Below are 90,278 nucleotides of genomic sequence, written 5' to 3'. Positions count from 1 at the left end.
GGACTATCACTGCCCGGCCGAGATGTTTATGCGAGCGCTTGGGCGAGACGATCTGGCACAAAAGATCGATGATGCACTTCTAGATTGACTCCGCCAGGCAAAAAAGCCGACGGCTTGCGCCGTCGGCAGATAGACAAACTGGGGCGTCTTACCAGGCTTTTACGTCGACCACGCTGAGCGAGTAGTTCTGCATGTCCGACTGGTAATGCATCAGGCGGCCCAAATCGAATTCCACCGACTGGCCGGGGCTGACGTTGGTGGTCCCGGCGGGCCAGCCCATCTTGGAGGCGAGCACGTTGCCGGAGCCGTCTTTCGCATCCAGGCGGACCTGGGCGGCGGCGGCGGAAGCGCAATTGTTCACGAGCTTGCCCTTGACGCTCAGGCGGGTGGCAACGCCCGAGCCGACCGCGGAAACCTTGACGTCCTGGATGGTGAAATCGCTGGCTGCGCAGGCGGCATGGGCGGCGATGGGGGCGACCAGCAGCAGGGTCGCGGCGAGTACGGTTTTCATGGATGAGTCCTTAGGGGGAAAGGGCATTCGCTTCAAAAGAGCGACCAGCAAGCTATCGGCCTCAATGCGACAAACTTTAGGGACGCCGGATTTCTTCTGAAAACCCAATCCGATCCAAAAAGAAAACCCCCGGCAAGCGGGGGTTTTCCAGCAGCTCACATTTGCGTGCCGCGTCTTATCAGAAGCGGTATTCCACCAAAGCGGAGTACGCCGCCACGTTCACGTGCTTGCGGTCGAGGAAGTTGCCGCCGCCGTTGTCGGTGTTCAGGCGGTAGTTGTCGTAGTTCAGGCCGAGGCTGAAGTTCCTGGTCAGGTCGTAGCCCACGCCCAGGCCAGCGTACAGGCCATCGTTGTAGCGAGTGCCCTTGGCATTCATGCCCAGCAGCGTGGCGTCGAGCTTGTATTGCGCACGCAGGTAGCCGGCGTGCCCGGTGACGAACCAGTTGTTGTAGAAGTTGTACTTGGCATTCACGCCGGCCGTAAGGGCGCGCGTGCGCACCGACAGCGAAGCGATGTCATTGCCAGTCTTCGGGTGGCCGAGGTAGGCATAGCCGATTTCAGGACCGACGATGCCGTTCCAGCGCCAGCCGAAGCGCACATTCTGGAACGTACCCTTGTCGTGGCTGAAATCGGTGCGGTACTTGGTCTGGCCGAGCTGGCCGGCAACGAAGAAGTTGTCCTGCCAGTTGGGGTTGATGTTGGCGCCAAAGGTGGCGGGGGCGACGGCGTCAGTTTGAGCGGCCTGGCTCAGCACGGGGGACAGCGCAACAGCGGCCACAACGGCCGAGAGGACTAGCTTGTTCATGGGGGACTCCTTCTCTCTTTTTTTAAGGCTTCGCCGCGATGGGGAGGTCGGGGCGAAGGATCGTGCGGGGGACACGATGTAACAATTTTGTAACGTCCGTGCTGAACCAAACTTTTCCGAATGGTTCGCACGGCGATTGCTATTCAGGTTTTGTTGTTGCGCCGCAGCGAAATTCTGCGGATCCCAACTCAAGGCGGCGCTGGGCTCGCGCGTGACCTCTGGCAGGGGAGCAGGGCGTGTGAGCATGGCTAGGATCGTGACTTACGCCGCCTTCACATTCCTGTTGGTGGCCTCGCCGCACCCAGGAGACTCCCTTGAAACGCACCCCGCTTGCCGCCGCCCTTCTCGCCATCGCGCTGGGAGGCACCGCCATCGTCGCTTTTGCGGACGACGTGCCTGCTCCGCAAAATGCTCCCTACAGCGCTGGTGCGCTGAAGATCGAGGTGGACGCCACTGACATCGCTCATCGCGTCTTTCGGGTCCATGAAACCATCCCGGTCGCGGCGGCCGGTCGGCTCACGCTGCTGTACCCGCAATGGCTTCCGGGCAACCACGCGCCCAGCGGCCCGATTGACAAGTTCGCCGGCCTTACGGTGAAAGCCAACGGCAAGGTGCTGCCGTGGACGCGCGATGAGTACAACGTGTACGCCTTCAACGTCGACGTGCCGCAGGGCGCCGGCGAAGTCGAAGTGGATTTCCAGTTCCTCTCGCCGCAGGACACCCGCCAGGGCCGTGTTGTGATGACGCCGGAAATGCTCAACCTGCAGTGGAACACTGTCACCGTTTATCCGGCCGGCTACTACGCGCGCCAGATCAAGGCCGAGCCCAGCGTGAAGCTGCCGGCCGGCTGGCAGTTCGGCTCCGCGCTGGAGGTGGCTGCGCAAGATGGCGACAACGTGCATTTCAAGCCGATCAACTACGATGACCTGGTCGACTCACCGATCTACGCCGGCAAATACTTCAAGCGCCTGGACCTCGATCCCGGGGCGAGCACGCCGGTGCACCTGAACCTCGTGGCGGACGATCCGAAGTATCTGGAGGTTACGCCGGAGCAGCTGAAGATCCATCGCCAGCTGGTGCAGCAGATGTACAAGCTGTATGGCGCGCATCACTACGACCACTACGACTTCCTGCTCTCGCTCAGCGACAAGATGAGCGGCAATGGCCTGGAGCATCACCGTTCCAGCGAAAACGGTACGCCGCCGGCCTATTTCACCGAATGGGAAAAGGGTTGGGTGATGCGTGACCTGCTCTCGCACGAGTTCAATCACTCCTGGGACGGCAAGTATCGCCGTGGGGCGGATCTGGCTACGCCGAACTTCAATGTGACGATGGGCGATTCGCTGTTGTGGGTGTACGAAGGCCAGACGCAGTTCTGGGGTCAGGTCGTGGCCGCACGCTCCGGCCTGTGGAGCGACAAGCAGTACCTGGAGATGGTCGCCGCCGTCGCCGCCACCTACGACAAGGGCCGCCCGGGCTTGGCCAGCTGGCGTAACGTGCAGGACACCACCAACGATCCCACCATTGCGACGCGCCGCCCGCTGCCGTATCGCAACTACCAGGGCAGCGAGGATTACTACTCCGCCGGCGAGATGATCTGGCTGGACGTGGACGGCAAGCTGCGCGAACTCACCGGCGGCAAGAAGACCATCGATGATTTCGGCAAGGCGTTCTTCGGCGTGAATCCGGGGGCGTGGGACGTCGATCCCTATACCTTTGAAGAGGTGGTGAAGACCCTCAACGACATTTCGCCCTACGACTGGGCGAGCTACCTGCGCACGCGCCTCGACGGACACGGTCCACTGACCGGCGGCCTGGCATCGCACGGGTGGAAGCTGGTCTACAACGACAAGCCTTCCGACGCGATCAAGGCGATGGAAATGTTCCGCCACGTGACCGACCTGACCTACTCGCTGGGCGTTTCGATCGGCAAGGAAGGCGCCATCAACGACGTGCTGTGGGATGGCCCCGCCTTCAACGCCGGCCTCTCGCCCGGCATGACGATCGTCGCAGTGAATGGCCACGGCTTCGATTCGGATGCGATCAAGGAGGCGGTCACCGCCGCAGCCAAGGACAGCGGCCAGTCGATCGAGCTACTGGTGAAGAATTTCGACGAATACAAGACCCTGCGCATCGACTACCGCGGTGGCCTGAAGTATCCGCATCTGGAGCGCGACAGCAGCAAGCCGGATACCTTGAGCCAGCTGATCAAGGCGAAGTAATTGCCGCAGTCCCTCGGACCCGCTCCCTCCCCTACGTGTAGTAGGGGAGGGCTGGGGTGGGGTGAAGCAACCTTGAGGGGAGCTCAAACACTGCAGCAAGTTCGTGCAACCCCACCCTAGCCCTCCCCTGTGTGAGCTGGGGAGGGAGCCGCCTACCGTGCAGTTGAGATGCGAATCAGCCGAGCCGATGGGCATCCCCATCCGCCTCCGGTATACTTGCCCTCCGCTCGGCGCCGTCCCCCTGGGATCCTTCGCGCTAGCGCCTACCACGCGCCCGTAGCTCAGCCGGATAGAGTAGTGGCTTCCGAAGCCATTGGTCGGGGGTTCGAATCCCTCCGGGCGCGCCATCTCTCTCCTGTGTAGCGCTTCCTGCGCCATCCAGCATGGTTTGTCCGATTCGGACAAACTTCGATGGACATCCTGCAAGTTTGTCCATTTTGACCGGTTACACATAGTTATAGACGACGCTTGCCTAAGCGAATGGCATTTATCAGAGATACGGTCCGCTTAACCCAAACCGGACATGCTAATTTTTGCCTGTGCTTTTGGGGAATGAGCATGGGAATTCTAAAGGGCATTGAGGAAAAGCTGGTTCAATATTGTTTGGATAAGCGGCCCGTACGGGTCATTCAGCGTGCCAGGATCGAACACGACATGGATCTCGAAAAGTTCGTTGCGATCGCTAACCAGCTGGCGAGGCCAAGCGCTCAGCTTCGCTTGGACGGGCAAGGTGATCCGGTGGCCTATTGGCATGGAATGTCAATGCAAGGCGCCCCGGTCATTACATTTCTTGACGAGGGACGTTGGCGCGAGGTGTCACTCGACCGGGAGCAAAAAGGTCGAGTCATCGAGGTAAGCGAGCCGAATCGAAACGGCATTCCACTGTTCGAATCAAGACATATTTCATTGCCGCCGATAGACGCGATTTTTCTCTTGGGTGGCCCCGAAATAGATGCCTACCTCATGGCGTGCGGCTGGAATGCAATGGCCGGATACAACGACAATTTCCCCGATTCAATACCCTCAAAATACGAAAAGTTGTACTTGGCAGCAAATTGCCCGCTTTACCCCGTAAATGGGCCTGAAGCAGTCCGGGGCGGTTGGAACGCGACTTGGCCCGATACGGAGTGGGATGATTTCACGCACAACGAACTTGTTCTCTGGACCTTCCGAGAGGCTGAACCGTGGATTGAGGTTTATCGGAGTGGCGCTGGGTTTCAAGTTAAGCAGCGCATTACTTGATGTACGCAATGTCCGCTTCCCGTAGCGGACCTTCCTTCGACCAAAAATAGCAAAGTAGTCGGAGAGTTCTCTAGGGGGACATTTTCATGCCACGGCTTCCGATATACGCGTCAAAGTCTGATCAGGCCGAAATCTTTGCGTATTTGAATAGCTCACCGGAGCTCGCCTTCCTCAGGTCCGATGGAGCGGGGCGTTGGAGGGCATTCGAATCGCTGTGATTCCTTTACACGGAGCAAGGTAAATCCCGGAGGCGACGGAACGACGTCGCGATCCACGGCACTCTATACAGGGGTCATCATGCTTGCCATGACATGACATGATGTCGCGCGAAAAATGTGCTTCGGAATAAGCTATTAAATTAATATTATCAGGCGCTTATGCTGGTGCACGTGCAAAGCGGACAAACCAGGTAAGATCGATCCGCACAAACTATGCTGGACCGCGCAGCACTTGTTGTGTGTTTAAGCATGAATTGGCCGCGCATAGTGAGCGGAAATCACAGTGCAGATTCCCGGCGGCCGCTGCATATCCAAATATGGATAGTTCATGCGCGGGTGGTGGGCCTGCCGCCCAAAGTGGCAGGCCTTGATGTGACAAAGCCTATTGAGTAACAGGCAGTGTCCGCTTCCAACCGAAGCCGGCACCATTGTTTGTCCGGCGGCGAGATCGTGTTTGGACCACTCGGGGTGCTGAGCGGGGAAGGCCAGCTTTCGACAGCCCAGAAGTAGGCTCTACAGATAGAACGGGTTAGGGACAAAGGGGGAACGGATGTTCAGTAGTCGAAGTGAGCGGTGCTCGATCGCCCTGTTCGCTCAATGCCTATTGTTCCTGGGTATAACGGGGTCCGCTATGGCGGGTGGCGTCGAAATTCCACCTGATTCGCCATCCGCGGTAGCCTGGAATAACGTTCTTAACTGGACGTGGGTTGTCGAGACAGCCATCGATTTACTATTGCCGTTATGGCTATTGCTGTCCGGTTGGGGATCACGGCTCGCTCGACTATCCGAGCGCTGGTCAAGCCGGCGTCGCTATTTGGCGTGGATCATCTTTGCGTTGATTTACATGCTTATTCGCTTTGTGCTGAGACTTCCGGTTGAATTTGGCCGCCATTTGGCGTATCCGGGAAGAGACGCGGACACTGCGCTGGCATGGTTGACTGGGCAGCTTCAGTCGCTGCTTCTTCCGGTTTTAGCCGCCTTGCTGTTGCTGTGGCTACCGCTGTTGCTAATCCGCAAAAGCCCACAACGATGGTGGCTGTGGCTCACGGGAATCACCGCTCCCATCGCTCTTGTAGTCCTGATTGGACAGCCGCTGTGGATGTCTGCGGGCAAAGGTTACAAGCCACTTGAAAACGGTGCGCTGCGTTCGGCCATCGTGACGATGGCTAGTGCGTGTGGAATCCCTCACATCCAGATCGTTGTCGGAGGAGATGACACCAGCGTGTATGGTCTGGGCCCGACCAACCGCGTCATCCTCCAATCCGACTTGCTCAAGGTCGAAAGTCCCGATCAGGTGCGCTTTACTGTTGCGCACGAGTTGAAGCATTACGTTCTAGGCGACAACTGGAAGGCATTGGCAATCATTGTGGCGTTTGTGCTCGTTGCGTCGTGGATCGTGGATAGGGCGGCGCGCTGGGTCTTCAGCCGGCATGGAGAACGCATCGACTGTCGGGAGCTGTCCGACGTACGCGCGTTTCCGTTGGTGCTGTTCAGCGTGATGGCGCTATGCGTGGTGATTGAACCGGGGTTTTTGGCGTTCAATCGGCATATCGAAAGGGAGGCCGATCGATTCGGTCTCGAGCTTAGCCATGAGAACGTGGCAGCGGCGGCGTTATTCAAGGGATGGCTCGGTGGACTCGAAATGGCCGACCCAGGAGTATTCGCGAAGTTGACGCGTAGCACCCATCCGTCGCTGGCAGAGCGGATCCGGATGGCACAGAACTACCACCCTTGGGAGAGCGGCGAAGCATTGAAATATGACGCAGTGTGTCGAGCCAACAGCAGCCAGCTGTCCAAATGAATATCAGCGACAGTGTGGATGTCTGTTGTTGATCATCGCATGCGGCCGAATGGTGTTGTTGTCCGCGAAAAGAAAGAACAGGGTCTGTAACTCCGTAACGTCTTCTTTCACCATGGCGGACTCGCCCAACACAAAAGGACCAAAAATAAGTGAGCAAAGATCCAGTCGCCACGAGTAAATTCTTGAGTCTCGTGCTCCGGCACAAGCCCGAAACGATCGGGTTGGCGCTGGACGCGAATGGGTGGGTCAACCTGGAGGAACTCGTGCGCCAGGCAAACGAGTGTGGCTATGGGTTGACCATCAAGGACATCTTCGACGCGGTCGCAAGCAGCGACAAGCAACGGTTCGCCCTGGACCCGTCAGGTCAGAGGATTCGGGCAAACCAGGGGCATTCGGTCAAGGTCGATCTGGCGCTGGCGGCGTTGCAGCCTCCTACGCTCCTCTATCACGGCACTGCGACGAGGTTTTTGACGTCCATTCGCCATGCTGGATTGCTGAAGCAGGCTAGGCACCATGTCCACCTGTCATTGGATGCGGGCACGGCAGCGCGGGTCGGAAGCCGCCATGGCCAGCCTGTAGTTCTCATCGTGCGTGCCGAGCAAATGTCGCATAGTGGCCACCTGTTTTATCGGTCGCAGAACGGTGTCTGGCTCACCGACCATGTCCCGCCCACGTTCATCGAGTTTCCTCTCTGATAGGTGTGGCTGCTCGTTTCCTATCCTATTGGAATAAATGGAACGATACGGCGAGGAAAAGCAGGTCCTTTACCAGAAACGCTAAGCCACCTGCTTTTACTGCCCTGCCTTCGAAAGGTTCGTGCTTGACGAGAACAAGTTTGCCCACCCAAACTAATTTGAGAATTCAGGGGAAATGGAATGAATGACACGAGCAGGGATCCGGCCCAGGAGCGCCGCCGCTTGCGCGCCGCTCTGGAAAGCATGAAGCAGAAGAGGAATTTGGCGGTAGGCGGCTTCGTGGTCGCCTTGGGTTGTCTGTATACGTCATCGCGTATGGAAATGCTGCCCGATGCAGTACGTTGGAGCATGCGTATAGCCGCGCCTTTGATATTTGTGCCTCTTGCGTTGCCTTTTCTGCGTTCGCCGTGCGCACAATGCAAGCAACGATATCACTCTGTAGCAAGCCTGTTCCGGCATCCGGACCGAACACTGCCATGCAAATCCTGCGGCTTTCAGATCGACAAGCACGTGTCGATGTATTGACCAGCACGCAGCGGCCTCGGCTATTCACTGACCAAGATCCTGGCCTCTGCCGCCTTTCCCTCGTCAAGGTTTGCCAACGCCACTCTGTTGCGACCGGCCTGCTTGGCTTGATACAGCGCCTGATCCGCCAACCGAAGAATATCGCTCGCGTTCAAACCCAGTTCGAATTCGGCAATGCCGCAGCTGAAAGTCGTGGTGAAGGTGAGGTTGCGGTTGGCGCGTTGGCGCACCAGGGAAAATGCGTCGCGCAACTCGTTCAGCAGAGCAAGGGCTTGTTTGGCGTCGGTATCCGGTAGGATCACCACGAACTCTTCGCCGCCAATGCGGCCGACGATGTCGGTCCGCCGCAGGCGTCGCTTGAGCAGCTCGGCGAGATTCTTCAATACGCCGTCACCGATCAAATGGCCGTAGGTGTCGTTGACGTTCTTGAAGTGATCCAGGTCGAGTACGGCAACGCAGAATACAGCCTGCTGCCGAGCAGCCCTCGCCGTTTCTGTCGCCAGGCGGTCCTTGGTTGCGGCGTGATTGAGAAGGCCGGTGAGGCTGTCCTGCTCGATGTGGGAACGCAATACGCGGTAGCGCCGCAGGCGAGTGGAGACGGCGGAGACCAGGTGTTCGGGCGTGATGGGCTTGGTGAGAAAGTCATCCGCCCCCAACTGCATGGCGATCAGTCGGCGGTCGGTGTCGGTCTCCGTCGACAGGTACACGATCGGCACCAGCACGTAGTTATGCAATTGACGGATCACGGCAGCGAGCTCGGCGCCGGTGCATCCTGGCATATACATGTCCATCAGCACGAGGTCCGGCTTGAAATCGTCCAGGTGCGCGAGGATGGTCATGGGATCGGTCACGATGTCGGTGCTGATGCCGATCGACTGCAGGGTGACGGCATTGTGGCTGGCCAACGGACCATTGTCGTCGACGATCAACACGCGGTAAGGCTCCGGCGGCAAGTCCGTGATCAGACTGTCGAGCCTGGCGATCAGTGCGCCGACGTCGATCGGCTTCACCAGGTATGCGGCGCCGCCCGCCCGGGCGACAGCGAGCCTCGCCGTAAGATCGTTGCGGGAGGAAAAGAAAATGACGGGGGTACGTAATTGTCTGACTATGGATAGCTGGATGATGGCTTCGGGCCCGGCGAGATCGCCTTGCGGGAATACGATGTCCATCAGCACCGCGGCCAGCAACGGATCGACCGGTGTTTCAAGCAGCTGCTTCGGTGACTCGAAGGATTTGACGATATAGCCGAAATGGCCAAGCTGCAGCATGAGGTCTGTGGCCAATGCAGCGTCGTCTTCGACCAGATAGATCAGCTTGCGCTCGGCTTCCGGCACGTTGCTGGCAGGTAGCGAGGGAGTGGGGGCGGGCACCATGGGCTTGCGCGCTTCCCGGCCGAGTGCTTCGATCAATCGCGCGGCGCAGTCGCCTTCGGTTGGATTGAGCGGACGCCCATCGCATAAGGCGGCATCCACGAGTGTCTCCAACTGGCGTGCCGCAACGGAGAGGGCAGGGTAGCCGAAGGTGGCCCCGGAACCGGCAAGGCTATGCGCAAGGTGGCGCAGGTTCGTCAGCTCGAGCATGTTGTCGCGCTGACGAAATGCGTGTTCTATTTGGGCGAGTTTGGCGGGCAGCTGCTGCGCATAGTTTTCCCGCAGCAGGCGCAACTGTTCGGTAACGTCAAGAGCGGCTTTCATGGCAAGGCTTCAACCATGATGCTTGCTCCAGATGTCACGCACGGTGGCGGACAGCGTCATCGGGTCGAAAGGCTTGGCAATCACGTCTATCGCCCCCTGCTGCCGATAGCGCGCCACCTCGTTGGCCTGCACCTTTGCGGTCATGAACACGACCGGGGTTTCTTGCACATCCGGTAATTCGCGCAGTGCGCTGAGCGTGGATGGGCCATCCATTCCCGGCATCATCACGTCCAGCAGGATCAGGTCGGGGCTGAAAGCCTGTACAGCATCCAGCGCGGCCTTGCCCGAGTCACATAGGCATACGTCGAAACCGCCTACCGCCTCAAGCGCAAGGCGCGCCACGGCCCGTATATCGGGCTCGTCCTCGACATAGAGAATGCGTTCCAGGGACTTGACGACCATGTCTTGCTCCCTCTCTCTAGATTCTGCGGGTAAGGGACTGGATCGCGTCCAGCAATTGGGGATTGGTGACATGCGACTTCACCATCGCCGCCGCGACACGACCGGATTCGTCGACGGACAATTCGTTCGCCGAAAAGACCAGTACCGGCGGCGGGGGTACCAGTTGCTCGATGTAGGGAATCAAGTCCCAGCCTGTACGATCCGGCAAGCTGAGGTCGAGCACCACCAGATCGTATTGACTGGTCGACAGCAATACGGTCGCCTCCTGGAAGGTGGCAGCGCTGTTGAAATCGGCGATATCCGCACACAGCGAAGCGACGATCTTGCGGATGTCCGGATCGTCTTCGACATGCAGTACACGGCTTTTTCCATCCGTGCTGCCGGCGATGCCGGAGCGAACGGCATTGATCAGGCGCCCTTGATCGATCGGCTTGGCAATCCAGTCGACGACGCCAAGGCCATCACCTTCGCCTTTGCTAAGGCGAGGAATCTTGCGCAAGTGGCCGGAAACCACCACCACGCAAAGATCCCTGAGCGCGGGGTCGGCGCGCATTTCGTGCAGAAAAGCCCTGCCGTCGAGGCCGGGCATCTGCACGTCCAGCGTCATCGCGGCAAAATCTTCTTCAGCCAGCAAGCGCCTAACCGAGGCACCATCATAGGCGGGTACCGCTTCGTATCCGGCCTGTTCGAGCATCATGCAGAGCAAGGTGGAGACGTCGCGATCGTCTTCACAGACAAGAATTCTTTGCAGTCGCGATACCGCTTTCGGAAATTCGGGAAGCGTGGCTGGGACGGTCTCGGTCCATTCGGGCAAATCAAAATGGAAAGTGGTGCCCTGTCCTTCCTGGGTATCGAATCCGACACCGCCGCCCATGGCTTCCATGATGGCTTTGGAGATGGACAGCCCAAGACCGGTGCCGCCCTTCGGACGGGTATCCGAGGCGTCGGCCTGCGAAAACTTTTCGAATACCTTGTGGCGGAACGACTCAGGGATGCCCGGCCCCTTGTCGGTCACGCTCACGCGTATCAAACCCTCGTGGCGGGTGATCTGCAAATCCACGCTGGCGCCTTGCGGGGAAAACTTGGCGGCATTGCCCATCAGGTTGGTCATGACCTGCATCAGGCGATCTGCGTCGACGCGCACCCAGATGCCGGGCAGGGGAGCAGTCAGCTTGAACGTCACGCCAAGCTGCTCGGCATACGCGCGATTCACAGCCATGGCCTGTTCGACCAGCGGCTGCAGCTCGTGCGACTTGAGGTCGAACTGCATATGCCCCGCTTCGATCTTTTCGATGTCCAGTATGTCGTTGATCAGCCGTACCAGCCGCTCGCTGTTCTTGCTCGCCAGCTCCACCAACGCTTTGGTTTGTTCGGAGAGCGCTCCGCCTACGCCTCCCGCGAGCAAGCCGAGCGAGCCCATGATGGAGGTGAGCGGCGTTCGCAGCTCGTGGCTCACGGTGGAAATGAACTCGTTCTTCATGCGTTCCACTTGCTTGCGCTCGCTGATGTCTTCGAGCGTGCCGACATAACCCAGAAGCTGTTCGCCGTTGCGCATGGCAGCGGCTTTGCAACTTACCCAGGTAATCGAGCCATCGTGGCGGAGGAAATGGCAGTCGGCGGTCAAGTTGCCGTTCTTGTTCTGCATTTCGCTCCACAAGGAAAGCACACGCGCCTGATCGCCGGGATGGATGCCGAAATTCCACGGCTTGCCACGCATGGCCTCGTCGGAGTAGCCGGTGATCTCCTGATACATTTGATTGACGCGCAGGCACAAGCCATTGGGATCCGTCACGAACGTGCCCAGTGGGGAGGCTTCGTTCATGGCCGAAAAGCGCGCGGTACTTTCGACCAGACTGGCTTCGACGCGACGCCGTTCGTGGATCTCCTCGGCAAGCCCGCGGGCTTGGCGGCGCTGCCTGCCGAGCACCAGGCCGATGGCGGCCAGTCCGGAGAGCGCAACGAACGACAACGAGCCGAAGGCCTGCTTCAGCGATTGCCGCGAAGCCGTAGCCAGTGCCGATACCGGTCGAATGACCTCCAGCACACCGCGTACGTCGCCCACCTTCCAGTCCTTCTTGGGGCTGTCTGGGCGGGAGTTATGGCAGCTGATGCATTGCGGCAGCATCCGGTCCGCCACGGCGTACCGGTATACGTACTGGCCCTGATAGGTATCAAAGCGGCCAAGCGGCTGGTCCGGATGCAGGCGCAGTGAATCAAGCGCCTCGCGTTCGAATGCGTCGTGGGGGCCGCCATCCTTGCGCCAGGGGAACGGATAGGCGCTGTAGAGGCGCACTTTCAAGCCCGTTCCGCTGCCACCGAGTTGCTGGCCAAGCTCGATGGTGAAGGTGGCCGGCAAGGGGATGGCGGCATCCTTCTTTTGATAGTCGGGCGTCACCTCGATGCCATGGCTACGCACGCGTTCCACGACATTGGAGGTGTAGAGCGCACGGATTTCCGAAATCGTCCTGCTTTGAAGCTGCGCCCCTTGCTGGGCCAGGGCTGCCACCAGCCTGTCCTGAAGATGGCTCATGTACCAGAACGTCACCCCGGTGGCGGTGACGACCAGCACCATCAATACCACCACGATGTGCTCGAACAGGAAGCGCGTGATGGCGTTGCTTGCGACGGACAGATGGCGCGTTACAGCGTTCAATTTACCCCTCCCCCTGTGTTGGAAGGAAAACCGTCAGCCCGACATGCTCTTCTGCAATGATTGCCTTCGACTGGAAATCTTGTGATCCGATACATCGCCGGCGGACTTGCCGCCGCTGCGACTTGTCGCCTGGTGCGAAGTGGAACCGTTGCCCCCGACGCCCCTGAGCGCCCCTTCCATGCGTTTTTTTCACATAAGTTTCGTGCAATTCCGGTGAAGGACGTTCACACCGTATGCGAGTAGTCGCGATTATCTCGTTGGAAAATCTACTAATATCTGAAAAGTGGCCGAACCTTATCGGCTGGCCGGCGACGGCATGGAAGAGGTCGTGGCATGGGTAGGCGCCCAACGTCCGCGTTCATCCATCGCGGACGGGTTGCGGACGTCCGCGGACGGGGCGCAATCGCGCAAAGTACGGGGTTTTGTGCTGGTACGAGTCTTGCTGCGAGCAGTACAGCTTGATGGAGATGGAGAGGGGAGGTTACTTGGACATGTCAACTCGTACCGGAGCCAGGCAGGGTAATGATCTGGAGCGTCGTGCCGGCAGGAGAGACCTGGTAGTGATCAGGTCTTCGCGCAGAACCCTGCTGTCCGCGATGTTCGCAGCCGCGGCACTATGGTCTTGCTCGGCAATCGCCCAGGATGTGAGCAGTGTGGTTCCGCCTTCCGGCGTGATCGGGGTGCAGGAGCCGATGTTGTCGCCGGGCTTTTGGATCGCCCGGGCTCAGGCGCCCGAAAGTGTCCTGATGACCACGGAACAAGTCGCGGCGCGCAACCAGATAACCGCGACCCGCGATGCTGCGTTGGTCGATCTGCTCAGTCTCCCGCCGACCATGACGCGCGAAAGGGTTCTTCGTTGGATCAAGGGCGCCGCAAGTCCCTTGAGCGGGCCGTTGGTCGATGCGCAAGGTCACTCGCTTTCTCCGCAGAGCCTGGCTGAGATCCAAGCCAACATCGGGATGGACCGGATCAGTGCAAGTGAGCCGACCCGATACGGCATGGCGGTACGGAGGGCGCAATTGCACACCTATCCGACCGCCGTGCGCGCTTATGCTTCAAAGGACGCTACCGACTTCGAGAGCTTCGAGGCCGGTACGCTTTTCCCTGGCGATCCGGTGGTCATGGTTCATCCCAGCGCGGATGGGAAATGGTGGCTGGTGGTCAGCTATCAGGGGCCAGCTTGGGTTGCAACGGTGGACATTGCGCAGGGCGACGCAAGGGCGGTCTTCGGCTATGCGCAAAAGTCACCCTTCCGCGTTGTCACGGGCGACGAGCTGCGCACGGTCTTTACGCCGGAAGCCCCGGGGCTCTCCGAGCTGCAGCTCGACATGGGCACGCGTCTTCCGCTTGCGAGCGTGCCGCCCGACCAGCCTGTGAATGGTCAGGGCCCTTATGCATCTTGGGCAGTCGAGCTGCCGGTGCGAGGCGATGATGGCGCATTGAGCTTCAAACCTGCCTTGCTGCAGAAAGCACGAGACACTTCGCCGGACTATCTGCCGCTTACGCGGACCAACATCATTCGCCAGGCTTTCAAGTTCCTGGGTGAGCGCTACGGTTGGGGGCATGCCTACAACACCCGTGACTGCAGCGGCTTTACCAGCGACGTTTATCGCAGCATGGGTCTGCTATTGCCGCCCAACTCGGGTGCACAAGGAAAGAGCCCTGGCTTCGCACATCAGTTCTTCACGGCTGCGGATTCCCATGACGCACGGGTCCAAGCCATCTTGAACGCGGATGTGGGCGACCTGATTGTCGTGCCGGGGCACGTGCTGATGCTGCTTGGCAAGGTCGATGGGCAGCCCTACGTCATCCAGGACGTGCCCTTTGTCATCTTCCGAGACGGACACGGTACCGTTCACTGGACCAAGGTGAACGAAGTTTCCGTCACGCCGCTGCTTCCGCTGTTGGCCGACGGACGCCAGGGCTACGTTGATGCGATGACCAGCCTGGTGCACGTCACAGCCTTACGCTGAGCAGTCGCCTTGACCGGGAGTGGGCGTGAAAGAATGCCTATCGACACCTGCTCGCATCAATCATTATCGGCGTGCCCGCCGAGCGGGCAAACTAACACAGGGAATGACCATGGATTGCATAGGTTGCAAGTTACGAGCCGCTCTGTTGACCATCTCGCTGCTTGGCGCGACTCTCCCGGTCGCCGCATCGGAAATTTCGCAGCTTGCACCGGTTGCGGATCAAATCCTGTCTCACTCCACGCAGCAGGATGGGCCGGGTATCTCGGCACTGGTTTCCAAGGACGGCAAGGTGATCTACCGTGCCTCGCGCGGAATGGCCAGCCTGGAGCTTCATGTAGCAACGGCAGACGATGACGTCTATCGCGTTGGTTCGATCACCAAGACAGTTACGGCGGCGACCATCCTGTTGCTGAGCCAGCAAGGAAAGCTATCGCTGGCTGACCCTCTATCCCGATTCCTGCCGGACTTCCCGCATGCGTCCGACGTCACCATCGCCGAGCTGCTGAATCACACAGCCGGCATAAGCGATGCCTGGAATGTCGATCCGACCCTGAGCATGGACACCAGGACACTGGTCGGCCAGATCGCGAAACAACCGCTGGACTTCAAGCCCGGGAGCGAGTGGCGTTACAGCAATTCGGGATACATGCTGCTGGGTGCCGTCATCGAAAAGGTGACGGGGCGCCGCTGGGATGAGGTCGAACATGACCTGGTATTCGCCCCCTTTGGCATGGCCCATACGGGCTACTACCCCGACGATGCCGTGGTAAGCCATCTGGTGCAAGGCTATAGCGCCGACACGCACGGCGCTGTAGCCAGGCCGCCCTTTGTCTCCATCAATGGTCCCATGACCGCCGGAGCGCTCGCTTCAACTAGCGATGATGTACGCCGCCTGGTGGAGGGCCTCAACGATGGCAAGACGTTTCCATCCTCGCTGCTCAAGGAAATGACGACGCCCGTCAGGCTCCCGGATGGAAGCACCGCTCCTTATGGCTATGGCGTCATGCCGGATCGGTTGCGCGGTGAGCAGGCTTTTGAGCATAACGGTGGCATCGAGGGGTTTTCATCGCAATACGTGTACATGCCTGAAGAAAAAGTAACGGTGGTCGTACTCACCAACTCGGACGCCGGAAAGCCGAACGCACGCAGCATCGCGCATCAACTGGCCGCGCTGGCCATCGGCAAGCCTTACCAGCGCTTCGACGACGCAAGCCTGTCAAGGCGCGAGGTGGAAGCCCTTTTGGGAAGCTATGAAATTCAGGGGGAATCCAGGCATGTCATAACTTCCCAGAGCGGGCAGCTTTATATCCAACGGGCGCCTGGACCCAAACGACCCTTGACGCCGGCTCGTGGTGAGCTTCTTTATTATTCCGGTGACGGCACCGACTACTTTCATGTCGTGAGGTCAAAAAACGGAGAGGTCACCGCGCTGGAGTTTTATCCGGACGGCATGGGCCCTTCACGACTGGAAAAGCGCGTAGGCGCTCCATAACCGGCAGACGGGTCATCCAAGATCCGTAAGGCTCGGCCTGCGCGAAGCCACCTCGATTTGGCTATTTTTCGCGCCTGCCGTTCGCCGAGCGTACCGATAGGTTAGTTGATTCGGCCAAAGGAGGGCTTCTGCCACGTAACGCTTACGCGGCCCGAAAGTGCTGCGTGCGGTGGCGATCGCCCGGGCAAAGAGTAGCCTGTCGAACCTTGATCGGAGCGGATAAGCGCACGACGTGAACAAGTTCTCCCGTTCAAACTCCATTTGCAGCCCTTTCGAGAGTGCGGTCATGATCTCGCCATGGGGCTGGGGTCGTGTGTGTTCTTGACCCGGGCGATAGTCTTACTTTTCGGTTCTATCCCCCGGCTATCAGGCTAGCCGAAGCACCATCGCGCCCACCGCAATAATGCAGATGGCCGTGAGCCGGAGCAGCCCCAAGCTTTCTTTCAGTACCATTCCTGAAAGGACGGCTGCAAAGAGGATCGACGTCTCTCGCAAGGCCGCAACCATGGCGATCGGCGCTGTGGTCATGGCCCCTAGCACCAGAGCATAGGAAGTGGTGGTTCCGATGCCGCCGGCGAGGGCGGCCCGCCAATGGCTTGCCATGTAACGGCAATAAGCTGCTCGACGTGCGAGCAGCGCCCATGCGGCAAGCGGAATGCCGGTCAACAAGAATATCCAGAGGGTATACGCAGCCGGCGCGCCGGAGAGCTTTACGCCGATGCCGTCGACCAAAGTATAGCCAGCGATCAGCACGGCATTGAGCAACGCGAGGCCGATTCCGCGTCGACCTCCTTCAAGTTGCCGTGGCAATGCCAGGCTGAGAATGCCGATGCAGATGACCGCTATGCCCGTCCAGGCTATCGGTCGCAGCGATTCACGCAGAAAACATGCGCATGCCACGGCCACGAGCAACGGTGCGGTGCCGCGCATGAGCGGGTAGGCCTGGCTCAGGTCCGCTACACGGTAGGCCTGGGCCAGCAGAACAAAATAGCCTATCTGCAAGATCGTTGAGGAAAGGATAAATGGCCAACTCGCCCGTGCAGGAGGCGACAGAACGGGGAGGAAGAACGCAGCCAGCAGGGCAGCCGAGTTCGCAACAAGCACCATTGACAAGAGCTTGTTGCCGCCCTGCTTGATGAGCGCATTCCAACTGGCGTGAAGCAAGGCTGCGAGCATCACCCATTCGAAAACATTGAATGACATGAGGTGGATATCCCATTTCTTCGCTATGGGACTAGTGTGAGCGTCAAGACTCCACTATCTCTATGAGGTTTTTCTGTAATGCCAGCCATCTGGGCTCGCTCAGGGGGATGCTAAGACGGAAAAAAAGCCTTTGGCTTTCAATCAAACTGACCGTGCTGTGCAGCTTTCCTCTGATGCGCATCTCATTCAACTTCGTCAATGATTGCTGATCGGGTGGCAGAACGATATAGGGGAGGGCGGGGTTGTCAAAATAAAGCGTATGTACGCCACAAGAACGCAGCATGGACTTCATCAAGGGCTTTCTACCTGATATGTGTTCTCTGATAGGGGCCGCAATGTCCCCTAGTGACCACAAACGGGATGCCAGCGCCAAACTCAAACTCGACACCGCTAAAGGGGGCATCACCATTTCCAATCTATGGCTGAGATCAGAAGAGCAAAATGCAACGCCTACACGAATCGATCCCAAACTGTAAGCCTTGGAAAAGCCTCTTAGAACAATCAGGTTTTTCTCTTCGAGAACATGTTTGACCCAGCTGTTCCGCGGCGGAAGATAATTGGCGTTCGATTCGTCCACCACAACGATGGCATGGTGGTCGCTGGCCAAGCGGCAAATCGATGGTAAATCTTCCTGGAATTCCTGGATGAAGAAGCCTGGATTTTCCATGAGCCATAGATCGCTTGTGTCCAACCTTCTCGATTCAGTGAAATGGTCGACCCGAAGCCCCTTCCGAGCGATCCATGCAGGTAAATCTACATGGGTTGCGCCGAGACATAGGAGCCCCTTTCGACAAAGGGAGGAAAGGGAGTAGAGCAGGCCAGTGACACCCGCCCCGCAAAATATTTGCGTTGAATCCAGCTCTAGGCCAAAGTGTTTTTCAGCGGCCGTCCTCAAACGTTTTCGGCCGTGACCGTCATCAACCGCATAATGACGAATTGACGGAAAGTCGCCATCCCGTTCTTCAAGTAGAAGACGTTGCAACACCTCACTCAGGTTGACACCCAGTAGCTTGGTTTCATCCAGTGTCCAAGCCAAGTTCAACCATGCTCCATCCGCCGGCTCGAACGCCTTTCCATAAAGGTCGACACCCAATCGAGTATCAGTGGCAGTAGTCATGGGTGGCATACTCCGTGAGGTACGATCGTTCCAGTCGACAGTTTGGAAGCAGCTTTGGACAGCAAAGAAATGCCGCACTTGAACCGCCAGTGAAATCCCTGCAGTGTTCGACTGGCCGTGGCGCGACATGAGGGCCGCAGCATGGTGGCAAGATGAATTATTACGTCATGGGCAGACCGGATTTGATCCATTTGTTGAATTTCGCTCTGACATCGGTCGAGACAGCAAAATCCAGTTCGCCTGGAATATCGATTCCTACCGAATGGTCTGTTCTGAGTGCCTGAAGGCCGCGAAGAAAGGGCTCTACACTGCCAGGAAATTGAGACTGCAGCGTATAGGCCATCATGTAGTACAAGTTACGGCCAACCGAAAAGCAGGGGTAACGCATCGCATAGTTTTCAACTGAAAACCTTGGAAAGCACCCGTCTATGATCTTTTTGGGGCACATCCACAAAGGATAGGAAAATTTCATGCCGTCGATCCGCCGCACGGGAAACGGAAGTGGCTTCTTTCCATGGGAAACGTGCAGCAGGCTTTCCGACAGGATATCTTCCAGATTCAAGCCCGTGACGACCGATGCATCGGCTTTTTTGGCAATGGCAGTGAGTACTCTACGAATGATCAGCGTGCCAAGGAACTCGAAATCGTCACCCGGGAAGATGGATTCGTAAGTCCTGATGAGGTCTTCTTCAGCCGGCAGGCCGCAGATATGACGGACTTCATGTTCCGGTACAACCCTCAAGTGCAACTTGTATTTTTCGCATAGCGCTTGCGCACGAGGTACGCCTGCATCCCAATCCGGGATGCTCTTCATGATGACCGGTCGAATATCGATGGGAAAATCCTTGAAGCTGGTCAAGCCAAGCAGCAAGGAGTTGCTATCTCCACCGCCGGATACACCTACCACGAGTCTTTCGTGAGGCGAAATGTTTGCCTGGACGAAATCATGCACGTTGCGGCATATGATTTCCTGGCATTCCGCCTGGGACAATCCCTTCATGACATTCTTGATCGTGCCGGCGTCATTGTTCACGTTCTGAAAAATGAAACTGCATACTTCCGAGCCGCCGCTTGCCCGGGCCTTGTCGTATTCAAGGATATTGAACATCTGCGGATTGATGTTTCGATTGAAATGGGCCTCCAGATGGCTTGCGCCCCGTAGTTCGTCAAAATTTACGTCCAGACTACTGAGCGAAAAGCCCTGTTCTGCATTCTGAAAGCCAAATATGGAAACGGCGCTCCAGGGAATGCGTGAGCGTACGAGCAGCTCCAGCAGCGTTTCGCGGCCGCTTAGTGGGGTAAGTACGAGCTTTCCGTGTGCGGTAACGACATGTAAGCATGGCAGTGAACTGATTGATTGGACGTTCATGGCTACCTCGCGTCTGGGGGAGTCGATTGACCACTGTGAGGGCATGGTCGAGTTGCGCGGCCATCTTCAGGAGTCGTGCCGGTGTTGGAAGGTTCAAGCTCCGTTTGGCTTGATGGGTATTGCGCATGCGGCACGGTAAATCGCTTGAACTCTTTGCAGCTTTATGCCTGTTTCGATCGATGATTGGACCCGTTTCGAATGGTCCAGCATCAAGTGATGCCATCCACCGATAAACAGCCAAATTCGTACGCTTCAGATCAATCTTGTGGGTGTGACATCGGCAATTTTTTTTACATAGCGCTCCATGGTGGTGCGGTCTGTATCTGGAAAGACATCGATGATCTTCTCCATGATCGTCTTGATGGAAGTTTCTCTTTGAAAAAGCAGCCAGATGTACTGCAGATCGCGAAAGGTCGTTTTGCGTGACGCGAAATTGTTCTCCACGAATTGGCGATCTTCCTCATTTAGCATGGGCAGTAATCTGCGAATGTTGAAAGGCGCTTGGTAGGTTTTGTTCGCTAGCGTGCAAGAAGCAGGTGGCGGATCATGCGATGACGCTTCTTCGTGTAGATATTGTGTGATCAGCGCTACAAGCCAGCGCAACTGCGGCAATGATAGGTTGTCGATCCGATCAAGGTCGGTATGGTTGTAGGGATCCGAAGATTGTCCAAATTGAACCGCGGGAACGTTTATGCCATGGGATGCGAATAGTGCGTGATCGGAGTAGCCAACAAAAGGGATGGTTGTGCATGTCTGCGGCGACAGGGCGATAGCATTGGCTTCAATGAGTTGCCGAAGTCTCACTTGTTGAGGGGCGGACATGAAATTCGGCGCAAGTTCCAGTTCCAGCTTGGCGCCGGTAGCGCCGATGTCACCGCCCACAGTGTCGATATTGATGACGAAACAAGGTTTTTTGGAGATCGTCGACAGATAAGCCGCCATCCCAACGAACTCCGGCGACAACAAGATCCTTATGCTGGGGAAATGGAAGCCATCGGCTTGTAAAAGGCACAGCATGCGATAAATTTCAATCGCTACGGCCACTCCTGATGCGTTGTCATTGGCGGACGGCCTCGGGTGGCATACATGGGCGGTCAGCCAATACTCTCTCGGATCATCACTGTCCAGGCTTAGCTCAACGACGGGCATCCAGCCGGTTTGCCTGGCGTCGATATCAACATTAAAAACTACCTTCGCGTTCTCCAGGCCAAGCTCCAGTTGCCGCATTTCACTCGGTAGCAAGCTCAGGGCAAATATTTTCGAATCGGGAGGGAGCTCGATTCGACCGCGGGCTTGCTTGCCTCCCACTGATTTGCTGAAGCATGAGGTGGCGATTCCAGTGGCATGTGAATCGACGGCTTTGGCGATCACCTTTGAGAAATCCGTCCTGGTTCCTGCGTAAAGCACTACCCTTCCTTCAAAATTTTGATGTGATTTGAAGTCAACCAGATTTGCTCTTCCGTGATGGGCAGCCGAATGGGTTGCGATAAGCATGGGGTTGTTTTGCTGGGTCAATGTCAGTAGTTCTTCAGGCCCGTATAGGCTCACTCGTGCACTGGATAGCGTCCACATCGGTGGAAGGTCGAATCCCAAGCATTGCGTGCGCCTGTCCAGCGGAAACTTGATGATGCGCGCGCTGCAGCGCACATTTCTTTGGGTAACCATGGCCAGCAGCACATGGCAAGCTTCACCAATCGTCACCGAGCCTTGGTGTCGATCGATGTCCTGCAGCACATTGATGATCGATTCGATGTTCTCGACATCGACCAGTTCGGTTATGGATGGGAGAGTTTGCATGATGTCAGGAAGTCCATCGGCAGCATCCTTTCGCATTGCTTGAAGGCAAACGATAGGCGCGACGTGCTTGTTTGACGTCGATTCGCTTTATCGCTGCATTGGAAAGTTCGGCAATCTGCCTGATCTAGGCGATTTCCGCCGCCGCAAACACGATGTTTGCGCGCGGCGGTCGAGGCCGGGCAACAGACCCGCTACGCTGCAGGATATTCAAAAGGCGCCAATGGCACCGCTGGCGCCACAAAGCCCTTCCAGCGAAAATTTCGAGGCGGGAACGGGGCGGGCCGACGTGCGTGCCTTATCCAGCTCAGGAGCAGAAGCCGTAATCCACTGCTTTACAGCACTTCGATCGATCATTTCAGTGGTTTTTAGTTGATAGTTGGAAAGGGAGGAGGCTGGGTGCTTCAGCTTTGACGTATCCATGGTGTCGCTCCTTGGTAATGCAGACCTGTCGTCCGCGAAAACGTCTGGCACGGATTGAGCGTTTTTATGCTCAAATTTTTGAGGCGCGTCCAAATCTTCTTCTTACCCATTGAAGAGGAGATTGTTGAGCGCAAGGCGAATGGGGTGCCGTTCCATTTCTTGATACTGTTTCCCTGTTTCCAGCTCGGCGCATCGATTGTCAATCGTGGAGGCTTACGTATCGGCTTTTACCTACGACGAAACGTGATCTCCTTCTCGTTTGGGTCGCATTTCCAGTGGAAGGTTCGTGGCCTTGACCTGGCACGCCGAACCTGCCTCGAATTGGCCATCTTTCGCGCCTGCCTTTCGCCGATCGGATCGATAGGATGATCGTTTCGCCCAAGGAAGGCTGCTGCCATGCAACGTTTACGCGGTCTGGATCTGCTGCGCGCGGTGGCAATCGTCTGGGTGATGCTGTTCCACTCGTGGACGGTCGGCGGGCTGAGCGAGTCTTTCCGGTTTTTACAGGACACGGGCTGGATGGGCGTGGACCTGTTCTTCGTCCTGAGTGGCTATCTGATCGGCGGACAACTATTGCGGCCGCTCAGCGAAGGCAAGCCGCTGCAAATTGGCGAGTTCTATCTGCGGCGCTGCTTTCGCATCCTGCCGGCCTACCTGGTGGTGCTCGGGCTCTACTTCCTGCTGCCAGGCTTCAATCGCGAAGGCGGTTTATCGCCCCTGTGGCAATACCTCAGCTATACGGTCAATCTTTTCGTCGATTACGCCGCGCATCCCGGCTTTTCTCATGTCTGGTCGCTGTGCGTGGAAGAGCACTTCTACCTGCTGTTCCCCTTGATGGCCTGGTTCCTCGTACGGCGCGGGTCACCCGGCTTGGTCATCACGCTGGCCTTGGGGGTGCTGGCAAGCGGCATGCTGCTGCGTGGCCTGCTCTGGTATCACAGCCAGGACCGCTACCTGGAGGTGATCTACTACCCCACCTACAACCGCCTCGACGGACTGCTGGCCGGGGTGTTGCTAGCGGCGGTCGAGCTCTATCGGCCGCTTTTCTGGTCAGCATGCCTGCGCCGCGCGAATACGTTGCTGCTCCCGCTAGGCATCGCGTTGTTGCTTTCGGCCATCCTCATCTTTCGTGACAAGACCAGCCATTTCGCCGTGGTTGCCGGCTATCCGGTGCTGGCGTTGGCGATGGCTCTGCTGGTCTGGGCCGGAACCCATCCTTCAGGGCTGCTCGCAAAGCTCTGCGTGCCGGGCGTTCGGTGGCTGGCGATCACTTCCTACAGCCTGTATCTCATCCACAAGGCCGCCTTCAAGTGGGTGGAGCACGGGCTTCCGGTTTGGACCCAGGGACATGACTATCTGAGGTTTGCCGCATACACGGTCGTGGCACTGGCCGCCGGAGCGGCGCTGCATCATGCGGTTGAACGTCCGTTTCTGGTACTGCGCGACCGTGCCATGGTTGCTCACCCAAAGACGGCGGGCTCGAACGAACTTGTCAGTGGAGGATAAGCATGATCAACCGATATCGGGGTATGGCGGGCGCGGTTTTGATGTCGCTGATCGGGGCGTCAGGGCCGGCTTGGGCTTCTTCCGACGATCACGGCGCGATGGAAAAAAAGCAGCTCCAGCATGCCTTGCTCAACCTTGCGCAACGCGCCCGACCTGGCCTTCTCGGCATCACTGTGCTTGATCTGGATACCGGCGTGCAGGTGCGGATCAATGCCGATCGTGCCTATCCCATGATGAGCGTATTCAAGGCACCTGCCGCGGCAGCAGTACTTGCGCTGGTAGACGCCGGGAAGCTTTCGCTGGATCAAACGGTGACGTTGACTCGTGCCGACGTTGTGGACGGCTCCGCGATTCCTTCCATCGGGGCCCACTTTCGCGGCGACAGCATGGCATTCACGCTGGCGCAGCTGCTGACTGCGGCGGTCAGCGAAAGCGATAACACGGCTGCGGATGCTCTCGTGCGGTTGGCGGGCGGGCCCAGGGCTGTTACCGGCTATCTGCTGGCGCATGGCATTGACGGCCTGCACGTCGATCTGGACGAGGCAGGTATCGACCGAATCTTCGAGGGCGCCGATCACGGCGATCGCCCGTCTGCCCACGAAACTGAACAGCAAAGGCTGGAGCGCCGTCGCCGCGGCTATCGCGCCTACCTGAGCGATTCGCGCAATCGCACCACGCCGGATGCCGCGGCCGATTTCCTGAACAAGCTCTGGAAAGGCCAGCTGTTGTCGCCTAGCTCGACCCGGCGCTTGCTACAGCTAATGTATGCCCAAACAACGCCCAGCCGCCTACGGGCGGGCCTGCCTGAAGGCGTGCGCCTGGCCGACAAATGCGGAACCTCTGCTTCTCTGGAAGGAGAGACGGCCGCCTATAACGACATAGGCATCATGACCTGGCCGGACGGCCATACGGTTATCGTCGCCGCCTTCTTGACCGCCTCCCACATGGACCGGGCGGGGAGGGACGCCGTATACGTCGATATAGCTCAAAGCATTGTCCAGGCGGTCAAGTGATAACAGCAGGCCCAAGCCAGTTGCCACCCCTCCTGGCAGGAATGCTTCAAAACTGCCGGGCGATTCCGGCCTGTTCAGGAATGTGAAAGCGCGCCTGGCGACCAGGGGTCGCCGGGGTGACGATAATCGTCTTAATTCATTCGAAATGGGTCATCTTTGAATAAGCCGAAAGCTATTCAGGCGGATTTGGCAGCGCATTCGCAGTCTGTCATCGTGCTTGTTAAGCCGGTAATGCCACGCATGAGTGTTAATTTTTGTCTCGCTAATGGACTGTTTTAAGGCAAAAGTGAAGATAATGTTTTATTGCTGATCCTATTAAGCTAACAAATGGGCCTTCCATTTGGCGCAATCCCATAAATTGTGATCAGGCTCTCATTCGACATATCCCGCGTGGCGTGCTCGATGCAGCACCTATGTCATGAGAAACCTAATCGACCTGAAAACTGCGAATAGACGCATTCATCAGCGAGCGATATCTCACGCGTTGATGTCATGCGCAGGAATCGGCCTTTTGGCTGCCACGCTTTCGTGTCTGTCGTTTGGCGTGAAAGCGCAAACGGGAACGATCACGTTTGTGGGTGCCATTGTAGCGCCCACTTGCCAGGCTCCAACGGATACATCACCCGCGGCAACTGTTCACTACGTTACGACCGATCAATCCTGCGGGTCGCAGAAGGATAAATCGGTACGCACCTATCAACTCACCGCGCAACCCATTCAGGCCGATTCCAACGACAAGGTGCTGAAGTACTTTTTCAATTACGTCGCAGGCGCGGATAACCATGCCCAACAACCTGTGTTGATGACGCTTCAGTACGATTAGCGCATTTATAGCTTCATAAGTAGTTGCGTGCCGTTCTATCGCCGAAACAATGAGCCCTGGCGTTACATGCATGCTGCCTGACGCGCGGTAGGACTTTGCGTGCGGGGGGATCAAGACGCGGCCGGGCAACGATCGGGCGATCTTGCGAAAACCATCGCATTCTTGCGACGAGTACCTGCGCCATAGTGCGCCGGCTGTCCCGCCTCCCCGTCGCCCATGGCGACCTTCCTCTTTTGTAAGGATACGGAAAGTATGAGCACGCTCCCCAAGATGCGCATGACTGCACTGGCCGTGTTGATGGCCTCCACGTTCTTCGCGACAGCGTCTGTCTCGGCGGCAGTTACGGTCGCCGTATCGCCCTCGCAAGTATCGCTGCCCGCCAATGGCACGCAGCAATTTGCTGCCACGGTGTCCGGCAGCAGTGATCAAAACGTAACGTGGCTGGTCAACGGCGTGCCTGGTGGCGCGCCGAGCCTGGGTACGATTTCCTCCAGCGGTCTGTACACGGCGCCCGCGGGTGCTTCGTCATCGTTCACCGCTACGGTGACAGCGCAGGCTGAGGCGTCAGCGCTCGCTACCAGCGGAGCATCGGTGGCGGTGGCGGCGTCTACCTATATCGGCCCGGTGTATTACGTTTCGACATCCGGCAACGACAGCGCCAACGGCAGTGCGAGTGCGCCATGGCGGACCATCCAGTACGCAATGAATTCGGTACCCGCCGGCGCTACGGTGCAAGTGGCTGGCGGCACGTACCACGAACTGGTGACCATTACCCATTCCGGCTCGGCTACCGCCGGCTATATCACCTTGACGTCCGCGCCGGGCCAGACGGCCACCCTGGACGGCACCGGCCTTGGCATACCGCAAGGACAGCAGGGTTCGGTCACCCTGCAAAATGTCAGCTACGTACGGGTGATCGGCCTGCAATTGCAGAACTACACGTCGAACTCATCAAGCCTGGTGCCGCTGGGCCTTTTCGTCGCGGGTTCGGGTGACCACATCGAGATCCGCAACAACCATATTCACAACATCGTTACCACGGTGACGACCTCACAGGGTGACGCGTTTGGCCTGGCGGTCTACGGCACCGCGACGACGCCGATCAGCAACCTCATCATCGACGGCAACGAGCTGGACCATCTCACCCTCGGCTACAGCGAATCGCTGTCGGTGAACGGCAACGTGCAGAATTGGCAGGTGACCAACAACCGCGTGCACGACAATAACAATATCGGCATCGTCGCGATCGGCTTCGAAGGTACGGCGCCCACGACCAGCCTGGATCAGGCGCGCAATGGTTGGATCGCCGGCAACACGGTCTACAACATCAGCTCCACCACCAATCCGGCCTATAACAACCAGCCGAGCGCCGACGGTATTTATGTCGATGGCGGCACGCATATCACCATCGAGCAGAACAACGTGCAGGCCGCCGACCTGGGGATAGAGCTGGCCAGCGAGCACTTCGGACGCGTCACCAGCTATGTCACGGCCCGCAACAACCTGGTGCTCTACAGCAATGTCACCGGTATCTCCATTGGCGGTTATGGCTCGTCGGTAGGTGGCACGGACCATTGCACCATCGTCAACAATACGCTGTTCGAGAACGACACCACGCTGTCCGGCAGTGGCGAATTCCAGGTGCAATACCATGCCAGCAACAACCTGTTCGCCAATAATGTCTTGTATGCCAATGGCCAGGGGCTGCTGGTGAACAGCCCCCTCTCATCGTCAACGACACCCGTGACGCTGGAAAATGATCTGTTCTATACGAGCGACAGCGGTGCGTCCGCGTATTGGGTGTGGAACAACGTCTCGTATACGGGCTTGAGCGACTTCCAGCAGGCGAGCCAGAGTGAAGCCAATGGCTTGCTGGCCGATCCCTCGTTCAACAACACGGCCACGCCTGATTTGCGGCTCTCGGCCGCGTCGCCCGGTATCGGCAGTGGCGTGAACCTCGGCCTGGCTATCGAGGGAGCCTATGATTATGCAGGCTCACCGCGCTCCGTCGGCGCTGGGGTGATTGATCGGGGCGCGTATCAGCAGTGACGAGGCCTGATGCTTAGGCGCTTGTCGTGGGGAGCAGTGACGACGCTTCGTCACTGCTCTTTTCCTGCGGATCGGCTCGGAACAAGCTGCTGGCTTGCGATACCGTGAGCATCCGGCTGGCCATTGTTTCGGAACGGCCTTCGGCTAGCGCTTCTCTCGCAATGCGATCCAGGTGCGCCAAGCTTGCTTGGGCGGTGCCACAACCCAAGCTGATTCGTCGCACACCCAGCGCCTTGAGTGCGGTCGAGTGGTGTGCCCCTGCATAGCCCGCGTAAATATTCAGCGGTACGGGCAGCAGTTCGGCCAGCTTCGCGATTTGGCCCAGGTCAACCAGGCCAGGCACGAAGATGCCGCTGGCGCCGGCCTCGATATAGCCGAATGCACGCTTGTACGTTTCCTCGAAACGCGCCTTCGCATCGAGACCGGGAGCGAAATAGGTATCGATACGCGCATTGATGAAAAGCGGCAGTTCATGCCGCCGTGCCACTGAGCGAGCGCCTGCGATGCGTTCTCTGAGCACGCCTGGAGAAGCTAGCGTTTGGGTGTCGTGCACCACGCCATCTTCAATGTTGATGCCGACGACACCGCAGCGTATCAGGGCATCCACCAACTCGCAGGTTTCCTGCGCGTCGCGGCCGTAGCCCTGCTCGATATCCACGCTCACTGGCACGCTCACAACGCGGCAAATACGGTGGCAAGTAGCCAGCAACTCTTGCACCGTCATCTGCTGGCCGCCGGAATAGCCCAGCCCCCACGCCATGCCGTCGCTGGTCGTGGCGATGGCTTTGGCGCCGGCGCTTTCGATGATTCGCGCGCTGGCGGCATCCCAGGCGTTGGGTAGCACCAGCGGATCGGGGCCGGCATGCAGTTGCTGAAAATATTCGGCGCGACTTCTTTGATCTGGATTCATGCTCTTGGCCCGGATGAACGCCCGTAACTCGGGCGGGCAGATCAGACCATGGCCCGCGGCCCCGGTGCTATCAAAATCTTTAGGTGCTGCCGCACAAGCCCGTTCGCCCTGAGCCTGCTAAGCTCGCGTCCCCCTCGAAGGCGCGCCCGCCGGCGCAATCGTCATGTCAGACCTTACCGTCAAGACCTTGTTGTCGACACCTTCGTTGACGCTGCGGAATGTGCGTTGCACGGGTATCTGCCGCCATCGCAGTGCCGAAGAGTGTGTCTCGGCGACGCAGCTGAACTTTCCCTACCGCGGTCTTTACCTTCGGCACCTGGGCAACGATCGGGCGGTGGCGGATGCCAATCACGTTATGTTCTTCAATGCCCAGGAGGGGTATCAGGTCAGTCATCCCGTGGAAGGCGGGGACGACTGCCTGTCACTGGACCTGGATCAAGGGCTCCTCGGTGAACTGGCGCCGAAGGCGCTTTTGCAGACGAGCGCCGACATCGCTTTCCGTGCGCAATCGCAACGCATCGACGCTCGCTCGCAGGCTCTGGTTGCGCTGCTGCATCATGGGCTGGAGCACGGCACGATCGAGCCGCTGGAGGCGGAAGCTTTGGCGCTCACCCTGGTCAGTCGCAGCCTGGGGCCGCGTACAGCCAGGCCTTTGACGGCCACGCCTGCGCGCCGGCGCCTCGCCGATCGCGTGAAGATTCTTTTGGCCGGCGATCTGTCGCGACGCTGGGCACTGGCCGAGATCGGCAAAGAGATCGGCAGTTCACCTGCCTACCTGACCCAGGTGTTCCGGCAAGTAGAAGGCATGCCGCTCTATCGCTATCAACTGCAACTACGTTTGGCGCGTGCACTAGACCTCATCAAACGCTATGACGACCTGTCCGCGCTGGCCGCTGAACTGGGTTTTTCCAGTCATAGCCATTTCACCAGCGCTTTCCGGCAGGCCTTCGGCCGCTCACCTAGCGACTTCCGCCGTGTAACGACGGCAAAAGCCAACTGAAGGATTCGACAGCGCACATCTTAAGTTGGCGATGGCTAATGCACGTAGTTCAACGCGATCGCCGGCGTGAACGTGGTCGCGCTGTTGTGCCCGCCGGTAAAGACACGGACGCCGACTAATACGCCAAGGTTGTTGCGCCAGTTGTACTCGACGGCAGGCGCGAATCCAAAATAGGCACTTGAGCCCGAGCGATTGGCCACACGCATGGAATCTGCTACGCCATTCATGCGAGTGCCTTCCGCGTAGTGATACACCAGATCGAAAGCTAGTACCCAGCGCTGCGTCATGCTGTATTCCCATGCGGCGTTGATGTTGAAGGCCCGGCCCGGCTTGGCGTAACCATGGAAGCCGCCGGGCGTGCCGTAGATGCTGATGCCGTCGACTTCTGTTCGGTGGGAGAAAGAGCCGCCCGCATTGAGCCGCATGCGCACGATGCGCCCATTCGGCATCCAGAAATAGGTTTGCGTATTCAACTGCACCGTAGTGGTGTATGCGCCATCACCCTGGGCATCCACCATGGGGTTGCGGAGTCGGTCGTAGCGACCCGTCGGCAGGGATTCCTGCACCATCAAAGCCATGGCTGGTATGGCGCTATCTTCCCGGAACGGGGTCAAGCTGTACTGCGCCAGGATGCTAACGTCGCCAGTCTCCACTCCAGCACTGCTCGATCCATTCGCCGCGCGGGTGTAGCCGAAGGTGGGAATCAAACCGGCCATCAGCCGGTTCGTGATGCCATATTCCATGTAGGTCAAGGAACCGAAGTTGTCGGCCTGCGGGGAACGTACGTCGTAGAGATAGGGTTCGATCAGGAAGTGGCCTTTCGGCAGGGCAGCCGCCGAATTGGCCATCATCGGCCCGGTCCACCATGCATCGCCGAGGGATTGCCGATCTACGTCCGAGGCTGATGTCTCGCTGCACGCGGCGTAAGCCGAAGTTGCAAGCAAGGCCAGCCCAACTCGCGACAGCGCCCTCCTGCATGTCATCGACGATGCGCTCCTGCACTGGCTTCGGCATAAGACCCTGTGCCGGCCCGGCTATCTGCGAGAGCGAACAAGCCATTGGCTTGCGCGGTCGTCAGCATGGCGCCGGCCATCGTGTCGTAGCGACCTTCGCTGAGGGCTTCTGCCGCCATATTCGCCAGATGCGCGAGCGTGGCCTGCATGGGGCCGCAGCCCAGGCTGATCCGCCGTACCCCTAGCGCGTGAAGCGTTTGCGCCTCGGTCGCACCGGGATAGCCGGCATAGATGTTGAGCGGTACGGGCAGCGATCCGGCCAGCGTGGCGATTTCCCGCGGATCGGCCAGGCCGGGCACAAAGATGCCATCGGCTCCCGCATCGATGTAAGCGAGTGCCCGCGCTCGCGTTTCCTCGGGCCGGACCGCTGCCTCCAGGCCTGTGCTGCAGTACGTGTCAATGCGTGCATTGATGAACAACCGTAGATCGTGGCGCCGTGCGACTGTCCGCGCACAAGCGATGCGTTCGCACAGCACGGAAGGGTGCGCCAGCGTTTGCGTGCCTGGAACGGTGCCATCCTCGATATTGATGCCCACCACGCCAAGCTGGAGCAGGGCGTCGATCAGGTCGCCGGTATCCTGCGCTTCACGCCCGTAGCCGCGTTCGATGTCCACACTGACCGGCGCCGCGACGGCATGGCAAATCCGCCTGCAAGCGGCCAGCAGCTCGTGCACGGGCATCTGCTCGCCATCGGGGTAGCCCAGCGACCACGCCATCCCGGCGCTGGTGGTGGCAATGGCCTTGGCGCCGGCATTTTCGATCACCCGCGCGCTGGCAACGTCCCACGCATTGGGCAGCATCAGCGGCGCCGGGCCGGCATGCAGCTGATGAAAGTATTCGGCGCGGTCTTTTTGTTCACGGTTCATGCTCTTGGCCTGTCTCATGCCCGTCGGCCGGGCAGGTAAAGCAGACCATTGGGGTCCCCTATCGCGCTGTCAGAATCTTTAGCCATTGCGGAGTCGGCACAGGCCGGATCCGCGCGAGCTTGCTAAGCTCAGGCTCTCCTTATTGGAGGACGCAAAGTCCTGCCGATATGTCAGTGCTCAGCTCCAAAGTGCTGCTGTCGACGGAGTCGTTGACGCTGCGAAACGTCCGCTGCACCGGCACATGCCGCCATCGCAGTGAGGAGGAGTGCGCATCCGCCACGCAGCTGGTGTTTCCCTACCGCGGGCTTTACCTGCGCCATCTGGGGCAGGATCAGGCGGTGGCGGACGCCAACCATGTATTGTTCTTCAATGCGCAGGAGGGATACCGGGTCAGCCATCCGCTGGATGGCGGCGATGCCTGCCTGTCCTTGCACCTGGACCAGGCAGCGCTGGCGGAGCTGGCGCCGAAAGAGCTATTGCAGGCGAATGCCGGTGTGGCTTTCCGTGCGCAGTCGCACCGGATTGATGCACGTGCGCAAGCCTTGGTGGCGCTGCTGCGGCATAGCCTGGAGACGGGCCGGATCGAGCCGTTGGAGGCGGAGGCGCTGGTGCTTACCCTGGTTTGCCGAAGCCTGGGGCCGCGTACGTCGCAGCAACCAGCCTCCACTCACGCGCGCCGCCGGCTTGCCGATCGCGTGAAAGTGCTACTGACCGGCGATCTTTCCCGGCGCTGGACGCTGGCCGAGATCGGCCAGGAAATCGGCAGCTCGCCGGTCTATCTCACCCAAGTATTCCGGCAGGTCGAGGATATGCCCCTGTACCGCTATCAGTTGCAATTGCGTCTGGCGCGCTCGCTCGATCTCATCAAGCACTACGACGACTTGTCGGCCCTGGCGGCGGAACTGGGTTTTTCGAGCCACAGCCATTTCGCCAACGCATTCCGGCAAGCCTACGGCCGTTCGCCGACCGACTTTCGCCGGTCAGCGCAGCCCTGAAACGACTAAAGAATTCGACAGCCTACCGGCGCGTGGAATGGTTTCCTATGCCCACCCGCTTACGGGTAGACAGCAGGAGACATCCCATGCAAGAGAAAACCTGCGCCGCGTGCGACTGCGCGCTGGACGATACGGCGATCCAGGTCACCATCGGCGGTCGCGCGGTGGAAGTGTGCTGCGAGGAATGCGCGCAAAAACTCGGCGAAGCCCAAGTCCAGGGAAGCGCGTGAGATGCTCGCTGGCCCTCGCATTGTCATTGCATTGGGCATGCTTGGCGCCTTCCGGCTCGCGTCCGGCGCCGTCACGGTTACGGCGCCGGACACAGTGGCCACACGGGTGCAGACCCTGTTGCATGCCAACTACGTGGGGCGGCAGAAGCTCGCTGTGGTCGATCGCGTAATCACGCTCGAAAAGCGCCTGGGCGCCTATCGTGCCGCGAAGACGAAGGAGCAGCTCGTCCTTCGCCTCAATGCCGACTTGTGGGTGGCGACCAGGGATCGGCGCATAAGCGTGCATGAGCAATCCGAGCTGGCCCCCGCCGGTATCCGGCCAGTCGTCCTCGGCCAGGATCTTCAGCTCTACATACCCGAAGGCAGGCCCTGACGCGAATCGTGATGCGAGCAGGCGGGCGGGAGTACTTCCGGCACACGGAACGGGTTCCGCGTGGGCGCATGCTGAGGGTGGCGAGCTCTCCGGCGCTGATACCACACCCGGCTGCCGCGCCGGCTTGGGGGTCTTATGGCGTATTCCGGTACGGAACGGTTTTCCCCGCTGGTCCTCGCGCGAATCGTCGGTGTCGTATCACTGGTCGGCATCGTCACGGGTGCATTCGACATCGGCTATGTGCGAAGCACGCTGATCGTCTCCGGCGATGCCGCCGCCACGGTGCATAACATCGCGCTGCACGAGGGGCTGTTCCGGCTTGGCTTTGCTGCCCATGTCGTGCTGCTGTTATGCAATGTGCCTGATGAAATCATTAGCTTCCTTCTGTTCAGGCGGGTGAACGGCATTGTCGCGGCGATCGCGATGGGCTGCGGGTTGATCGGCACGGCTATCGAAGGCCTGGATATGCTGAACGCCTACGTGCCGTTGAAGCTTGCGGCCGAGGGAGGCGCCATGGCTGCATTCAGTCCTGCGCAGCTGCAGGGTTTGTCATATCTCTCCCTGCAATTGCAGGATACGGGTTTGCTCATTTCCTTCGTGTTCTACGGGCTCGATGAAATGCTGGCGGGCTACCTGATTTTTCGCTCGGGCTTTTTGCCGCGGCTGCTCGGCGTCCTGCTCGCGCTTTCCGGATTGAGCTATTTCACGGACGGCTTTGTCAGTTTCATTTCGCCATCGCTGCAAAATCGCCTGTTGCCGTATCTGCTGTTCCCTTGCCTGCCCGGCGAGGGCTCCATTGCACTGTGGCTGACCATCGTTGGCTTGAATGTCCAAAAGTGGCGGGCATGGGCGACGGATCCGCGTACGGCGAACTGGATGCCCTAGCCCGGTTCTCAGACCTTCCGCCAAAGGCTAATGTACGCAGGCCAACAAGGGGACTGCTATGCAGCGACAGGCAAGGGTGGAGTCGATGGCCGGTGGCGGCAAAACCAGCGATGGTGCGGCCTGGCTGACCATGGCCGACGGGCAGCGGCTGTTTTTGCGTGACTGGCCACGGCATCCCGCACACGATGCGGTGTTGATCGTGCACGGGCTTGGCGAGCACAGCGGACGCTACGAGGCGCTGGCGCAGTGGTTTCTCACGCATGGCTACGCCGTACGCAGTTACGATCAGCGCGGTCATGGACGTACGCCAGGCCAGCGGGGCGCCTTGCGGCAAGGCGACGATCTGCTACGGGATCTTGCCACTGTCTACGCGCATTACGCGGCCAGCCTGGGTAGGCCGCCGCTCCTGCTTGGCCACAGCATGGGTGGGCTGATCGCGTTGCGTGCGGTGCTCGATGGCCGCGTAGAGCCGCCTGGACTGGTGCTTTCCTCTCCCGCCTTGCGCTCCTATGCTGCGCCATGGCTGCGCCGCCTGGCGGCCGTACTCACGCCCGTGCTACCGAATCTGCCATTGCGCAACGGTTTGCCGTTCGACGGGCTGTCGCACGACACCAAGGTGATCGAGGATTATCGCAACGATCCGCTGTGCGTGCGCTGGATAACCCCGCGCTTGGCCGATTTCATTTTCCGTACCGGCGTATCGTGTATCGCCGAAGCCTGGCGTCTGCACGTGCCGACCTTATTGCTGGCCGCCGGCAGCGATCGTCTGGTGGACCCCTCCGGCAGTCGCGATTTTTCCAATGGAGCCTGGGCCGGCAAGCAGTTGACCAGCCGGTTTTTCGATACCCTGTTCCACGAGCTGTTCAATGAAACCGAAACGGGGCGGCACCAGGTACTGGCGCAATTGCTCGAATGGTTGCGGCGAGCTCGTTCGTAAAATGCGAACAGGGATTCATAGGAACTTGCGGTAGACGATAAAGCCCGATTTTTCCGCGAGTTGGTCGTAAAGCAACATGGCGGCGGCGTTCGATTCATGCGTCTGCCAATACACGCGCCGGCAGCCGGTTTCCGAGGCGGCCTGGTAGACCGCTTCGATCAGCGCACGGCCGATCCCTGAGCCACGGGCCGAATCCTCGGTGAACAGGTCCTGCAGATAGCAGCTCGGTTCGAGCTGGATGGTGCTGCGATGGAGCAGGTAATGAGCCAGTCCAAGCAGGCGTCCATCGCGTTCGGCGATCAGTGCATGTACGGGTTCATAGGCGTCGAAGAAGCGCTGCCACGTCGATTGCGTGATCTGTGCAGGCAGCGCGGTTGCGCCAGTTCTGCCGTAGAAAGCGTTGTAGCTTTGCCATAATGGCAGCCAGCCGGAAAAATCCGCCGGTCGCACCGGCCTGATGGTGAAGGGCTTGCCCACGTTACGTTCCTGGATGGCTTGATGGATACCGGCTTGCAGCAACGGCTTGACGAGATGCTACAGGATCAAAGCTGGCGCGAGCCGCACCAGCTGGGCCGCCGCATCGACATGCAGGAGCAATGGGAGCGTGCTTTCGTGCATGCCGGCGATTGCCTGGAACCATCGCTGCAAAAGCGCGGCGAAGCCTTGATGATCGAGCTGGAGGCGACCAATCGCCGGCTCTATGACGTCATTCGCGCAGACATCCGGCACGGCCAGGGAGCAAACAGCTTGCTGCAATGGGCTGCGGCGATGCCCCGGCATGGCGACGAGGAAAGCTACGACCTGCTCGATGCGTTGGTCAGCGGCGTACTCGATCTTGCGGAGCCGGGCGATGTACCCGAGCTTGGCGCCGAGATGGTTTTCTACCAGCCGACACCGGCGCGCCACATCTTCGACTTCATCGCGCGCGCCTCGATCGGTGACCAGGACACGGTCATCGATCTCGGTTCAGGACTGGGCCACGTCACGCTGCTGACGGCCGTCTGCACACCTGCCCGTTGCCTGGGCATCGAATTGCAAGCTGCTTACGTGGCTAGCGCGCGGCAATGCGCACAGGCTCTGAATCTGCGCAACGCTGCTTTCATCGAGCAGGACGTGCGACTTGCGCGCTTGTCGGAAGGCACTGTGTTCTATTTGTATACGCCGTTCACCGGCACGATTTTGCGTGCCGTGCTGGATATGCTCAAGCATGAAGCCGAAGGCCGCGGGATTCGGCTTTGCACGTTGGGGCCTTGCACTGAGATACTCGCCAGGGAGCCGTGGCTGATGATGGAGGCCGTCAGCCATCGTGGCAGCGTGGCGTTGTTTCGTAGCCGCTAGGGGTGCTCTGACCTGTTCCATGTATAGGTCTGCATGAGTTTCCGGATGCGCGTAGGCTGGGATGAGAATCCCAGCTTTCCTCGCGGCACCTGATGCGGGGATTTCCATCCCAGCTACGAGTTACGAACGAGGCCTCCGGCGTATGCCGCTGACGATCAGCGACAACACGAACAAAATGACGAACAGGATGACCAGGATCTTCGCAATACTTGCCGCCCCGGCGGCGATGCCAACAAAACCGAATACGGCGATGCAGATGGCGATGATGAAAATTACGGCGGCCCAATAAAGCATCGCAATCTCCGTGCAAATCGAGGAAATGGCCGCCGCGGTAGCGCGCTCGGCATTGTCGATTCGACCAGTGCAGCCGTGAACGAGGCGTGCTGTGACGTACTCGCTGTCCAGGCGATACAGATTAGTGAAAATCGTGCGTGTTGTTTGTAGAGGCGCGGTAGGCGACCCGGCGTCTGGAAGGTCAACACAGATGAAGCTTTTGTCCAAAGCCACGCATCAATCCGCTTCCGATGCTTCGCGTTCGGGCATGCCATCGGATCGGAATTCCAGCAGGTCGCCGGGCTGGCAATCGAGATAGGCACAGATGCGCTCAAGGGTGCCGAAACGGATCCCGCGTACTTTTCCGGACTTCAGCAAGGACAAGTTCTGTTCGGTAATGCCGATGTAGGCGGCGAGTTCGCGCGACTTGATCTTGCGGCGTGCGAGCATGACGTCGAGATTTACGATGATCGGCATGGTTCAGACGATGAGTTGATTGTCTTCGGCCAGCTGGCGGGCTTCGCCCAGGATCCACGCGATGACGAAGAACACGGTGCTGATCAACAGCATCCATACGTCCGATGCATCCAAGTCGATCGAGACGGCGTGCGCGTTGCTCAGGCCGGCAAGGCGCGCGATGGCGATTTCCACGGCCGGCAACGCGCAGCCCGCGAGCGTGCCAAGAAGCAGTGCGCAGGCGAAAGCACGCAGATGCCGAGTGGTGCTCAGGCTGTAGAAGTCACCTTGCTCGAACCGGCGCATCAGGCGTACGAGCCGGTAGAGCGCGTACAGGAAAAACAACGAAATCACCAGGGCGTCGAGCAGGGCCAGCTTGGAGTGACCGGCCAGAGCCGTGGGAGTTTCCGCGTGCAAGCTGATCCATGCCAGCTCGTGCTTGCCCATGCCTAGCCAACTCAGGGCGACGTCGGTAGCCGCAACGACCGCCATCATGGCGATGGCGGCATAACGCAGCCAGCGCGCCTTGCGGCTGGCCTTATCACAGTTAATTTTCATCGTAAAGTATCAAAAGTTTAATGTAAAACAATAAACTTTTCTCCCAGGATGGCGCTCTCGCCACCATGTCGGAGAAATCGATGGTTTGCAAGCTGTTATGGCTGATTGCGATCGCCTCGCTACTGCTGAATCCATTTCTTGAGGCCAGGGCCGCGGCGGACGAAAAAAGCGCGGCCATTCTGGCTGCCGTGAAGACTGCGACCGGCGGAGCCCGTTGGGATGCACTGGCCGAACTCGATCTGCAGGGCACGCTAGCGCAAGGCGGACAGTCGGGCGCATGGCGGCAATCGAACGATTTGCGGCAAGGTCGCTATGCCAGCTACGACACGCTTGGGGGCGTCGCCGCCGGTGAGGGTTATGACGGCCGCCTTGGCTGGTTCCTGGACGAAAAATCGATGGTGTCGGTACGGGAGTCGATCCAGGCCGAACGCGAAGTGGCGACCGACGCGTATATCGTGCGTCAAGGGTGGCTGCATGCGACGTCCTTCGATCCGGCCAGCATCCGCTTCGTGGCAGTGCGCGAGGCTGCGGGGCATGCTTACGACGTCATTCACATCGTTCCCCAAGGCGGATCGGGTTTCGAGCTATGGGTGGATGCGCATCGCCATCTGATCGACCACATCGTCAAGCAGACGGACGATGGCGGCACGGAAACCACCTGGTATGGCGACTACCAGCCAGTAGCAGGAGTGCTGCTGCCTTACCTTCAACGTATCGGTAACGGCGATGCGCAGTACGACACTACGATTCACCTGCAGCAGGTGACGGCCTCTGACCAGGCGCAGGACGATCATTTCCAGCGGCCAGCTTCCAGTATGCACGATGCGCATATCGATCAGGATGCCCCCTTCGCGACCGTGCCGTTTACGCCCTATGGCGGCCTGATCATGGTGGATGTTTCCATCAACGGTGAAAAGCCACTGCCGTTCCTCCTGGATACCGGTGGCCTCAATCTGCTCACTCCGGCGGCGGCGCACAAGCTCGGTATTGATGGTGCAGGACATTTGGCCGTGCAAGGCGTAGGTGAAGCCACGCAGTCGATGCAAGTGGCGCAGGTGAAAAGCTACCGGTTGGGCAGGGTGGAGTTGGACGAGCAGCGCTTCCTGATCGTTGCGCTGCCGCCGTTGCTGACCGATCGCGGTGAACGGGAACCCATCGCAGGCCTGATCGGTTATGAACTGTTGCGCCGTTTCGTTACGCGTATCGACTACGACCACCACACGCTTGGCTTTACCGCGATTCAGGCATTTCAAGCTGTGCCGGAGCAAGCCTCGCTGCCGCTGGTTTTCAACGAGCGCACGCCGCAGCTCAAGGCGAAAGTCGACGGTGTGCCCGGTGTGTTCTCGCTTGATAGCGGCGATTCCGGCGGCTTGACCGTGTTCGAGCCTTTTGCGAAAGCGCATGGTATTGGCAAGCGAGGGCCAGTGATCGCTTCGCAAGCGCGTGGCGCGGGCGGCAAGATCGGGCTGTCCGAAGCTTATGTGGACAGCCTGGCGCTGGGGCCTTTCGTGATCTCGCACCCGTTGACCAGCTTCGCGGCTCCCGCAAAGGGCGTGTTCGCCTCCAGCGTACTGGCCGGCAATATCGGTTACGACGTGCTTTCGCGCTTCGTACTCACCTTTGACTACGAGCATCGGCGGCTCTACCTGGAACAGGGTCAGCGTTTCGCCTCGTCGCCTCGCCATGGCTATTCCGGCATGGGGCTGGATCGGATGAGCCACGAAGCCTTGGTGGTTTCCAGTCTGGTGCCTGGCTCGCCGGCCGCCGCAGCAGGCTTGCGGACGGGCGATCAGGTTACGGCACTCAACGGCGAGCCGGCCAGCCGTATCGATCTTGATCAACTGCGCCGGATTGCGGAGCAGCCCGCTGGCTCGCGTTTGGTGTTGAGCGTGATACGTGGCCATGCGACACGCACGTATACCCTCGTTTTGCGCGAAAGCCCGTAGGCTGGGGTGCAAACCCCAGCATTGCCATCTCCATGCCGCGCGATGTTGGGGTTTGCACCCCAACCTACGGATTACGGCGAGGATGGATTCTTCGGCAAATCGGCGATCATCTGCATCGCCAGCCCGTCGTAGTTGTAGTCGAAGTGATGGTCGCCCGGTTTCACGTACACCTTCACCCACTTCGGCAGCTTCGGATCGTTGCATACCGTGTCGTCGCCATCGTCGCGCCCGTAATAGCAGACCAGCGGCGGCTTCGCTTGCAGCGCATCGATCGGCGGCAGAGCCGGATAGTGCTGCACCGGATGGACCCACTGCTTGATTTCCTGCAGGTGCGTCTTCAGCCAGTTCTCGCGCATCATGATGTAGCCTTCCATCTCGATCTCGAAGTTCACGTCCTGGCTGGGCGAGAGCAGCACCAGCTGCGTGATGCGCGCGCGGTTCTCAGGACTGAGCTTGTTGATGATGGTCGGCAGTACGTCCGCGCCGAACGAAAAGCCGATCAGCCACACCTTTTGCTTGTGCCACTGGGTGGCGTACCGGGTGATCAGGGCATCCAGGTCGCGTGCCGATTCGTCCGCCGAACGCAGGCGCCAGTAGTAGTCCAGGCAGCTGATGCCGAGCACCGGCACACCGTGCGCTTGCAGGCGCTTGCCCAGTTGCTGGTCCAGATCGCGCCAGCCGCCGTCGCCGGAATAGAAGATCGCCATCACGTCGTCGTGGCCGGCCGGCGCCGGCGTGTCTGGCATCAGCTTGACGGAAGCATCATCCAGGCTGGGATGGGGAAAGGGTTTCCAGATGATCACGGCTGCGATGATTGCCAGCACGGTTACCACGACGGCAATACGCAACTTCATCGACGCACGACTCCGCTCAGGCCGCCCGAGATCAGGCTGGCGACATTGGTGAGCACCACCGGCAAGGCAATTCCGCCCGGAGCAGCCAGGTAACGCGGCTCCCACTCCGGGTCGAACTTGTCCTTGTAGCGATGCAGGCCCTGGAAATTATAGAAGCGCTCGCCACGGCCGAAAATGAGCGCGCCGAAACGGTTCCACAGCGGTGCCTGGCGGCGGCTCTGCAGGCCCGACAACGGCGCCATGCCGAGGTTGAACCAGCGATAGCCCTGCGCCTTGGACCACTGCATCAGTTCCACGAACAGGTAGTCCATCAGGCCTGGCGGCGCATCGGGCAGAAAACGCATCAGGTCCACCGAGGCTTCTTCCATGCTTTCGGTGAGGAACAGGTTGGCAAAGGCCACCGGCTTGTCGTCCTGCCACACCACGGCCATCGGTGTGCGTGAGAGATACCGTTCGTCGAAGGCGCCGAGCGAGAAGCCTTTTTCGCGCACGCGCTTTTCGCGCAGCCACGCGTCGGAGATCGGCTTCAGTTGCCGCAATAGCGCAGGCGTTTGTTCGAGCGGCACGATCTCAAGCCGCATGCCCTCGCGCACGAGCTTGTTCACGGTGTTGCGCAGGACTTTCTTCGATTTGCCGTCGAGGTTGAACTGTTCCAGCCGGACGCGTGCCTCTTCGCCGATCTTCAGCAAGCTCATGCCCACTTCGAGATACAGATCCAGATCGTCCGGGTTCACCTGGTAGAACACCGGCCAGCCGCCGGCCCGCTCGCAGCGCTCGCGGAACGTCCACACCAGTTCCTGCCGTGCGCGGTCATCGCAGCCGACCGGGTCGCCCATCGCCACCCAACTGCGTCCCTCGATGCTATACATGATGAAGGCCTGAGCTTCGGGATCGAATAGCAGGCTCTTGTCGCCCATCAGCGCCAGATGCGCCTGTGCGGAATGGAACTGCTTGATCAGCGGTATGGCGCGCGCCAGTTCCGCGTCGCCGGGCGGGATGGGACGGGAGCGTGCGGAGCGGATCAGCGTGGTGAGAGCAAACAGGAACGCCACGCCGGCCGCACCCACCAGGGCGCGCAATGCGCGCGGCGCATTGCCGTGATAGAAGCTGAATTGCCACCACAGATCGTTGCGGTATTCCACGTGCTGGTAGCTGAAAAGCACCAGCCACACCGTGCAGCCCAGCACCGTGGCGCAGGCGAGCAGCCAGCCGAACGAGAAGGTCATCTCGAATAGCGACGCCCGGCGATAGAACAGGCGATGCGCAGGCGCGAGCGCTACCGCCAGCAGAATCAGCAAGCCGGCCTCTTCGTAGTCGATGCCTTTGAGCAGCGAAGCCACCGCGCCGGCCAACAACAGCACCAGCGTCAACCAATACGCCGCATCGAGCCGGCGCTGCAGGCCGCGCGCCAGAATCAACAGCGACATGCCGATCACGCTGTTGAGGAAATGCGAAACCTCCATCACCTGCAGCGGCAACAGGTCGCTCAACAGCTCCAGGCGCCCCGGCAGGACCGCGGTGGCGCCGGAGAACAGCAGCACCGCGCCGGATACCAGCGTGAGACCCGCGAAGAACGGTGGCAGGATGCCGTTGAACCACGGTGTAAGCAGAGCTGCCTGCCGTAGTCCTCGGGCTTCGCGAATCACGACGGCCACCGTAGCCGCACACAGCGGCAGCAAGTAGTAGACGCCGCGATAAGCTGCGAGCGCACCGAGGATCGGCGCGGACAAGGCCTGGTTGCCGGTGGCACCGAAGCCCGCCAGCATCATGGCCTCGAAGACGCCCAGGCCACCCGGCACGTGGCTGATCAGGCCGGCGATTTGTGCCAGCGCGAAGATCGCCAGGAACGAACCGAAATGCAGCCCCAGCGAATCGGGCATCAGTGCGTACAGCACGGCGGCCGCGAGGCCCCAGTCAAGTGCGCCGACGAACACCTGGCGCAATCCCACCGAGAGCGACGGCAGTTGCACTTTCCAACGCCACAGTTTGACCGGGCGACGCAGCAATGCACTGCCTGCCAGCCAGAGCAGGGGGATCAGGCACAACCCAACACCCAACAGCAGACGCCAGTGGGCAAGCGGCAAGCCCAGCGGAATCGGTACCAGCAACAGGGTCACACCAGTGATGGCGAACAGGCCGAGCCAGAAGCTGATCGTGCAGAACAGCACCACCTTGGCCACGTCCAGCGTCGACAGGCCAGCCTGGATATAGAAGCGATAACGGATCGAACCGGACACCAGCATCGCCATGCCCAGGGTATTGCTGAAGGCGTAGCTGATGAAGGAGATCAGCGCCACGCGCGGTTTCGGCAGCTTGCGGCCGATCGCGCTAAGCGCAAATAGGTCGTACAGGGGCATGACCGCATAGCCGAGCGCGGTCAGCACGATGGCCTGGCCAATACGCCCGCGGCGCAGGCGGTGCATGTACTCGCCCACCTGGTGATAGCTTACTTCGCCGGCCAGCCGGTACAGCGCCCACAGCGCCAGGCACAGCATCAGCACCGACAGGATCGGGCCGATGAACCGGCGCAACCATGCCGGACCGGGCCGGCTCAGGGCGTCTTCTTGGCTAAGGACTTCGGCCCCGCCTTGCTGCTCCACGTACCGCGCCTCTCAATTCCCCAGACCGCGATGGTGCCATACATGGCGTGACAGGCAATAACTTGCGACCTGCCATCGCGGACGTGTCGATGACACGTTCCAGTCAAAACAAAGGGCGCTCCGTTGGGAGCGCCCCGTATGCATCGTGTTGCCGCGCTCAGCTTTTCTTGATTTCGAAGGTCTTGCTCGCGACCGGCTTGCCGTCTACCGAGATGTCCACCTTGTACTTGCCTTCCGGCCACAGGTCCGGGTTCTTCATGCTGAAGGTGGTGGTGCTCGGGCTGTCGGCGACGATCGACTGGCTGGTGCTCACGATCGTCTGGTTCTTGTCCAGATAAGTCCACTTGGCGTTGAGCGTGGCGCCCGGCGTGCTGCCGGTGGTGTCGACGCTCACATAGATGGTCTTCTGGCTGGGCGAGAAGCTGGTGATTTCCTTCTTGACCTTGTGATCGGTGGTGACCGTATCGCCCAAGGTGACGTTGCTGACCTGGAAGCCTTCCGCGGCGGCGGGCGCGGAAGCTGCGGCGGCGGTGCTGGCCGGGGCGGCCGGCGCGGGAGCGGTCGCCGAATGGGCTGGAGCAGCCGCGGTGGCGCTCGGCGCCGGCTGCGCGGCGGTGCTGGCGGGGGCCGGTGCGGTACTGGGGGCAGCCGGCTTGTCGGCGGGCTGCTGCTCGTTCTTGCCGCAGGCGCTGAGTAGCAGCAGGCCAGCAAACATCAGGCTGTAAGGAGCGGCGGAACGTGCGGAAAATGTCATGGGATGGAATTCCGAGTGATGAGGAACGTTACCGGTAGACCGGTTCTATCGGGGTAGCTGCCGAGGTTAGCGCTGGCGATCTGAAGTGCCGATGACCGGGCGCGGAGTGTAGCCTTTCCGTTTGCCGATGCCGACATCCCTGCATCGGCAAGGCTTCGGCATCCCTCTTCATAAAGAAGCGGTCCGGGGTTAGCGACCTGCCCGCCGAGGCACCGGTCGGACCAAGGGCGCGTGATCTGTTCTCTCCCCTGCACACTGAGGGGACCTGACCGGCTCAGTCAGGCCGGCATGGATGTGCCGCCTGCCCGGTCTGCGCGCCGGCATGAATGAGGAGGGGCAGCCCATCGGACTGGCGCGCGGGCAGGCACACGACATTGTCATTTTCTTGCGGCAATATTTTGCGGTCCTGCGGCTGCCCATCGAGCACAACCTGCCGCGGGTGCAGGGGCCATCAGATAAGCGCTTCGCCTTCCACGCCTTTTCACAAGGAGAGGAGCTTTGTGGCTATTCCATCAACTACTGGGGTTTTACATGTCATGACGACGGCGACACACAAGCGGCTTTCGCTGGCCATTGCCTGCCTTTTGCTGAGCTCACCCGTTCTTGCGCAGAACATCACTACGTCCGGCATGACCGGTCGCGTGGTGGATGGAGCCGGTCACCCGGTGTCCGGCGCGACGGTCACCATCCTGCACCAGCCCTCGGGCACGCGTAAGGACGTCACGACCGATACGGATGGCCGCTATACCGCGCAGGGGCTGCGCGTGGGCGGCCCGTTCGAGATCACCGCTACCAAGTCGGGTACGACGACCGCCGAAGCGCACGATGTCTATCTGCAGCTGGGCCAGGCGTCGTCCATCAACCTGGTGATGGGGGCCGAGCAGGCCAAGACGGCGGCTACGCTGGCCGGAGTGACGGTCAAGGCATCGGTCCTGGCGCAGATCTTCAGCAGCGAGAACAAAGGGCTGGCGACCAATCTGTCGCAAGCCGAATTGCAGGCGAAGCCGCAGGGCAACCGCTCGATCGACGACATCGTGCGCCTGGATCCGCGCATCAGCGTCATGGACCAGGGCGTGGGTTCGTTCTCCGCCGCGGGCATGAACAACCGCTACAACCTGCTGTCGGTGGACGGCGTGCCGCAAGGCGACCCCTTCGGCCTCAACGCCAACGGCCTGCCGTACCTGAAGTCGCCGATCTCGCCCGAAGCGATCGCCGAATACAACATCGCCACCGCCAACTATGACGTCGGTTCCGATACCGTGGGCGCGGACGTGAATGCGGTGACCAAGTCCGGCACCAACCAGTTTCATGGCTCGGTGTACTACTCCTACCGCAACGCCAACCATCTGGTCGGCGACGCCGGCTGGCTGCCCAGCAACGACCCGGGCTACCACTATCACGGCTACAGCAATGACTGGACCGGTGGCTTCAACGTCGGCGGCCCGATCGTGAAGGACAAGCTGTTCTTCTTCGTGTCGGCCGAGCACGAACGCACCAACGGCATCGGCGCGGACTCGGCCAACGGCCTGGACTCCACCCTGGGCAACGGTGCCTCCACCAGCAACAAGGTTTCGCCCGGCGATTTGCAGAAGGTCATCGATATTGCGAACCGCTTGGGGCTAAAGCCCGGCAACTTCGGCGGCAGCACCGGCTTGACGTACGACGACAAGCGCTATCTGGGCAAGATCGACTGGAACATCAGCAACGACCATCGCGTCAGCTTCGTTTACCAGCGCACGCGCGAAAGCCAGCCGGCCGTCGGCGGCAATGGTCCCAACAGCGTGGGCTTGAGCAGCTACACCTATACCAAGGCGATCAGCACGGACAACTACGTGCTGCACTTCTTCGATGACTGGAGCGAGAACTTCTCCACCGAGACGAAGATCGCTTCGCAGGAGTTCACGCAGGCAACCACTGCGCCTGTGCAGCAGCCGGCAGTGGCGGTCAACCTGTCCAGCAACGGCCGTGGCCCGGTGGTCAACCTGGGCGAAGAACAGTTCCGCCACTACAACTACATCAACACCAAGACCCTGCTGCTGTACTGGGCCGGCACGTATGTGCTGGGCGACCACACTTTCAAGGGCGGGTTCGATTACCGCCGCGAGAAGATCGACAACCTGTTCGGGCGCACCGAATTCGGCCAGTACACGTTCTGGGGTCTCAACAACTTCGCCGCGGGCAATTACCAGCAGTACACCTTGTTCCATCCGGCGCCGGGCTACGCCTTGGGCGATATCGCCGGACGCTGGACGTACGGCCAGTTCAGTCCCTTCCTGCAGGACACCTGGCAGGTCAACGACCAGCTGTCGGTGCAATACGGCTTGCGCGCGGATATTCCGCATGCCACCGGTACGCCGGCGTACAACCCCGCCTTCAGCCAGGCGTTCGGCTACGCGAACAACAGCACCATCAACAGCCGCAGCACCTTGATCGAGCCGCGCCTGTCCTTCAACTACCTGTTCAATAGCGAACTGCGCACGCAGTTGCGTGGCGGCATCGGCTTGTTCCAGACCACGCCACCGGTGGTGTGGCTGACCAATCCGTACCAGAACAACGGCGTGACGCTGTTGCAGTATCAGTCGTTCAATCCGGGGGCGGCCCCGTTCAGCCCCAATCCGTTCGGGCAGAACATTCCCCGCGGCGGCGGCGCAGGTTCCGTCGACGTGGTCGATCCGAACTTCAAGATGCCCAGCGCGTGGAAGTTCTCTCTGGCGCTGGATCGCGAATTGCCGTGGTGGGGCCTGATGGCCAGCGCCGAATACGAGCACATCCAGGTGAAGGACGGCATCTTGTACCAGGTGCTGAATTTCGGTGCGCCCACCGGCACGTTGCCGGATGGCCGCCAGGAGTACTGGCGTACGCCGGGTGAGGCGGGCAAACCCGCCGATGCCCTGGCCAACCAGAATCGCGCTTTCAGTCCCGCATCCACCTTGCTCAAGAATACGAACAAGGGATCGTCCGATACGATCACGCTGGCCTTGAGCAAGCCGTTCAATGCCGACCTGTCCGGCAGCTTGTCCTTCAGCTACAACCGCGCCAAGGATGTCGACCCGGGCACCGATACCATCGCCATCAACGGCTATTCGCGCATCGCCCGCGTCAATCCGAACGATCCGGAAAGTGCGACGTCGAACTACGAGACCGGCAAGAGCGTGAAGCTCGCCCTGGACTGGCAGCACGCCTTCTTCGGCGACTACAAGAGCAAGGCCTCGTTGTTCTACTCCGGCCGCGATGGCAATACCTACACCTGGACGTTCGGCAACGACGCCAACGGCACCAATGCTCCAGGCCTGGCCATTGCCGGCTTCGAACCGGTGTACATCCCGGCGGTGAACGATCCGAAGGTGGCGTTCGCTCCGGGCACCACGGCGCAGCAAATCCAGCAGTTCCAGAATTTCCTCGGTTCGAATGACTACCTGAGCCATCACCGTGGCGAAATCGCTGGCCGCAATGCGACCCGTACGGCGTGGTTCAATCAGCTGGACCTGAGCGTGGCGCAGGAGATTCCCGGCCTCTTCCCTGGCAACAAGGGTGAGATCCGCCTGGATGTCTACAACGTGCTCAATCTCTTGGATTCGAAGTGGGGACAGCAGAGCACTACGGGTATTTATCCGACGCGCACGCTGGTCAACTATGCCGGCGTGAATGCCCAGGGCCAGTACCTCTACAGCCTGCCCACCGACAAGAACGGCAACTACCAGCCGCAGCCGCTGCAGACCTATGACGGCGGTTTCTACGATCCCAGCCGTGTGGTGTCACGTTGGTCGGCGATGGTGACGGTGCGGTATACGTTCTAAGGGTGCATGTCTGGAGGGGCATGGCTGTGTCCTGCCCCGCCAGCTACGGATAGAACGCTTTGTGGATTGGGGGCGAAACGCGCCCCCAATCCTATTGGCGAGCGCCTCGAAGATTGTCTGGCGCGGCCCGCTCCGTGCTGCGAAATGGATTGATATCCAGTCCGCCGCGGCGGGTGTAGCGCGCGTACACGCTGAGCCGCTCCGGCGCGCAGTGCTTCATCACGTCGATGAAGATGCGCTCTACGCATTGCTCATGGAATTCACTATGAGTGCGGAACGACACCAGGTAGCGCAACAGACCTTCGCGATCGATCGGTGCGCCACGGTAAGCGATCTGCACACTGCCCCAATCAGGCTGTCCGGTCACCGGGCAATTGGAACGCAGCAAGTCTGAAACCAGCGTTTCTTCTACGACGCCGGCACTGTTATCTGCATGCAGGTACTCAGGTCGCGGTGGGCCGTAGTGATCGATGCTTACGGGAAGATCATCGATCGACTCCCCCTCCAGATCGGTGAACGCATGCTGGGCGGTACGCGGCGGACGGATCGTCACCGTCACCACTGCGCCGGCAGCGCGAGTGAGATCTTGCTGCAGCAACGCGCTCAGCGCCGCCACGTTGGCCAGCGGCTCCTGCGCGAAGCCGTTGAGGTACAACTTGAACGACTTCGATTCGATGATATTCGGCGAATGCGCGGGCACCTGGAACTCCGCCACGCCCGCCACCGGCTTGCCGTGCATGTCCAGCCAGGACAGCTCGTAGGCATTCCAGATATCCACGCCTTGGAACGGCAGCGGCTCGCGCACGCCGATTTCGTCGCGCTTGACCTGGCGGGGGATCGGGAAGAGCAGGGCGGGATCGTAGCGGTCGGCGTAGACGGTGTGCTTGCCGAGCGGGGAGTGTTCGGGGGTGGTCATCCGCCCATTCTAATGGGTGTGGGCACCCTTGGGCCTTCCTCGCCATCCCGAAGCCAGCGGCAGGCTGCCAATCCGGACCCTCATGGGAAGGCCCGGAATGGCGAAGACGCCTTCCAACTGGATGGGCTGGATCGCTTCCTTGGCGGTTTACCGACCGATGTGCGTCATGGCTGCAGCAGCGTAGCGTGCGCCCGCTATGGCTTGCGGCGGGAAGATGCGCTCGATCGATTCCAGCTCTTCCTTGCTCAGCTGTACATCGAGTGCGCCGATGTTTTCGTCCAGGCGCGAACGGCGGCGAGTACCCGGAATCGGCACGATATCCCGGCCTTGTGCGATCACCCAGGCCAGGGCGAGTTGGGCCGGCGTACAGCCCTTTTCTGCCGCCAATGCTTCCACCTGCTTCACCAGTTGCAGGTTGCGCGTGAAGTTTTCGCCCTGGAAACGCGGGTTGTTGCGGCGGAAATCGTCGGCTTCAAAATCGTCGGGACTGGTAATCGCTCCGGTAAGAAAGCCGCGGCCCAGTGGCGAGTACGCGACCAGCGTGATGCCCAGCTTGCGGCACGTCGCCAGCGTGCCGTTTTCTTCCACGTCGCGCGTCCACAGGGAAAGTTCGTTCTGCAGCGCAGTGATGGCGTGCACCTTGGCGGCGCGCTCGATGGTTTGCGGCGCAGCTTCCGACAAGCCCAGATAGCGCACCTTGCCGGCCTTCACCAGCTCGGCCATCGCGCCGACGGTCTCCTCGATCGGCACGCCGGGATCCACGCGATGCTGGTAATACAGGTCGATGTGGTCCACGCCCAGGCGCTTCAGGCTGTTGTCGCAGCTGGCACGCACGTAATCCGGGCGACCGTTGACGCCGCGCGCCGCAGGGTTGGCGGGATCGCGCACGATGCCGAACTTGGTGGCCAGGAACACCTGTTCACGGCGACCCTTGATCGCTTTGCCGACCAGTTCCTCATTGGTGTGAGGGCCGTATACGTCGGCGGTGTCCAGCAGGTTCATGCCGTGGTCCAGCGCATGATGGATCGTGGCGATGGATTCGGCGTCGTCGTGCGCGCCGTAGAACTCGCTCATGCCCATGCAGCCGAGGCCGATGGCGGAAACCTGGGGACCGTGCGTGCCGAGTGTGCGTGTCTGCATGATGAAAGCCTCATGGGGTAGGGCGGTTGGGGAGCACGCGCATCATCGGCCACTGCGGCCCTACGATAAATGCTCAATAATGGCCTTCACTATTTCATCAGGATCAACAATCCATGGATCGCCTCGACGCCATGCGCCTGTTTACGCGGATCGTGGAGCTGGGCAGCTTTACGGCTGCCGCCGATCACCTGAACCTGCCGCGCGCCACCGTTACGCACACCATCAAGCGCCTGGAAGCCAGGCTCGGTGCGCAGCTGTTGCAGCGGACCACGCGCCGCGTTCGAGCTACGCGCGAGGGCGAGGCGTATTACAGCCATTGCGTACGCCTGCTTGCCGATGTGGATGCGGTGGAGACCGATTTCCGCCAGGCATCGGAGCAACCACGCGGCCGATTGCGCATCGATCTGCCTACGCAGATGGCGCGCTTGTGGCTGACTCCGACGCTGCCCGCCTTCTTCGCGCGCTATCCGCTGATCGAACTGGACATCAGCACCAACGACGGCATGGTGGATCTGCTGCGTGAAGGCGTGGACTGCGTGTTGCGCGTGGGCCAGCTGCCCGATTCCAGCCTGGTCGGACGCCATGTCGGACGCCTGGAGCAGGCCAGCCTGGCTAGTGCAGCTTACTTGCGTCGGCACGGCATGCCGCGCACGCTTGCGGATCTGACCAAAGGGCACTACGCCGTGAACTGGGCGTCGCCCACTACCCACCGCGTGGAGCCGCTGGAGTTCATGCTGGGACGCAAGCGGCGCGAAGTTATGCTGCCCGGACGCGTGACCGTCAGCGGCGTCGAAGCCTACATGGGCTGCTGCGAGGCCGGGCTGGGCATTGCGCAGTTCCCGCGCTATCGCGCGGCGGATGCGCTGGCGAGCGGCCAGCTCAAGGAAGTCCTGCCCTCTTCACCGCCGCCGTCCCTGCCGGTATCGGTGCTGTATCCGCCGCATCGGCAGATGCCGGCGCGCTTGCGGGTGTTCGTGGATTGGCTGATCGAAGTGATCGGCAAGCAACTGTAGGCTGGGTTGCCAAACCCAGCATTGCCATGTTCGCAACTCGCACGATGCTGGGTTTCACAACCCAGCCTACGATTGCCGTTCCACGCCAAGCGCGAAAGTTTAGCCCCGTGGTAGCCCGCGCCGCGGTGCGCAGGTACCCATAGTTTCGTGCGTAAGCGGCGCACCCGCCGCGGCCAATGCATTGCGCTGCTCTGCCAAGGGTATCTTCAAGATGCTTTCCTCCAGCCGCGCCAGCTTCTGGAAGGGCGGGAGCGCCAGCATCCTCTGCACGAACGCGGCGGTGCGCGGCCAGCGCTCCGCATCCACCGCATAGCGCACGAACGAAGCCGTGCGAAAGTAACAGGCGATGCTGATGTCGGCGATGGACAGCTCGCCGAAAATAAAGCCTTCCTGCGGCAGCTGCGTTTCCAGGTAATCGAGCGCCGCCGGAATTTCCACTTCGCGCGCACGTTGCACGATGGCCTCGTCGGTGGGTTCCTGGAACAGGTATTTGCGTATCGTCAGCTGATAGAACAATCGCCAGATCAGCACGTCCGCCAGGTACGTATCGGCATATTCCTCCAGCCAGCGCGCTTTGGCGCGATGGCCGATGTCGCTCGGATAGAGCGAAGGCTGCGGTTGCTTGTCTTCCAGATACTGGCAGATCACCGAGGAATCATTCAGCGCCAGCTCGCCGTCGATCAGCACCGGAATGCGCCGCAGGGGGCTGAGGCGGCTGAAGTTCTCGTTGCCGCTGAAGGCCGAAATGGGATCGATCTCGTAATCCAGGCCCTTCAGGTCCAGGCACACCAGCACCTTGCGCACATAGGGTGAAATGTAATTGCCGATGAGGGTGTAGCGCTGCGACATGTTATTGCTCCGAATCCATGGCCCGGTACCGTGCAGGATACACACCCGTATGTTTTTGTGCTGCGCACGCACAAATGGGCAAGCTGTCCTAAGCAAGCTCTGATTTATTCAGACCATCCTTGAGGACCTTTGGCAGGGGTGACGCTCCGTCGCAACCATTACGATCAAGGGTCGTGACAAGATGGGGGGAGGCCGCTCGCGCGGCCATTCGTTTTTCGATGGGAGCAAACATGCGTTCGAGAATCGGCACGTCGCGCCTGCACGGCGCACTGGTCTGTGGGCTGCTGGCCATGGGGATGGCAAGCAGTGCAATAGCCGCGGGTCAGGCGCTCACCGCGCAGGATTACGCACAAGCTGAGCGCTACATGGCGTACAACACCGCGCCGCTGATCGACCACATGGTGCGCAGCGTGCACTGGCTGGACGGCACGCATTTCTGGTACGTCGATCATGATGCCAGCGGGGACCATTACCTGCGCATGGATGCCACCAACGGCCAGGCTGCGCCGCTGCTCGACCAGGCGAAGCTTGCCGCGGCACTGGCCAAGGCCGGCAAGAAGGACATCAAGGCGGACAAGCTGGGCATCACCGATTACCGCGTCGCGACCGACGGACGCGACGACATCGAAGTCGGCGGCAAGCATTACCTCTGCAATCTGCATGCGGCCGGCGAGTGCGTGGACAAGAGCACGCTGGTGAAGAGCGACAAGGAACCTGGCGTGCTGTCGCCCGACCGCAAGCAGGAAGCCTTCATCCGCAACTGGAATCTGTGGGTGCGCGACGTTGCCAGCGGCAAGGAAACCCAGCTCACCACCGATGGCGTGGAGAATTTCGGTTACGCCACCGACAACGCCGGCTGGAAGCACACCGATAACGCGATCCTCGCATGGTCGCAGGATTCCAAGCAGATCGCGACCTTCCAGCAGGACCAGCGCAAGACCGGCGACATGTACCTGGTCACCACCAAGCTCGGCCATCCCGAGCTGCAGTCGTGGAAATATCCGCTGGCCGGCGATGAGCACGTCACCATGATCGAGCGCGTGATCATCGATGTGCCCGCGCACAAGGTGGTGCGCCTGAAGATGCAGCCGGACCAGCACCGTTCCAGCTTGTGCGATGACGTAAGCTGCGGTGAGGACGGTGGTTGGGACGACGTGAAATGGGCACCGGACGGCAAGACGCTCGCGTTCGTTTCCACCTCGCGCGACCACAAGCACGAGACCTTCCGTGTCGCCGATGCGAAGTCCGGAGAAGTGCGTACGGTCTTCAACGAAGACGTTGCCACCTACTACGAAAGCGGCAACGGCGCGGTGAACTGGCGTTACTTGCCGGAGGCGAATGAGGCGATCTGGTTCAGCGAACGCAACGATTGGGGCAATTTGTATCTCTATGACCTCGGCAATGGCCAGCCCAAGCACGCCATCACCACCGGCGAAGGCAATGTCACCGAAGTGCTGAAGGTGGATGCGAAGACGCGCACCGTATGGTTCCGTGGCGTAGGCCGTACTCCCGGCGTCAACCCGTATTACCAGCAGTTCTGGAAGGTGAGCCTGGACGGCGGCGAGCCGGTGCTGCTCACGCCGGAGCCGGCCGATCACACCATCACCCTGTCGGAGGACGGCAAGTACTTCGTCGACAGTTATTCCACCACGACGAATGCGCCCATCACGGTGCTGCGCGACGCCAATGACGGCCACACCATGGCAACCGTAGCCAAGGCCGATATCAAGCGCCTGCTTGCCACCGGTTGGCAGCCACCGGAGCAGATCGTGGTGAAGGCGCGTGACGGCAAGACCGATCTGTACGGTCTGCTGTTCAAGCCCACGCATTTTGATTCAGGCCGGAAATATCCCATCGTCGACTATGTCTACCCGGGTCCGCAGACCGGCTCGGTGCGTACCTTCGGCTTCGCACCGGCGGAGGGCGACCATCAGGCCTTGGCCGAACTGGGCTTCGTTGTGGTGGCGCTCGATGGCATGGGTACGCCATGGCGTTCCAAGGCGTTCCACGACGCATGGTATGGCCAGACGGGCGACAATACGCTGCCCGACCAGGTTACGGCGATCAAGCAGCTCGGCCAGCGCTATCCATGGATCGATCTGGATCGCGTCGGCATGTGGGGCCATTCCGGCGGCGGCAATACCACCGCTGATGCCATGTTCCGCTATCCGGATTTCTTCAAGGTGGGTTGGGCCGAAAGCGGCAACCACGACAACCGCGAATACGAGGACGATTGGGACGAGAAGTGGCAGGGCTTGTTGGTCACCAACAAGGACGGCAGCACCAATTACGACAACCAGGCCAACCAGCTGATCGCCAAGAACCTCAAGGGCAAGCTGATGCTGGCGCACGGCTCGATCGACGACAATGTGCCGCCGTACAGTACGCTGCTGGTGGTGGATGCGCTGATCAAGGCGAACAAGGATTTCGACCTGCTGATCCTGCCCAACCAGCATCACGGTTACGCTGCTGACACGCCATACGTGACGCGTCGCCGCTGGGATTACTTCGTGCAATACCTCGCTGGCGATACGCCGCCGAAGGACTATGCGCTCAAGCCCTGGCCGTGGCGGTGATGTGATGAAGGCGATCAGCAGCAAGACCGTGTACCTCGCGCTGCTGCTCGCATGCACCTTGCCTGCGTCCGCGGCGGAAACACCCCCGATCGGCCAGTCGTTTGCCGAGTTCTGGTCCGCCGCGGCGGGAAAGCCCTTCCAGCAGCAGGAGCACGCATGGAATCGCGACATCGAAGCATTGCGTCGCGACGTCTACGACACGGTAGTGTGGGAAAAACAGCACGATCCGTACTGGCAGGCGCGCCGGCAGATGTGGTTGCGGGCGCGCTTCGCGAAATACCCTGCCCTGGCGGCTGACATTCCTGTCGAAGTACGCGCCTTGCAGGATGCGCTAGCAAAGCAGTCGCTACGCTTCAAGGCACTGTTTCCCGATGCCGATGCGCACCCGCCCGTCGCGATCCTGCTTGCGCCCAACTTCGACGCCAAGAGCGGTGTGCTCGGCAATGGCAAGCCGATACTGGTATTCGCCGCCGATTCCTTGCTGCTGGAGCACGCCCAGCTCGATATCGTAGTGCCGCACGAGCTGTTCCATCTCTACCACGCTCAGCACGCCGGCATTCGCAACGATGGCGTGATGCCGGATGTACCGCTTACCGTGCCGCTATTCGAGGAAGGCCTGGCCACCTATGTGAGTGGCGAACTTGCGCCGGGACATACGGATGGCGAGCTGCTGCTGGAAGATGAGCTTGGAGCCATTCCTGCAAGCCGTTTGCCAGAGATCGCCCGGCGCTTCCTGACGGATGCGCGCAACAAGGCGATCGATCCCGAGCATCCGGACCGCTTCCAGCGCTGGTTCAATGCCGCACCCAAGCCCTACCAACAAGGCCTGCCCAATCGCAGCGGCTACTGGCTAGGCTTGCAATTGATTCGCTACCTGCGCCATACGTATACGCTGGCACAGATAGCCGCATGGTCGCCGACGCAGGCCGATGCGCAGGTAATGGCGGCATTGCAGCAGATCAGTTCGTAGGCTGGGATGATAATCCCAGCATTGCGTGACTTACGCGCATGGCTATGCTGGGTTTAGCAACCCAGCCTACAAATGGCATCCCTACCTACGCGGCGCGTGTCGCCACCACCGGCGGTACGGAAGCAGCACGCAATGCGGGGCCGAGCACCGCCAGCTGGCCGAGCAGCCAAAGCGCCGTGGCGCCCATCGCCACATAAGGCATGGGCAAGCGGGGCTGTTCGTAGTGCCACATCAACAGCAAGTTCAAGCCATAGGCGAGCATGGCCCCCAAGATGACGCCGGTCCCCACGATCAGGAAGTTTTCAAATTGAAAGTAACGCAGGACGTCTCGGCGTGTTGCGCCCACGGCACGGCGAATGCCGATGGAATGCCGGCGCTGCTGCACCCAGAAACTGGCCAGGCCTGCAATGCCCAGCGCCGTGACAATCAGCAAACCCGCAGCCGCGGCAACGAGCAGGCCGATCATGGTGCGGTTGCGATGGAAGAAATCGGCGCGCAGTTGCTCGAAGGTCTGCGCGTACCTGAGGATGCGATTGGCGTGCAGATGCTCGAGCACCGCAGTGGCTTGCTTCAGGACGCGTTCGCGGTCCCGGGGCGCGGTGCGCAGCACGTAGGTCACATCGTTGGCATCCGGTAGTAGCGGAAGCACGGTGGCGTACTCGTTGTCGGCGCTTTCGTGTGCCTGTGGACGTAGCAGGTGATCGACCACGCCAACGATGCGGATCGGATTGTCCCCCGGATAGATGTTCTTCCCAAGCGGATCCTGGCCCGGAAACAGCTTTTCGGCCAACGCGCGCGTGACGATGGTGGCGGGTACCTGGTCGATGCCGTTCCAGTCATGCGCGCTGCCCATCGGCACGTATTCGTCGGGCAGGAAATCACGTCCTTCGACCAGATGCAGGCCGAGCACGGCCAGTTCACCCGCGGTGCCGTCGAACACCGTGGCAGTGGCGCGGGCCGGGCCGTCCGGTGCGAGGGTTATGCCATTGCTCCAATCGTGATGATTGAACGGCAGCGCATCGGCCGCTACTGCCGATTGCACTCCTGGAATGGTACGCAGGGCCGCCAAGTCGATTTGGTGGCGAACCAACGGTTGCGCGTCCTGGTCCAGGTCGGTGCTCTCGATCATCGCCAGTTCGCTCTCTGCGACGCCGCTGGGTTGACGCAATTGCTGCACGCGGTCGACGATCATGAAGGCGACGTTGCACACGATGGCGCAGGTCAGCCCGACCTGCAGCACCAGTAACAGGGCGGTGAGCTTGTGGCGGGTAAGGCTGGCGATGATCGGCGGTAGTGACATGTATGCCTCACTGGGTCTTGAGTTGCAGGGCGGGTGCGACATGGCAGGCACGCCAGGCCGGTATTAGCCCGGCACTGAGTCCCGCCGCGATGGCGAGCGCAAATGTGCCAAGCAGCATGGCGGTATCCATTTGCGCCAGATGGGCGTAGCCGTCGGGCTGTCGGCGCACGCTCCAAAGGCCCATCTCGGCCAGGCACAGGCCGAGCGCACCGCCGACCAGACCGACCATGCCGGCTTCGACGCCCAATTGCAGAAATACGTCGCGTCGCCGCGCCCCCAGCGCGCGTCGCACACTGATCTCGCCGCTGCGGCGCAGGAACTTGGCCAGCAACAAGCCGACGATGTTGAGCATGCATACGCCCAGAAAGCCCACCGCCAGCCACAGTTGCAGGCGCAGATCGCCGGGCACTACGTGCTGGTTGCCGAGCCAGTCGATCAAGCCATAGAGTTGCGCGTTCACGGGTCGCGGAAAGCGGCCATGCGCTTGTTGGTCGCGCCAGTAATCGGCGAGGAAGTCACGGTATGCGTGGGCTTTGGCCGTGCTATCGAGTTCCACCCAGAACTGTAGCCAGGCACAGTGATCGCTCAGGCGCGCATCGCCGCCGTTGCCCCAGCACTGCATGCGGCCGGCGATGCCGAAGTTGAGTTCCTGCGCCGTCTTGAGCGGTATGAAGAACTGGTCGGTGCTGCCGAAAGCGGCATTGTCGATCTGCGCATAGAAGGTGGGTTGCGGTTGCCAGTCGTCCAGCACGCCAATCACGCGGAAGTCGGTGTTCTTCAGGCGCACCGTACGGCCGATGCCTGACGCATTGCCGAACAGCTTGCGATTCAAACCGGCATTGAGTACCGCCACGCGCGCATGGTTTTCGTCTTCCCGTGCGCTCCATCCGCCCCCGGCGCGAAACGGAGTACCGAACATGGGAAAGAAATCGGCGGTGACGTAGTGCCCGGATTCGAAGAACGGCCGCAGCGATCCTTGCGCCGGATGCACCGGCAAAGAGCCGGCAGCCATCGCGGATTGCCGGTCTGCGCGCGTGGTATGCAACAGATACATCGCATCAATCCAGGTCAAGGCGCCGTCCACGACGTTGTCCTTGGGTTTGACCGGGCTGACCGGATGCGGATCGATCACGGGCACATACAGATGCGCACTGCGGCCAGGCAGCGGGTCGCCGGACATCACGTGCAGCACGGTGATCATGGTCATGCTGGCGCCGATACCGAGCCCGATGGCAAGTGTCATCAAGGCCGTGACGGTTTTGCTGCGTTTGAAGCTGTACAACGCGAGCATGCAGTAATAACCGAGCATCGTGGGTTTTCCTTGTACGTAGGGCGCAGTAGGCCATCCGCCCACGTCGGAGGGCGGTGCGTGCATGGCTGGATGTGCTGCCTGGACGACGGGTGCGCGTGCCTGCGCACCCCAACCGTTACTGATCCACAGGCTTGGCCAAGCCCTTGGCGATCGCGCTGCGCAGCATTTCGTCAAGCCGCTTGTTCATCTGTTGCGAACTGAGCTGTTGTTGCCTCGACATCGCCGTTTCGTGCCGGGACAGATCGGTTGCCTGCCTGGACAAGGCTGCCGCGGCCTGGTCGATGGCCTTGCTTTGGCGCTGTACCTCGGCCTCTTCGGCATCGATGCCACGCAATTGTCCTGCAAGGCTTGCCTCGTTGCCGATGCTGTCAGGCGATGCCGGTGCTGTGCGTGATGCCTCGCGTTGCGCCTGGATGGCGGCGCGGCGGCCTGCAATCTCGGACTGTCGCGATGCCAGCGCTCCCTGGCGCGCGGCCAGGGCCGCCTGCTGGCCGGCAAGCTCGCCTTGTTTGCCCGCCAGTTCGCCTTGAGCCTGAGCGAGTTGTGCGCTCTGTGCGTAGATGTCCTTGGCTTGCCGAATCGTGTCGGCGTTGCGGATCACATAGGATTTGCCGTTCTCGCGCAGCCATAGCAGCGAGCCATTCGTTTTGCTCAGGCGCCGCGCCAGGGCGAGGTCTGCGTCGCTGCCATCGACCACCACAGTGTCGCCATCGAGCAAGACGAAGCCGCGATCCGTATGGGGCTGCGTGTCGATATCCACATGATGGGCATGGAAGCTCGGAGCGGGCGGCGCTGGTGGCGGCGGTGGCGGTGGCGCAGGTACGGCTGGTGGAGCAGGAGGCGGTGCGGGAGGCACGTAGGCGACGCCGCTGGTAGCTGGCGTGACAATGGCCGCCGCGCCCGTTTGTCCCGCACTGGCTGTGGTTATGCGATAGGGCAGCACGCCGAACAATGCGATCGCCGCGACCAGCAGCCAGCTACGCATGCGCGGCGTCGTTTCGCTTTGCTGCAACATGAGCAATCGCCTCTTCAGGTTCTGGAAGGTGGAGGACGCACCGGCGAGGCTGGCGTGCATAGGATCGACCACGCCAAGGCGTACCAGCAGATGTCCGTAGCTGCGCGGTGCAGCGCCGTGATGCTGCAGTACTTGCGCATCACACGCGGCTTCGCGGTATACCGCGTATTCACGCATGGCCCAGCGCACCAGGGGATGGAAGAAGAACAGGCGCTGCGCGATGGCCGGTATCCAGCCCAGCCACAAGTCGCCGCGCCGGACATGCGCCAGTTCATGCGCCATCGCCATCGCCAGCTCCTCCGCGGACAGCGTTTGTTCGGCGGGCAGCAGCACCACTGGGCGCCACAGTCCGCTCACTTGCGGCGAAACGATGGCGTGCGAGATGCGCAATGCTGGTAGCCGGCGCAGGCCCAGCACGCGTGCCTGTCGGGCACACACCGCTTGCAGGCCCGCGTCAGTCACCGGCGTTGCTTGACGCACCAGGGCGCGGCCTTCCAGCCCCTGTCGTGCCGCCATGTACAGCTGCAGCAGCACGATGCAAGCCCAGGCGAACAGCACGGCAAGCGGCCATGACCAGGGCAGCTGTTCAGACACTGCAGGCATGATCGCTTGGGGTTTGGCGAACAAGACTTCCGTGCCGGCATGCACATGTGTATGGATGCTCGCCTGCTCAAGCAATGGGGAAGGCACGGGCGCCTGGGCTTTCAGCCAATGCAGTTGCACCGGTGTACCGACCACGGCACCTAGCACGAGCTGGGCGCCGACCAGCCACCAAAGCGTGCAGCGCACGGCGGGCGAAAGCCGCGGCAACGAGCGCATCACCAGCCACAGCACAGCGATCAACAAGGCAGCCTGCACCGAGCTCCAGGCGAGGCGGGCAAGCAAACTATCGGCGAGCGTGGTGAAGCTGGACATGTCAGGATTCCTTGCGCCGAGACTGCAATTGCGAAACCAGGGCTTCCAATTCGGCCAGTTCGTTGTCGCTGACTTCTCCTTTTTGCGACATCCAGGCCACGAACGGCGAGAGCGAGCCCGACAAGGTTTTCTCTACAAACTGCCCCACAGCGTTGCTCAACGCTTCGTTCGGCCCGGTTGCCGTGTTGTAGCGGTATACGCCCGCAACGTGGTGGCGCTTCAGGTAGCCCTTGGTGCGCAGGCGCTCCATCATGGTCAGCACGGTGGAGCGGGCCAGGCCGCGCGCCTCGCCGAAATCGGCGGCGACCTCGCCTACTGTGCCGTTCTCGTGTTCAGCCAGGTAATGCAGGAGCGCGAGCTCCTGGTCTCCTATGGATGCTTTGGCCATGACAAGCCTGTGTACGTGACTACAAGTGTAGTCAAGTTACTCTTTGACTACAGCTGTAGTCAATAGGCCGACCCCAACGCTTTCGTGAACCGGCGGCAAGGGCTAGGACGACTGGCACTCTTGAGGTCACACTTCCCGCGCATACTTCCACCCTTGCCGGCAGCGTGCCGGCACTAGCAACCCGGTGACCTCATGACCCCCCAGGAACAATCCCTCCTCGACGATTTCCTCCAGCGCCTGGCCGCCGTGAACGGCGTGAACAAGGACGCGCAGGCCGATGCGCTGATTCACCAGCGCCTGGCCGGCCAGCCAGACGCTGTTTACCTGTTGGTGCAGCGCTGTCTGTTGCAGCAGCACGCGCTGGATGCGGCCAAGGCGCAAATTGCGCAATTGCAGGCGCAGCAGGCCGGGCAGCAAGGAGGCGGCAGCTTCCTCGGCGGGCAGCCGCAGTCCGCGTGGGGCGCGAATCCGCCGCCCCCGCAGCAGCAGGCCGCTCCTGCGCAGGCGCCTACCTGGCGTGAGCGTTTATTTGGCAGCAGTGCCCCGGCCGCTCCCGCCCCGCAGCAGGGCGGTGGCTCCAGCTTCCTTGCCAATGCGGCTACTACTGCGGCCGGTGTAGCAGGTGGCATGTTCCTGTTCGACGGCATCGAAAACCTGCTCGGCGGACATCACGGCGGCGGCCTCTTCGGCGGTGGTTTAGGTGGTGGCCAACCGGAAATCATCGAGAACGTCACCGAGAACAACTTCTTCGACGACGGCAACAACAACAACCTGCCGAGCGGCGGCGATCGGGATTTCGCCTCCAACGATCTCGATGATGCGAACTTTGATAGCAGCGGCTTGGACGACGACGACAACAGCTGGACGTAAACCGCGGCCCATTTCAGCAAAGTATCGTTCCAGGTGCCTAGCCCTGGATGCCATCCATGCGGCGAGCTCGTGCAACCCCACCCCAACCCTCCCCTGCTTTTTGCAGGGGAGGGAGCCGTTCTGCGCAAACCCATACAAGGTCGGCAAAAACATGCAAGTAAGGAATGCGCAAATCAGTGAAACGGCCATGCTGGCGCAGCTCTGGTTCGACGGCTGGCAGGATGCGCACGCCGCGATCCTGCCGGTGGAACTGGCTCGATTGCGTACGCGGGAAAGTTTTGAGGAAAGGCTGTTACGCGGGCTTGCCGAAGTGCGGGTCATCGGCGCGGTCGGCACACCGCTCGGCTTCTGCATGCTGAAAGAGGACGAGCTTGACCAGTTGTTCGTCTCGGCCCAGGCGCGAGGCTCGGGTGTTGCGAACGCCCTGATGGTCGACGCAGAAGCAAGGCTCGCCGCCAAGGGCGTCCAGACCGCATGGCTGTCCTGCGCCATTGGCAATGATCGGGCGGCCCGGTTTTATGCGAAGAATGGCTGGCACAACACCGGCAGGTTTCTTACCGCGGTGGAAACGACCAGCGGGCCGTTCGAACTGGAAGTGTGGCGATTCGAGAAGCGCCTGATGGCGTAGGTTGACCCATCCTGCACTCAGCCAAGCTCTTTGCTGAAATAGATCCGGCTGGTGCCCGGCGGGTCGGTGGCAAAGCGACCGAACTCGCGCCAGCCGTGTTTCCGGTAAAAATCGGGCGCCTGGAAATTATTGGTGAACAACAGGCCGGAGCGGCACCCACGTTGTAGGCCTTCTTCCTCGGCCATGCGCAACAGTCTGCTGCCCAGGCCGGTGCCGCGCATCGACTCGGGCAGAAAGAACACGTCGATGAACAGCATGCCGCGCGAGGTACGGCCATTAAGCCCGCCCACCACGTCACCCGTGGCGGGATCGCGCACCAGCAACGCCAGCGGACGCTGGTCGCTGATGCCGCAGGCGGCGAAGTTGAATTGATCGAGCTGGCGGCGGATCGCTCCCAGCTCGTCGGTAGTGGGGGTGTCGGTAAGAATGATCGATGGCGAATCCATGGCCGACGATTATGCGTCAGAACGCCATGTCGAAAGCCACTTCGCCTTCGACGCCCACCTGATACGCCGAGACACGCCGCTCGAAGAAGTTGGTGACTTCCTGGACGTCCTGCAGGTCCATGAAATCGAACGGGTTCTTGGCGCCGTACTTCTTCGGCAGATCGAGCTGGGCAAGACGCTGGTCGGCGCAGTATTCGAGGTATTGGCGCATGTCCTTGACCGACAGCCCGGCGACACCGCCGGAAAGCACGTCTTCGGCAAATTGCGTTTCGCAGGCGATCGCTTCTTCCAGCATGGCCTCCACTTGCGCGCGCATGTCCTCATCGAACAGGTCAGGTTCCTGCGCGCGCACGGTGCGCACCACCGCGAAGGCAAAGGCCATGTGGCCGGATTCGTCACGGAACACCCAGTTGGTGCCCGAGGCCAGGCCGTGCAGCAGACCGCGCGAGCGCAGGAAGTACACGTAGGCGAAGGCGGCAAAGAAGAACAGGCCCTCGATGCAGGCGGCGAAGCAGATCAGGTTGAGCAGGAATTGCCGGCGCTGCCCGCGCGTTTCCAGCTTCCGCAGGTTCTGGATCGAGTCGATCCACTTGAAGCAAAACGCGCCTTTCTGCCGGATGGACGGAATGTTCTCGATCGCCGCGAAAGCTTTGTTGCGTTCGTTGGGGTCGGGAATATAGGTATCCAGCAGGGTGAGGTAGAACTGCACGTGCAGAGCTTCCTCGAACAGCTGGCGCGAAAGGTACATGCGCGCTTCCGGCGCATTGATGTGCTGGTACAGGTTCAGCACCAGGTTGTTTGCCACGATGGTGTCGCCGGTGGCGAAGAAGGCGACCAGGCGATGGATCAGGTGCCGATCCGCCTCGGTCATCTTCGCCTTGAGGTCGGTGACGTCGAGCGAGAAATCCACTTCCTCCACCGTCCAGGTGTTCTTGATCGCATTGCGATACATCTCGTAGAACTCGGGGTAGCGCATCGGGCGCAGAGTGAGTTCGAAGCCGGGGTCGAGGATGTGCTCGGACATGGGTGTTCCTTGATCAGGCTTATGCAGCCTGGCGAATGGTTTGGTCTCGCTCAGTCGTCATCCCAGCTTGTGCTGGAATGACGGTGGAGAGCTGACGATTACTGGCAGGCTTCGCAGTACTCGGGGTTTTCCAGCGAGCAGAACACCGCGGCCGTGGCCGCTTCTTGCGCGTCGGGTACGGTGGCCGCAACAGCCGTAGAGGTGACGGTGGTCTTCGCGATCTTGGTGGCCGGCCGCGAGCGCAGGTAGTAGGTGGTCTTGATGCCTGCTTTCCACGCGTACATGTACATGGAGCTGAGTTGGCCGATGTTCGGGTTTTCCATGAACAGGTTCAGCGACTGGCTCTGGTCGATGTAGGCACCGCGTGCGGCGCCCAGGTCGATCAGCGCTTTCTGCGGCAGTTCCCATACCGTGCGATAGATCGAACGCAGGCGTTCCGGAATCGCGCTGATACCCTGGATCGAGCCTTCCGCCAGCTTGATCGCATCGCGGATTTCCGACGTCCACAGCCCCAGCGCCTTCAGCTCATCCACCAGGTGGCGGTTCACCACCAGGAAGTCGCCGGACAGCGTCTCGCGCTTGAACAGATTGCTGACCTGCGGCTCGATGCATTCATAGCAGCCGGCGATGGAGGCGATCGTCGCGGTGGGCGCGATGGCGATCAGCAGCGAGTTGCGCAGGCCCTTGGCCTTGATCGCCGCGCGCAGCGCATCCCAGCGTTCGAGATCATGCGGCTTGGCGTTCGGCCAGTAGTCGAACTGGAGTTCGCCGTTCGCCGCGCGGCTTTCGGCAAAGCCTGGATGCGCGCCATGCTGTTCGGCCAGCGCGTTCGATTGCGCCAGTGCGTTGTAATAGATCTCCTCGGCGATGCGCGTGGACAACTCCTGGGCTTCCGTCGAATCGAACGGAAGGCGCAACTTGAAGAAGACGTCTTGCAGGCCCATCACACCCAGGCCCACCGGGCGCCATTTGCGATTGGCGGTGGCGGCGGTGTCGATCGGGTAGAAATTCAGGTCGATCACGCGATCGAGCTGGCGCACCGCCGTGCGCACGGTGGCAGCGAGCTTGGCAAAATCGAACGCGCCATCGACCACGTGACGGGAGAGATTGACCGAGCCCAGATTGCACACCGCCGTTTCGCCGGCGTTGGTCACTTCCAGGATCTCGGTGCACAGGTTCGAAAGATGGATGACGTTCTCGGCCTTGGCCGTCTGGTTGCTGGTGGCGTTGGAGCGATCCTTGAAGGTCATCCAGCCGTTGCCAGTCTGCGCCAGCGTGCGCAGCATGCGCGCGTAAAGCTCGCGCGCCTTCACCGTCTTGACCGCCAGGCCTTCGGCTTCCGCCTTATGATAGGCACGCTCGAAGGTTTCGCCCCAGCTGTCGACGAAATGCGGTACCACCTTCGGGTCGAACAGCGACCAGTTGCCGTCGTGTTCCACGCGGCGCATGAATTCGTCCGGAATCCAGTTGGCCAGGTTGAGGTTGTGCGTGCGGCGGGCTTCGTCGCCGGTGTTGTCGCGCAGTTCGAGGAATTCCTCGATGTCCGCGTGCCACGGTTCCAGGTACACGCAGGCCGCGCCCTTGCGCTTGCCGCCCTGGTTCACAGCGGCGACCGAGGCATCCAGCGTCTTCAGCCACGGCACCAGGCCGTTGGAGTGGCCGTTGGTGCCCTTGATCAGCGAACCGCGTGAACGCACGCGCGAGTAGGCAAGGCCAATGCCGCCGGCGAACTTGCTGAGCTTGGCCACGTCGCCGTACTTCTCATAGATCGATTCCAGCGAATCCTGCGGCGAGTCGAGCAGGAAGCAGGAACTGAGCTGTTCGTGCGCGGTGCCGGCGTTGAACAGCGTAGGCGAACTGGCGATGTATTCCAGCGAAGAGAGCAGGCGATACAGCTCCAGCGTCTCGCCGATGTCGTTGCCGCCGAGCGCGCAGGCGATGCGCATGAAAAAGTACTGTGGCGTCTCGATCACCTTGCGTAGCTGCGGGTGACGCAGCAGGTAGCGGTCGTAAACCGTGCGCAGGCCGAAGTATTCGAAGCGGCGCGAGGCGTGTGGGTCGACCGCGTCGTTGAGCTTGCGCGCGTTCTCGGCCACGAAATCGCGCAGGCGCGCGTTGGCGATGCCGAGCTCGGCGCCCCGTGCGATGGATTGCGAGAAGCTCTGGATTTCCTGTCCGCTCACTTCCTTGTCGATGAAGGCGTTGAGCAGTCGCGCAGCAAGCTGGCCGTATTCGGGCTCTTCCGCGGTCAACGCGGCGGCGGTGCGGATGGAGAGCTGATCCAGCTCCTGCGTGGAGGCGCCGTCATATAGGCCGCCGATGGTCTTCAGCGCGACGCGCAACGGATCCACCGCGTGCAGGCCTTCGGCACTGCGTGTTACCGCGCGGACGATCTTGTTGACATCGACGACTTCGTGCCGGCCGCTGCGCTTGGTGACGCGCATCTGGCCGGGGTTGTGCGGGGGTGTCAGGGTGAAAGGGGCTTCGGCAGTTGCGGACATCGTGACAGAGGTAGTTAGGGCCGACGGGCTGGCGTCGGCGGAGAAGACGGCTGTATCCGCGCGGTCGGCTGTGCGCTCGCGCGATTCGGTATCGACAGGCTGCATGACGGAGGCTCCGGGTTGCGGAATCTGGCCGGACCGGAGGATCCGGTGATGGCGGGCAGACTCCTTCGACTCAACCACCTGCTCCCGCGCGCAGGGCTGAGGTGGCGGTAGCCGCGGTCGCGCGCCCGACACGTGTGACTACCACGTCGTGCGTACGCCCCTCCCACGGAGGCCGTCACCGGCGGCATGGCACTCCGGCCAAGCCGTGTCGGCAGGTCTTCGGACTTGCGGATGTGGGCCTCGCGACCCGCCTACTCACCCGGCTTCCCGGCCGATGAAGGCCAGTGCCAATTCGGGCTTTCGTCTCCGCCTACCGCTGCGGGGCAGTTCCGGCTTCGCACCGGATTCCCTAGCCACCTCGAAAATCCGGGGTGGCGACCGACGGGGCACAACATATCGGGGTCGTCCTCGCCGGTCAACCCAATAATTTGTGGATAAGCCGGTGGATAAGCGGTGCGAGTCCAGCCGCCATGCGGCCTGCGGGAGGTGCGGTTTTTTTTCAGTCCGACCGCTCACCCAGGCCGGTTGCCTGTGCGCAGGTGCTCGATCGCCTGCCGCAACAGCGTGGGGGCGATATAGCGCCGGTGAACACGCTCGATCAGCGCCATATAGATGTGTCCGAACGGGTTCGCGCAGCGAACGCGGGTACCTAGCGTGAAGTCGATGCGATCGCCGGTGACGGCCACTCCCACGCACGAACGAAACAGCAGATGCCTGTCGTTGGCGCCAAGTACGACCTGACTGTGCGCGTCGTGGGCGTCGGAAGCTTGTTCGCGTACGGGAAATCGGCCAGCGTAGAGGCTGGGACCGGGCGGGGCGAGCAGTGACGACACAGGGCATCCCAGCGGCGATGTTCGCAAACCCAGCGGTCTTACCAGAAGGTTGCGCAACTGCATCAGGAAGCTGACGCTCATCGGCGGGCTTTGCACGAATGCTTCGAGCAATCCGGTCAGCAGTTGCGTTGCGCCAAGTCGCGCCAGGGTCGGGTCGACCAGGCTGACCAGGCAATGATCCTCATGGTGGACGGGCCCGTCGTTCAATTGATGATGCAGAAGCGAACCGGCAGGAGCTTCGGTCTGCGTGACGGCCGCCAGCTCGCTGCTCCACCAGTAACCGCGGCTGTTTCCCAAGCTAGTGATGTATCCACGTAACCTGCCCAACGTGCGACGAACCACGTTGCAAAGCGCGCTTTGCAACGTGCCGGCAGGTTCATCCAGCGACAGGGCGATGGTAGGGATATGCCGATGATCCAGCGGCGTGCGGCGCAGGAGTTCCGCGACGCTGGAAGGCGGCAGCTCGGTCAGCGTGTGGAGCGTGGCATCGTTCGTCAGCACTTGTTGCCTCAGCGCATCCGGCAGGTCGCCGCCCAATTCATTGGTATGGCAGGAAACGGCGAACAAGGCCGGGTGCCCTGAGCGTTCTTTCAATGGCGTGAACTGATGCCAGGTGCCGCCGCCGAAGCGGACGGTAAAAAGACAATCCGGTGGTATCTCCACGCAGCGCAAGGCTTCGATGAAACGGGACGGATCACGTGAGATCTCGGCATCGCTCGCCGTGGAGAAGCGCAGCCGGGTGCCGCCGCTGCCGGATACGGCAGTAAACACGCGATGCCCGGCGTGCCGATGAAAGGGATGCCCGTTGGCGCCAACAGTGAACGTGTACAACGCGGTAGCGTCGCCATTCTGAAAATCCGTGTCGCCGATACGCGCAGACGGCTCATCCAGCTCATCTTGGAATTTGTCGTGATGGCGCTGCCTGGCCAGCACGCCGACGAACAGCTGATTGCCGGCGCCATGCCCGAGCTGTCCGATCAGGGAAACTTCGACGGGCAGGCCGCCGTGCGGGGAGGGCAGGCGCACCGACGGAAAACTCGGTACCGTGCGCCGGAATGGCAAGCCCGGCAAAACCCATGCAGCTTGTGCGACCGACATGTTTCCCCCTTTGGCAAACTTGACGTTCAGGATTTGTGCTTGGCAGCGCGCAACTGACGCGATTCGCGCTTCAATGGCCGCCCGCGCGGGCATATCTCGAAGGCAAAACTGGTAAGCGTGTTGACCAGGTTGTCGCTGTTGAGGCTGTAGTAGACGTATTGCCCGCGCCTTTCGCTCTTCACCAGGCTGGCCGTTTCCAGGATCGACAGATGGCGGGAGACGGCGGGGGCACTCATGGCGAACCGCCCGGCGATTTCGCCTGCGGTCAATTCCTGCTTGGACAAATAGGCGAGGATCTCGCGCCGTGGACGCGAAGCGAGCGCTTCGAAGATCAGGTCGATGGCCATAAGTATTTAAGCAATTAACATATTAGTTAATTATTTGCCCACGCTCGGCCGAGCGTCAAGTGCCGGTGCGCCGTTAGGGCGAGGCCCGCCTACATGCTTACGTCGATTTCGACCGGGTAATTCACCGAGCCGGTGAGCTTCGGCGGAACGGGAAACGTCCATGCCGAGAATTGGCCGGCAAGGCACTTGGCGACCGGCGTCGGCGCGCGCACTTCGACGTTCAAGGGATGCCCATCGGGCGAGATGTCGGCAACCAGCGTGAAAGGCGACTTGTCAGCGGGAGCGTTGCTCGCCAGACAGGCTTTCAGCGCGTCGGTCATCGGGTTGCCGGTCTTGGCCCAGAATTGCTTCTGATAGGCCGGTCCGCTGGCGCCGGCTTCGGCCATCTTGGCGCGCTGTACGCGTGCGGTGAAAGTATCCGTCGCTGCGGCAGGCTGCGAACCCGCCAGCAGGGCGAAGGCAATGCTGGTCAGCATGGCGGCCATTCCATCGCAGGGTGAAGACGCCAACGTACCAGCAGAGGCGGTGGGAAGTGAAGCTGCTCGGGGTCGTATCCTGTGTGGGTTTGAGCCTGCTTTTTGGCCCGCCATCCCAACAAATCCTGGGGCTGTCCATTTAGTGGGGATGTTTCAAACCACCTTGCCGTCATCCCAGCGAAGGCTCAATGGTGTCCGGGGAAAATTCGACACGTGATCGCAAGGCCTTGTGGTCCCTCACCGTCATTCCGGCGCAGGCCGGAATCCAGTCTCAATACGTGTCCGAAGGACACAAAACCAGGCTTTGAGTGCTTTGCACGATGTATTGAAACTGGATTCCGGCCTGCGCCGGAATGACGGCGAGGCAAGAGGAGAGGGTAGGTAAATATAAGCGCGTAGGCTGGGATGAAATCCCAGCATCGCCGTCTGTATGAAGCTGGGATTTCATCCCAGCCTACGGGCGATGCTCCAGCGCAAGATATTCCTCGCTCTGCATCTCGATCAAACGGGATTCAGTGCGCCCGAATTCCGCACGAAGACGTTCGCCGTCGTACAGCTCGGTAATCGGTGTGGCGGCCGAAAGAATCAGCTTGACGTGGCGATCGTAGAACTCGTCCACCAATTGCACGAAGCGCTTGGCCGGGTCCTCGCTGTAGACGGTGAACTGCGGTACGTTGGAAATGATGATGGCCGGCGCCGTTTTCGCCAGCGCGATGTAGTCGGCGACGGCGCGGGGGCCGTCGCATAGGGCGGCGAAGTCGAACCAGAGAATATTGCTTGTGCGCTTGCGTACGGGAATCGGGCGATCGTTGATGACGATTGTGCCGCCTTCGACACTCTCTCCCTGCGTCTGGCTGGCAAAGATACGGGCCAGTTCGCGCTCGGCTTCCGCACCGGGCGGCGTGTGATACACGGGCGCATGGGTGAGCGCGCGCAGGCGCCAATCGTGGGAGGAAACCATTTCCAGCACCTGGCAATGCTGCTTGATCGAGGCAATGGCCGGCAGGAAGCGCGCACGCTGCAGGCCTTCTTTGTAGAGGTTGTCGGGTGCCGTGTTGGACGTGGTCACCAGGGTGACACCGCGTGCGAACAAGGCCTCCAGCAGCTTGGCCAGAATCATCGCATCGCCGATGTCGTTGACCAGGAATTCGTCCAGGCACAGTACGCGGCAGCGCTGCGCAAGGCCTGCGGCGACCTCGACCAGTGGATCCTGGCGTTCGCCGAGTTCACGCAGGCTTTCGTGCACTTCGCCCATGAAACGATGAAAGTGACGCCGCAAGGCGACACCATGCGGCAGGCTGGCGGCAAACAGATCCATCAGGAAGGTCTTGCCGCGACCCACGCTGCCCCACAGGTACAGGCCGGGCACGGCTTGGCGCTCCTCGCCGCCGAGCAAGGATCTCAGGCGGCCGAACAGGCCGTTGCCGTTGGTGGCAGAGGCGCACAGGGCCGCTTGCATGCGGTCGAAGGCCGGCAGCACCGCCAGCTGTGCAGGGTCGGAGTTCCAGCGGTGGGCGGCTACGCCTTCCTGGTAACGCGCGCTGGGGGAGAGTTCGGTCATGGGGCTGTCTTGCTTGGAAGTTGATCTGCAACGTCAGCGGCCGCCATCTTCTCGAAGGCGCGCTGTAGTCCGGGGGAGGCCTTGTAGGCTGGGATGACAATCCCAGCTTTCCATCCGGCAACCCGAATGCTGGGATTGTCATCCCAGCCTACCCATTGCCGGCATCACTCGCGCGCGGGGGGGAGATAATCCTGCGCCCAATGCTTCACCGCGCCGCGCAGGTCCATCAGCCGCCGATGGAAGAAATGTCCGGTCTCGGGCATGCGGACCAATTCGGGCGGCGGCTCAAGACTGTCGATCCAGTCGAACACGGCTTGCGGTTCCACGATTTCGTCTTCCTCGCCCATCACCACCAGCCAAGGGCAGGCGGGCAGGGCGAGTGTTTCGTGCGACCAGCGGCCTACCGGCGGCGCGATGCTGATCAGCGCATCGGCTTGCAGTTTCACCGCATTGCGCAGCGTGACGTAGCTGCCGAACGAAAAGCCGGCCAGCCACAAGGTATCGTTGGGACGCAGCTTGCGTACCCACGCTACCGCAGCGGCAAGGTCGTCGCTTTCGCCGCGGCCTTCGTCGTACTCGCCGGCCGATTCTCCGGCACTGCGGAAATTGAAGCGTAGAGTGTCCAGTCCGCACTCACGCAAACTGCGTTCCAGCATGGTCACCACTTTGTTGCGCATGGTGCCGCCGTCCTTGGAATTGGGATGGCAGATCACGGCCACGCCGCGGCGTGCGCAGGGCCGTTCGGCCGTGTCGCTGATGGCCTCGAGCGGGCCGACGGGGCCTTGCAGGGTGAATTCGGCGAGGGCGTCCGGGAAGGCGGACGGGGTGGGAGAGGGGGCAGCTTGGGTCATGCGGCGAATGATAGCTGCCCAGCTCGGTTCGCGTTTTCCAGGGGGCTCGCTGCCAACCTTTGCGTAGGTTGGGATGGCAATCCCAGCATCGCGCGTTTGGCATGTATGGTAATGCTGGGTTTCGCAACTCAGCCTACGGGGCTGCCACCTGGCGGCGGTGTTCAGCGCGAACCGTAACTTATTTCGCCTGATCCACGATCCACTTCACCGCCGCCTGTACCTGCGCATCGGTCAGCGAAGGGTTGCCGCCCTTGGCCGGCATCGTGTTGCCATCCGGGCCGTGGTAGCCGTCGATGGCGTGCTTGACCAGCGTGTCCAGGCCCTGCGCGACGCGCGGCGCCCAGACAGCCTTGTTGCCCAGTACCGGCGCGCCAGCCACGCCGGCGGTATGGCAGCTATGGCAAAGGTTGTCGTAGATGGTCTTGCCGTCGGTGGTGCCGCCGTAGGCGACCTGTGCGGCGGCGGCTTTGGCGGCGGCTTCCTGCGCGGCCAGCATGGCGGCGCGACCGGTGTTGCCTGCATAGACGGCGCCGTTCGGCGCGAGGCTGGTGGAAAGTTGTTGCGCGGCGTTCGGATCGGTTTCCTTCGGCTCGTGCTCGTAGATCGTCCATGCGGTAAAGATCAGGACCAGGGTCAGTACGCCGAGGCCAGCGATCAGCAGCGAGAACTGACGCAGGAAACTCTGGTCGGATTTGCTCATGGAACCGCTCACGCAAGTACTCCAGTCATCGAATGATTAGTCTGGAAAGCCGCCACGCTTCCCCCGTGACGTACCTTGGCGCCCCTGGCGACCCTGCCGCGGCAGCCCGGATCGCTCCGATTACCGCGCGCAACAAGGCTTGGAGTATAGACGAAGCCCGCAACAAGTTGAGCTACCGGCCCGCCGTATCCCCGCTGCCGCACCGCGGCGATTTGTCCGGGGACGTAAAGTTGTGTAGCGCCGCGCCAATCCGGAAGGCATACCGTCACGCCCGGCTGCTACCCTCCCAAGACTGTGCCGCCAGGACTATGCCATCGGTCATAAGGCACCCGTGTCGACTGGCATTGTCCAAGTTCGTTGGGCAGCGCCTATGCTTGTTCGCAAGCTATAACGCAAGAATGCATCGTTTGCGCCGGCGGAGTCGGGTGGTTTCGCCGTTTTATTGCAGGAGTTTCACATGTCGCGTTTTTGGAAGATCGCGTTGACCGTCATCGTCGTGCTTGTGGTGGGTGGAGTGGGCTACCGCCTGCTGCATAAGCCCGGCGCGGAAGCCGGAGCCGGCGGCCATCACAAATCGTCGGCCCAGGACGGCGGCGCCCCGGGAACGTCAGGCGCCAATGGCCAGGACAAGGACAACACGCCGGTGCCGGTGACGGTAGAGCCCACCGTCAAGCAGAGCGTGCCGGTGTATCTGACCGCCCTTGGTACCGTTACTGCGCGCAACAGCGTCACGATCAATCCGCAGGTTGGCGGCCAGCTGTGGGAGATCAACTTCCAGGAAGGCCAGGCGGTGAAGAAGGGCGACGTGATCGCGCAGATCGACCCGCGCACCTATCAGGCTGCCTATGACCAGGCCGTGGCGAAGCAGAAGCAGGACGAAGCCTCGCTGGCCACCGCCATCAGCACGCTGGACCGCAACCAGAAGCTGGTGGCCAGCGGCTATGTGGCGGCGTTGAACATCGATACCTACCGCAACAACGTCAACCAGCTCAAGGCGACGGTGGTGGCTGACGAGGCCAGCGTACGCTCGACCAAGGTGCAACTCGATTTCACCAAGATCATTTCGCCGATCGATGGCGTGGCCGGCATCCGCCAGGTCGACCCGGGCAATGTCGTGACCACCAGCACGGCCATCGTCACGCTCACGCAAGTCCAGCCGATCTACATCGTGTTTCCCCTGCCGGAGCAGAACCTCGAGGCGGTGCGCGATTCCTTCCAGAACGGCAGCAACAAGCTGGAGGTGATCGCGCTGGACCGCGCCGATGCGCATCCGCTGGATACGACTGGCACGCTGCAAGTGGTCGACAATCTGATCGATACCTCCACCGGGACCTTCAAACTGCGCGCGATCTTCGCCAATCCCACCAGCGCGCTGTGGCCGGGCCAGTTCGTGAATGTGCGGCTGCGCGTGCGCACCGTGGCCGGCGGCCTGGTGATTCCCGCCCAGGCGGTGCAGCGTGGTCCGGATGGCGATTTCGTCTACAAGCTGCAGCAGGACCAGACGGTGGCGATGCAACCGGTGAATATCGCTGGCGAAGTGGGTGATAGCCACGTGATGGTGAGCACCGGCCTGAACGACGGTGACCAGGTGGTGACCGAGGGCCAGTTCCGCCTCAAGCCAGGCAGCAAGGTGAAGGCGCTGAAGCCGGGCGAAGTGCCGCCGGTGCAGGTGACTTCGGATGGCAACAAGGGCAAGCAGGGCGGTAAGCGCGGTGCCAGCGCCGGTTGATCAAGCCCCGCGCCATTCCATTCCCTCTCCCGGAGCGGGAGGGGCTTCGACTAGGCTTTGATCACGGATAGTGCGACGACCATGGGATTCTCAACCCTTTTCATCCGCCGCCCCATCGCCACCTCGCTCCTGATGGTGGCGGTGATGCTGCTCGGCGTGCTCGGCTATCGCGAGCTGCCCGTCTCCGCGCTGCCGGAAATCGAAGCCCCCAGCCTGGTGGTGACCACCACGTATCCGGGCGCCAGCGCTTCGACCATGGCTTCGCTGGTCACCACGCCGCTGGAGCGCCAGCTCGGCCAGATCTCCGGCCTGGACATGATGACCTCCGATTCGTCGGCGGGCCTGTCCACCATCGTGTTGCAGTTCAATATGAACCGCGATATCGACATCGCCGCGCAGGACGTGCAGGCGATGATCAACCAGGCGCGCGGCACGCTGCCCAGCACGCTGCCGTATCCACCGGTCTACAACCGCGTGAACCCGGCCGATGCGCCGATCTTGTCCCTGATGCTCACCTCGGACAGCCGTCAGCTGCGTTACGTGAATGATCTGGCCGATTCGATCCTCGCGCAGAAGCTTTCGCAGGTGCCTGGCGTGGGCCTGGTGTCGATCGCCGGCAACGTGCGGCCTGCGGTGCGCATCCAGGTGAATCCGTCGCAGCTGGCCAATCTTGGCCTCACCATGGAAGACGTACGCAGCGCGCTGGCCCAGGCGAATGTGAACGCGCCCAAGGGCACGCTCAACGGCGCCACGCAGTCGTACACCATTTCCACCAACGATCAGCTGGAAAAGGCGGCCGAATACAAGAACATCATCATTTCCTACAACAGCAGCAAAAATGCGCCGGTGCGCCTGTCCGACGTGGCCAAGGTGATCGATGGCGTGGAGAACGACCAGCTCGCCGCATGGGCCAACGGCAAGCCGGCGGTGCTGCTGGACATCCGCCGTCAGCCGGGCGCGAACATCGTTGAGACCGTGCAGCACATCCGCGACATCATGCCGCAGTTGCGCAGCGTGTTGCCGGCGGACGTGCATCTGGACGTGTTCGCCGACCGCACCATCACCATCCGTGCCTCGGTGGAGGACGTGCAGTTCACCCTGCTGCTCACCATCGGCCTGGTGGTGGCGGTGATCTTCGTGTTCCTGCGCCGGCTGTGGGCGACGGTGATTCCGTCGATAGCGGTGCCGCTGTCCCTGCTGGGTACGTTCGGTGTGATGGCTTTTGCCGGCATGTCGCTGGACAACCTGTCGCTGATGGCGCTGACCGTGGCCACCGGCTTCGTGGTGGACGATGCGATCGTGATGATCGAGAACATCGTGCGCTACATCGAACAGGGTAAGGACGGCAAGGAAGCAGCGGAGATCGGCGCCAAGGAAATCGGCTTCACCGTGCTGTCGCTGACCGTGTCGCTGATCGCGGTGTTCCTGCCGCTGTTGCTGATGCCTGGCGTCACCGGCCGCCTGTTCCACGAATTCGCCTGGGTGCTCGCCACCGCGGTGGTGATCTCCATGCTGGTGTCGCTGACGCTGACACCGATGATGTGCGCCTACCTGTTGAAGCCGGATGCGCTACCCGAAGGTGACGATGCGCACGAGCGCCATGCGGCTGCCGGCAAGCGAACGGTGTGGGCGCGCACGGTGGGCTTGTACGAGCGCACGCTCGACTGGGTGCTGGATCACCAGCGCCTGATGATCGTGGTGGCAATCTCCGCCGTAGTGGTGACGGTATTCCTGTACGTGGCGATTCCAAAAGGCCTGCTGCCTGAACAGGACACCGGTCTGATTACCGGCGTGGTGCAGGCCGACCAGAACGTCGCCTTCCCGCAGATGGAACAGCGCACCAAGGCGGTGGCCGACGCGCTGCAAAAGAATCCCAACGTGGCGGGCGTGGCGGCGTTCATTGGCGCCGGTACCATCAACCCCACGCTCAACCAGGGCCAGCTCAGCATCGTATTGAAGGAGCGCAGCAAGCGCGGCAGCCTCGATGACGTGGTGGCGAGCTTGCAGAATGACGCGGTGAATATCCCGGGCGTGGCGTTGTACCTGAAGCCGGTCCAGGACGTCACGCTGGATACGCGCGTGGCCGCCACCGAATACCAGTACTCGATGTCCGACGTGAGTACCCAGGAACTCGCCGATGCGGCAACCAAGATGACGCAGGCGCTGCGCCAGCGGCCGGAGTTGGCGGATGTGGACAACAACCTGGCCGACCAGGGCACGGCGCTCAAGCTGACCATCGATCGCGACAAGGCCAGCACGCTGGGTGTCCCGGTGCAGGCCATCGACGACACGCTGTACGACTCCTTCGGCCAGCGCCAGATCTCCACCATCTTCACGCAATTGAACCAGTACCGCGTAGTGCTGGAGGTGGAGCCGCAGTTCCGCACCAGCACTGCGCTGCTCAATCAGATCACGGTAAAGAGCAATGGCGGCGGTGCACTGACCGGCAGCAACGCCACCACGTTCGGCCAGGCGGCCTCGAGCAACTCGGCGACGGTGACCGGCATCGCGACCGCCAATACCGGCATCATCATCGGCGCCGGCGGTACCATTCCGCTGGCCTCGTTGGTGAATGCGCAAGTGACTACCTCGCCGCTGGTGATCAGTCACCAGCAGCAGTTGCCGGCCGTGACGCTGTCCTTCAACCTCGCACCAGGCTATTCACTGTCCGAGGCGGTAGAGGCGATCCAGCAGGTCGAGCAGCAGCTCAACCTCCCTCCGCAGGTCCGCGGGCAGTTCATCGGCAAGGCGGCGGAGTTCTCCTCCTCGCTGGGCAACGAAGCCTTGCTGCTGCTGGCCTCGATCATCGTGATCTACATCGTGCTGGGCGTGCTGTACGAGAGCTACATCCACCCGATCACCATCATCTCCACCTTGCCCCCGGCCGGCGTGGGTGCGCTGCTGGCGCTGATCCTGTGCAATATGAGCCTGTCGGTCGACGGCATCGTCGGCATCGTGCTGCTGATCGGCATCGTGAAAAAGAACGCGATCATGATGATCGACTTCGCGATCGAGGCGCAGCGCACCGGCATGACGCCGCGCGAAGCGATCCGCCGGGCCTGCCTGTTGCGCTTCCGTCCGATCATGATGACCACCGCCGCGGCGATGCTTGGCGCGTTGCCGCTGGCGCTGGGCAACGGCATCGGCGCCGAGTTGCGCCGTCCGCTGGGCGTGTCGATCGTTGGCGGCTTGTTACTGTCGCAGTTGGTGACGCTGTACACCACGCCGGTCATTTACCTCTATATGGAGCGATTCTCGGAGTGGCTGCAGGCGCGCAGGGAGCGGCGAGCCATGCGTCACGCCGCGCGTGACGCTGCATAAAACCCCATATGACGGCGTAGGCTGGGATGGCAATCCCAGCATTGCCATGCACGTCGCATCGCGATGCTGGGATTGCCATCCCAGCCTACGCCATCGTGCGATGTGCCGCCCCCTCGCTTCTTTGCAGGGGCAAACGAGCCTCAACCTTTTTACCCGTCGCACGTTGTTTCCCGCATGAACCTCTCCGCCCCCTTCATCCGTCGCCCGATCGGAACTTCGCTGTTGGCGATGGGTGTGTTCGTGCTCGGTGCCATCTGTTACTCGCTGCTTGGCGTCGCCGCATTGCCGAACATGCAATTCCCGGTGATCTTCGTGAACGCCAACCAGGCCGGTGCCAGCGCGGAAAACATGGCAGCCACGGTGGCGGCGCCGCTGGAACGTCACCTGGGGCAAATTCCGGGCATCGACACCATGCGTTCGGTCAGCTCATTGGGCAGCACCCTGGTGTTCCTGATCTTCGACGGTAGCCGCAAGATCGACGACGCCGCGCGCGACGTGCAGGCGGCAATCAACGCGGCGCAACCGGATCTGCCGCCCGGTCTCAACAGCCTGCCCAGTTATGAAAAGGCCAATCCCAACGACGATCCGATCATCGCCTTCGCGCTGACCTCCGAAACGCAGTCTGCGCGCGATCTGTATGACGTGGCAGACTCACTGCTCGCGCAGCGGCTGCGTCAGCTTCCGGGTGTTTCAGAAGTGGATATCCTTGGCGCTGCTACCCCGGCCGTGCGCATTGATGTCAACCTGCGCGCACTCAACGCAATGGGGCTTTCTCCCGATCAAGTGCGCAATGCGCTGACCGCCGCCAACGTGTTCCAGCCCAAGGGCTTTCTTTCCGACGGCAGGACCACCATGGCGGTGGAGGCCAACGACGCGCTGCATACGGCGAGTGATTTCGCCGGCCTGGTGATTTCGACCAGCGGCAAGGGCGTGCCGGTGCGCCTGAAGGATGTGGCCCGAGTCTATGACGGCCAGCAGGACGCTTATCAGGCTGCCTGGTTCCAGGGCAAGCCGGCGGTGCTGATGTATGTGTTCCGGCAGTCGAACGCCAACATCATCGGCGTCACCGACCGCGTGAAAGCGGAAGTGCCGTTGTTGCGTCGTTATTTGCAGCCCGGCACCACGCTGACGCCGTATTTCGACGGTACCCCGACCATTCGCGCTTCGCTGCATGAAGTACAGGCCACGCTGCTGATCAGCCTGGCCATGGTCGTGCTGGTGATGGCGCTGTTCCTGCGCCGGCTGGCGCCCACGTTGATCGCCGCTTCGGCCGTGCCGTTGTCGCTGGCCGGCGCAGCCGTGGTCATGTATGCGATGAATTTCACGCTGAACAATCTCACCTTGCTTGCGGCGGTGATCGCCATCGGCTTCGTGGTGGACGACGCGATCGTGGTGATCGAAAACGTCGTGCGGCATATCGACCAGGGCATGACGCGCATGCAGGCGGCGCTGGCCGGCGCGCGCGAGATCGGCTTCACCATCGTCTCCATTACCGCCTCGCTGGTGGCGGTGTTCATCCCCTTGCTGTTCATGCAGGGCATCGTCGGCATGTTCTTCCAGGAGTTCACCTTGACCCTGGTGGGCGCCATCGTGGTGTCCGCCCTGGTTTCGCTGACCCTAACGCCATCGCTATGCGGACTGTTCCTGCGCGGCCACCCGGATACGCGCACGGCATCAGGGCTCGGCCGTGCGATCGATCGCCTGCACGAGCGCATGCTCCGGATTTACGAGGTGTCGCTGGATTTCTCGCTGCGCCATGCCTTGCTGTTGTCGCTCACGCCGCTGATCCTGATCGGTGTGACGGTGGCGATCGTGATGTCCGGCCAGATCAAGACCAGCCTGTTTCCCATGCAGGACACCGGCCTGATTCGCGGTCGCGCCACGTCCGGTGCCACGGTTTCGTTCCAGGATTCGGCCAACCGCCAGCAGCGGCTGATCGACATGCTGCTGCACGACCCGGATGTGGCGGTGGTCGGCTCCCGCCTGGGCAGCACGCGCATTGGCACGGCCGGTTCGTTCGACATCCAGCTCAAGACGCATGCGCAAGGCCGCACCGAGGACACCTTCACGGTGTTGACGCGGCTCAGCAAAAAAGCGGCGCAATACCCTGACCTCAATGTACGCTTGCGCGCGATCCAGGACCTGCCCAGCTTCGGCGGAGGCGGCTCCAGCCAGGGCGCGCAATACCAGATGTCGCTGCAGGGCGATGACCCCGCCAAGCTGCGCGAGTGGCTGCCCAGGCTGGTCGAGGCGTTGCGCAAGAACCCCAAACTGCGGGACGTGGGCAGCGACCTGGATGACGCCGGCCTGCAACAGAACCTCGTAATCGACCGCGACCGGGCGGCACGCCTCAAGGTGGACGTCGGCAATATCGACGCGGCCATCTACGATTCCTTCGGCCAGCGCCAGATCAGCAACATCTACGCCGATCTCAACCAATACAAGGTGGTGGTCAACGCGCTGCCGGGGCAAACCGCCACGCCGCGCTCGATCGACGACCTCCTGGTGCGCTCCAGCAGCGGCAAGATGGTGCGGCTATCCGCCTTCGCGCACCAGGAGCCGGGTCTGGCCCCGACCCAGGTCACGCATATGAACCAGCACACCATCATGAGCCTGAGCTTCAATCTCGCTCCTGACGTGAGCATGAGCGAGGCTTTGCAGGTGGTACAGGCCACGGCAGACAGCATGCGTATGCCGGGCGATATCAAGCTCGACATCGGCGGCGACTTCCGCCGCTTCCAGCAAACGCAAAGCGGCGGCCTCTTGCTCATCTTCGGAGCCATCCTCACCGTGTACATCGTATTGGGCATTCTTTACGAAAGCCTGATTCATCCCGTCACCATTCTGTCCACGCTGCCTGCTGCCGGCGTGGGCGCATTGCTGGCGATGTGGCTCACCCATACGGACCTGTCGGTGATCGCGCAGATTGCGTTGGTGCTGTTGATCGGCATCGTGAAGAAGAACGCGATCATGATGATCGACTTCGCCCTGGTCGCGCAGCGCGAACACGGCAAGACGGCGCTTGAAGCGGCGCGCGAGGCAAGCCTCGTGCGCTTCCGCCCGATCATGATGACCACCATGGTGGCGATTCTCGCCGCCCTGCCGATCGCGATAGGTCTGGGCGAAGGTTCCGACCTGCGCCGTCCGCTAGGTATCGCCTTGATCGGCGGGCTGCTGATTTCGCAGAGCCTGACGTTGCTCAGCACGCCGGCGCTGTATGTGATCTTTTCGTGCCTGAGCGAGCGTTGGGCAGCGTGGCGTCTGCGCAAGCTGGAGCGAAAGGCAAGCAGGCCGCGCGCTCTCGCGCGCGAATCCTGATCGCGCAGGTTGGGCGCTTGCATCCCAGCCTGCGCTGATTTTTTTGATCTCAGAACAGCTTCTGTTCGTACTTCAAATACACCACGCGGCCAAAGTCGTACTGCGGGTTATACGCATACTGCGTAAAGCCATCCGTGCCGGTCGGGCCCAACGGGCCTATCACGCTCTCCGCGCCGGTATAGCTGAGTGGGGCATGGCGGTTGAAGAGGTTGGTGGCGCCCACCGAAAACTGGCCGTGCCAAGGCGCTTTCCAGCTGATCTGAAGGTCATTGAAAGCCAAGGCGCCCTGGCGATACGCGCCTTTTTGCCCCTGCACGAAGGCATTGGGCTCGTTGCACGGGAAGGTCTCTGCCAGGTTGGGCGCACCCGCGCGACAGGGTTCCTTCAAGGCCGAGAAATAGCGGACGGTCCAGGTGGCGCCGAAGTTGCCCCAGCTCCAGTTGATATTGGTGGTATCGCGGAAGCGCCACACCGGTCCGAGCACCGGGTCATACGTGCCCACGTTCCAGCCGACCACGGGGCCGCCGGTGACCGCCTGTTCCTTCAAGGAATTGATGTAAGTGCCGGTGGTGTCGATCTTGAATTTGCCGACTGGTGTCTCAGGAAACAGATAGCTCAGCGACACGTCGGCGCCGCGTTCGTCCACGAAGCCCTCGTTGACCAGGGCTTGCAGCAGATTGACGACTTGGCCGTTGGCGGGCGAGCGCTGGAACTGCGAGCATTGCTGTGCTTCGCCCAGCTGATAGCAGTTGTTGAGAATGCTGTTGGCCGCCGGCAGCGTGATGATGTCGTCGACGCGAATGCGGTACCAGTCCAGCGTGAGGTTGAGGCCGGATAGCCAGCTTGGGCTGTAGACGATGCCGGCGGTGTAGTTCTTGGACGTTTCCGGTTTCAGCCTGGCGTTGGCGCCGGTGAAGTACGGCGTCGTGCTGGTGCTGTTGGGGCCGGTAACTGGTACGCCGGTGGTAGTGAGCTGGGTGAAACCTGGACCAACGGGAGGCAGGCCGGCGAACCCGTTCAGGCAGCGCTGCGCTACGACCGGATTGCTGGTCAGGCCGTAGTTAACGTCGCATGGATCGGTGTAGCTGGTAAAGCTCTGCATCGTGCCACCGTACAAATTGGAGATCGACGGTGCGCGAAAGCCGGTGCCATAGCTGGCGCGAATCAGCAGGTCAGTGAATGGCTGGTACGAAAGCTTGTAGGAGTTGTTGTTGGTCGAACCGAAGTTGGAGTAGTGCGACAGGCGATGCGAGACGTCGAAATTCAGCAGTTGCGCCCCCGGCAGACCCTTGAGCAGCGGCAGGTTGATTTCGGCATAGGCTTCGTTGATGCCGTATGCACCCCGGCCCGGATTCTGCTGCAGGTTGGTGTTTAGCCCCAGCTGGGTATAGGAATCGGGCGTGACGCCGCCGGAAACATTGCGGTGTTGCCCGCCTACGGCGAAAGTCACATCGCCCTCGCCCAGCGCCTGCGGCAGGGTGAACATGTCTCCGCTGATATTGGCTTCGAGGTTGCGCGTCTGGCTCCAGGCGTGCGTGAAGTAGTTGAAGTTGAGGTAATTGATCTCATCCGGGGTCAGGCCGCCCGCACCCGAGAACGGATTCAGCGGTACGCAGCCGGCGATCACGCTGCCCGGCGTTCCGCAGTGCACGACGCCGTCCGCGCCCAGGAACGACGGTCCGACCGCATTGTACAAATGCACCAGGTTCAAATTGCCGGGGCCGCCGGTGTCCTCGATGTAGCGGTAGAGGCTGTAGCCCACGTCCCAGTTGAACTCGTTCTGGCCCAGCGAGAACTCGCCTTCCAGCCCTACCCGGAATCCATACTGCTTGATCTTGTTGTGCACCACGCGGTTGGGCTCATACAGCGGCAAGCTGAATGAGAGGGTGTTGCCCGGCAGCGGGTTGTAGTAGCTGTTCGGCGAGAGCGTGGGGAACCACGCCCCGCCGAGGCTGCCTGCCGGCAGTCCAAGTGCCGCGGCCAGGTTGGCGCCATTGGCCGGGGTGAGCGAACTGAGCGGGTAGCCGCCGATGTAGTCGGTGGCGTCGTTGCTGTTATAGGTGCCGGTGAACACGGCCTTGATATGGTCGGTGATCTTGTAGTCCCCCTTCAGCGTGTACGACTTCAGGCGATTGTTCGGGACGAAGGTTTCGAACGCCGCCTGGTTGGCGTAATCGTTGGCGTAATACGGAGTGGGGTAGATCACGCCAAACGTATTGGGGTGATAGTTGGCGATGTTCAGGCCGTCCTGGCCCGCGTTCACGGTGAGCGGGAAGGTATAGGCGGTGCCGGCAGGGCCGGTGGCGCTCAGGATGGTGCCGTAATCAGAAGGCTGCACGGATTGCGGATACTGGGGAAAGCTGATGTATCCGTAGTGGCTTACCCACGTCTGTGGCGCGAGAATCTGGTTCTGATTCTGGATCGAGATGTTGAAGGTGAACGATCCGCGCGAAAACTTCTTGCCGCCGGTCAGGCTGAACTGGTTTTGCTTGCCGAAGTTACCTGGAGCGTAGGTGCTGTTGTAGGTATCCAGATACAGGCCGTCCACGTTTTTGGTGTGAATGTTGATCACGCCAGAGATCGCATCGGAGCCGTAAATCGATGAAGCGCCGTCCTGCAGGATATCGATGCTGTCGATCAGCGAGCTGGGAATCGTGCTGAGGTCGGTCTGGCCGAAGATGTCGGTGGTGTAGCGTTCGCCGTCGACGAGGATCAGCGTGCGCGGTGCGCCCAATCCACGCAGGCTGGCGTACTGGCCGACGATATCGCCCAACGAACTTTGCGTACTGGTGCCGGCCGAACCCACCGAAGAAACATTCTGCAGGATCTGTCCGACGCTGACGAAGCCTTGTTGCTGCAAGGCTTCGTGCGAAATGGCGGTAACCGGTTGCGCCGTTTCCACGTCCACGCTGCGTATCATCGAACCGGTGACGGTAACCGTCTGCAAGGTTTTTGTGCTGGGTTGCTGAGGAGTTGCCGGTTGCGGGGACGCTTGCTGCGGGGGCGTCGACTGCTGTTGCGCGTTGCCTTGTGTCGCCTGGTTGTTTGCCGGCGGCGGTGTGGTGTCTTGCGCGGTGGCCACTGTCGCCAGTGCGCCCCCGCCCATTACCAGGGCGATACGAATCGCCAGGACGATGTTTTGATGCTGCAAGTTCATGTTCATATCCCCTTTCGTTATGGGCGGAGCCATTACCTGCAGGCATTTCCGCGCCTGTATTCAGCCCTGCATGCCAAGCCGCACGTGTGGGGTGCTCATGCGCTTGGGTTCTTCCGAATCTGGCCGAAAGCCATGTTTGCAGGCGGTCAGGTGATGCATAGAGCCAATGCGTGTTTTGTTGCGAATCAGATCAATCGTCGCAATTTATTTCGCTGGCCTCGCGTCGGCTAATCATTTCGCGGTAGGCGTCATGCGCGAATAGCCGCATGCCGAAGCTGGTATAAGAAATCGAATGAGAATTTCATGTGTTTTTTGCAGGAAAGGGATTTAAGGAAACTCTGAATAAGTTCAGAGTTTCCGCGGGCCAGGGAGGGCTCGCCGCAAATCAGGCGCGTTAGCGCTTGATTTGGCATCCTTAATTCACCGCAATCGGTTATCGCGGAGCACAGGTGTGAATCAATGCTGTGTTTGACCGGTTGCAAGCCATGCGCTGGCCCCCGGCGGCGCAGCGCGTAGGCCGGGACGGCAATCCCGGCTTCGCGTGGCTTGCATCCATGGCAATGCTGGGTTTAGCAACGTAAGCCTACGAATTTCATCCCCGCCTGCGTCCCGGACCCGATCGCCGGGTACGCAGCATGCGTCAGCGCATCCCTAGGAGCGCAGCATCGTTTCGAAGCGTGGCAGGCTGCCACAGACCGAGCGCAGGCGCGCCAGCAAAATTTCACGGTGGGTGGAAACTTCCCACGGCAGTTTCCCGATGCCATGCAGTTCGGCACAGCGCAAAGCTGCCTGATAGGCGAGCAGCGGACCGGGCAACTCCGAGCGCCGGTGAGCATCGCCTTGCCAAAGCACGACCACCCAGCCCTCTTCCTTCTCGTGGCCCGATTCGTCCACCGGCATGTACAAGCTGCCGTCCGTCAGCGACAGTGCACAATCGTGGCCGTCGGCGAACTGGAAGGTAAACAGAGGCGTCAGTTCGGCGATGTAATCGACGATGCGCTGGCTCAATCCGGTCATGCGGCTTCCCTGTGGCACGAGAGGGGGCGGATGGTAGCGGCAAAACCTGTCAGGCATCTGAGATGCCGCCGGCAATCCGGGCGAGCGGGAGCCACAAGGATGCCTGATCCTCGCGCTTCCGCCAGCTGCCTGAAAACGCGACAATGGGCGGATTGCCTGTCCCGCCGGGCCGATGGCTTGATTTCGGCGGGTTTGACGCCACTAGCGTGGGGCGCGCCGCCTATCCCTTGCCTGGGCTCGGCGGCGTTTCCCTTACGCACCATGCCGTAGCCAAAGAGGTTGCCCGTTCCATGTCCCAGACGCCGAAGATCATCTACACGCTGACGGATGAAGCTCCTTACCTTGCCACCCAGTCGCTGTTGCCCATCATCAAAGCCTATACGGCCACCGCGGGTATCGAGGTTCAGACGCGCGACATTTCGCTGGCGGGCCGCATTCTTGCGCAGTTCTCGGACACCTTGAAAGACGGCCAGAAAATCTCCGACGACCTCACCGAGCTGGGCCAGCTGGCGACCACGCCGGATGCCAATATCATCAAGCTGCCCAACATCAGCGCCTCCATGCCGCAGCTGAAGGCCGCGATCAAGGAGCTGCAGTCCCAGGGTTATGCCCTGCCGGACTATCCGGAAGATCCGCAGGACGTGAGCGATTGGAATATCCGCGCGCGCTACGACAAAGTGAAGGGCAGTGCAGTGAATCCGGTGCTGCGCGAAGGCAATTCCGATCGTCGCGCACCGCTCTCGGTGAAGAATTACGCGCGCAAGCACCCGCATAAGATGGGTGCGTGGAGTGCCGAATCGAAGACCCACGTGTCGCATATGAGCGGTGGCGATTTCTACGGCAGCGAGAAATCCACCACGCTTGAGCAGGCCACCGTGGCAAGGATCGAATGGTTCGGCAAGGACGGCAGCAGCACCGTCCTGAAGGAAAAAACCAACCTCGGTGCCGGCGAAATCATCGACGCCGCCGTGATGAGCAAGAAGGCGCTTGCCAGCTTCATCGACGCGCAAATCGAAGAGGCCAAGCAACAGGGCGTGTTGTTCTCCCTGCACTTGAAGGCCACCATGATGAAGGTCTCCGACCCGATCATGTTCGGCCAGGTGGTCAATGAGTTTTACAAGGACGTACTCGCCAAGCACGCCGACACGCTCAAGAGCATCGGCTTCAACCCCAACAACGGCATCGGCGACCTGTATGCGCGCATCGGCTCTTTGCCGGCGGACAAGCAGGCCGAAATCAAAGCGGATGTGGCCGCCGAATACGCAAAGCGCCCGACGCTGGCGATGGTGAATTCCGACAAGGGCATTACCAATCTGCACGTACCCAGCGACGTGATCATCGACGCATCAATGCCGGCGATGATTCGTGACTCGGGCAAGATGTGGAACGCCGAAGGCAAGCTTGAGGACACCAAGGCGGTGATTCCGGATCGCAGCTACGCCGGCGTCTACCAGGCGGTGATCGAGGATTGCAAGGCACATGGCGCCTACGACCCCACCACCATGGGCAGCGTCCCCAACGTGGGCCTGATGGCGCAGGCAGCGGAGGAATACGGCTCGCACGACAAGACGTTCCAGATCGCAGGCGATGGTGTGGTGCGCGTCACCGACGCCGGCGGCAAGGTATTGCTGGAGCACCATGTGGAAGCCGGCGACATCTGGCGCATGTGCCAGACCAAGGATGCGCCGGTGCAGGACTGGGTGAAGCTGGCTGTCAGCCGTGCTCGCCTAAGCAGCACGCCGGCCGTGTTCTGGCTGGATGTGAACCGTGCTCACGACGCACAGCTGATCCGGAAGGTGGAGCGCTATCTCAAGGATCACGATCTCCACGGCCTGGACATCCGCACGCTTGCGCCGGTGGACGCTACCCGGTTCTCGCTGGAGCGCATCCGCAAGGGACAGGACACCATTTCGGTGACCGGCAACGTGCTGCGCGACTATCTCACCGATCTGTTCCCGATCATGGAGCTGGGCACCAGCGCCAAGATGCTTTCGATCGTGCCGCTGATGGCCGGTGGCGGCCTGTTCGAGACCGGCGCCGGCGGTTCCGCGCCCAAGCACGTGCAGCAGTTCCTGGAAGAGAACTATCTGCGCTGGGATTCGCTGGGCGAGTTCCTGGCCATGGCCGCGTCGCTGGAACATCTGGGCAACCGTTACAGCAACAAGGCGGCCGGCGTACTGGCCAGGACGCTGGATCAGGCCAACGGCAAGATCCTCGACGACAACCGGTCGCCGGCGCGCAAGGTCGGCGAACTTGACAATCGCGGCAGCCACTTCTACCTCGCTCTGTACTGGGCGCAGGCCCTGGCCGAGCAGAACGACGATGCAGCGTTGAAGGCAAAGTTCGCGCCGCTGGCCAAGACGCTCACCGAAAACGAGGCCAGGATCGTGGCCGAACTCAACGCTGCGCAGGGCAAGCCGGTGGAGATCCATGGCTATTACCACCCGGATCTCGCGCTGGTGAGCAAGGCGATGCGGCCGAGCGAGACGTTCAATCAGGCATTGGCGGCGTTGTAAGCCAATGTTTATGCGCAGGGAAAAGGGACCTTCGGGTCCCTTTTCCATGGAAGGGTGCCTGACGTCGCGTGTCACAGGAAGCATTAGAATCACCCGGACGACCCATCATGCGGGAACTCCCATCATGCGAGTTTCATTGGCCATCGGATGTCTGGTCCTTGTAGCGGCCGTGCAAGCATGGTCTCAGTCGACGCCGGCTTCATCCGGCAGCGCGGCTTCGCACGCAAACGCTACCGTACTCCCCACTGTCACGGTCACCGGCGAGCAGCCCGGTCCGGGATTGTGGAAGGTAAGCAAGGGCGGTCACGTGATGTGGGTGTTGGGTACGCTGACGCCCTTGCCCAAGGGCATGGAGTGGCGTTCCAGGGAAGTCGAGCAGACCATTGCGCGCTCGCAGGAGGTGCTGGAGGCGCCGTCAGCCGAAGTAAAAGTGGAAGCCGGATTCTTTGCCAAGCTGGCCTTGCTGCCCTCCGCCTATAGCGTGCGCAAGAATCCCGGTGGCGAAACGCTTGAGCAGATTCTGCCGCCGCAAATGTATAACCGCTGGGAGATGCTCAAACCGCAGTATTTCGGCAGTGATCGCAAGGTCGAATCCTGGCGCCCGATCGTGGTGGCCTTGAAGCTTTACCAACGTGCGCTGGAAAAATCGGGGCTTACCGCCAGGAACGATATCAACAAAGCGGTGTTCAAGCTGGCCGACAAGCATGATGTGAAACGCGTGCCGGTGAAATACAAGCTGGTGGTGGAGCATCCGCGCGAGGCACTGGACACCATCAAGCAGACCAACTTGCATGATGTGAGCTGCTTCAACCAGACGCTGGAAACGGTGCAGAACCAGATGGGCAACCTGACCGAGCGCGCCAATGCCTGGTCGACCGGCGACATCCAGGCCCTGCGCGGTTTTGCCGTGAACGATCGCGACCGATCCTGTCTGATTGCGGTGATCAATGCGGACTTCGCCGAGCAGCTGGGACTGCACGACCTGCCCATGCTCATGGAGCAGGAGTGGTTGCGGGCTGCGGAAACCGCATTGGCCGGCCATGCGCAAATCTTTGCCGTGCTGCCAATGGAGCAGGTGCTGGCTCCGGACGGCTATCTGGCCCATTTGCAGGCTCGTGGCTATACGATCGAAGCGCCTGAATAACCGGGTAGGTTGGGATGGCAATCCCAGCATTGCGCTTGGATGCAAGGTAATGCTGGGTTTCACAACGAAAGCCTACTCAGAATTCCGCACTGGCCTGGTTCAACGCAGACATCTCCTCCAGCGTCAGCGAAAGCCCCGCTGCACCAAGCAGCTCGCGCAGCTGCTCGACGGAGGTCGCGCTGACGATCGGCGCGGTGACGCCGGGACGCATGATCTGCCATGCCAAGGCAACCTGTGACGGCGTTGACCGATGCGCCGCAGCCACTTCGTCCAGGGCGGTCAGTACTTTCAGGCCTGCTGGCGTCAGGTATTTCTGCACCGCAACGCTGCGTGCTTTGCTCTTGGCAAGATCGGCTGCACTACGGTACTTGCCGCTGAGGAAGCCGCTGGCTAGCGCGTAGTAAGTGATCACGCCGACGTTTTCCCGGCGGATCAGCGGCTCGAGTTCCCGTTCGTAGCCGCTGCGGCTGACCAGATTGTATTCGGGCTGCAGGCTTTCGTAGCGGGGGAGCCTGTGATCACGGGAAATCTTCAGGGCTTCGGCAAAACGATCGGCGCTGTAGTTGGAGGCGCCGATCGCGCGCACCTTGCCTTCCTCGATCAGCCGGGCGAACGCGCCCAGCGTTTCACTCAGCGGGACGCTGGCGTCGTCTTCGTGTGCCTGATAGAGGTCGATGTGATCGGTCTGAAGGCGCTTGAGTGAAGCTTCGACTGCTTGCCGGATGTTCAGCGGGGACAAGCCACGATGCTCCACCCATTTGGCCACCTTGGTGGCGATCAGTACGTGGTCGCGTTTGCCGCTGCGCTTGAGCCATTTGCCGACGATGGTTTCCGACTCCCCACCACGGTTGCCCGGCACCCAGGCTGAGTAATAATCCGCGGTATCGATCAGGTTGCCGCCTGCTTCGACGAAGGCATCCAGCAGTTCGAACGAGCGTTGCTCGTCTGCGCTCCACCCGAACACATTGCCGCCCAGGGCAAGCGGGGCGACGGAAAGCTTGGAACATCCCAATGGCTGCAGTTGCATAAAAAACCTCGACAGGCGCTGCGAATAGGCCGCCTTGCGGTGGCGTGCATTCCCGCCGAGGTGGGTGCAAGCAGGCTTTAATCAAGCGCAGCAGTTGCAGTCGCCCTGAGATTCAGCCGGCAGCGGCAGCTCTGCGAGATCTGCGCTGACTTCGTTTCCGAGCTTTGCCTTACAGCGACAAGCTGGCGCATCGGTGAGCCAAGTCAGCGTGGAGGGGGTTATGTGGCCGTGCAGGAACAACAAATCGACCCATGGCGAACGCATGGTGGCGGATTCCTGGAGGAGTAGGGGTAAATGCAAAGTAATGGGCTGAGCCCACAAGAAAAAGCGATATATTCGCAAGCCAGATTTGAGGGATATTCAACATGCTCCGGGTGCCGCTCAGTCTTTTGCAGCAATTCGTGCAGGTGGCGCGCTTGGGTAATCTCTCGCGCGCGGCCGAGCAGGCCAATCTCACCGTCAGCGCCTTGAGCCATCAAATGCGCCAGCTGGAAGAGCGCCTGGAGCGGCGCCTGTTCGAGCGCGGTCCGCGCGGTGTAACGTTGACCGTGGAGGGTTGCAGCCTGCTTGAGGCGGTTGGTGAGCATTTCGACGGCATCGAACACGCGCTGTCGCGCTATCGCCAACGGCGCCACGACGCGCTATCGCTCAGCGCCAGTCCCGGCGTGATTTCCAGCTGGCTGATGCCGCGTTTGCCACGGCTGTTGGCGGCGCATCCGGAGTTGGAACTCAATCTGCAATCCACCAACCTGCTGGTGAACTTCGAGCGTGAGGCCGTCGATGCGGCCGTGCGCTATGGCAAGGGCGACTGGGAAGGCTTGCGCAGTGAATACCTGTTCGGCGAGTGGATTGCGCCGGTGGCGGCGCCATCGCTGATCGAGCGCATGGCCGGGGCCGATCCGCTGGACCTGGCACGATGGCCGTTGATCGGCGATCCCAATCGCAACAATCGCTGGATCGATTGGTTCGCGCACTACGGTGGCGAGCCGCCGCAGCGTTATGTCGCGCATGTGGATACGATCGACGCATTGCGCCAGGCCGCACTGGAAGGTCTTGGCGTGGCGCTCGGGCGCATGATTACGACCAAGTCATGGATCGATGCCGGCCGGCTGGTGGTCCTGGGCGATCGCTACCTGCCGGTACCGGAAGCGTATTACCTGGTGTATCCGCCGCGTTCGGAAGATCACCGCGGCATGGCCACGTTCCGCGGCTGGCTGCATCAGGAAGCCGAGGCGTATTGCCGGGAGATGCCGCAGCCTCAGCGGGACGCGGCCAAGGCATAGCGATTTCACTCGCATCGACAGACGGACCGTTCCGCCCACACTTGCCACGATGGCTTCGTGCGGATAAGTGGATTGCGAGCGATTTTTGCAGCTGACGTGTTTGGTGGGCTGTTCGTTTGGCACGGTTACGCAGTTCTTGCACTTATCGTAGACTGCCGCTCGCCGAACCCCATCGATCGGCCCTACATTCCGTTCTTGCTGCAATTCATAAGGATTCCCTATGCCAAGCACCGCCATCCTTGTCGACGGCGCTTTCTTCCTTGCTCGCTATCGCAAAGTGTGGGGCGATCGCGACGCCAATGACGCGCGTACCGTCGCCAAGACGCTGTTCGGCATGGCGCTGGAACACCTCAAGTCGCTCGACCGACCACGCGAAGCGCTTTACCGCATTTTTTTCTACGACTGCCCGCCGCTGGAAAAAGTGCTGATCAAGCCGATCAGCGGCGAAAGCATCGACTATTCGCGCACCGGCGCCGCCGCTTTCCGCCGCGATCTGCACGACCAGTTGCGCCGCCAGCGCAAGATGGCGCTGCGCCTGGGCCGCCTCTCCGACCGTGGCGAGTGGAAGCTCAAGCATCAGGCCTATCAGCAACTGCGCGACGAGTCGCTGTACTGGG

At 61.1% G+C, this 90,278-nt stretch carries 71 protein-coding genes, 1 tRNA gene and 1 riboswitch (1 of these 73 cut by a window edge); of the genes, 33 read left to right on the top strand and 39 right to left on the bottom strand.

Going from position 1 to position 90,278, the window contains the following annotated elements:
• Positions 1 to 148 precede the first annotated feature (148 nt).
• Entirely contained in the window at positions 149 to 511 is a 363-nt protein-coding gene (locus EKH80_RS12895; protein WP_126685167.1) for a hypothetical protein, read from the bottom strand.
• Between the two features lie 178 nt (positions 512 to 689).
• On the bottom strand, positions 690 to 1,316 hold the full coding sequence (locus EKH80_RS12890) for an outer membrane protein (protein WP_158628835.1): 627 nt from the start codon (positions 1,314 to 1,316) through the stop codon (positions 690 to 692).
• Between the two features lie 314 nt (positions 1,317 to 1,630).
• Between EKH80_RS12890 and EKH80_RS12885 the strand changes: the two genes are divergently transcribed.
• From EKH80_RS12885 to EKH80_RS12865, 5 genes are all read left to right on the top strand, one after another.
• The gene (locus EKH80_RS12885) at positions 1,631 to 3,538 is read left to right on the top strand and encodes a M61 family metallopeptidase (protein ID WP_126685165.1); all 1,908 of its coding nucleotides are present in this window, start codon (positions 1,631 to 1,633) and stop codon (positions 3,536 to 3,538) included.
• Between the two features lie 270 nt (positions 3,539 to 3,808).
• A tRNA-Arg gene (locus tag EKH80_RS12880) sits at positions 3,809 to 3,885 on the top strand.
• 211 nt (positions 3,886 to 4,096) lie between these two features.
• Positions 4,097 to 4,780, top strand: coding sequence for a hypothetical protein (locus tag EKH80_RS12875; protein WP_126685164.1), 684 nt, complete (start codon positions 4,097 to 4,099; stop codon positions 4,778 to 4,780).
• An 849-nt stretch (positions 4,781 to 5,629) separates the two neighbouring features.
• A complete protein-coding gene (locus EKH80_RS12870; RefSeq protein WP_158628834.1) occupies positions 5,630 to 6,799 on the top strand; it encodes a M48 family metalloprotease in 1,170 nt (389 codons plus the stop codon).
• 149 nt (positions 6,800 to 6,948) lie between these two features.
• A complete protein-coding gene (locus tag EKH80_RS12865) occupies positions 6,949 to 7,494 on the top strand; it encodes an RNA 2'-phosphotransferase (RefSeq protein ID WP_126685162.1) in 546 nt (181 codons plus the stop codon).
• 545 nt (positions 7,495 to 8,039) lie between these two features.
• Here the strand turns inward: EKH80_RS12865 and EKH80_RS12860 are convergent.
• The 3 genes from EKH80_RS12860 to EKH80_RS12850 are packed head-to-tail and all read right to left on the bottom strand — an operon-like array spanning position 8,040 to position 12,768.
• Entirely contained in the window at positions 8,040 to 9,713 is a 1,674-nt protein-coding gene (locus tag EKH80_RS12860; protein WP_126685161.1) for a diguanylate cyclase, read from the bottom strand.
• 9 nt (positions 9,714 to 9,722) lie between these two features.
• Positions 9,723 to 10,115 carry a response regulator gene (locus EKH80_RS12855; RefSeq protein ID WP_126685160.1) on the bottom strand — a complete coding sequence of 131 codons (393 nt, stop codon included), beginning with the start codon at positions 10,113 to 10,115 and terminating at the stop codon, positions 9,723 to 9,725.
• 16 nt (positions 10,116 to 10,131) lie between these two features.
• Complete coding sequence (locus EKH80_RS12850; protein ID WP_126685159.1) at positions 10,132 to 12,768, bottom strand: response regulator; 2,637 nt, start codon at positions 12,766 to 12,768, stop codon at positions 10,132 to 10,134.
• 491 nt (positions 12,769 to 13,259) lie between these two features.
• On the opposite strand from EKH80_RS12850, the gene EKH80_RS12845 reads away from it, so the two are divergent.
• Together EKH80_RS12845 and EKH80_RS12840 are read left to right on the top strand one after the other, a co-directional pair.
• Entirely contained in the window at positions 13,260 to 14,741 is a 1,482-nt protein-coding gene (locus EKH80_RS12845; RefSeq protein WP_126685158.1) for an SH3 domain-containing protein, read from the top strand.
• A 145-nt stretch (positions 14,742 to 14,886) separates the two neighbouring features.
• Positions 14,887 to 16,233, top strand: coding sequence for a serine hydrolase domain-containing protein (locus tag EKH80_RS12840; RefSeq protein WP_230473662.1), 1,347 nt, complete (start codon positions 14,887 to 14,889; stop codon positions 16,231 to 16,233).
• 366 nt (positions 16,234 to 16,599) lie between these two features.
• On the opposite strand, the gene EKH80_RS12835 is transcribed toward EKH80_RS12840, so the two are convergent.
• The 5 genes from EKH80_RS12835 to EKH80_RS12815 all read right to left on the bottom strand — a co-directional run bounded on the left by EKH80_RS12835 (position 16,600) and on the right by EKH80_RS12815 (position 22,139).
• Positions 16,600 to 17,436, bottom strand: coding sequence for an EamA family transporter (locus tag EKH80_RS12835; RefSeq protein ID WP_126685156.1), 837 nt, complete (start codon positions 17,434 to 17,436; stop codon positions 16,600 to 16,602).
• 43 nt (positions 17,437 to 17,479) lie between these two features.
• On the bottom strand, positions 17,480 to 18,553 hold the full coding sequence (locus EKH80_RS12830; protein WP_158628833.1) for an aminotransferase class I/II-fold pyridoxal phosphate-dependent enzyme: 1,074 nt from the start codon (positions 18,551 to 18,553) through the stop codon (positions 17,480 to 17,482).
• A gap of 160 nt (positions 18,554 to 18,713) precedes the next feature.
• Positions 18,714 to 19,922: a tRNA lysidine(34) synthetase gene (locus EKH80_RS12825; RefSeq protein WP_126685154.1), complete on the bottom strand. Its 1,209-nt coding sequence runs from the start codon at positions 19,920 to 19,922 to the stop codon at positions 18,714 to 18,716.
• Positions 19,923 to 20,174: 252 nt separating this feature from the next.
• Positions 20,175 to 21,719, bottom strand: coding sequence for a DUF4910 domain-containing protein (locus EKH80_RS12820; RefSeq protein ID WP_158628832.1), 1,545 nt, complete (start codon positions 21,717 to 21,719; stop codon positions 20,175 to 20,177).
• A 207-nt stretch (positions 21,720 to 21,926) separates the two neighbouring features.
• Positions 21,927 to 22,139, bottom strand: coding sequence for a hypothetical protein (locus tag EKH80_RS12815; RefSeq protein ID WP_126685152.1), 213 nt, complete (start codon positions 22,137 to 22,139; stop codon positions 21,927 to 21,929).
• A 66-nt stretch (positions 22,140 to 22,205) separates the two neighbouring features.
• On the opposite strand from EKH80_RS12815, the gene EKH80_RS12810 reads away from it, so the two are divergent.
• The 5 genes from EKH80_RS12810 to EKH80_RS12790 all read left to right on the top strand — a co-directional run bounded on the left by EKH80_RS12810 (position 22,206) and on the right by EKH80_RS12790 (position 27,530).
• The gene (locus tag EKH80_RS12810; protein ID WP_126685151.1) at positions 22,206 to 22,508 is read left to right on the top strand and encodes a hypothetical protein; all 303 of its coding nucleotides are present in this window, start codon (positions 22,206 to 22,208) and stop codon (positions 22,506 to 22,508) included.
• A gap of 27 nt (positions 22,509 to 22,535) precedes the next feature.
• Entirely contained in the window at positions 22,536 to 23,645 is a 1,110-nt protein-coding gene (locus EKH80_RS12805) for an acyltransferase family protein (RefSeq protein WP_126685150.1), read from the top strand.
• Between the two features lie 2 nt (positions 23,646 to 23,647).
• Positions 23,648 to 24,658 carry a class A beta-lactamase gene (gene bla, locus EKH80_RS12800; RefSeq protein WP_126685149.1) on the top strand — a complete coding sequence of 337 codons (1,011 nt, stop codon included), beginning with the start codon at positions 23,648 to 23,650 and terminating at the stop codon, positions 24,656 to 24,658.
• A gap of 511 nt (positions 24,659 to 25,169) precedes the next feature.
• Positions 25,170 to 25,481, top strand: a complete 312-nt coding sequence (locus tag EKH80_RS12795) for a hypothetical protein (protein WP_126685148.1) — start codon at positions 25,170 to 25,172, stop codon at positions 25,479 to 25,481.
• A gap of 252 nt (positions 25,482 to 25,733) precedes the next feature.
• Positions 25,734 to 27,530 carry a right-handed parallel beta-helix repeat-containing protein gene (locus tag EKH80_RS12790; protein ID WP_158628831.1) on the top strand — a complete coding sequence of 599 codons (1,797 nt, stop codon included), beginning with the start codon at positions 25,734 to 25,736 and terminating at the stop codon, positions 27,528 to 27,530.
• A 13-nt stretch (positions 27,531 to 27,543) separates the two neighbouring features.
• On the opposite strand, the gene EKH80_RS12785 is transcribed toward EKH80_RS12790, so the two are convergent.
• Positions 27,544 to 28,440, bottom strand: coding sequence for an isocitrate lyase/PEP mutase family protein (locus EKH80_RS12785; protein WP_126685146.1), 897 nt, complete (start codon positions 28,438 to 28,440; stop codon positions 27,544 to 27,546).
• Between the two features lie 163 nt (positions 28,441 to 28,603).
• Between EKH80_RS12785 and EKH80_RS12780 the strand changes: the two genes are divergently transcribed.
• On the top strand, positions 28,604 to 29,440 hold the full coding sequence (locus EKH80_RS12780) for a helix-turn-helix transcriptional regulator (protein WP_126685145.1): 837 nt from the start codon (positions 28,604 to 28,606) through the stop codon (positions 29,438 to 29,440).
• A 35-nt stretch (positions 29,441 to 29,475) separates the two neighbouring features.
• On the opposite strand, the gene EKH80_RS12775 is transcribed toward EKH80_RS12780, so the two are convergent.
• Positions 29,476 to 30,291, bottom strand: coding sequence for a transporter (locus EKH80_RS12775; protein WP_230473661.1), 816 nt, complete (start codon positions 30,289 to 30,291; stop codon positions 29,476 to 29,478).
• Between the two features lie 128 nt (positions 30,292 to 30,419).
• Complete coding sequence (locus tag EKH80_RS12770) at positions 30,420 to 31,319, bottom strand: isocitrate lyase/PEP mutase family protein (RefSeq protein WP_126685143.1); 900 nt, start codon at positions 31,317 to 31,319, stop codon at positions 30,420 to 30,422.
• Positions 31,320 to 31,486: 167 nt separating this feature from the next.
• Between EKH80_RS12770 and EKH80_RS12765 the strand changes: the two genes are divergently transcribed.
• The 5 genes from EKH80_RS12765 (at position 31,487) to EKH80_RS12750 (ending at position 34,739) form a co-directional block, all read left to right on the top strand.
• Positions 31,487 to 32,314: a helix-turn-helix transcriptional regulator gene (locus EKH80_RS12765; protein WP_126685142.1), complete on the top strand. Its 828-nt coding sequence runs from the start codon at positions 31,487 to 31,489 to the stop codon at positions 32,312 to 32,314.
• Positions 32,315 to 32,400: 86 nt separating this feature from the next.
• On the top strand, positions 32,401 to 32,544 hold the full coding sequence (locus EKH80_RS23980; RefSeq protein WP_196240389.1) for a hypothetical protein: 144 nt from the start codon (positions 32,401 to 32,403) through the stop codon (positions 32,542 to 32,544).
• A 1-nt stretch (position 32,545) separates the two neighbouring features.
• Entirely contained in the window at positions 32,546 to 32,917 is a 372-nt protein-coding gene (locus EKH80_RS12760; RefSeq protein WP_126685141.1) for a hypothetical protein, read from the top strand.
• A 135-nt stretch (positions 32,918 to 33,052) separates the two neighbouring features.
• Entirely contained in the window at positions 33,053 to 33,802 is a 750-nt protein-coding gene (locus tag EKH80_RS12755) for a DUF4386 domain-containing protein (RefSeq protein ID WP_126685140.1), read from the top strand.
• 58 nt (positions 33,803 to 33,860) lie between these two features.
• Positions 33,861 to 34,739 (top strand): alpha/beta hydrolase, encoded by an 879-nt coding sequence (locus EKH80_RS12750; RefSeq protein ID WP_230473660.1) that lies wholly within the window; start codon positions 33,861 to 33,863, stop codon positions 34,737 to 34,739.
• 15 nt (positions 34,740 to 34,754) lie between these two features.
• Here the strand turns inward: EKH80_RS12750 and EKH80_RS12745 are convergent, their stop codons facing one another.
• Positions 34,755 to 35,216, bottom strand: a complete 462-nt coding sequence (locus EKH80_RS12745) for a GNAT family N-acetyltransferase (protein ID WP_126685139.1) — start codon at positions 35,214 to 35,216, stop codon at positions 34,755 to 34,757.
• Positions 35,217 to 35,237: 21 nt separating this feature from the next.
• On the opposite strand from EKH80_RS12745, the gene EKH80_RS12740 reads away from it, so the two are divergent.
• Entirely contained in the window at positions 35,238 to 36,077 is an 840-nt protein-coding gene (locus EKH80_RS12740; RefSeq protein WP_126685138.1) for a methyltransferase domain-containing protein, read from the top strand.
• A 120-nt stretch (positions 36,078 to 36,197) separates the two neighbouring features.
• Here EKH80_RS12740 and EKH80_RS24450 read toward each other — a convergent pair whose 3' ends face one another.
• The 3 genes from EKH80_RS24450 to EKH80_RS12725 are packed head-to-tail and all read right to left on the bottom strand — an operon-like array spanning position 36,198 to position 37,364.
• On the bottom strand, positions 36,198 to 36,584 hold the full coding sequence (locus EKH80_RS24450; RefSeq protein WP_425481145.1) for a DUF1328 domain-containing protein: 387 nt from the start codon (positions 36,582 to 36,584) through the stop codon (positions 36,198 to 36,200).
• Between the two features lie 3 nt (positions 36,585 to 36,587).
• Positions 36,588 to 36,827 carry a helix-turn-helix domain-containing protein gene (locus EKH80_RS12730; protein WP_126685137.1) on the bottom strand — a complete coding sequence of 80 codons (240 nt, stop codon included), beginning with the start codon at positions 36,825 to 36,827 and terminating at the stop codon, positions 36,588 to 36,590.
• A 3-nt stretch (positions 36,828 to 36,830) separates the two neighbouring features.
• Positions 36,831 to 37,364: a DUF2975 domain-containing protein gene (locus tag EKH80_RS12725; protein ID WP_126685136.1), complete on the bottom strand. Its 534-nt coding sequence runs from the start codon at positions 37,362 to 37,364 to the stop codon at positions 36,831 to 36,833.
• A gap of 80 nt (positions 37,365 to 37,444) precedes the next feature.
• Here EKH80_RS12725 and EKH80_RS12720 point away from each other — a divergent pair, with 80 nt between their 5' ends.
• Positions 37,445 to 39,310 carry an aspartyl protease family protein gene (locus EKH80_RS12720; protein ID WP_158628830.1) on the top strand — a complete coding sequence of 622 codons (1,866 nt, stop codon included), beginning with the start codon at positions 37,445 to 37,447 and terminating at the stop codon, positions 39,308 to 39,310.
• 71 nt (positions 39,311 to 39,381) lie between these two features.
• Here the strand turns inward: EKH80_RS12720 and EKH80_RS12715 are convergent, their stop codons facing one another.
• The 3 genes from EKH80_RS12715 to EKH80_RS12705 all read right to left on the bottom strand — a co-directional run bounded on the left by EKH80_RS12715 (position 39,382) and on the right by EKH80_RS12705 (position 43,518).
• A complete protein-coding gene (locus EKH80_RS12715) occupies positions 39,382 to 40,164 on the bottom strand; it encodes an AcvB/VirJ family lysyl-phosphatidylglycerol hydrolase (RefSeq protein WP_126685134.1) in 783 nt (260 codons plus the stop codon).
• On the bottom strand, positions 40,161 to 42,764 hold the full coding sequence (gene mprF, locus EKH80_RS12710) for a bifunctional lysylphosphatidylglycerol flippase/synthetase MprF (RefSeq protein ID WP_126685133.1): 2,604 nt from the start codon (positions 42,762 to 42,764) through the stop codon (positions 40,161 to 40,163). The genes EKH80_RS12715 and mprF overlap by 4 nt, the downstream gene beginning before the upstream one ends.
• Positions 42,765 to 42,921: 157 nt before the next feature.
• The gene (locus EKH80_RS12705; RefSeq protein ID WP_126685132.1) at positions 42,922 to 43,518 is read right to left on the bottom strand and encodes a hypothetical protein; all 597 of its coding nucleotides are present in this window, start codon (positions 43,516 to 43,518) and stop codon (positions 42,922 to 42,924) included.
• 536 nt (positions 43,519 to 44,054) lie between these two features.
• Here EKH80_RS12705 and EKH80_RS12700 point away from each other — a divergent pair.
• Complete coding sequence (locus tag EKH80_RS12700; RefSeq protein ID WP_126685131.1) at positions 44,055 to 47,315, top strand: TonB-dependent receptor; 3,261 nt, start codon at positions 44,055 to 44,057, stop codon at positions 47,313 to 47,315.
• 91 nt (positions 47,316 to 47,406) lie between these two features.
• Here the strand turns inward: EKH80_RS12700 and queF are convergent, their stop codons facing one another.
• Together queF and EKH80_RS12690 are read right to left on the bottom strand one after the other, a co-directional pair.
• Entirely contained in the window at positions 47,407 to 48,231 is an 825-nt protein-coding gene (gene queF / locus EKH80_RS12695; protein ID WP_126685130.1) for an NADPH-dependent 7-cyano-7-deazaguanine reductase QueF, read from the bottom strand.
• Positions 48,232 to 48,378: 147 nt separating this feature from the next.
• Entirely contained in the window at positions 48,379 to 49,371 is a 993-nt protein-coding gene (locus EKH80_RS12690; RefSeq protein ID WP_126685129.1) for an aldo/keto reductase, read from the bottom strand.
• A 113-nt stretch (positions 49,372 to 49,484) separates the two neighbouring features.
• Between EKH80_RS12690 and EKH80_RS12685 the strand changes: the two genes are divergently transcribed.
• Entirely contained in the window at positions 49,485 to 50,384 is a 900-nt protein-coding gene (locus EKH80_RS12685; RefSeq protein ID WP_126685128.1) for a LysR family transcriptional regulator, read from the top strand.
• 99 nt (positions 50,385 to 50,483) lie between these two features.
• On the opposite strand, the gene EKH80_RS12680 is transcribed toward EKH80_RS12685, so the two are convergent.
• The gene (locus EKH80_RS12680) at positions 50,484 to 51,233 is read right to left on the bottom strand and encodes a glutathione S-transferase family protein (protein ID WP_126685127.1); all 750 of its coding nucleotides are present in this window, start codon (positions 51,231 to 51,233) and stop codon (positions 50,484 to 50,486) included.
• Between the two features lie 230 nt (positions 51,234 to 51,463).
• Here EKH80_RS12680 and EKH80_RS12675 point away from each other — a divergent pair, with 230 nt between their 5' ends.
• Positions 51,464 to 53,809: a S9 family peptidase gene (locus tag EKH80_RS12675; RefSeq protein ID WP_126685126.1), complete on the top strand. Its 2,346-nt coding sequence runs from the start codon at positions 51,464 to 51,466 to the stop codon at positions 53,807 to 53,809.
• A complete protein-coding gene (locus tag EKH80_RS12670) occupies positions 53,781 to 54,779 on the top strand; it encodes a DUF2268 domain-containing putative Zn-dependent protease (protein ID WP_126685125.1) in 999 nt (332 codons plus the stop codon). Before EKH80_RS12675 ends, EKH80_RS12670 begins: the two co-directional genes overlap by 29 nt.
• 85 nt (positions 54,780 to 54,864) lie before the next feature.
• Here the strand turns inward: EKH80_RS12670 and EKH80_RS12665 are convergent, their stop codons facing one another.
• The 4 genes from EKH80_RS12665 to EKH80_RS12650 form a co-directional block, all read right to left on the bottom strand.
• A complete protein-coding gene (locus tag EKH80_RS12665) occupies positions 54,865 to 56,079 on the bottom strand; it encodes an ABC transporter permease (protein WP_126685124.1) in 1,215 nt (404 codons plus the stop codon).
• Positions 56,080 to 56,086: 7 nt separating this feature from the next.
• Entirely contained in the window at positions 56,087 to 57,388 is a 1,302-nt protein-coding gene (locus tag EKH80_RS12660) for an ABC transporter permease (RefSeq protein WP_126685123.1), read from the bottom strand.
• 118 nt (positions 57,389 to 57,506) lie between these two features.
• Positions 57,507 to 59,321, bottom strand: coding sequence for a M56 family metallopeptidase (locus tag EKH80_RS12655; protein WP_126685122.1), 1,815 nt, complete (start codon positions 59,319 to 59,321; stop codon positions 57,507 to 57,509).
• Position 59,322: 1 nt separating this feature from the next.
• Positions 59,323 to 59,709, bottom strand: coding sequence for a BlaI/MecI/CopY family transcriptional regulator (locus tag EKH80_RS12650; protein ID WP_126685121.1), 387 nt, complete (start codon positions 59,707 to 59,709; stop codon positions 59,323 to 59,325).
• Between the two features lie 192 nt (positions 59,710 to 59,901).
• Between EKH80_RS12650 and EKH80_RS12645 the strand changes: the two genes are divergently transcribed.
• Together EKH80_RS12645 and EKH80_RS12640 are read left to right on the top strand one after the other, a co-directional pair.
• Positions 59,902 to 60,579: a DUF2076 family protein gene (locus tag EKH80_RS12645; RefSeq protein WP_126685120.1), complete on the top strand. Its 678-nt coding sequence runs from the start codon at positions 59,902 to 59,904 to the stop codon at positions 60,577 to 60,579.
• Between the two features lie 151 nt (positions 60,580 to 60,730).
• The gene (locus tag EKH80_RS12640; RefSeq protein ID WP_126685119.1) at positions 60,731 to 61,207 is read left to right on the top strand and encodes a GNAT family N-acetyltransferase; all 477 of its coding nucleotides are present in this window, start codon (positions 60,731 to 60,733) and stop codon (positions 61,205 to 61,207) included.
• Positions 61,208 to 61,224: 17 nt separating this feature from the next.
• Here EKH80_RS12640 and EKH80_RS12635 read toward each other — a convergent pair whose 3' ends face one another.
• The 9 genes from EKH80_RS12635 to EKH80_RS12595 all read right to left on the bottom strand — a co-directional run bounded on the left by EKH80_RS12635 (position 61,225) and on the right by EKH80_RS12595 (position 71,149).
• Positions 61,225 to 61,653, bottom strand: a complete 429-nt coding sequence (locus tag EKH80_RS12635; RefSeq protein ID WP_126685118.1) for a GNAT family N-acetyltransferase — start codon at positions 61,651 to 61,653, stop codon at positions 61,225 to 61,227.
• 16 nt (positions 61,654 to 61,669) lie between these two features.
• On the bottom strand, positions 61,670 to 62,677 hold the full coding sequence (locus EKH80_RS12630; protein WP_126685117.1) for a ribonucleotide-diphosphate reductase subunit beta: 1,008 nt from the start codon (positions 62,675 to 62,677) through the stop codon (positions 61,670 to 61,672).
• Positions 62,678 to 62,775: 98 nt separating this feature from the next.
• On the bottom strand, positions 62,776 to 65,178 hold the full coding sequence (locus EKH80_RS12625; RefSeq protein ID WP_126685183.1) for a ribonucleoside-diphosphate reductase subunit alpha: 2,403 nt from the start codon (positions 65,176 to 65,178) through the stop codon (positions 62,776 to 62,778).
• Between the two features lie 298 nt (positions 65,179 to 65,476).
• Positions 65,477 to 65,681: riboswitch (cobalamin riboswitch) on the bottom strand.
• 114 nt (positions 65,682 to 65,795) lie between these two features.
• Entirely contained in the window at positions 65,796 to 67,214 is a 1,419-nt protein-coding gene (locus EKH80_RS12620) for a DUF2867 domain-containing protein (protein WP_126685116.1), read from the bottom strand.
• Positions 67,215 to 67,240: 26 nt separating this feature from the next.
• Positions 67,241 to 67,561 (bottom strand): metalloregulator ArsR/SmtB family transcription factor, encoded by a 321-nt coding sequence (locus EKH80_RS12615; protein WP_126685115.1) that lies wholly within the window; start codon positions 67,559 to 67,561, stop codon positions 67,241 to 67,243.
• 89 nt (positions 67,562 to 67,650) lie between these two features.
• On the bottom strand, positions 67,651 to 68,037 hold the full coding sequence (locus EKH80_RS12610) for a peptidase C13 (RefSeq protein WP_126685114.1): 387 nt from the start codon (positions 68,035 to 68,037) through the stop codon (positions 67,651 to 67,653).
• 454 nt (positions 68,038 to 68,491) lie between these two features.
• Positions 68,492 to 69,598 carry a cell division protein ZapE gene (gene zapE, locus EKH80_RS12605; protein WP_126685113.1) on the bottom strand — a complete coding sequence of 369 codons (1,107 nt, stop codon included), beginning with the start codon at positions 69,596 to 69,598 and terminating at the stop codon, positions 68,492 to 68,494.
• 164 nt (positions 69,599 to 69,762) lie between these two features.
• The gene (locus EKH80_RS12600; RefSeq protein WP_126685112.1) at positions 69,763 to 70,449 is read right to left on the bottom strand and encodes an alpha/beta hydrolase; all 687 of its coding nucleotides are present in this window, start codon (positions 70,447 to 70,449) and stop codon (positions 69,763 to 69,765) included.
• A gap of 178 nt (positions 70,450 to 70,627) precedes the next feature.
• Entirely contained in the window at positions 70,628 to 71,149 is a 522-nt protein-coding gene (locus tag EKH80_RS12595) for a c-type cytochrome (protein ID WP_126685182.1), read from the bottom strand.
• 457 nt (positions 71,150 to 71,606) lie between these two features.
• Here EKH80_RS12595 and EKH80_RS12590 point away from each other — a divergent pair, with 457 nt between their 5' ends.
• The 3 genes from EKH80_RS12590 to EKH80_RS12580 all read left to right on the top strand — a co-directional run bounded on the left by EKH80_RS12590 (position 71,607) and on the right by EKH80_RS12580 (position 79,517).
• A complete protein-coding gene (locus EKH80_RS12590; RefSeq protein WP_126685111.1) occupies positions 71,607 to 72,878 on the top strand; it encodes an efflux RND transporter periplasmic adaptor subunit in 1,272 nt (423 codons plus the stop codon).
• A gap of 81 nt (positions 72,879 to 72,959) precedes the next feature.
• Positions 72,960 to 76,199, top strand: a complete 3,240-nt coding sequence (locus EKH80_RS12585; RefSeq protein WP_126685110.1) for an efflux RND transporter permease subunit — start codon at positions 72,960 to 72,962, stop codon at positions 76,197 to 76,199.
• A 174-nt stretch (positions 76,200 to 76,373) separates the two neighbouring features.
• Entirely contained in the window at positions 76,374 to 79,517 is a 3,144-nt protein-coding gene (locus tag EKH80_RS12580; RefSeq protein WP_126685109.1) for an efflux RND transporter permease subunit, read from the top strand.
• A gap of 49 nt (positions 79,518 to 79,566) precedes the next feature.
• Here EKH80_RS12580 and EKH80_RS12575 read toward each other — a convergent pair whose 3' ends face one another.
• A complete protein-coding gene (locus EKH80_RS12575) occupies positions 79,567 to 82,674 on the bottom strand; it encodes a TonB-dependent receptor plug domain-containing protein (RefSeq protein ID WP_158628828.1) in 3,108 nt (1,035 codons plus the stop codon).
• 651 nt (positions 82,675 to 83,325) lie between these two features.
• Positions 83,326 to 83,691: a hypothetical protein gene (locus EKH80_RS12570; RefSeq protein ID WP_126685107.1), complete on the bottom strand. Its 366-nt coding sequence runs from the start codon at positions 83,689 to 83,691 to the stop codon at positions 83,326 to 83,328.
• Positions 83,692 to 83,981: 290 nt separating this feature from the next.
• Here EKH80_RS12570 and EKH80_RS12565 point away from each other — a divergent pair, with 290 nt between their 5' ends.
• Together EKH80_RS12565 and EKH80_RS12560 are read left to right on the top strand one after the other, a co-directional pair.
• Positions 83,982 to 86,207, top strand: coding sequence for an NADP-dependent isocitrate dehydrogenase (locus EKH80_RS12565; protein ID WP_126685106.1), 2,226 nt, complete (start codon positions 83,982 to 83,984; stop codon positions 86,205 to 86,207).
• A 124-nt stretch (positions 86,208 to 86,331) separates the two neighbouring features.
• Entirely contained in the window at positions 86,332 to 87,351 is a 1,020-nt protein-coding gene (locus tag EKH80_RS12560; RefSeq protein WP_126685105.1) for a TraB/GumN family protein, read from the top strand.
• 76 nt (positions 87,352 to 87,427) lie between these two features.
• Here EKH80_RS12560 and EKH80_RS12555 read toward each other — a convergent pair whose 3' ends face one another.
• Positions 87,428 to 88,378 (bottom strand): aldo/keto reductase, encoded by a 951-nt coding sequence (locus tag EKH80_RS12555; protein ID WP_126685104.1) that lies wholly within the window; start codon positions 88,376 to 88,378, stop codon positions 87,428 to 87,430.
• A 365-nt stretch (positions 88,379 to 88,743) separates the two neighbouring features.
• On the opposite strand from EKH80_RS12555, the gene EKH80_RS12550 reads away from it, so the two are divergent.
• Together EKH80_RS12550 and EKH80_RS12545 are read left to right on the top strand one after the other, a co-directional pair.
• Positions 88,744 to 89,661 carry a LysR substrate-binding domain-containing protein gene (locus EKH80_RS12550; RefSeq protein ID WP_126685103.1) on the top strand — a complete coding sequence of 306 codons (918 nt, stop codon included), beginning with the start codon at positions 88,744 to 88,746 and terminating at the stop codon, positions 89,659 to 89,661.
• Between the two features lie 220 nt (positions 89,662 to 89,881).
• A protein-coding gene (locus EKH80_RS12545) for an NYN domain-containing protein (RefSeq protein WP_126685102.1) crosses the window boundary here: on the top strand, positions 89,882 to 90,278 show its 5' portion. It continues 266 nt past the right edge of the window; the window shows 397 of its 663 coding nt (coding positions 1-397); it begins with the start codon at positions 89,882 to 89,884; its stop codon lies off the right edge, out of view.

This window comes from Dyella choica (assembly GCF_003977665.1).
GTDB classification, from domain to species: domain Bacteria; phylum Pseudomonadota; class Gammaproteobacteria; order Xanthomonadales; family Rhodanobacteraceae; genus Dyella_B; species Dyella_B choica.
Note: the sequence above shows the minus strand (reverse complement) of the source record. Positions and strands in the feature narration are given on the sequence as shown.

Coding starts and splice junctions, on each gene's coding strand:
- EKH80_RS12895 (WP_126685167.1), bottom strand. CDS start 511: ATGAAAACCGTACTCGCCGCGACCCTGCTGCTGGTCGCCCCCATCGCC.
- EKH80_RS12890 (WP_158628835.1), bottom strand. CDS start 1,316: ATGAACAAGCTAGTCCTCTCGGCCGTTGTGGCCGCTGTTGCGCTGTCC.
- EKH80_RS12875 (WP_126685164.1), top strand. CDS start 4,097: ATGGGAATTCTAAAGGGCATTGAGGAAAAGCTGGTTCAATATTGTTTG.
- EKH80_RS12870 (WP_158628834.1), top strand. CDS start 5,630: ATGGCGGGTGGCGTCGAAATTCCACCTGATTCGCCATCCGCGGTAGCC.
- EKH80_RS12860 (WP_126685161.1), bottom strand. CDS start 9,713: ATGAAAGCCGCTCTTGACGTTACCGAACAGTTGCGCCTGCTGCGGGAA.
- EKH80_RS12855 (WP_126685160.1), bottom strand. CDS start 10,115: ATGGTCGTCAAGTCCCTGGAACGCATTCTCTATGTCGAGGACGAGCCC.
- EKH80_RS12845 (WP_126685158.1), top strand. CDS start 13,260: ATGTCAACTCGTACCGGAGCCAGGCAGGGTAATGATCTGGAGCGTCGT.
- EKH80_RS12835 (WP_126685156.1), bottom strand. CDS start 17,436: ATGTCATTCAATGTTTTCGAATGGGTGATGCTCGCAGCCTTGCTTCAC.
- EKH80_RS12830 (WP_158628833.1), bottom strand. CDS start 18,553: ATGACTACTGCCACTGATACTCGATTGGGTGTCGACCTTTATGGAAAG.
- EKH80_RS12825 (WP_126685154.1), bottom strand. CDS start 19,922: ATGAACGTCCAATCAATCAGTTCACTGCCATGCTTACATGTCGTTACC.
- EKH80_RS12820 (WP_158628832.1), bottom strand. CDS start 21,719: ATGCAAACTCTCCCATCCATAACCGAACTGGTCGATGTCGAGAACATC.
- EKH80_RS12815 (WP_126685152.1), bottom strand. CDS start 22,139: ATGGATACGTCAAAGCTGAAGCACCCAGCCTCCTCCCTTTCCAACTAT.
- EKH80_RS12810 (WP_126685151.1), top strand. CDS start 22,206: ATGCTCAAATTTTTGAGGCGCGTCCAAATCTTCTTCTTACCCATTGAA.
- EKH80_RS12805 (WP_126685150.1), top strand. CDS start 22,536: ATGCAACGTTTACGCGGTCTGGATCTGCTGCGCGCGGTGGCAATCGTC.
- bla (WP_126685149.1), top strand. CDS start 23,648: ATGATCAACCGATATCGGGGTATGGCGGGCGCGGTTTTGATGTCGCTG.
- EKH80_RS12790 (WP_158628831.1), top strand. CDS start 25,734: ATGAGCACGCTCCCCAAGATGCGCATGACTGCACTGGCCGTGTTGATG.
- EKH80_RS12785 (WP_126685146.1), bottom strand. CDS start 28,440: ATGAATCCAGATCAAAGAAGTCGCGCCGAATATTTTCAGCAACTGCAT.
- EKH80_RS12780 (WP_126685145.1), top strand. CDS start 28,604: ATGTCAGACCTTACCGTCAAGACCTTGTTGTCGACACCTTCGTTGACG.
- EKH80_RS12775 (WP_230473661.1), bottom strand. CDS start 30,291: ATGATGGCCAATTCGGCGGCTGCCCTGCCGAAAGGCCACTTCCTGATC.
- EKH80_RS12770 (WP_126685143.1), bottom strand. CDS start 31,319: ATGAACCGTGAACAAAAAGACCGCGCCGAATACTTTCATCAGCTGCAT.
- EKH80_RS12765 (WP_126685142.1), top strand. CDS start 31,487: ATGTCAGTGCTCAGCTCCAAAGTGCTGCTGTCGACGGAGTCGTTGACG.
- EKH80_RS23980 (WP_196240389.1), top strand. CDS start 32,401: ATGCAAGAGAAAACCTGCGCCGCGTGCGACTGCGCGCTGGACGATACG.
- EKH80_RS12760 (WP_126685141.1), top strand. CDS start 32,546: ATGCTCGCTGGCCCTCGCATTGTCATTGCATTGGGCATGCTTGGCGCC.
- EKH80_RS12755 (WP_126685140.1), top strand. CDS start 33,053: ATGGCGTATTCCGGTACGGAACGGTTTTCCCCGCTGGTCCTCGCGCGA.
- EKH80_RS12750 (WP_230473660.1), top strand. CDS start 33,861: ATGCAGCGACAGGCAAGGGTGGAGTCGATGGCCGGTGGCGGCAAAACC.
- EKH80_RS12740 (WP_126685138.1), top strand. CDS start 35,238: ATGGATACCGGCTTGCAGCAACGGCTTGACGAGATGCTACAGGATCAA.
- EKH80_RS12730 (WP_126685137.1), bottom strand. CDS start 36,827: ATGCCGATCATCGTAAATCTCGACGTCATGCTCGCACGCCGCAAGATC.
- EKH80_RS12725 (WP_126685136.1), bottom strand. CDS start 37,364: ATGAAAATTAACTGTGATAAGGCCAGCCGCAAGGCGCGCTGGCTGCGT.
- EKH80_RS12720 (WP_158628830.1), top strand. CDS start 37,445: ATGGTTTGCAAGCTGTTATGGCTGATTGCGATCGCCTCGCTACTGCTG.
- EKH80_RS12715 (WP_126685134.1), bottom strand. CDS start 40,164: ATGAAGTTGCGTATTGCCGTCGTGGTAACCGTGCTGGCAATCATCGCA.
- EKH80_RS12705 (WP_126685132.1), bottom strand. CDS start 43,518: ATGACATTTTCCGCACGTTCCGCCGCTCCTTACAGCCTGATGTTTGCT.
- EKH80_RS12700 (WP_126685131.1), top strand. CDS start 44,055: ATGACGACGGCGACACACAAGCGGCTTTCGCTGGCCATTGCCTGCCTT.
- queF (WP_126685130.1), bottom strand. CDS start 48,231: ATGACCACCCCCGAACACTCCCCGCTCGGCAAGCACACCGTCTACGCC.
- EKH80_RS12690 (WP_126685129.1), bottom strand. CDS start 49,371: ATGCAGACACGCACACTCGGCACGCACGGTCCCCAGGTTTCCGCCATC.
- EKH80_RS12685 (WP_126685128.1), top strand. CDS start 49,485: ATGGATCGCCTCGACGCCATGCGCCTGTTTACGCGGATCGTGGAGCTG.
- EKH80_RS12680 (WP_126685127.1), bottom strand. CDS start 51,233: ATGTCGCAGCGCTACACCCTCATCGGCAATTACATTTCACCCTATGTG.
- EKH80_RS12675 (WP_126685126.1), top strand. CDS start 51,464: ATGCGTTCGAGAATCGGCACGTCGCGCCTGCACGGCGCACTGGTCTGT.
- EKH80_RS12670 (WP_126685125.1), top strand. CDS start 53,781: ATGCGCTCAAGCCCTGGCCGTGGCGGTGATGTGATGAAGGCGATCAGC.
- EKH80_RS12665 (WP_126685124.1), bottom strand. CDS start 56,079: ATGTCACTACCGCCGATCATCGCCAGCCTTACCCGCCACAAGCTCACC.
- EKH80_RS12660 (WP_126685123.1), bottom strand. CDS start 57,388: ATGCTCGGTTATTACTGCATGCTCGCGTTGTACAGCTTCAAACGCAGC.
- EKH80_RS12655 (WP_126685122.1), bottom strand. CDS start 59,321: ATGTCCAGCTTCACCACGCTCGCCGATAGTTTGCTTGCCCGCCTCGCC.
- EKH80_RS12650 (WP_126685121.1), bottom strand. CDS start 59,709: ATGGCCAAAGCATCCATAGGAGACCAGGAGCTCGCGCTCCTGCATTAC.
- EKH80_RS12645 (WP_126685120.1), top strand. CDS start 59,902: ATGACCCCCCAGGAACAATCCCTCCTCGACGATTTCCTCCAGCGCCTG.
- EKH80_RS12640 (WP_126685119.1), top strand. CDS start 60,731: ATGCAAGTAAGGAATGCGCAAATCAGTGAAACGGCCATGCTGGCGCAG.
- EKH80_RS12635 (WP_126685118.1), bottom strand. CDS start 61,653: ATGGATTCGCCATCGATCATTCTTACCGACACCCCCACTACCGACGAG.
- EKH80_RS12630 (WP_126685117.1), bottom strand. CDS start 62,677: ATGTCCGAGCACATCCTCGACCCCGGCTTCGAACTCACTCTGCGCCCG.
- EKH80_RS12625 (WP_126685183.1), bottom strand. CDS start 65,178: ATGTCCGCAACTGCCGAAGCCCCTTTCACCCTGACACCCCCGCACAAC.
- EKH80_RS12620 (WP_126685116.1), bottom strand. CDS start 67,214: ATGTCGGTCGCACAAGCTGCATGGGTTTTGCCGGGCTTGCCATTCCGG.
- EKH80_RS12615 (WP_126685115.1), bottom strand. CDS start 67,561: ATGGCCATCGACCTGATCTTCGAAGCGCTCGCTTCGCGTCCACGGCGC.
- EKH80_RS12610 (WP_126685114.1), bottom strand. CDS start 68,037: ATGCTGACCAGCATTGCCTTCGCCCTGCTGGCGGGTTCGCAGCCTGCC.
- zapE (WP_126685113.1), bottom strand. CDS start 69,598: ATGACCGAACTCTCCCCCAGCGCGCGTTACCAGGAAGGCGTAGCCGCC.
- EKH80_RS12600 (WP_126685112.1), bottom strand. CDS start 70,449: ATGACCCAAGCTGCCCCCTCTCCCACCCCGTCCGCCTTCCCGGACGCC.
- EKH80_RS12595 (WP_126685182.1), bottom strand. CDS start 71,149: ATGAGCAAATCCGACCAGAGTTTCCTGCGTCAGTTCTCGCTGCTGATC.
- EKH80_RS12590 (WP_126685111.1), top strand. CDS start 71,607: ATGTCGCGTTTTTGGAAGATCGCGTTGACCGTCATCGTCGTGCTTGTG.
- EKH80_RS12585 (WP_126685110.1), top strand. CDS start 72,960: ATGGGATTCTCAACCCTTTTCATCCGCCGCCCCATCGCCACCTCGCTC.
- EKH80_RS12580 (WP_126685109.1), top strand. CDS start 76,374: ATGAACCTCTCCGCCCCCTTCATCCGTCGCCCGATCGGAACTTCGCTG.
- EKH80_RS12575 (WP_158628828.1), bottom strand. CDS start 82,674: ATGAACTTGCAGCATCAAAACATCGTCCTGGCGATTCGTATCGCCCTG.
- EKH80_RS12570 (WP_126685107.1), bottom strand. CDS start 83,691: ATGACCGGATTGAGCCAGCGCATCGTCGATTACATCGCCGAACTGACG.
- EKH80_RS12565 (WP_126685106.1), top strand. CDS start 83,982: ATGTCCCAGACGCCGAAGATCATCTACACGCTGACGGATGAAGCTCCT.
- EKH80_RS12560 (WP_126685105.1), top strand. CDS start 86,332: ATGCGAGTTTCATTGGCCATCGGATGTCTGGTCCTTGTAGCGGCCGTG.
- EKH80_RS12555 (WP_126685104.1), bottom strand. CDS start 88,378: ATGCAACTGCAGCCATTGGGATGTTCCAAGCTTTCCGTCGCCCCGCTT.
- EKH80_RS12550 (WP_126685103.1), top strand. CDS start 88,744: ATGCTCCGGGTGCCGCTCAGTCTTTTGCAGCAATTCGTGCAGGTGGCG.